This window comes from Paraburkholderia unamae (genome assembly GCF_003096875.1).
GTDB lineage: Bacteria > Pseudomonadota > Gammaproteobacteria > Burkholderiales > Burkholderiaceae > Paraburkholderia > Paraburkholderia unamae.
Genome location: NZ_QEOB01000002.1, coordinates 458,060 through 573,402, shown reverse-complemented (window position 1 = coordinate 573,402; position 115,343 = coordinate 458,060). Strand labels below are relative to the sequence as shown.

96 protein-coding genes, 1 pseudogene and 1 riboswitch (2 of these 98 running past the window's edge) are annotated in these 115,343 nt (G+C 65.5%); of the genes and pseudogenes, 40 read left to right on the top strand and 57 right to left on the bottom strand.

What is annotated here, in order from left to right:
- The 3 genes from hpnR to C7402_RS06490 all read right to left on the bottom strand — a co-directional run.
- Positions 1 to 1,246: the 5' portion of a hopanoid C-3 methylase HpnR gene (gene hpnR / locus C7402_RS06500; protein WP_112169132.1), read on the bottom strand. Its footprint begins 299 nt before the window's first position; the window shows 1,246 of its 1,545 coding nt (coding positions 1-1,246); its start codon is at positions 1,244 to 1,246; the stop codon falls past the left edge of the window.
- 351 nt (positions 1,247 to 1,597) lie between these two features.
- On the bottom strand, positions 1,598 to 3,088 hold the full coding sequence (locus C7402_RS06495) for a GntP family permease (protein WP_116610018.1): 1,491 nt from the start codon (positions 3,086 to 3,088) through the stop codon (positions 1,598 to 1,600).
- A complete protein-coding gene (locus C7402_RS06490; RefSeq protein WP_112169761.1) occupies positions 3,085 to 4,143 on the bottom strand; it encodes a patatin-like phospholipase family protein in 1,059 nt (352 codons plus the stop codon). The genes C7402_RS06495 and C7402_RS06490 overlap by 4 nt, the downstream gene beginning before the upstream one ends.
- 136 nt (positions 4,144 to 4,279) lie before the next feature.
- Here C7402_RS06490 and C7402_RS47600 point away from each other — a divergent pair.
- Positions 4,280 to 4,975 (top strand): annotated as a pseudogene (locus tag C7402_RS47600) (uracil-DNA glycosylase family protein); the annotation flags it as partial.
- Positions 4,976 to 5,005: 30 nt separating this feature from the next.
- Positions 5,006 to 5,374, top strand: a complete 369-nt coding sequence (locus tag C7402_RS47595; RefSeq protein WP_165841806.1) for a DUF488 domain-containing protein — start codon at positions 5,006 to 5,008, stop codon at positions 5,372 to 5,374.
- A gap of 73 nt (positions 5,375 to 5,447) precedes the next feature.
- Here C7402_RS47595 and C7402_RS06480 read toward each other — a convergent pair whose 3' ends face one another.
- Complete coding sequence (locus C7402_RS06480; protein WP_112169139.1) at positions 5,448 to 6,770, bottom strand: TIGR00366 family protein; 1,323 nt, start codon at positions 6,768 to 6,770, stop codon at positions 5,448 to 5,450.
- A 263-nt stretch (positions 6,771 to 7,033) separates the two neighbouring features.
- Here C7402_RS06480 and C7402_RS06475 point away from each other — a divergent pair, with 263 nt between their 5' ends.
- Complete coding sequence (locus tag C7402_RS06475; protein ID WP_165841800.1) at positions 7,034 to 7,858, top strand: SH3 domain-containing protein; 825 nt, start codon at positions 7,034 to 7,036, stop codon at positions 7,856 to 7,858.
- 25 nt (positions 7,859 to 7,883) lie between these two features.
- Here the strand turns inward: C7402_RS06475 and C7402_RS06465 are convergent, their stop codons facing one another.
- The 8 genes from C7402_RS06465 to C7402_RS06435 all read right to left on the bottom strand — a co-directional run bounded on the left by C7402_RS06465 (position 7,884) and on the right by C7402_RS06435 (position 13,949).
- Entirely contained in the window at positions 7,884 to 8,873 is a 990-nt protein-coding gene (locus C7402_RS06465) for a hypothetical protein (RefSeq protein WP_116610093.1), read from the bottom strand.
- A gap of 192 nt (positions 8,874 to 9,065) precedes the next feature.
- Positions 9,066 to 9,227: a hypothetical protein gene (locus tag C7402_RS46805; protein WP_165841799.1), complete on the bottom strand. Its 162-nt coding sequence runs from the start codon at positions 9,225 to 9,227 to the stop codon at positions 9,066 to 9,068.
- Positions 9,228 to 9,396: 169 nt separating this feature from the next.
- The gene (locus C7402_RS06460) at positions 9,397 to 9,609 is read right to left on the bottom strand and encodes a hypothetical protein (RefSeq protein ID WP_112169141.1); all 213 of its coding nucleotides are present in this window, start codon (positions 9,607 to 9,609) and stop codon (positions 9,397 to 9,399) included.
- A 151-nt stretch (positions 9,610 to 9,760) separates the two neighbouring features.
- Positions 9,761 to 10,192, bottom strand: a complete 432-nt coding sequence (locus tag C7402_RS06455) for an Hsp20/alpha crystallin family protein (protein ID WP_112169143.1) — start codon at positions 10,190 to 10,192, stop codon at positions 9,761 to 9,763.
- Positions 10,193 to 10,452: 260 nt separating this feature from the next.
- Positions 10,453 to 11,199 carry an acetoacetyl-CoA reductase gene (gene phbB, locus C7402_RS06450; RefSeq protein WP_116610016.1) on the bottom strand — a complete coding sequence of 249 codons (747 nt, stop codon included), beginning with the start codon at positions 11,197 to 11,199 and terminating at the stop codon, positions 10,453 to 10,455.
- Positions 11,189 to 11,725 (bottom strand): hypothetical protein, encoded by a 537-nt coding sequence (locus C7402_RS06445; protein ID WP_116610015.1) that lies wholly within the window; start codon positions 11,723 to 11,725, stop codon positions 11,189 to 11,191. Before C7402_RS06445 ends, phbB begins: the two co-directional genes overlap by 11 nt.
- 523 nt (positions 11,726 to 12,248) lie before the next feature.
- A complete protein-coding gene (locus tag C7402_RS06440; protein WP_116610014.1) occupies positions 12,249 to 12,710 on the bottom strand; it encodes a universal stress protein in 462 nt (153 codons plus the stop codon).
- Between the two features lie 243 nt (positions 12,711 to 12,953).
- On the bottom strand, positions 12,954 to 13,949 hold the full coding sequence (locus tag C7402_RS06435) for a zinc-dependent alcohol dehydrogenase family protein (RefSeq protein ID WP_116610013.1): 996 nt from the start codon (positions 13,947 to 13,949) through the stop codon (positions 12,954 to 12,956).
- A 324-nt stretch (positions 13,950 to 14,273) separates the two neighbouring features.
- Between C7402_RS06435 and C7402_RS06430 the strand changes: the two genes are divergently transcribed.
- On the top strand, positions 14,274 to 16,709 hold the full coding sequence (locus tag C7402_RS06430; protein WP_116610012.1) for a phosphoketolase family protein: 2,436 nt from the start codon (positions 14,274 to 14,276) through the stop codon (positions 16,707 to 16,709).
- 89 nt (positions 16,710 to 16,798) lie between these two features.
- Here C7402_RS06430 and C7402_RS06425 read toward each other — a convergent pair whose 3' ends face one another.
- Positions 16,799 to 17,770 carry an acetyltransferase gene (locus C7402_RS06425; RefSeq protein ID WP_116610011.1) on the bottom strand — a complete coding sequence of 324 codons (972 nt, stop codon included), beginning with the start codon at positions 17,768 to 17,770 and terminating at the stop codon, positions 16,799 to 16,801.
- 207 nt (positions 17,771 to 17,977) lie between these two features.
- Here C7402_RS06425 and C7402_RS06420 point away from each other — a divergent pair, with 207 nt between their 5' ends.
- Positions 17,978 to 19,636 carry a bifunctional aminoglycoside phosphotransferase/ATP-binding protein gene (locus tag C7402_RS06420; RefSeq protein ID WP_116610010.1) on the top strand — a complete coding sequence of 553 codons (1,659 nt, stop codon included), beginning with the start codon at positions 17,978 to 17,980 and terminating at the stop codon, positions 19,634 to 19,636.
- Between the two features lie 55 nt (positions 19,637 to 19,691).
- Here C7402_RS06420 and C7402_RS06415 read toward each other — a convergent pair whose 3' ends face one another.
- The gene (locus C7402_RS06415; RefSeq protein ID WP_165841798.1) at positions 19,692 to 20,096 is read right to left on the bottom strand and encodes a transposase; all 405 of its coding nucleotides are present in this window, start codon (positions 20,094 to 20,096) and stop codon (positions 19,692 to 19,694) included.
- Between the two features lie 189 nt (positions 20,097 to 20,285).
- Between C7402_RS06415 and C7402_RS06410 the strand changes: the two genes are divergently transcribed.
- On the top strand, positions 20,286 to 21,131 hold the full coding sequence (locus C7402_RS06410) for a DUF72 domain-containing protein (RefSeq protein WP_116610009.1): 846 nt from the start codon (positions 20,286 to 20,288) through the stop codon (positions 21,129 to 21,131).
- A gap of 211 nt (positions 21,132 to 21,342) precedes the next feature.
- Positions 21,343 to 22,650: a cation:proton antiporter gene (locus C7402_RS06405; RefSeq protein WP_116610008.1), complete on the top strand. Its 1,308-nt coding sequence runs from the start codon at positions 21,343 to 21,345 to the stop codon at positions 22,648 to 22,650.
- 15 nt (positions 22,651 to 22,665) lie between these two features.
- Here the strand turns inward: C7402_RS06405 and C7402_RS06400 are convergent, their stop codons facing one another.
- A complete protein-coding gene (locus C7402_RS06400) occupies positions 22,666 to 23,307 on the bottom strand; it encodes a TetR/AcrR family transcriptional regulator (protein ID WP_116610007.1) in 642 nt (213 codons plus the stop codon).
- Positions 23,308 to 23,464: 157 nt separating this feature from the next.
- Positions 23,465 to 25,000: an RNA polymerase factor sigma-54 gene (locus C7402_RS06395; RefSeq protein WP_116610092.1), complete on the bottom strand. Its 1,536-nt coding sequence runs from the start codon at positions 24,998 to 25,000 to the stop codon at positions 23,465 to 23,467.
- Positions 25,001 to 25,361: 361 nt separating this feature from the next.
- Between C7402_RS06395 and C7402_RS06390 the strand changes: the two genes are divergently transcribed.
- Positions 25,362 to 25,721 (top strand): BON domain-containing protein, encoded by a 360-nt coding sequence (locus tag C7402_RS06390; protein WP_116610006.1) that lies wholly within the window; start codon positions 25,362 to 25,364, stop codon positions 25,719 to 25,721.
- Positions 25,722 to 25,738: 17 nt separating this feature from the next.
- On the opposite strand, the gene C7402_RS06385 is transcribed toward C7402_RS06390, so the two are convergent.
- The gene (locus C7402_RS06385; RefSeq protein WP_112169168.1) at positions 25,739 to 26,791 is read right to left on the bottom strand and encodes an aldo/keto reductase; all 1,053 of its coding nucleotides are present in this window, start codon (positions 26,789 to 26,791) and stop codon (positions 25,739 to 25,741) included.
- A 260-nt stretch (positions 26,792 to 27,051) separates the two neighbouring features.
- Here C7402_RS06385 and C7402_RS06380 point away from each other — a divergent pair, with 260 nt between their 5' ends.
- Positions 27,052 to 31,581 (top strand): DEAD/DEAH box helicase, encoded by a 4,530-nt coding sequence (locus C7402_RS06380; RefSeq protein ID WP_116610005.1) that lies wholly within the window; start codon positions 27,052 to 27,054, stop codon positions 31,579 to 31,581.
- Between the two features lie 61 nt (positions 31,582 to 31,642).
- Here the strand turns inward: C7402_RS06380 and C7402_RS06375 are convergent, their stop codons facing one another.
- Complete coding sequence (locus C7402_RS06375) at positions 31,643 to 34,231, bottom strand: heavy metal translocating P-type ATPase (RefSeq protein ID WP_116610004.1); 2,589 nt, start codon at positions 34,229 to 34,231, stop codon at positions 31,643 to 31,645.
- An 82-nt stretch (positions 34,232 to 34,313) separates the two neighbouring features.
- Here C7402_RS06375 and C7402_RS06370 point away from each other — a divergent pair, with 82 nt between their 5' ends.
- Entirely contained in the window at positions 34,314 to 34,799 is a 486-nt protein-coding gene (locus C7402_RS06370) for a Cd(II)/Pb(II)-responsive transcriptional regulator (protein ID WP_112169174.1), read from the top strand.
- A gap of 68 nt (positions 34,800 to 34,867) precedes the next feature.
- On the opposite strand, the gene C7402_RS06365 is transcribed toward C7402_RS06370, so the two are convergent.
- Positions 34,868 to 36,328: a M20 family metallopeptidase gene (locus C7402_RS06365; RefSeq protein WP_116610003.1), complete on the bottom strand. Its 1,461-nt coding sequence runs from the start codon at positions 36,326 to 36,328 to the stop codon at positions 34,868 to 34,870.
- A 167-nt stretch (positions 36,329 to 36,495) separates the two neighbouring features.
- Between C7402_RS06365 and C7402_RS06360 the strand changes: the two genes are divergently transcribed.
- On the top strand, positions 36,496 to 36,807 hold the full coding sequence (locus tag C7402_RS06360; RefSeq protein WP_112169178.1) for a superinfection immunity protein: 312 nt from the start codon (positions 36,496 to 36,498) through the stop codon (positions 36,805 to 36,807).
- 181 nt (positions 36,808 to 36,988) lie between these two features.
- The gene (locus tag C7402_RS06355; protein WP_116610002.1) at positions 36,989 to 37,621 is read left to right on the top strand and encodes a LysE family translocator; all 633 of its coding nucleotides are present in this window, start codon (positions 36,989 to 36,991) and stop codon (positions 37,619 to 37,621) included.
- A 57-nt stretch (positions 37,622 to 37,678) separates the two neighbouring features.
- Here C7402_RS06355 and C7402_RS06350 read toward each other — a convergent pair whose 3' ends face one another.
- The 6 genes from C7402_RS06350 to C7402_RS06325 form a co-directional block, all read right to left on the bottom strand.
- The gene (locus tag C7402_RS06350) at positions 37,679 to 37,966 is read right to left on the bottom strand and encodes a YodC family protein (RefSeq protein WP_112169764.1); all 288 of its coding nucleotides are present in this window, start codon (positions 37,964 to 37,966) and stop codon (positions 37,679 to 37,681) included.
- Positions 37,967 to 38,578: 612 nt separating this feature from the next.
- The gene (locus tag C7402_RS06345; protein ID WP_112169182.1) at positions 38,579 to 39,145 is read right to left on the bottom strand and encodes a carboxymuconolactone decarboxylase family protein; all 567 of its coding nucleotides are present in this window, start codon (positions 39,143 to 39,145) and stop codon (positions 38,579 to 38,581) included.
- A gap of 100 nt (positions 39,146 to 39,245) precedes the next feature.
- The gene (locus C7402_RS06340) at positions 39,246 to 40,622 is read right to left on the bottom strand and encodes an aspartate aminotransferase family protein (protein ID WP_116610001.1); all 1,377 of its coding nucleotides are present in this window, start codon (positions 40,620 to 40,622) and stop codon (positions 39,246 to 39,248) included.
- Between the two features lie 28 nt (positions 40,623 to 40,650).
- A complete protein-coding gene (locus C7402_RS06335; RefSeq protein WP_116610000.1) occupies positions 40,651 to 41,715 on the bottom strand; it encodes a C45 family autoproteolytic acyltransferase/hydrolase in 1,065 nt (354 codons plus the stop codon).
- Between the two features lie 209 nt (positions 41,716 to 41,924).
- Positions 41,925 to 42,785, bottom strand: a complete 861-nt coding sequence (locus C7402_RS06330; RefSeq protein ID WP_112169188.1) for a MurR/RpiR family transcriptional regulator — start codon at positions 42,783 to 42,785, stop codon at positions 41,925 to 41,927.
- Positions 42,786 to 42,973: 188 nt separating this feature from the next.
- Positions 42,974 to 43,426, bottom strand: a complete 453-nt coding sequence (locus C7402_RS06325; RefSeq protein WP_112169198.1) for an Lrp/AsnC family transcriptional regulator — start codon at positions 43,424 to 43,426, stop codon at positions 42,974 to 42,976.
- Positions 43,427 to 43,545: 119 nt separating this feature from the next.
- On the opposite strand from C7402_RS06325, the gene C7402_RS06320 reads away from it, so the two are divergent.
- A complete protein-coding gene (locus tag C7402_RS06320; RefSeq protein ID WP_244314753.1) occupies positions 43,546 to 44,172 on the top strand; it encodes a LysE family translocator in 627 nt (208 codons plus the stop codon).
- A gap of 56 nt (positions 44,173 to 44,228) precedes the next feature.
- On the opposite strand, the gene C7402_RS06315 is transcribed toward C7402_RS06320, so the two are convergent.
- The 6 genes from C7402_RS06315 to C7402_RS06295 all read right to left on the bottom strand — a co-directional run bounded on the left by C7402_RS06315 (position 44,229) and on the right by C7402_RS06295 (position 54,288).
- The gene (locus C7402_RS06315; protein WP_112169202.1) at positions 44,229 to 44,408 is read right to left on the bottom strand and encodes a hypothetical protein; all 180 of its coding nucleotides are present in this window, start codon (positions 44,406 to 44,408) and stop codon (positions 44,229 to 44,231) included.
- A gap of 10 nt (positions 44,409 to 44,418) precedes the next feature.
- Positions 44,419 to 44,586 carry a hypothetical protein gene (locus tag C7402_RS46800; protein ID WP_208948902.1) on the bottom strand — a complete coding sequence of 56 codons (168 nt, stop codon included), beginning with the start codon at positions 44,584 to 44,586 and terminating at the stop codon, positions 44,419 to 44,421.
- A gap of 146 nt (positions 44,587 to 44,732) precedes the next feature.
- Positions 44,733 to 45,908, bottom strand: a complete 1,176-nt coding sequence (locus C7402_RS06310; protein WP_116609999.1) for a hybrid sensor histidine kinase/response regulator — start codon at positions 45,906 to 45,908, stop codon at positions 44,733 to 44,735.
- A gap of 5 nt (positions 45,909 to 45,913) precedes the next feature.
- Positions 45,914 to 48,571 carry a hybrid sensor histidine kinase/response regulator gene (locus C7402_RS06305; protein WP_116609998.1) on the bottom strand — a complete coding sequence of 886 codons (2,658 nt, stop codon included), beginning with the start codon at positions 48,569 to 48,571 and terminating at the stop codon, positions 45,914 to 45,916.
- 1 nt (position 48,572) lies between these two features.
- Complete coding sequence (locus C7402_RS06300) at positions 48,573 to 53,567, bottom strand: AAA family ATPase (RefSeq protein WP_116609997.1); 4,995 nt, start codon at positions 53,565 to 53,567, stop codon at positions 48,573 to 48,575.
- 37 nt (positions 53,568 to 53,604) lie between these two features.
- Complete coding sequence (locus tag C7402_RS06295) at positions 53,605 to 54,288, bottom strand: response regulator transcription factor (RefSeq protein WP_112169211.1); 684 nt, start codon at positions 54,286 to 54,288, stop codon at positions 53,605 to 53,607.
- Between the two features lie 344 nt (positions 54,289 to 54,632).
- On the opposite strand from C7402_RS06295, the gene C7402_RS06290 reads away from it, so the two are divergent.
- Entirely contained in the window at positions 54,633 to 56,165 is a 1,533-nt protein-coding gene (locus C7402_RS06290) for an ATP-binding protein (protein WP_116609996.1), read from the top strand.
- On the opposite strand, the gene C7402_RS06285 is transcribed toward C7402_RS06290, so the two are convergent.
- From C7402_RS06285 to C7402_RS06245, 9 genes are all read right to left on the bottom strand, one after another.
- Entirely contained in the window at positions 56,138 to 56,968 is an 831-nt protein-coding gene (locus C7402_RS06285) for an MBL fold metallo-hydrolase (RefSeq protein ID WP_244314752.1), read from the bottom strand. The two genes, C7402_RS06290 and C7402_RS06285, sit on opposite strands and share 28 nt — an antisense overlap.
- Before the next feature lie 93 nt (positions 56,969 to 57,061).
- Complete coding sequence (locus C7402_RS06280) at positions 57,062 to 58,051, bottom strand: zinc-dependent alcohol dehydrogenase family protein (RefSeq protein ID WP_116609994.1); 990 nt, start codon at positions 58,049 to 58,051, stop codon at positions 57,062 to 57,064.
- A 176-nt stretch (positions 58,052 to 58,227) separates the two neighbouring features.
- Positions 58,228 to 59,169 carry a LysR family transcriptional regulator gene (locus tag C7402_RS06275; RefSeq protein ID WP_116609993.1) on the bottom strand — a complete coding sequence of 314 codons (942 nt, stop codon included), beginning with the start codon at positions 59,167 to 59,169 and terminating at the stop codon, positions 58,228 to 58,230.
- 71 nt (positions 59,170 to 59,240) lie between these two features.
- On the bottom strand, positions 59,241 to 59,576 hold the full coding sequence (locus C7402_RS46795; protein ID WP_165841796.1) for a hypothetical protein: 336 nt from the start codon (positions 59,574 to 59,576) through the stop codon (positions 59,241 to 59,243).
- Between the two features lie 42 nt (positions 59,577 to 59,618).
- Positions 59,619 to 59,722: riboswitch (SAM-I-IV-variant riboswitch) on the bottom strand.
- A gap of 179 nt (positions 59,723 to 59,901) precedes the next feature.
- On the bottom strand, positions 59,902 to 60,231 hold the full coding sequence (locus C7402_RS06265; RefSeq protein ID WP_112169221.1) for a hypothetical protein: 330 nt from the start codon (positions 60,229 to 60,231) through the stop codon (positions 59,902 to 59,904).
- 133 nt (positions 60,232 to 60,364) lie between these two features.
- Entirely contained in the window at positions 60,365 to 61,594 is a 1,230-nt protein-coding gene (locus C7402_RS06260; protein ID WP_116609992.1) for an aminotransferase-like domain-containing protein, read from the bottom strand.
- A 128-nt stretch (positions 61,595 to 61,722) separates the two neighbouring features.
- Entirely contained in the window at positions 61,723 to 62,895 is a 1,173-nt protein-coding gene (locus C7402_RS06255; RefSeq protein ID WP_116609991.1) for an NAD(P)/FAD-dependent oxidoreductase, read from the bottom strand.
- A 126-nt stretch (positions 62,896 to 63,021) separates the two neighbouring features.
- Positions 63,022 to 64,521: an L-piperidine-6-carboxylate dehydrogenase gene (amaB, locus tag C7402_RS06250; protein ID WP_116609990.1), complete on the bottom strand. Its 1,500-nt coding sequence runs from the start codon at positions 64,519 to 64,521 to the stop codon at positions 63,022 to 63,024.
- Between the two features lie 275 nt (positions 64,522 to 64,796).
- On the bottom strand, positions 64,797 to 65,894 hold the full coding sequence (locus C7402_RS06245; RefSeq protein ID WP_224045105.1) for a branched-chain amino acid ABC transporter substrate-binding protein: 1,098 nt from the start codon (positions 65,892 to 65,894) through the stop codon (positions 64,797 to 64,799).
- Between the two features lie 535 nt (positions 65,895 to 66,429).
- Between C7402_RS06245 and C7402_RS06240 the strand changes: the two genes are divergently transcribed.
- Entirely contained in the window at positions 66,430 to 67,071 is a 642-nt protein-coding gene (locus C7402_RS06240; protein WP_116609988.1) for a helix-turn-helix domain-containing protein, read from the top strand.
- Between the two features lie 10 nt (positions 67,072 to 67,081).
- Here C7402_RS06240 and C7402_RS06235 read toward each other — a convergent pair whose 3' ends face one another.
- Positions 67,082 to 68,107 (bottom strand): DUF1338 domain-containing protein, encoded by a 1,026-nt coding sequence (locus tag C7402_RS06235; RefSeq protein WP_116609987.1) that lies wholly within the window; start codon positions 68,105 to 68,107, stop codon positions 67,082 to 67,084.
- Positions 68,108 to 68,283: 176 nt separating this feature from the next.
- Between C7402_RS06235 and C7402_RS06230 the strand changes: the two genes are divergently transcribed.
- The 3 genes from C7402_RS06230 (at position 68,284) to C7402_RS06220 (ending at position 71,780) form a co-directional block, all read left to right on the top strand.
- Positions 68,284 to 69,228, top strand: coding sequence for a LysR substrate-binding domain-containing protein (locus C7402_RS06230; protein WP_116610090.1), 945 nt, complete (start codon positions 68,284 to 68,286; stop codon positions 69,226 to 69,228).
- Between the two features lie 71 nt (positions 69,229 to 69,299).
- The gene (locus tag C7402_RS06225) at positions 69,300 to 70,541 is read left to right on the top strand and encodes an NAD(P)/FAD-dependent oxidoreductase (protein ID WP_116609986.1); all 1,242 of its coding nucleotides are present in this window, start codon (positions 69,300 to 69,302) and stop codon (positions 70,539 to 70,541) included.
- 159 nt (positions 70,542 to 70,700) lie between these two features.
- Complete coding sequence (locus C7402_RS06220; protein WP_116609985.1) at positions 70,701 to 71,780, top strand: asparaginase; 1,080 nt, start codon at positions 70,701 to 70,703, stop codon at positions 71,778 to 71,780.
- A 48-nt stretch (positions 71,781 to 71,828) separates the two neighbouring features.
- Here C7402_RS06220 and C7402_RS06215 read toward each other — a convergent pair whose 3' ends face one another.
- Positions 71,829 to 74,108: an amylo-alpha-1,6-glucosidase gene (locus tag C7402_RS06215; RefSeq protein WP_112169239.1), complete on the bottom strand. Its 2,280-nt coding sequence runs from the start codon at positions 74,106 to 74,108 to the stop codon at positions 71,829 to 71,831.
- 228 nt (positions 74,109 to 74,336) lie between these two features.
- A complete protein-coding gene (gene gltA / locus C7402_RS06210; protein WP_112169241.1) occupies positions 74,337 to 75,638 on the bottom strand; it encodes a citrate synthase in 1,302 nt (433 codons plus the stop codon).
- Positions 75,639 to 76,006: 368 nt separating this feature from the next.
- Here gltA and C7402_RS06205 point away from each other — a divergent pair, with 368 nt between their 5' ends.
- Positions 76,007 to 76,408 (top strand): hypothetical protein, encoded by a 402-nt coding sequence (locus tag C7402_RS06205; RefSeq protein WP_112169243.1) that lies wholly within the window; start codon positions 76,007 to 76,009, stop codon positions 76,406 to 76,408.
- A gap of 132 nt (positions 76,409 to 76,540) precedes the next feature.
- Here C7402_RS06205 and C7402_RS06200 read toward each other — a convergent pair whose 3' ends face one another.
- From C7402_RS06200 to C7402_RS06190, 3 genes are all read right to left on the bottom strand, one after another.
- On the bottom strand, positions 76,541 to 77,326 hold the full coding sequence (locus tag C7402_RS06200; protein WP_116609984.1) for an alpha/beta fold hydrolase: 786 nt from the start codon (positions 77,324 to 77,326) through the stop codon (positions 76,541 to 76,543).
- 234 nt (positions 77,327 to 77,560) lie between these two features.
- On the bottom strand, positions 77,561 to 78,616 hold the full coding sequence (gene mreB / locus C7402_RS06195) for a rod shape-determining protein (RefSeq protein ID WP_112169766.1): 1,056 nt from the start codon (positions 78,614 to 78,616) through the stop codon (positions 77,561 to 77,563).
- Between the two features lie 366 nt (positions 78,617 to 78,982).
- Positions 78,983 to 79,642 (bottom strand): alpha/beta hydrolase, encoded by a 660-nt coding sequence (locus C7402_RS06190; protein WP_116609983.1) that lies wholly within the window; start codon positions 79,640 to 79,642, stop codon positions 78,983 to 78,985.
- A 288-nt stretch (positions 79,643 to 79,930) separates the two neighbouring features.
- Between C7402_RS06190 and C7402_RS06185 the strand changes: the two genes are divergently transcribed.
- Positions 79,931 to 81,499 (top strand): DHA2 family efflux MFS transporter permease subunit, encoded by a 1,569-nt coding sequence (locus tag C7402_RS06185; RefSeq protein ID WP_112169250.1) that lies wholly within the window; start codon positions 79,931 to 79,933, stop codon positions 81,497 to 81,499.
- Positions 81,500 to 81,511: 12 nt separating this feature from the next.
- Here C7402_RS06185 and C7402_RS06180 read toward each other — a convergent pair whose 3' ends face one another.
- Together C7402_RS06180 and C7402_RS06175 are read right to left on the bottom strand one after the other, a co-directional pair.
- Positions 81,512 to 82,756, bottom strand: a complete 1,245-nt coding sequence (locus C7402_RS06180; protein WP_112169252.1) for an NAD(P)/FAD-dependent oxidoreductase — start codon at positions 82,754 to 82,756, stop codon at positions 81,512 to 81,514.
- A 31-nt stretch (positions 82,757 to 82,787) separates the two neighbouring features.
- Complete coding sequence (locus tag C7402_RS06175; protein ID WP_112169254.1) at positions 82,788 to 83,585, bottom strand: ABC transporter substrate-binding protein; 798 nt, start codon at positions 83,583 to 83,585, stop codon at positions 82,788 to 82,790.
- A 159-nt stretch (positions 83,586 to 83,744) separates the two neighbouring features.
- On the opposite strand from C7402_RS06175, the gene C7402_RS06170 reads away from it, so the two are divergent.
- From C7402_RS06170 to C7402_RS06155, 4 genes are all read left to right on the top strand, one after another.
- A complete protein-coding gene (locus C7402_RS06170) occupies positions 83,745 to 84,716 on the top strand; it encodes an ornithine cyclodeaminase family protein (protein ID WP_116609982.1) in 972 nt (323 codons plus the stop codon).
- Positions 84,717 to 84,822: 106 nt separating this feature from the next.
- Positions 84,823 to 85,434, top strand: a complete 612-nt coding sequence (locus tag C7402_RS06165) for a helix-turn-helix transcriptional regulator (RefSeq protein ID WP_224045106.1) — start codon at positions 84,823 to 84,825, stop codon at positions 85,432 to 85,434.
- 117 nt (positions 85,435 to 85,551) lie between these two features.
- A complete protein-coding gene (locus C7402_RS06160) occupies positions 85,552 to 86,466 on the top strand; it encodes a glutaminase (protein ID WP_116609980.1) in 915 nt (304 codons plus the stop codon).
- 16 nt (positions 86,467 to 86,482) lie between these two features.
- Positions 86,483 to 86,986: a GNAT family N-acetyltransferase gene (locus C7402_RS06155; RefSeq protein ID WP_116609979.1), complete on the top strand. Its 504-nt coding sequence runs from the start codon at positions 86,483 to 86,485 to the stop codon at positions 86,984 to 86,986.
- A 45-nt stretch (positions 86,987 to 87,031) separates the two neighbouring features.
- Here the strand turns inward: C7402_RS06155 and C7402_RS06150 are convergent, their stop codons facing one another.
- From C7402_RS06150 to C7402_RS06135, 4 genes are all read right to left on the bottom strand, one after another.
- Complete coding sequence (locus tag C7402_RS06150) at positions 87,032 to 87,451, bottom strand: type II toxin-antitoxin system HicB family antitoxin (protein ID WP_112169264.1); 420 nt, start codon at positions 87,449 to 87,451, stop codon at positions 87,032 to 87,034.
- 58 nt (positions 87,452 to 87,509) lie between these two features.
- Positions 87,510 to 87,689 carry a type II toxin-antitoxin system HicA family toxin gene (locus tag C7402_RS06145; RefSeq protein WP_116609978.1) on the bottom strand — a complete coding sequence of 60 codons (180 nt, stop codon included), beginning with the start codon at positions 87,687 to 87,689 and terminating at the stop codon, positions 87,510 to 87,512.
- Positions 87,690 to 87,805: 116 nt separating this feature from the next.
- Positions 87,806 to 88,450 carry a glutathione transferase gene (yfcF, locus tag C7402_RS06140; RefSeq protein WP_116609977.1) on the bottom strand — a complete coding sequence of 215 codons (645 nt, stop codon included), beginning with the start codon at positions 88,448 to 88,450 and terminating at the stop codon, positions 87,806 to 87,808.
- Between the two features lie 115 nt (positions 88,451 to 88,565).
- Complete coding sequence (locus tag C7402_RS06135) at positions 88,566 to 90,107, bottom strand: amidase (protein ID WP_116609976.1); 1,542 nt, start codon at positions 90,105 to 90,107, stop codon at positions 88,566 to 88,568.
- Positions 90,108 to 90,572: 465 nt separating this feature from the next.
- Between C7402_RS06135 and C7402_RS06130 the strand changes: the two genes are divergently transcribed.
- A complete protein-coding gene (locus C7402_RS06130) occupies positions 90,573 to 91,709 on the top strand; it encodes an esterase/lipase family protein (protein WP_425273765.1) in 1,137 nt (378 codons plus the stop codon).
- 8 nt (positions 91,710 to 91,717) lie between these two features.
- Positions 91,718 to 92,707, top strand: coding sequence for a lipase secretion chaperone (locus C7402_RS06125; protein ID WP_116609975.1), 990 nt, complete (start codon positions 91,718 to 91,720; stop codon positions 92,705 to 92,707).
- 9 nt (positions 92,708 to 92,716) lie between these two features.
- Here C7402_RS06125 and C7402_RS06120 read toward each other — a convergent pair whose 3' ends face one another.
- Positions 92,717 to 94,816 (bottom strand): esterase/lipase family protein, encoded by a 2,100-nt coding sequence (locus C7402_RS06120; protein ID WP_208948895.1) that lies wholly within the window; start codon positions 94,814 to 94,816, stop codon positions 92,717 to 92,719.
- Positions 94,817 to 95,612: 796 nt separating this feature from the next.
- On the opposite strand from C7402_RS06120, the gene C7402_RS06110 reads away from it, so the two are divergent.
- The 5 genes from C7402_RS06110 (at position 95,613) to C7402_RS06095 (ending at position 100,820) form a co-directional block, all read left to right on the top strand.
- Positions 95,613 to 96,908, top strand: coding sequence for an NAD(P)-binding domain-containing protein (locus tag C7402_RS06110; protein WP_116609973.1), 1,296 nt, complete (start codon positions 95,613 to 95,615; stop codon positions 96,906 to 96,908).
- Positions 96,909 to 97,010: 102 nt separating this feature from the next.
- Entirely contained in the window at positions 97,011 to 97,397 is a 387-nt protein-coding gene (locus tag C7402_RS46180) for a hypothetical protein (protein WP_133254418.1), read from the top strand.
- 471 nt (positions 97,398 to 97,868) lie between these two features.
- Entirely contained in the window at positions 97,869 to 98,603 is a 735-nt protein-coding gene (locus C7402_RS06105; protein ID WP_208948894.1) for a PadR family transcriptional regulator, read from the top strand.
- Positions 98,604 to 98,670: 67 nt separating this feature from the next.
- Entirely contained in the window at positions 98,671 to 99,480 is an 810-nt protein-coding gene (locus C7402_RS06100; protein WP_112169312.1) for a siderophore-interacting protein, read from the top strand.
- Between the two features lie 74 nt (positions 99,481 to 99,554).
- Complete coding sequence (locus C7402_RS06095; RefSeq protein WP_116610086.1) at positions 99,555 to 100,820, top strand: MFS transporter; 1,266 nt, start codon at positions 99,555 to 99,557, stop codon at positions 100,818 to 100,820.
- A 223-nt stretch (positions 100,821 to 101,043) separates the two neighbouring features.
- On the opposite strand, the gene C7402_RS06090 is transcribed toward C7402_RS06095, so the two are convergent.
- Positions 101,044 to 102,198: a porin gene (locus C7402_RS06090; protein ID WP_112169314.1), complete on the bottom strand. Its 1,155-nt coding sequence runs from the start codon at positions 102,196 to 102,198 to the stop codon at positions 101,044 to 101,046.
- A 649-nt stretch (positions 102,199 to 102,847) separates the two neighbouring features.
- Here C7402_RS06090 and dbpA point away from each other — a divergent pair.
- From dbpA to C7402_RS06050, 8 genes are all read left to right on the top strand, one after another.
- Positions 102,848 to 104,254, top strand: a complete 1,407-nt coding sequence (gene dbpA / locus C7402_RS06085; RefSeq protein WP_112169316.1) for an ATP-dependent RNA helicase DbpA — start codon at positions 102,848 to 102,850, stop codon at positions 104,252 to 104,254.
- 92 nt (positions 104,255 to 104,346) lie between these two features.
- On the top strand, positions 104,347 to 104,988 hold the full coding sequence (locus tag C7402_RS06080; protein ID WP_116609972.1) for a DsbA family oxidoreductase: 642 nt from the start codon (positions 104,347 to 104,349) through the stop codon (positions 104,986 to 104,988).
- Between the two features lie 180 nt (positions 104,989 to 105,168).
- Positions 105,169 to 105,951 (top strand): DUF3348 domain-containing protein, encoded by a 783-nt coding sequence (locus C7402_RS06075; RefSeq protein WP_116609971.1) that lies wholly within the window; start codon positions 105,169 to 105,171, stop codon positions 105,949 to 105,951.
- Positions 105,952 to 105,973: 22 nt separating this feature from the next.
- Positions 105,974 to 108,853 (top strand): DUF802 domain-containing protein, encoded by a 2,880-nt coding sequence (locus C7402_RS06070; protein WP_116609970.1) that lies wholly within the window; start codon positions 105,974 to 105,976, stop codon positions 108,851 to 108,853.
- On the top strand, positions 108,850 to 109,497 hold the full coding sequence (locus C7402_RS06065) for an OmpA family protein (protein WP_112169324.1): 648 nt from the start codon (positions 108,850 to 108,852) through the stop codon (positions 109,495 to 109,497). The genes C7402_RS06070 and C7402_RS06065 overlap by 4 nt, the downstream gene beginning before the upstream one ends.
- A complete protein-coding gene (locus tag C7402_RS06060; protein ID WP_116609969.1) occupies positions 109,487 to 110,143 on the top strand; it encodes a DUF2894 domain-containing protein in 657 nt (218 codons plus the stop codon). Before C7402_RS06065 ends, C7402_RS06060 begins: the two co-directional genes overlap by 11 nt.
- Before the next feature lie 113 nt (positions 110,144 to 110,256).
- Positions 110,257 to 110,463 (top strand): type II toxin-antitoxin system VapB family antitoxin, encoded by a 207-nt coding sequence (locus tag C7402_RS06055; RefSeq protein ID WP_116609968.1) that lies wholly within the window; start codon positions 110,257 to 110,259, stop codon positions 110,461 to 110,463.
- On the top strand, positions 110,460 to 110,840 hold the full coding sequence (locus C7402_RS06050; protein WP_116609967.1) for a type II toxin-antitoxin system VapC family toxin: 381 nt from the start codon (positions 110,460 to 110,462) through the stop codon (positions 110,838 to 110,840). The genes C7402_RS06055 and C7402_RS06050 overlap by 4 nt, the downstream gene beginning before the upstream one ends.
- A 35-nt stretch (positions 110,841 to 110,875) precedes the next feature.
- Here C7402_RS06050 and C7402_RS06045 read toward each other — a convergent pair whose 3' ends face one another.
- The 3 genes from C7402_RS06045 to C7402_RS06035 all read right to left on the bottom strand — a co-directional run bounded on the left by C7402_RS06045 (position 110,876) and on the right by C7402_RS06035 (position 114,168).
- Positions 110,876 to 111,997: a 3-deoxy-7-phosphoheptulonate synthase gene (locus C7402_RS06045; RefSeq protein WP_116610085.1), complete on the bottom strand. Its 1,122-nt coding sequence runs from the start codon at positions 111,995 to 111,997 to the stop codon at positions 110,876 to 110,878.
- A gap of 163 nt (positions 111,998 to 112,160) precedes the next feature.
- The gene (locus C7402_RS06040; protein ID WP_116609966.1) at positions 112,161 to 113,168 is read right to left on the bottom strand and encodes a sterol desaturase family protein; all 1,008 of its coding nucleotides are present in this window, start codon (positions 113,166 to 113,168) and stop codon (positions 112,161 to 112,163) included.
- Positions 113,169 to 113,181: 13 nt separating this feature from the next.
- Positions 113,182 to 114,168 (bottom strand): YVTN family beta-propeller repeat protein, encoded by a 987-nt coding sequence (locus C7402_RS06035; protein ID WP_116609965.1) that lies wholly within the window; start codon positions 114,166 to 114,168, stop codon positions 113,182 to 113,184.
- 237 nt (positions 114,169 to 114,405) lie between these two features.
- On the opposite strand from C7402_RS06035, the gene C7402_RS06030 reads away from it, so the two are divergent.
- Positions 114,406 to 115,343, top strand: the 5' portion of a protein-coding gene (locus C7402_RS06030; RefSeq protein WP_116609964.1) for an Nramp family divalent metal transporter. Its footprint extends 388 nt past the window's final position; only the first 938 of its 1,326 coding nucleotides appear in the window; its start codon is at positions 114,406 to 114,408; its stop codon lies off the right edge, out of view.

Here is a 115,343-nt window from a genome sequence, read left to right as displayed (position 1 = left end):
GCTTGCGGTTGAGCACCTGCTGCGTGCGCACGAGCTCCGCATAGAACTCGGGCAGCGGCAGCTTCGTCGGCACCACGGCGTGCTGGATGTCGTAGAGACGGTAATCGAGGCTCGTGAGACGACGCCCCTCGCGTTGCCAGTTTTCCGTGCCTGGATACGGCGTATTCACACTGATGTTGACGATCTCGGGAATGTCCAGGCACCACTGGCGAATCGTCTCGAAGCGCTCACGGTCCCAGTCCGGGTCCGCGATCAGGTTGATGGCGACCGTGATGCCGAGCGAGCGGGCGAATTCCAGCGCCTCGAAATTGCGGTCGAGGCTGATGCGCTTGCGAAACGCCTTGAGGCCCTCCTCGTCGATCGCCTCCAGCCCGAGGAACATGTACTTGAGCCCGATGGTCTGCCACAGGCGGAACACTTCCTTGTTGCGCAGGAGCACGTCGCCGCGCGTTTCCAGGTAGTAACGCTTGTCGATGCCGCGCCGCTTGATCGCCTCGCCAATCGCCATGCCGTGCTCGGCGTGCACGAACGCCACGTCGTCGACGATGAAGATGCCCGGCTCGCGCAGCGCGGCCAGTTCCTCCACCACGACCTCGGGACTGCGCGTGCGATAGCTGCGGCCGTAGAAAGTCCAGGCGCTGCAAAACGTGCAGTCCCACGGGCAGCCGCGCGCGAATTCGATGGAAGCGCACGGATCGAGCGTGCCGATGAAATACTTGCGCCGGTGGCGCAGCAGGTCGCGCGCGGGACGCACGGGATCGAGGTTCTCGACGAAACGTGGCGGCGGCCCCGAGCCCTGAGTCGTCACGACGCCGGGCACGTCGAGCAGGTTGCCGCCGTTTGCCGCCGCTTCGAGCAGCGTGTTGATCGAGGCCTCGCCCTCGCCGCGCAGCACGCAGTCGATCGCGCCTTCGGCATGACGCAGCAGATCCTGCGCCGTGAACGACACGCTATGGCCGCCCACGAACACGAAGCATGACGGCAGCGCCGCCTTCACGGCCTTCGAAAGGTCGATGATCTCGGGAATATTCGCCAGATAATTGCCCGAAAAACAGAGCGCTTCGGGCTGCCAGTCGCGCACCATGCGCATGAGGTCGCGGTGCGTTTCGACCTGCAAATCGAGGAGCCGTACGTCGTGGCCCGCATCGCGCGCCGTGCCGGCGACCGATTCGAGACCCAGTGGCTCGAGCCGCAGGAACACGCGCGTGTACATCAATCCGCTCGGGTGCACAGCAAGCAATCTCATGAAGCCTCCTTGCGAGACGCCAGCCCGACGCGCTGCAAGCCCTGGCCGTCCGCACACGCAAGAGCACGGCGCATGCCGCTGTCTCCTCGCCGGCCGGCCGGCGCGGTAGGCCGGACGTTCACGGTCATTCACGGTTGTTGCCGCGTGTGCGCGTGCCGGCAAAGGCGCTTCGAACCTGATGACGCCATTGCCGCGGCGCGCCGCACGCGCCAAACTGCCGGGCGCCATTAGCGCCCACCGGGGCGGCGCAAGCGTCAAGCGTTGCGCCTCGACGCTGTTGCTTCGTGCGAGTCTACGCGCGTTCGCGCATTGGTGCTGTGCCATCTGCGCGGCAGAAGCGCGCCACGCGCGTCAGAAACTGCCGAACAGCGTGCCGAGCCCAATCACCACGGCCAATGCGATGAGCGCGCCGACGATGCTAACCACCACGAGGTCGCGATAGCTTTCGCGGTGCGTCGAGCCGCACACGGCCAGCAGCGTGACGACCGCGCCGTTGTGCGGCAGGCTGTCGAGCGTGCCCGACGACATCACGGCGACGCGGTGCAGCAACGCGGGATCGATGCCGTGCTGGGCCGCGAGTTGCATGTAGGTGCCGCCCAGCGCGTCGAGGGCGATGGTCAGGCCGCCCGAAGCCGAGCCGGTGAGCCCGGCGAGCAGGTTCGTGGCCACCGCGAGCGAAACGAGCGGGCCGCCGCCGATGCCGAGCACCCAGTCCCGCACGGCCTCGAACGCGGGCAGCGCCGCAATCACGGCGCCATAGCCCACGAGGCTGCCCACGCTCAGCACCGGCAAAACCGACGCGTTCGCGCCCGCATCCACGCTCTCGCGCAGCGCGCCGAGCCGCCCGCGGTTCAGCGCCACGAGCACGATAATGCCGAGCGCGAGCGCGACCGAAACGCCCCACACGCCCGCCACCGCCGAGAGCGTGGTCGCGCCCCAGCGCGGCTCGGCCAGATACGAGGCGTCGATGCGCGGAAACACGACGACATTCATCACGAAGTTCATCGCCACCACGACCACGAGCGGCGCGAGCGCGACAAACGGCGTTGGCGGCCCGGCGTAGTCCGAAGCCGGCGCGCCGTTGCCGATCTCGGCGGGGTCGAACGCTTGCGCGAGGCTAGCGCGCTCGCGCACGAGCGGGGACTGGCCGCGCGCGTCGTCGTCGGCGCCGCCGTCGTCCGGTTCGACGAAGCCTTCGCCATTGCGCCGCGCCGCCGCCGCCGCGCGCCCGAGCCACCAGAGGCCGAAGCCCGCCATCACGAGGCTCGCGACCACGCCGAGGCCGGGCGCCGCGAACGGCGTCGTGCCGAAGAACGGCATCGGAATCGCGTTTTGCAGCGCGGGGGTGCCCGGCAGCGCCGACATCGTGAAGGTCGCCGTGCCGAGCATGATCGCGGCGGGCATCAGGCGGCGCGGAATGTCAGCGGAACGAAAGAGCGCCTGCGCCATCGGCGCGAGCACGAAGAACGCCACGAAAAGGCTCACGCCCCCGTAAGTGACGAGCGCGCCGCCCAGCACGACGGCCACGAGCGCGTGGCGCGTGCCGAGCTTGTCGATCATGAGGCGCGCGACGGCGTCCACCGAGCCGCTGTCCTCCATCAGCTTGCCGAACAGCGAGCCGAGCAGGAACAGCGGGAAGAACTGCGCGAGAAAGCGGCCCGTGCTCGACATGAACGTTTGCGTCCAATGCGCGAGCACCGGCTCGCCGGAGACGAGCGCGGCCAGCATCGCGCATAGCGGCGCGAGCAGCAGCACGCTCCAGCCGCGATACGCAAGCCAGATCAGCAAGGCGAGACTCGCGAGCATGCCCCCCAGTCCGACGATCAGCGTGCCCGCGCTCATTTCAGCACACCTTCGAGCAGCGCTTCGAAATCGAACGACGAGGACACGCCGAGCTGCGCGCCGTGCTGCGCGAGAAACGCATCGGCATTGCTGCGGCCTTCGTCGCGCAGCATCGTGAGGAAGGGCCACTCGGCGTTGAGTTTCGACGACGAACCGAGCGTGACGAGCTTCCCGCTATGCACGCGATGCAGACGCATATGCGCCCAGCGGCGGCCCTCCTCGCTGCCCCCGTTGGCCACCTTGTGCAGCAACGCCATCATGCGAAGCTCCTTGATGAGCGGCGAATTGAACGCGATCTCGTTCACGCGGTTGATGATCTCGCGCGCCGAACGCGGCGTGCCCGGCCGCTCGACAGGGTTGACCTGCACGAGGATCGTGTCGATCGAATCGGTTTCGCGCACGAGCGGCGAAATCGTCGGGTTGCCCGCGTAGCCGCCGTCCCAATAGGCCTCGCCGTCGATCTCGACGGCCTGGAACAAGGTGGGCAGACAGGCCGAGGCGAGCAGCGCGTCGGGTGTCAGGTCGGCGTTGCGGAACACGCGCGCCTGGCCGTTGGTCACGCGCGTGGCCGTGACGAAGAGCTTGATGCGCGAGTTGCGCAGCGCGTCGAAGTCGATGGTGTCGGCGAGGATCGTGCGCAACGGGTTCACGCTCGCCGGGTTCAGATCGTAGGGCGAGACCACGCGCGCCATCATGTCGAGCGCGACGAAGATCGGCGAATGATCGAGCGTCCAACGGCCGAGCAGCATGTCGACGGGACCGCGCCGGAACGGGCTGAAGCGCGCGGCGTCGGCCACGCGGCGCCAGAAGCGTTCGAGCGCCTCGCGCGCGCCGGCCGCACCGTTTTGCGCGTGGCCGCTCGCGAGCACGGCCGCGTTCATCGCGCCCGCCGAGGTCCCGGAAATACCTTCGATCTGGAGCCACGGCTCTTCGAGCAGGCGGTCCAGCACGCCCCACGTGTAGGCGCCATGCGAGCCGCCGCCTTGCAGTGCAAGATCGATGAGCAGGGGCTCGGTGCGGACCGTGCGGGTTGACGTCTCGGATTCGGCGGGCATTGCGGCTCCGTTCCAGATCGACCAGTGGCGAGGGTACAGGAAAAGCGCAAACGGGCGCTCGAGAATGACGCAGCGCGCCATTTCCGTTTCGGGCCTGAGCCTGAGCGCGCCGATACCGGCAGGGGTACCGGCTGGGATGCCTGCTGGAATACCGTTTGATAGACTGGTTCTCCCGCCCGCTTTCCTTCGTCGTACCGTGCCGAACGCTCGACCGCTTCGCCAGATTCGTCCGCTCCAGCCGCTCCCCGCGCTGCTCGAAGAAATTCGCGCTTGCCACGCCTGCGCCGAAGTTCTGCCGCTCGGGCCGCGCCCGGTGCTACAGGCAAGCGCCACGTCGCGCCTGCTCATCGTCGGTCAGGCGCCGGGCGCGAAGGTGCATGCATCGGGCATTCCGTGGGACGACGCGAGCGGCGAGCGCCTGCGCGCATGGCTCGGCATCGACAGCGCAACGTTCTACGACGCCTCGCGCGTGGCGCTCGTGCCGATGGGGTTCTGCTACCCTGGCCGTGGCGGCGGCGGCGATAACCCGCCGCGCCCCGAATGCGCGCCGCTGTGGCACGAAAAGCTCATCGGGCAGCTCACAAATGTGCGTCTCACGCTGCTGGTCGGCCAGTACGCGCAGCGCTACTTTCTTGGCAACCGGCGCAAGGCGTCGCTCACCGAAACCGTCGCGGCCTGGCGCGAGTACGCGCCCGACTTTGTGCCGCTGCCGCACCCCTCGCCGCGCAACCAGCCCTGGCTCAAACGCCATCCGTGGTTCGGGCACGACGTGCTGCCGGCTTTGCAGGAACGCGTGGGCGCGCTCCTTGCGTCCACGAAGCCCAGGGCGCGAGACGCGCAATCCGCAAGAAAGGACTCGACAATGACGAAACCGGCAATCGATATCCAGCGTGTCTACGAGCCGCTGCCCGAAGGCGGGCATCACTGCTTTCTCGTCGACCGGCTGTGGCCGCGCGGGCTAAGCAAGGAAAAACTCGCGAATGTGGAATGGCTGAAGGAGGTGGCGCCGAGCACGGCGCTGCGCCAGTGGTTCCACAAGGACCCGGAGCAATGGACCGAATTCAGGAAGCGCTATCTGGACGAGTTGAACGCCAATCCAGATGGCTGGCAGCCGCTCGCCGAAGCGGCCGCCGCAGGGCACGTCACCCTGCTCTACGGCTCGCACGACACGCAGCGCAATCACGCGATCGTGCTGCGCGAGTATCTGGAGAAGAAGTTGCAGCACAAATAAGCATCAGGCGGGCGACGCGCGGCCGGCGGGTCGGCCAGGCGCGTCGTCCTGCTTTTATCGCCTGGTGCGCCGCTTAGAACAGATACATCCCCGCGACGAACACCACGCCCGAGAACAGCAGCGTCGTCACGCAATAGCCCATGATGTCGCGCACGCCGAGGCCCGCGATGGCGAGCGCGGGCAGCGCCCAGAACGGCTGCGCCATGTTGGTCCAGGCTTCGCCGTAAGCGATCGCCATGGCCGACTTGCCGAGATCCGCACCCAGCGCCTGCGCCGCCGGCATCACGAACGGCCCCTGCACCACCCAGTGGCCGCCGCCCGAAGGCACCGCGAAGTTGATCACCGCCGAGCTCAGGAACACGAGCAGCGGGAACGTGTGCACGTTCGCAATATCGACGAACCACTTGGTGATGACGCCCGCAAGCCCCGAGTGGTCCATCAGCGCCTGGATGCCTGCATAGAACGGGAACTGGATCATGATGCCCGAGGCGCCCTTCGCGGCGCCGGCCACGGCGCGCGCGTAGGCCATCGGCGTCTTGTGCAGCACGAGACCCGCCGCGAGGAACACCAGGTTCACGGTGTCGATGTCGAGCGCAAAGCCCTTCGCGTGGAAGCGAAAACCGAGGAACACGAAGCACAGCGCCGCCACCAGCAGCGAGAGAGCGCGGCTTTCCTCGATGCGCTCGGCGAAGGTCGCGTCGGGGCCGAGCTTGCGCTCGACGCTGGGCGGATCTTCGAGCAGCGCGGGATCGACCGAGACGACGTCTTCGGGCTTGGGCATCATGAGGCGCACGAGAATCGGCAGCAGCACGATCAGGCCGATCGTGATGAACGCGTTATAGCCCGTGAAAATGGTCTGCGAAACCGGGATCAGGCCGACGGCTTTTTCCATCGGGTTGCCCTTCGTGGCCGCCACGAGCGGCACCGAGCCGGAGAGCCCGCCGTGCCACGTGAGAAAGCCCATATACGCGGCCGCGACCAGCAGCCGGTAGTCCGTGCCGCGCACGCGGCGCGCCACTTCGCGCGAGAACATCGCGCCGAGCACGAGGCCGAAGCCCCAGTTGATCGCGCAGGCGATCGCCCCCACGAACGCCACGAGCATCACGCCCTGGCCCGGCGTGCGCGCGCAGCTTGCGAGCGCGACCAGCATGCGCTTGACCGGCGCGGAACTGGCGAGCGCGTGGCCCGTCACGAGAATCAGGACCATCTGCATCGCGAAGGCGAGCAGATTCCAGAAGCCCGAGCCCCACATCAGGACGAGCGCTTCGGGTGACTGCGGCGTGAGCGCGAACGCCAGCACGAAGGTCACGACGGTCAGGAGAATGGCGAAGATGAGCGGATCGGGCAAGATCCGATGCACTACGCCGGTGAAGAAATGGGAAATACGCTGAATCACGGTGGTCTGCTCCTCGTCTGCTGATACGGATTCGGCCGCTTGTTTTCATCGTTGCGAACCGAGGCCGCGATTCTTGCACAAGGCTGCACAATGCGTGCGTAACACGGGCAGGCTCGCAACGATTACATCTTGCTTTCGCCACTTTCGCCTGGCTGCGAAATAAGCCGTTACATGCACAGACGCGCCCAAAAAGGCTTATCTGCTACCGTTAGGGTTGCTATCTCAATAAATGTCCGGGTGATTGCACCCAGCGGGAGGCGGCAATGCGCAAGCAGTTTCTCGGTGTCGTGTTCGCCGGCCTGGCCGGCCTGTTCGCGGCTTCGCCGCCGGCACACGCCCAGTCTCAGGGCTTCACCAATCAAACCGTGAATCTCTACGCCGGCCCCGCCGCCGATTTTCCGATCGTCGCCCAGGTGCCGGGCGGCGTGGGGATCACGGTGTGGGGCTGCGTCGCCGGCTTCAGCTGGTGCGACGTGGGGATGCCCGGCCTGCGCGGCTGGGTCTATGGCAGTTTCATCAGCTACCCGTGGCAAGGACAGCGCGTACCGGTGATGGCCTACGGCCCGCGCATCGGCCTGCCTGTCGTCACGTTCTCGCTCGGCGCGTATTGGGGACTCCATTATCGCGACCGGCCGTGGTTCTCCAATCAGTCTCGCTGGGCACGCCATCCCGGCCCGCGGCCCGTGCCGCCGCCGCCCATCCGGCCGCGCCCGCCTTCACACGGCGCGGGGCGCCCGCCCGGCGGCGCACGGCCACCCTCGCAAGGCGGCGGCAATCGTCCGCCCAACAACGCCGGGCCGGGTAACCGGCCACCCGGCGCGGGCTCCGGCAATAACAACGCGCGGCCGCCGGGTCAAGGTAATGCGCGTCCGCCGAACCAGGGCAGCGGCAGGCCGAGCGGACAAGGCGGCGGGCGGCCGCAGGGTGGCGGCAACAGTCGTCCGCAGGGTGGTGGTGGCGGAGGCGGAGGCGCCGGTGGTGGTGGCGGTGGCGGCGGTGGTGGCGGTGGTGGCGGTGGTGGCGGTGGTGGCGGCGGTGGCGGCGGTGGCGGTGGCGGCGGTGGCGGTCGTCCGCCGCCTGGCAACTGACCTGCCGGTCAGGCTGCGCCGCAGTCTAGAAACGGTAGCCAATCCCGCCCAGTATCACGTCCGTATCGCGGCTATAGCGCGTGACCACGCGATTCCACGTCACGCGCGCGGCCCAGTGCGGCGTGAAGCGGTACGAAGCCGAGACGGAGACGAGCCCCGAGAGAATGCCGTCGCCGGTATCGCGCTGATCGGGGTGCTCACCGTGATGGATCGCCGCATAAAGCCCCGCGCCGAAACCCAGCGTGAGATGGTCGTCAAGGAACGCGCGCGTGAGCCAGAGTTGCGCCGTCGCGCCATCGCGCCGCGCCGAGATGCCGTTGCCTTCGTGCAGATAGCCTACGGTCGCGTCGATAAAGGAACTAAGGCCGCGGCGGTATTCGATCGCCTCGGCCGCCGATGTCTGTGACTGGAGGCTGTTGAGGATCGTCTCGCCCGCCATCAGCGTAATTTCGTTGTTCGTCACCTTCTGCGTGCGCGGCAGCGCGAAATCGCGCGGGCCTGGCGTGTCCGGCGCGTCGAGCTGGTAGCCGACGCCGAGCATGAGCGCCGTAGTGGAAGGCCCATGCGCGATCTGCACGCGATTGAGTTGCAGGTTCGCCGTCCAGCGCTGCGTGGCATACCACGTGGCACGCGCGCTGTAGAGCATGCCCCAGCCGTGCGTATCGGAATAGCCTGCGCCCTGCGAGGCGGCCTCCGTGTCGAAGTAGCGATACGGCCCGACGCCCAGCGCGAACACGAAACGCCGTTGCGCGAGCGGCAGCCGCGCCCACGCCTGAATAGCCTGACCGTCGCGGTGATGGTCGGGAATATGCCCTTCGTTGAGCCACGAAATGCTGCCGGCGAAATACTCGCCGAAGCCTTCCGTGTAATCCATTTGCCAGGAATAGGAATGGTCGGCGCCGCTTTTGAGCGGCCCGGTGTAAAGCGTGAACTCCTGCGCGCACACCGACCCCGAAGCCAGGGCGAGTGCCGTGGCGCTCACGCTGAACGCAGCTAGCGACGTGGTTGACTTCATGATGAGCGTTGTTGCGTAGAAGTCGCCGAGCTTAGTGCATGGCAATATGACTTGTGTAATGCGCTTCTTTCAGTCCATTACAAGGGCGGGATGCGGAAGATATTGCCCACTTCATTCGCATTCCTCATTAATATCCAAAAATAAAACGCCGCATCGAAGTGCGGCGTCATTCATTCAACACAATGTCGCGCGTCAGCGCACGTGGTGGCACACGCGCTGCTCGTGATGATGAACGTGCTCGACGTGGCACACCTCGTGATGATACGGCGCGGCAACGGCGGCGAGCGGTGCGAACATCGCGGCGCAGGAAATGAGGGCCAACAGGCGGGCAGCAGGCTTGATAACGGCGTTCATAGGTCGACTCTTGCGTAAAACAGCGTGGGATGAAACGAAAAGCCAGCACTGTACCGCAGAGTGCAACGTGCCGTATTACACGGATGTAACGGGCGTAGCGCGCGATGAAACGCTCTTGACATCGTTGGAGGCGCAACAGTCTGGCCTCTTTCCCGTTGAGCTTGCGCGCTCATTCGCTCCGGTCGTCGCCTTCGTCGTTCGTGAGACGGCGCAACAACTCACGGCCGCGCATGGTCAGCCGCAAGGTGGGGTCGCCTCCTCCTTCGTCCATCTCTACCAGGCGATAGCGCTTTAGTGCCAGAAAGTCGGAATCGAACGACTGTATGGGCGCGTTCGCGTCACGGATCAGTAGCAAGGTCGCCAGTTCGTGGTGGCTGAGCATCGGGTCTCTCCAGTCCTGAACTCACATTGCTCCACAGCATAGCGATCCAATCGTACAGTTTCGCTACAGTCTTGTTTCCCCGTGTTACGAGCCCGCCGACGACGGCGCGAGGAGCCACCCGCGCGCCGTCGCCCGATCCCTCAATCGATACTTAGTTGATTTCGAGTCGCTTACGGGCGCTCGCGATCTTTCTCGGCAGCACGAGCGTCAGCACGCCGTCCTTGTACTGCGCGCCCGCCTTTTCATCGTCGATTTCCGCGCCTAGCGTGAACGCGCGGCTCACGCTGCCCGTATAGCGCTCGCGACGCACCACGCGCTCGCCTTCCTTCAGTTCGGCGCCGCGCTCGACCTTCGCCGCGATCGACACGAGATTGCCGTCGATCTTCACGTCGATCGCGTCTTTCTCGACGCCGGGCATTTCGGCCTTCACCGTGTAACCCGCCTCGTCTTCGGTCACGTCGATGCGAATGCCGGCCGCCTGACCTTCCACGCCGCCCGTCGTGCGCAACGGCCGAAACAGCCCTTGAAACAGATCGGGCACACCTTCCAGCGAAAACGGATCGTGACGCGAGATATTGCTCATTGATGCCTCCATGGACTGAACGATTGCCGTGTCCGCGCATTGAACAAATGCAACGGACTCCTGAATAAACCATCAGCTATTCCCAGCTATTGCCGCGCATACTTACGCGGCCGGGTCAGCCGATAGCGAATCGTCGGCAACGAAGCGCACCGCTCGCGCGGCGCGGCCGATGCCGCTCACCGTTCCAACATGTAGGCGTCCGGCACGTTTGCAAGGCCCTTTTTCGCCATGTGTGAAAAAATTCGCGTGCGGGCGTTGCGTCACTGCATATGCATCCCGCCGTTGATCGCGATGTCGGCGCCGGTGATGAACGCCGCCTCATCCGAGCAGAGGAACGCCACGAGCGCCGCCACCTCGTCGGGCTGCCCGAGGCGGCCCATGGGAATCTGCGGCAGGATGCGCGTTTCCAGCACGTCCTTCGGCACGGCCTCCACCATCTGCGTAGCGAGATAGCCGGGCGACACCGTGTTCACCGTCACGCCCTTCTTCGCCACTTCCAGTGCGAGCGCCTTCGTGAAACCATGCATGCCGGCTTTTGCCGCCGCATAGTTGGTTTGTCCATACGCGCCGCGCGAGCCGTTCACCGAGCCGATATTGATGACGCGCCCGAAGCCGCGCTCGAGCATGCCGGGCAGAAACGGTTTCGTGACGTTGAAAAGCGCGTCGAGGTCGGTGCGCATCACGGTGTCCCAGTCGGCCTTCGCCATCTTCACGAAGCTGCGGTCGCAGGTGATGCCCGCGTTGTTGATGAGCACGTCCACCTGGCCCAATTCATGAAGCGCTTGCTGCGCCGCGCGCGTGCATGCCTCGAAATCGGCGACGTTCATCTCATGGCATTCGAAGTGGCGGCCTGCCGCGCGCTCACCGGCAAGCCAGGCGTCGGCGCGTGCGCTCGCCGACGAGCACGAAACCGCGACGGTCATGCCCGCGTCATGCAACCGCCGGCTGATCGCCTCGCCCAGCCCGCCCATGCCGCCCGTCACGAAGGCAACCCGTTTAGTGGCCATGCGGGCCTCCGCTTTCGCTCGCGCCCTGGGCACGGCTCGTGCGTGCGCCCGGCGCGTTGGCAGAAGCGGCAGCCGGACCGGCCGCGCCGTTCGTGGCGCCGGTCATCGCGCGCTCGAAGGCGTTCATCCACTCGCGCATCGGCAGCGCGCCGGCCGCGCTCGACGCCCCCGCCTGCGCGCCCGTGCAGGCGTCCTGCCACTGCTGCGCGAAACCGCGCGCCGTTTCGGACCACGTGCCCGCGTCCTGCAACGCGCCTGCGACACTCTCCTGCCAGAGCGCCGTGCTCGCGGCGAAATAGTCGCGCCAGACCGATTGCGTGGCGAGCGCGAAATCGCTCCAGTCGTGCGCGGTGCGCAGCGATTCGAGCACGCCCTCCAGCGCCTCGCGGTCGCGTTCGAGGCGGCGCTGCTCCAGCTTCAACAGGCGTTCGCGCCATTGCTGTTGCCCGGCAACCAGGCGCAGCGAGGCCGACGTGTTGGCGCGCCAGGCATCGAACGGCGCTTTGGGTTGGGATGCGGTAACCATGGTCAATCTCCTCCATGTGATGGCGGGAGCCCGGCGCGCAGCCGGGTGCGCTTTGCAAGCAGTGCAGCGAGTGCGGCAATCGTGGCGGTTGCGGCAGCCGGGGGCCGCGACGGACGCAGGCAGCGGCGCGCGAAAGAAACGAACGCTGCGCTTCAGGCGCGACGATGGTGGATGGATTGCTTCGGAGTGCGGCGCGTCCGCAAGACAGTCGGCTCAAGCCAACATCATAGGCAGGAAGAAGGACTCTCGCGTGACGAATCGCGAGGCCACCGCTCGATCAACGTCACAAATCAAGATAGTTGATGCGCGGTGGCTCACTATTGGCGGGAATTTTGCGAGTATTTCGCGACGGAACGCCGCGCAGGCAGGGACCGGCGGAAAAAGCGCAGGGAAATGTGACGGCGCAGCGCGGCGCGCAGGCTGGCGCACCCGCGCACTGCCCACGATGCGAACCACCACGCTGCGCGCACTGCGGCCGAGCGCGAGCTCAAGGCCGCCCGGCCGGTGAAACCGGCGGCCCGGATCAGGCGGCCGGCACCTCTTCTTCGCGCACCAGCATGACCGGACGGTCCGCCATGCGCAGGAACGACTCCGCCACGCTGCCGAGCAGCAGCCGCTTCATGCCCGAGTGGCCGCGCGTGCCCATCACAACGAGATCCGCACCTTCCTCGGCGGCGATGCGCGAAATGACGGAGGCAATTTCCTCTCCGTTCGCGTCGGCGGCGCGCGTGGAGCCCGTCACCTGAGCCTGCGCGAACACCGTTCTGGCTTCTTCCAGCGCCGCGGTCGCGGCGTCGTTTTCCGCCGAGTGGCGCGCCTGTTCCTCGGCGAAACCCGTGCTCACGTCCACGAGCCGCGCCGGATGCCGCACGACGCACAGCGCCTCGACCGCGGCCCCGGTCGCCTTCGCAATCTTCACGGCCTCGTCCAGCGCGCGGCGGCCGCTGCGGCTGCCATCCACCGCTACCAGAATCTGCTTGTACATCGTGGACCTCCCGGGCGTCGCCCATGGTGCGCGGCACGGCCTGCGCGCACCGGGCCTTGTGAGCGTGGCGCGCGTCGGCCTGCCGGCCGTTGCGTGTCGTGCACCGCGTTTCCGGCGGCGCACGTAGTGTCAAAATCCTTGTATCGCATTTGGGTACCGATGCGCACCTTCGCGAGTGCGACCCGTTGTCACCGCCGCGCCATCATCAACGCCATCGACGTCATCGTCGGAACACGGGCGCGCTCAACGCATCGTCAACACCGCCGCGCCCGTGAGCCGCCCTTCGCGCAGATCGGCGAGCGCCTCGTTCGCGCGCGCAAGCGGATACGGCGTGGTCTCGATTTCCAGCTTGTGGCGCGCGGCGATCGCCATGAACGTCGCACCGTCCTCGCGCGTGAGGTTTGCCACGGAAACAATGCGCCGCTCCTCCCACAGCCAGGCATACGGAAACGACGGAATATCGCTCATGTGGATGCCGCCGCACACGACGATGCCGCCCTTGGTCAGCGCACGCAGCGCCGCGGGCACGAGCGCGCCGACCGGCGCGAACAGGAGTGCGGCGTCGAGTTCCTCGGGTGCGCGCTCGTCGCTGCCACCGGCCCATTCCGCGCCCAGGCGCCGCGCAAATTGCTGCGCCGCCGTATCGCCGGGTCGCGTGAACGCGTAGACCGTGCGCCCTTCGTGCCGCGCGACCTGCGCGACCTGCGCGACGATATGCGCGGCCGCGCCGAAGCCGTAAATACCGATGCGCTTCGCATCGCCTGCCATCGCAAGCGACCGATAGCCGATGAGCCCCGCGCAGAGCAGCGGCGCGGCCTCGACATCGCTGTACTGGCGCGGCAGATGAAAGCAATAGTGCGCGTCGGCGACGGTGCGCGTGGCGTAGCCGCCGTCGATCGTATAGCCGGTGAAGCCGGGCGTGTCGCAGAGATTCTCGCGCCCGTTCGCGCAGAAGCGGCAGTGGCCGCATGTGTGACCGAGCCAGGGCACGCCCACGCGGTCGCCCGGTGCGAAACCAGTCACGCCCGCGCCGAGCGCCGCAACCGTGCCGACGATCTCGTGCCCTGGAATCACGGGCTTCTTCGGGTGCGTGAGATCGCCATCGACTACGTGGAGGTCGGTTCGGCAGACGCCGCAGGCATGGACGTCGATCAGCAACTCGCCCGCGCCCGGCTGCGGATCGGGCAACTCGACTTCACGCAGCCGTGGATTTTCGCCGTCGAACACCATCGCCCGCATCGCTTCGCTCCTCGCATGAATGCAGCCCACACGCCGCGTCGGCTGTCATTAATCATGTTACGCGGTCGGCCGCTGCGTCGCCCGCTGAATTGCCGGCGCGCACCCTGCGACGCGCCGCCGCGGGACATCCTCGCGTGGCGCGCCGCGCGATCGTGGCAACATAAGACGATTCCCTCTGGACCACGAGGCCCCGCCGCGAGGCGCTTCGCGCGCTTGTCCGCGCCACGCTCGCCTCGTTCGGCGCGCACGCCAGGTGCGCCCTGCCGCACCCCGCGCATCTGCGCCTCGGTCCGCCTTCCGCCGCCGCGCAACCGGAGCCCCTGCATGAATGCAACCGACACCCCCGCCCACCCGCCGCTCTCCGACGACCTGCTGCGCCGCATGGACGCCTGGTGGCGCGCGGCGAACTACGTCTCGGTGGGCCAGATCTACCTGCTCGCCAATCCGCTGCTGCGCGAACCGCTCCAGCTCACGCACGTCAAGCCGCGCCTGCTCGGCCATTGGGGCACCACGCCGGGCCTCAATTTCCTCTACACGCACCTGAACCGCATCATCAACGAGCGCGATCTCGACGTGCTGTTTCTCGCCGGGCCAGGTCACGGCGGGCCGGCCGTGGTCGCGAACACCTGGCTCGAAGGCACCTACAGCGAGACCTGGCCCAACGTGCCGCAAGACGAAGAAGGCATGGCCGCGCTCTTCAAGCAGTTCAGCTTTCCGGGCGGGATTCCAAGCCACGTCGCGCCGCAAACGCCGGGCTCGATTCACGAAGGCGGCGAGCTTGGGTACTCGCTCTCGCACTCCTATGGCGCGGTGTTCGACAACCCGGACCTGATCGTCGCCTGCGTGGTCGGCGACGGCGAGGCCGAAACCGGCCCGCTCGCCACGGCCTGGCACTCCAACAAATTTCTCAATCCGGCCACCGACGGCGCCGTGCTGCCCATCCTCCATCTGAACGGCTTCAAGATCGCGGGGCCGACGGTGCTCGCGCGCATCGGCGACGACGAGCTCGCCTCGCTCATGAAGGGTTACGGCCACGAGCCCATCTTCGTGGAAGCGGAAGCACCCGAAGTGGCCCATCGGCTAATGGCCGCCGCATTCGACACGGCGTTCGACCAAATCGCGCGCATCCAGAAGGCCGCGCGCGAACTCGCCGACGAGCAGGGCAACCTGCCGCCCGGTTACCCGCGCCCGCGCTGGCCAATGATCGTGATGCGCACGCCGAAGGGCTGGACCGGCCCGAAGACGGTCGATGGCCAGAAGACCGAAGGTTCGTGGCGCTCGCACCAGGTGCCGCTCGCCAATATCGCCAAACCGGGCCATCTGGCGCAGCTCGAAAGCTGGATGCGCAGCTACAAGCCCGAGGAGCTATTCGACGCGCAGGGCCGCCTCCTTCCCGACATCGCCGCGCTCGCGCCGCAAGGCGAAAAGCGCATGAGCGCCAACCCTCGCTCGAACGGCGGCGGGCGCGTGCGCGAGCTGCGCGTGCCCGCGTTCGAGCGCCACGCCGTGGACGTGCCCGCACCGGGCCAGGTGGACGCCGAAGCCACGCGCGTGATGGGCGCGTTTCTGCGTGAGGTGATGCGCGTGAACGAGCCCACGCGCAACTTCCGCATCTTCGGACCGGACGAAACGGCCTCGAACCGCTGGAGCGACGTGTTCGACGTGACGTCGCGCACCTGGCTCGCGGAGGTGACGCCCGACGACATCCAGCTCGCCACCAACGGCCGTGTGATGGAAATCCTGTCCGAGCACACCTGCCAGGGCTGGCTGGAAGGCTATCTGCTCACGGGCCGGCACGGCTTCATGTCGTGCTACGAAGCGTTCATCCATATCATCGACTCGATGTTCAACCAGCACGCGAAGTGGCTGAAGGTGATTCGCGAGATTCCGTGGCGGCGCCCGCTCCCCTCGCTCAACTACCTGCTCACCTCGCACGTGTGGCGTCAGGACCATAACGGCTTCAGCCACCAGGACCCGGGCTTCATCGACTATGCGGTGAACAAGAAGTCGGACACCGTGCGCGTGTACCTGCCGCCCGACGCCAACACGCTGCTGGCCGTCACCGACCACGTGATGCGCACATGGAACCGCATCAACATCATCGTGGCGGGCAAGCAGCCGCAGGCGCAATGGCTCGACATGGACGCGGCTATCCGCCATTGCGCGGACGGCATCGGCATCTGGCAATGGGCGAGCAACGACGACGGCGGCGAGCCCGACGTGGTGATGGCCTGCGCCGGCGACGTGCCGACGCTGGAAACGCTCGCGGCCGTGGACCTGCTGCGCACCTGCCTGCCCGACCTGAAGGTGCGCGTGGTGAACGTGGTGGACCTGATGACGCTGGAGCCTGCCGACCGCCATCCGCACGGCCTGCCGGACGCCGACTTCAACGCACTCTTCACGACCGACAAGCCGGTGATCTTCGCGCACCACAGCTACCCGTCGCTGATCCACCGGCTCACCTACCGGCGCGCGAACCACGCGAACATCCATGTGCACGGCTTCATCGAGGAAGGCACGACGACCACGCCGTTCGACATGACGGTGGTGAACCGGCTCGATCGCTTTCACCTGTGCGAGGCCGTGATCGACCGCGTGGAAGGGCTCGCGCAACGGGCGGCGCACCTGCGCCAGACGCTGCACGACAAGCTGGCCGCGCACCGCCGCTACGTGGACGAGCACGGCGACGACATGCCGGAGATCCGCAACTGGCGCTGGCCCGGCGCGCACAGCGCGCAAGGCGGCAGCGGGGTCGCTTGACCTAGCCTCACTTGACCTGGCTTAACGGGCTTAACTCGCTTGACCGGCTTGACGCGACTTTGGGCCGCCCGGCGACCGCGTGCCGCGGGTCAGGCCGGCTTGGAGCGTCCGAACACGCGCGCGAACGCCGTAACGAACGCGTCGAGCCGCTTCGAGTCGAGGCAGTCGATGCCCGCCGCGCCCACGCGGCCGTTACCGCCGGGAAAAGCGCGGCAGACTTCGTCGGCGCCGCGCGGCTGCGCGAGCGGCGCGCGCACGCTCACGGCATAGTTGCCGTCGGCGTTCACGCTCAGCACGGCGTGCGCGCGCGAAGGCTCCTCGTTGGCAAGCACGTTGGCGAACACGCCGCGCACGCGGCGCGCCCACGGCTCGTCGGGCAGCACGCACACACTGCCGTACTGCAAGGCGATGAGCGGCGCGATGGCCTGGGCCAGTTCGAGGTCTTCGTGACGGCAGCGGGCAAGCTGCGCGACGATGGGCTCCGAGGCGATAAAGTCGAACGGGCTCTCATAGGGTTTCATCGTCGCGTACAGGTCGAGCGGCGCGATCACGAGGTCTTCGACGCAGTCGCCATAAGCGTTGTAGTTGATCGACTCGCCCAGCTCGCGAAGCGGGTCGGCCTGCGCCGCGTCGAGCCCGGCCTGCTGCGCGAGCGCGCGCGCCGTATCGGGCAGGTTGTCGCCCCAGGCGGCGGCGATCGCCCAAGGCCGGTAGCGGCCGGCCAGGTGCCGGTCGACGAGCACGCTCGTGCAGACCTGCGCCGTGGTGTCGATATGCGCAATGAGATTCGTGCACACAGGCAGGTCGCCCGCGTGATGATGGTCGAAATATTCGACCGCGACGCCCTTGGCGAGCAGCGCGGCGAGCGCCGTGCGATTCACCTCGAACGAGATGTCGAGCACCGTGAGGGAGTCGCCGGGTTCGGCCGGCACGCGCGCGACCAGCGCGATATCGCGCTTGGCCCCGGTGATGAGCGTCGCTTCGCGCGGCCTTGCGAGCCGCAGTTGGTGGAGCGCGCAGATGCCGTCCGCGTCGCCATTGAATACGTCGAAATGCGCCATGTCTCCGAATTTCCATTGGGTTGAGCTTGACAGTATCGCGCAGCCTCGCCGGATTGCACAAAAGGTGCAATATGCCGATGGAGGCGCAGGCCGTTTCGATCAACCCGGCCCCATGCCGCACAACCGCTCGTGTGCGCCCACCCGCGCGTGGGTTCGCACACGACGCCGCTGCCCCACCGTCCCAGGACTCCCACGCCTTCGACACCGATGTCCGATACCCCACTCTCCCGTCATGTTCTCAACCGTCGGCGCGCCGCGCGCCGCCATGTCCGCCTCGTGGACGCCGCCCTCACGCGCGCCTCGACCTACGCTCATCCGGCCGGGCATGTCGTGCGCATCGAGACGCACATTTCCGTGGTGTATCTCGCCGGGAGGTACGCCTACAAGATCATGAAGCCCGTGGATTTCGGCTTCGTCGATTTCGTGCGGCTCGACGCGCGACGTCGTTGCTGCGAAGCTGAGATTCGTCTGAATGCGCCGTTCGCGGGTGCGATTTATCGCAACGTGTGCGCACTGTTTATAGACGGGAGGCGGTGCCGGCTCGGGCGCGGCAACGCAAAGGCGATTGACTACGCGGTGCGCATGCGGCGCTTCGACCAGCGCATGTTGTTCTCCAACTTGCTCGCGCAAGGTGAATTGAGCGCGGGCGATATCGATGCGGCCGCATCGAAGCTTGCCGAAAGCCATCGGCATGCTCGCCGCGCCGGGCGCGGAGCGCGGGCGGCCGCCGCACGCCTCGGTTCGGCGGCGCTGCTGCGCGAACAGGTGCTCGCGGCCCTCGCGCCGCTCGAAACAGACCCACGCACGGCACGCGTCGTGCGCGACGCCGGGTTGCGCGCCACCTGCGAAAGCGAACTCGCAAGACTTGCGGCGCACCTCGACGCGCGCCGTGCGAACGGCTTCGTGCGCGCCTGCCACGGCGACCTGCATCTCGACAACATCGTCCGCCACGGGCGGCATGCGCTGATGTTCGACTGCATCGAGTTCAGCGACGAACTGCGATGGATCGACGTGACCTGCGATCTCGCCTTCCTGCTGATGGACCTGCGCGCGCACGATCACACGGCGCACGCGCACCGGCTGCTCAACCGCTACCTCGAATCGACAGGCGATTTTGCGGGGCTCGCGGCGCTGCGGATCGATATCGTTTATCGCGCACTGGTGAGGGCCCTGGTGGCACTGCTCAAGGCGGGCCGGCCAGAACGCGAGGAAGAGAACAGGCGCGAAGGCAAATACTCGCGCTACCTGGCGCTGGCGGCCAACGAGGCGCGCGCGATACGCGAACACACGCCGTGGCTGCTGCTGTGTCACGGGTTTTCAGGTTCGGGAAAGTCCGTCGCGAGCCGCTCGTTAGCCGAGCGATGCGAAGTCGTGCGCGTTTCGAGCGATCTCGAACGCAAGCGCCCGGGACCGTTCGCCGCGCCCATGCTCGACGCCCTGCCTGCAAGCGCCTACACGAAGGCCTCGGTCGATGCCCACTACGACCGCCTGGTCGCGCATGTGCGAGACGTATTGAATGCGGGCTATACCACGCTGGTCGATGCGACGTTTTTGAAGGCCGCGCATCGTGCGCGCTTCGCGGCGCTTGCGCGCGAGTTGAACCGGCCCATGCTGATCCTGAATTTCCACGCGCCGCAGGCACGCCTGGCCGAACGAGTGGATGCCCGCGCGCGCGGACCGCGCGACGCCTCCGACGCGGGCGCCGACGTGCTGGCCGCACAAGTCTCCCAGGCCGACGCGCTCGATGCGCAAGAGCGCCTGCATACCGTCGACCTCGACACCGATGTTCCGATCGAGGCCTTCTCGCACGCGCAGTGGTGGGCGCCGCTATTCGAGCGAATGCGCGCCGAGAATGGCGAGATTTGACGCGGCAGCGGACTCATGATCCGCCGCCCGCGCCGAGTTCGCACACCCGGCGGGCTCACCGCTCCGCGAACGGCCGCACGAGCGGCCAGCGCAGCGTGGACGCCACCGGAAAGCGCGGCTTGCGGCCGGCCGGCGCGCGCCAGGGCTGCATGCGCGAGGCCATTGCCGTGCACAGCGCGATCCCGTCCTCGCCATACAGGCGCTCCATGGCGTGATGGACGAGACCGGCGTCGAACCACAGCTTGAAGCGGCGGTGACACGTCCGGAAATCGGGATAGGACTCGGGCAACTTCGACCAGACCGAGCCGGTCGCCAGCACCCAAAGAATGCCGGCGAAAACGAGGCGGGGATTATGCGCGGGGCGCCCGCGGCGGCGACCATCGACGCGGACTTCGTGAAACATTGGCTCGATGCTGCGCCACTGCGCATCGGTCAGCTCCGGAGATATACGGGAAGACATCTGATGATCCATGTGAGGTTATCTGACACAACATGACTAAATTAGCCTCACAACCCGCAAGAAAATATCGGACTATGCCTAAAATGGCCCGGCGGTCGCGACACGCGCGCGCCGGCCGGGTGAGCCGTACGCGTGCACGCGGAACGTTGCGCTACACTGCGCCATCCCGGCAACGATGACGGATTCCCGATGACGGCCACTCCCAGATCGAAAGCCCGGCGCGGGCGAATTCGCGTCGGCGTAGGCGGCTGGATCTATGCGCCCTGGCGCGGCGGCGCGTTCTACCCCGAAGGGCTCGCGCAACGCCGCGAACTGGAATACGCGAGCCGCCATCTCTCCACACTCGAAATCAACAGTACGTACTACGGCGCGCAGCGCCCCGAGAGCTTCACGCGCTGGCACGACGAAACCCCCGACGATTTCGTGTTCTCGCTGAAGGCTCCGCGCTTTGCGATGAACCGGCGCGTGCTGGCCGAAGCCGGTGCGACAATCGAGCGCTTTCTGGGCGGCGGCGTGCTGAACCTGCGCGACAAGCTCGGCCCCATCAACTGGCAACTCACGCCGGGCAAGCGCTTCGATCCCGAGGACTACGCACGATTCCTCGACCTGCTCCCCGATCAAGCCGAAGGCCGCCCGCTGCGCCACGCGCTCGAAGTGCGCGACGAGAGCTTCTGTACGCCGGATTTCGTGGCGCTCGCGCGCGAGCGAAAAGCCGCCATCGTCGTCTCCGGCGATTCCGCCTACCCGCAGATCGCCGATGCGAGCGCGCCGTTCGTCTACGCGCGCATCATGGGGACGGAGCAGGATCACCCGCAGGGCTACACTTCCGCCGAGCTGGAGCGATGGGTCACCCGGGCACTCGCCTGGGCACACGGCGACACGCCCGACGACCTCAACACCTACGCAAAACCGCTCGCCACGAAAACGGGACGCGACGTTTTTCTCTACGTCATCAGCGGCTTCAAGGAGCGCAATCCCGCCGCGGCGATGGCGCTGATCGAACGCCTCGACGCGGCTTCGCAAGCGAACCGCTAGCCGCCGCGCGCATTCAATCTTCGCGCCCCGAAAAAACGCGCTCGCGCCCCGCGCGAATGCCGTTTCGGGGTCGGTTCCGCCGCTCATCCGGTACGTAAAAGGCGGTAATGACGTGGTCTTTGCACCATCAGCCAAACCTTGATGTACATCAATTGGGAATGGTGCAACGCAGCGAGATACTCACAGCGCCGCACCACGGAGTTTCCAGTCTTTGCAAACCGCAATCGAGTTCACCATCCGAGCCGGCGTCTTGCTGCTCGTCATTTCGCTCTGCCACGCGCTCACACAGCGATTCCGCCTCTCCGATTCGTTCGGCCTGACCGGCGCGGGCGTGTTATGCGGCTTCGGCTATCTCGCTTTACAGCACTTCGCGCCGGGCTTCACCACCACGACCGTCGTGCCGTTTCTGACGCCCTCGCTGCCGCCGGAGGCCTATCTCTGGATCTTCCTGCCGCCCATTCTTTTCGACGCGGCCTTGCAGGTCGACACGCGCGGCTTTCTCGCCGATCTCGCGCCCATCCTCGTGCTCGCGATCGGCGCGGTCGTGGCCGCCGCGGCGGGCGTCGGGTTCGCCACGTGGGTGAGCAGCGGCGAGAGCCTGATCGTCTGCCTGCTGCTCGGCGCCATCGTCAGTACGACGGATCCTTCCACCGTCATTGCGCTCTTTCGCAGCAGCGGCGCGCCCGAGCGGCTGATCCGCCTGATCGAAGGCGAAAGCCTTCTGAACGACGCCGCCGCCATCGCCATCTCCACGCTGCTCACCGGCGCGCTCGTGCTCGCGCCGTCCAGCGCGCCCGCGCACGGTCATCCGCTTGCGGCCTTCCTCGTTTCGCTCGTCGGCGGCTGCGCGTTCGGCGCGCTCGCGGGTGCGTTGTTCGTCGGCGTGTCCAGCGCGCTGCGCAGCCTGCCGTTTTCCGAGTACGCGCTCTCGCTCGCGCTGCCTACCCTGCTCTATCCCTGCGCGGAACAGGCCTTGCATGTTTCCGGCGTCGCCGCCGTGGTGTGCGCGGGCCTCGCCGCCAACCGGCTGATGCGAACGCGGCGTGCCGCCGCGAGCCTCGACCTGTTTCGCCAGCTATGGTCCTACCAGGCCGGCATTGCCTCAGCCGCCGTTTTCCTGCTGGCCTCCGCCCGCGTACCCAGCCTGCTCGACAACCTCCACGCGCGCGAAATCCTTCCGCTCGCCCTGGCGCTAGTGGCCGCGATATTGAGCCGATTCGGCATCCTTACTATCTGCCTGCCGCTTCTGAGCCGCTTCAGGATATGCGAGCCGCTGCCACGCGCGCATCAGTGGTTGATTGCGTGGGGCGGCGTGCGCGGCCCCGTCACCCTCACGCTCGCGATCTGCGTTGCGCGCAACGAAGCGCTTTCCGCCGATACGCGCGCATTCGCCGCCACCATGGCCGCCGCTTTCGTGCTGCTGAACCTGCTCTGCAACGGCCTCACGCTGGGACGCGTCTCGCGGTGGCTCGGCATCGCGCGCCAGCCCGAGAAAGAGGCGCTGCACCCCGAACGGTGAAGCCAGGCCCGGGCGCTACCCGGTGTGCTCGGTCCACAATAGATAACCGATCACCGCACGCGTGACGCGCGCCTCCAGCGCGTCGGCATCGGTCTCACCGCGCTCGCCGGCCGCGTCGACCGTGCCGCGCACGATGGCGATCACGTCATAGGCCGCGGTCGGCCGGTCGCTCAGTCGCGGCGCGTCCGCAAGGCCGAACACCTGAACGAGCGTGGCATGAATCCGCTCACTCACGCGTGCGTCGCGCTCGCCCAGCGGCAGGCGGCGTTCCTCGAAATCGAGCAGGCGCGCCAGTTCCGGGCGCTGCATCTGATGCGCCACCGCCGCGCGAATCAGCATGCGCAGCCCCGCCTCGCAACTCGAAGCGGCGGCGGCCGCCTCGACCTCGGCGAGCAGCGGTGCGCTTTCGCGCTCGATCAGCGCGGCGGTGAGCGCGTCGCGGTTCGGGAAGTATTGATAGAGGGAGCCGACGCTCACGCCCGCGCGAGCCGCGATGGCGTTCGTGGTGTAACCGCCAAGGCCCGCGCTTTCGAGAATGCGGGCGGCGGCTTCGAGGATCGCCTCGACGGTGGCGGCGGAGCGGCGCTGCACGGGCTGCTTGCGCGCATCGAGCGCGGCCGGGCGGCGGGCTGCGCGTGTCGTTCGGGTTGAAGGCATGGCGGGCAATCGGGCAAGCGGGCGTCGAATATGAGCAATGGCTCGTATTCTAGCGGCGCCAGGGCGGCGCGCGTTACGTGACGCGCTGCCCGCACGTCACGTAACGCCGGTCAACGCACCGCACACCTCCCCCCGCCTTTCGGCACGCAGCCGCACTTCAAATCTGGCGGCGCATCTCAGCCGCTGGCAGCTTCATCATCTGCCGATACTTCGTGACCGTGCGGCGCGCCACCTGCACACCCTGCTTTTCGAGTTCCTGCGTGAGGATGACGTCCGAAAGCGGGTCGCGCGGATCTTCGGCGTCGATCATCTCCTTGATGAGCGCGCGCACCGCCGCCGCCGAGCAGGTGCCGCCCGTGCGCGTTTCCAGCTCGCGCGGGAAGAAACGCTTGAACTCGAAAATGCCGCGCGGCGTGGCCATGTACTTGTTGCCGGTCGCGCGCGAAACGGTGGATTCGTGCAGGCCCAGTTCGTCGGCCACGTCGCGCAGCAACATGGGCCGTAACGCGATTTCGCCGTACTGGAAGAACGCCTTCTGGCGCGCGACGATGCACTCGCCCACGCGCAGGATGGTTTCGCAGCGCTTGTGAGCGTTGCGGATCAGCCAGCGCGCTTCCTGGAGTTGCTGCGCGAGCGGCGAGCGGCTCGTCTGGTCCGAGCGCGCGAACATCTCGGCATAGAGCTTGTGGATGCGCGCGCGCGGCTCGATCGCCGGATTCACGCTCACGACCCACTTGCCGCGCACCTGGCGCACGATCACGTCCGGGACAACGTAACCGCCGTCCGCGCGGCCGTAGTGGTTGCCAGGCTTCGGATCGAGGCGGCGCACGAGGGCAATGGCGGCCTGTAGCGAGGCCGCGTCGCAGCCGAGCTGGCGCTGAAGCTCGCCGTGCTCGCGGCGCGCGAGGCGTTCGAGATGCTGCGAAACGATCTGCATGGCCAGTTCGCGATGCGGCGTGCCCGAAGGCATCGCGTCCAGTTGCAGCGAGAGACATTCTGCGAGCGAACGCGCGCCGATGCCCGGGCGATCGAGCGTCTGCACCACGCGCAAGGCCACGCGCAGACGGTCTTCGTCGAGCCCTTCGCCCGCGCCATCGACTTCGGCAAGATCGGCAAAGTCCTGACGCAGATAGCCGTCGTCGTCGAGCGCCTCGATCACCACCTGCGTCGCGATCCGGTCCAGGTCGTCGAGCGGCGAGAGGCGCAGCGTCTCGTGCAACTGCTCGCGCAGCGTGAGCGGTACGCGCACCCAGTCGGAGGCGTCGGAGTCGCCGTCCTCGCCACGATAGCTCGTCGAGCGCAGCGCGGCCGGTGACGGCAGTTCGGCCGTATAGCCGGCGCCTTCGTCGCTATAGGGCGCATCGCTGTAGTTCGCATCGCTTTCGGCGTAGGGGCCGGCGTCCTGCGGCATGCCGCTTTCCAGGCCGCCATCGACCGCGCCCTCCGTCGCCATGGCGGGCACTTCGGGCGTGCCCGCAGCCGCGGCGCCAATGCCGGCCGCGCCTTCCGCGGCTTCGGCCGCCTCGCCGGTTTCCGAGGCGGGCGGAACGTACTCAAGGAACGGATTCGTATCGAGCGCCTCGCGCAACTCCTGCTGGAATTCCAGCGACGACAGTTGCAGCAGCCGCACGGCCTGCTGAAGGCGTGGCGTGAGCGCCAGATGCTGGCGCGCGTGTAACGCGATGGAAGGCATGGCGATCCCGTTTGTGTTGATTGAAGTGATGGGCCCCTTCATGCAACACCCATGCCAGTTTTTCCAACACCCTGTTTTGAAACGGGATCGGCATTTGCAACGCATGCCAGGCGGGTGTCTTTTCCGACCCCGAACGGGCGCTTTTTACAAACGTGCGGAAAAATTGTGTCACGTCCCGGCGTGGCGAACGGCGGCCCCGCACCCTGCCTGCGATCCCGCATTGTGGGCAGCGTCCGCGCCTGCCGGCCGGCTTTCAGCGGGCCGCGCGGGAAGCCGCAACGCTAGCGAAGGCCGCCGCGGGCATGCCGCGGCACGCACCTTGCGGAAGAAGGGGCCGACCACAACCAGAAAGGGAGTCGCCATGAAGCGCATCCACATCCTCAAGACCGCGGCGGGCGCCGCCTGCATGACCTTCGCACTCGTCGCCGGTGCGCAGACCACGACGAACGGCGCGACGAACAGCGCGGCGCCTTCGGGCAGCTCGGAATCCGTGGGCCAGCACGTTGACGACGCAACCATCACCACCAAGGTCAAGGCCGAGTTGCTCGGCGCGAAGAACGTCAAGTCCGAGCACATCCACGTGAAGACCCGCAAGGGCGTGGTCTCCCTCACGGGCACGGTGCCGAGCGCCGAGGACCGCGACAACGCCAAACAGGTCGTGGAGGGCGTCTCGGGCGTGTCCTCGGTGAAGAACCACCTGAAGGTCTCGGCGGCGAGCTGATGCGCGCCCCGCCCGCCTCAATCCTCGTCGCGCTGTGATTGCCTGAGCTGCGCGCGCCGGGCTTCGCCCTGGCGCGCCAGCATCCAGCCCGGATACTCCGCGGGCAAGCCGCTCACGTCGTCGAGCACGCCGAGTTCCTCGACGCTGAGCTTTACCTTCGTCGCGGCGATGTTGTCGTCGAGCTGGTCGGTGCGCTTCGCGCCGACGATCACCGAGGTGACCACGCGCTGATGCAGCAACCAGGACAGCGCGATCTGCGCGACGGACACGCCCTTGTTCTGCGCGATCTGCCGCATGGCGTCCACGCAATCCCACGCGCGCTCGCGATTCACGGGCGGGAAATCGAAAGTCGTGCGGCGGCTGCCCGCCTCGCCTTGCTGCTCGCGTCCGTATTTGCCGCTCAACAAGCCGCCCGCAAGCGGACTCCAGACCATCAGCCCGAGCCCTTCGCTCTCCAGCATGGGCGCGAGTTCGCGCTCCAGATCGCGCCCGGCGATCGTGTAATAAGCCTGGAGCGACTCGAAGCGCGCAAGCCCTTCGCGCTGCGCAATGCCGAGCGCCTTGACGATCTGCCACGCGGCCCAGTTCGAGACACCCGCATAGCGCACGTGCCCCTGGCGCACGAGCGTATCGAGCGCGCGTACGGTTTCCTCGATCGGCGTGGCGGGATCGAACGCATGAATCTGGTACAGGTCGATGTGATCGAGTTGCAGACGCTTCAGGCTCGCTTTCACGCCGTCCATGATGTGATAGCGCGTGGCGCCGCGCTCGTTGGGTGAGGTGCCCATTTCGCCGAACACCTTGGTCGCGATCACCACCTGCTCGCGCGGGACCTTGAGATTCTTGAGCGCCTGGCCGGTGATCTGCTCGGAAACGCCTTGCGAGTAGACATCGGCCGTGTCGATGAAATTGATGCCCGCGTCGAGCGCGCGGCCGACCAGGCGCTCGGCGTCGGCCTGCTGGAGGTCGCCGATCTGGCTCCAGATGCCGGCGCCGCCGCCGAACGTCATCGTGCCGAGGCAAAGTTCCGAAACGAACAGGCCGGTGCGGCCCAGTGGGTTGTAACGCATGGTGTGACTCCGTCGTGGGTCGAGGGAAAGTCCAACGCGGCGAGGATACTGCGTTCGCGCGGCGCCTGCCGGACAGCCGCCGCGCCTTGAAAACCGCGCCGGGCGACCGGACATCGTAGCCATGCACGTTGCAACGCCCACGCCTGGCACGCGCGCACGAAAGCTGCCAGACTGGCAGGCGTACATGCCCCCCGCGCCGCACGGCCCGCGCCGGGTGTGCGAGCGTCTCGCAACGCCCCGGCTTGCCGCCTTCCACCCGGATGACCATGTCCACGCCCGTTACCGATCCGCAAGCGCCAGCGCCCGCTGCCCATGACGACGGCGACGTGCTCGCGCGCTTTCACCGGGCCGTCGCGGGCTGGTTTCGCCGCACCTTCGACGCGCCCACGGCCGCGCAGCGCGCCGCATGGCCGCTCATCGCCAGCCGGCGCGCGACGCTCGTGGCCGCGCCCACGGGCTCGGGCAAGACGCTCACGGCCTTTCTCGCCGCGCTCGACGAGCTGGTGCGCGATGGCCTCGCAAACGGCGGCGCGCTGCCCGACGCGACGCTCGTCGTCTACGTCTCGCCGCTCAAGGCCCTTTCCAACGACATCCGGCTGAATCTCGAACGGCCGCTCGAAGGAATCGGCGCGGAACTCGCGCGGCTCGGGTTGCCGCCCGTTGAAATCCGCACGGCGGTGCGCACCGGCGACACGCCGCAACCCGAGCGCGCCGCGCTCAGAAAACGCGCGCCGCACATTCTCGTGACGACGCCCGAATCGCTCTATGTGCTGCTCGGCTCCGAATCGGGCCGCCGCATGCTGGCGAGCACGCGCAGCGTGATCGTCGACGAGATTCACGCGCTCGCGGGCAACAAGCGCGGCTGCCATCTCGCGCTGAGCCTGGAGCGGCTCGACGCGCTGTGCGGCGCCCGCCTCCTGCGCATCGGTCTTTCGGCCACGCAAAAGCCGATCGAGACCGTCGCGCGCTTTCTGGTGGGCATGGGTGACGCGGCGCTAACGCCGACCGCGAAGGCGCCCGCCTGCGAGATCGTCGACGTGGGCCACACGCGCACGCGCGACCTCGCCATCGACATGCCGCCCGTGCCGCTCGAAGCCGTGATGGCCAACGATGTGTGGGAGCGCGTGTACGACCGCATGGCCGAACTCGTCGCCCTGCATCGCACGACGCTCGTGTTCGTCAACACGCGCCGCATGGCCGAGCGCGTGGCGCGCCATCTCACCGACCGGCTCGGCGCCGAAGCCGTGGCCGCGCACCACGGCAGCCTCGCGCGCGAGCATCGCTTTCTCGCCGAGCAGCGCCTGAAGCGCGGCGAACTGCGCGTGCTGGTGGCGACGGCGTCGCTCGAACTGGGCATCGACATCGGCGACGTCGATCTCGTATGCCAGATCGGCTCGCCGCGCTCGATCGCCGCCTTCCTGCAACGCGTGGGGCGTTCGGGGCACCAGGTGGGCGGCGTGCCCAAGGGCCGGCTTTTTCCCACTTCGCGCGACGACCTGATCGAATGCGCGGCGCTGCTCGACAGCGTGCGGCGCGGCGAACTGGATCGCCTCGCGCCGCCGCATGCGCCGCTCGACGTGCTCGCGCAGCAGATCGTCGCCGAGGTGGCCTGCGAAGCGTGGGAAGAAGACGCGCTCTATGCGCTCGCGCGGCGCGCCATGCCGTGGGCGACGCTCGAACGTGCGCAATTCGACGCCGTGCTGCGCATGCTCGCCGAAGGCTACACGAGCCGTCACGGGCCGCGCGCGGCCTATCTGCATCGCGATGTGGTGAGCCACACGTTGCGCGCGCGGCGCGGTGCGCGGCTCGTCGCCCTCACCTCGGGCGGCACGATTCCCGACAATGCCGACTACTCGGTGCTGCTGGAGCCGCAAGGCGTGCAGATCGGCACCGTGAACGAGGACTTCGCCGTCGAAAGCCTGGCCGGCGACGTGTTCCAGCTCGGCAACGCTTCGTACCGGATCCTGCGCATCGAAGCGGGCCGCGTGCGCGTGGAGGACGCGCAGGGTCAGCCGCCCAATATCCCGTTCTGGCTCGGCGAAGCGCCGGGGCGCAGCGATGAGCTTTCGTTCGCGATTTCGCGGCTGCGCAAGCAGGTGGAGGGCGCGCTGATCGAGGCGAGCGCGAGCCCCGTGGAAGACGCCCCGTCGCCCGCACTCGTCGATGGCGCCACGCACTCGCTTGCCGCCTCGCTCGACATCGACGATGCGGCCGCGCGCCAGATCGTCGAATATCTCGCCCGAGCGCGCGCCGCGCTCACCGTGCTGCCGACGCAGGACACGCTCGTGATGGAGCGCTTCTTCGACGAAGCGGGCGGCACGCAACTGGTGATCCACGCGCCGTTCGGCAGCCGCGTGAACCGCGCGTGGGGGCTCGCGCTGCGCAAACGGTTTTGCCGCCAGTTCAACTTCGAGTTGCAGGCGGCCGCGACCGAGGACGCCATCATCCTTTCGCTGACGGGCGCGCATAGCTTCGCGCTGGACGAAGTGTGGCGCTATCTGCATTCGAACAGCGCCGAACATCTGCTGGTGCAGGCCTTGCTCGACGCCCCGCTTTTCGGCGTGCGCTGGCGCTGGAACGCCACCACGGCGCTCGCGCTGCCGCGCCACACCGGCGGACGCAAGACGCCGCCGCAAATCCAGCGCATGCGCAGCGAGGACCTGCTCGCGGCCGTGTTCCCCGACCAGGTGGCGTGCGTCGAGAACATTGCGGGCGAGCGCGAAGTGCCGCGCCATCCACTCGTCGACCAGACGCTCGACGACTGTCTGCACGACGCTATGGATACCGAAGCATGGATCGCGCTCCTGCGCCGTATCGAGGCGCGCGAGGTGCGGCTCGTGGTGCGCGAGTTGCCCACGGCCTCGCCGCTCGCGGCCGAGATCCTCACGGCGCGGCCCTACGCGTTTCTCGACGACGCCCCGATCGAGGAGCGCCGCACCCAAGCCGTGCTGTCGCGCCGCTGGAGCGACCCCGAATCCACCGACGATCTCGGCGCGCTGGACCCCGAAGCGATTGCGAGCGTGCGCGAGGAAGCCTGGCCGCAGGCGCGCGACGCCGACGAAATGCACGACGCCCTCACGAGCCTCGGCGCGATCGCCGAAAGCGAGGCCGGGCGCGAGCCGCAATGGCCGGCGTGGCTCGCCGGACTGGCGGCGGCGGGCCGCGCGGCGCGGCTGCCGATCGCGGAACACGACGCCCTGTGGGTGAGCATCGAGCGGCTCGCGTGCGTGCGGGCCATTTATCCGCAGGCGCGGTGCGAGCCGCCGCTCACGCCGCCGCCCGACTATGCGGACGCCTGGACCGAAGACGCGGCGCTCGTCGAGATCGTGCGTGCGCGCCTTTCGGGCTTCGGGCCGCTCACGCTCGCCCAGGTGGCGCGGCCGCTTGCGCTGGAGGCGAGCGTGGCGGCGCTCGCGCTCACGCGCCTCGAAGCCGAAGGCACCGTCATGCGCGGGCGCTTCACGCCGCAAGCGCCAGGCGGCGGTGACGAGGAGTGGTGCGAACGCCATCTGCTCGCGCGCATTCACCGCTACACGGTGCGCAAGCTACGGCGCGAGATCGAGCCCGTGGAGCGCCACGACTTCATGCGCTTCCTCTTCGAGTGGCAACGCGTAGCGCCCGGCACGCGTGGCTCGGGCCGCGACGCCCTTGCCGCCGTGCTCGATCAGCTCGAAGGCTGGGAAGCCTCGGCGCTGGCCTGGGAGGACGAGATCCTGCCCGCGCGCATCGACGACTACACGCCGATGCTGCTCGACGAGCTATGCCGCTCGGGGCGTCTCGCGTGGGCGCGGCTGCCCGCGCGCGCGGCGGCCGCCTCGACGGTGCGCAGCACGCCGGTCGTGCTGCTCTCGCGGCGCGAACTCCCGCGCTGGATGGCGCTGGTCGACGCGCCCGACACCTCCGGGCTTTCGGCGCGCGCACGGCGCGTGTACGACGCGCTGCTGCGGCATGGCGCGATGTTCTTCGACGAACTGGCCGCCGACGCGCATCTGCTCGGCGTCGAACTCGAAAACGCCCTCGGCGAACTGGTGGCGGCTGGACTCGTAAATGCGGACAGCTTCGCCGGGCTGCGGGCGCTCGTGAAACCGGCGGCGCAGCGCAGCGCGCACCACGGCCGGCGCAGACCGCGCGGCTTCGCACCGCTCGCGGGCGGCATGGCCGACGCGGGACGGTGGGCGACGCTGCGGCGCGTCGAGCTGGCCGATCCGCCAGCCGTTGCCGACGATACGGCGCTCGCCGAAACACCACCACGCCCGCCAGCGCTCGCTCAAGCGCAGGCGCGCACGAAACAAACCGCCATCACGCGCCGCCCGCCCGCCGATCCTGACCTGCTGGAGCACGTGGCCAATGTCATGCTGCGCCGCTATGGCGTGATCGGTTGGCATCTGCTCGCGCGCGAAGCGCCGTGGTTGCCTCCCTGGCGCGACCTGCTGCGCGTGCTGCATCGCATGGAGGCGCGTGGCGAAGTACGCGGAGGCCGCTTCGTGACGGGGATTTCGGGCGAGCAGTTCGCGCTGCCGGAGGCCGTGGCGCTGCTGCGCGAAGTGCGGCGTCGTGGGCCGACGGAAGGCGAAGGCGGCGCGCTCGTTTGCGTGCCGGCCGCCGATCCCCTCAATCTCGTCGGCACGCTGCTGCCCGGCGACAAGGTGCCGGCGCTCGCCGGCAACCGCATCGTATTTCGCGACGGCGTCCCTGTCGCGACGCTGATTGCCGGCCGCTTTGCGTTTCTCAGCGAGTTCGACGAAAGCACGCGCGCCGAACTGCGCACGCGCCTCGCCAAGCCTTGGTGAGGCGCGCTCGTCTTGCGTTGGCGGGCCTGGCTGTTAGTTGCGATACTGTGACGCGCAGCCGTCAGCCCTGTTTGAACGTGTTGCGCGCGGCGCCGAAGTGCCGGCGCACGCGCAGGCCGTTCGCCACGACGAGCAAGCTCGCGCCCACGTCCGCGAACACGGCCATCCAGAGCGTCGCCTCGCCCGCCATCGCGAGCACGAGGAACACGGCCTTGATGCCGAGCGCGAGCGTGATGTTCTGCTTGAGCACGGCCGCCGTCTTGCGCGAGAGCCCGATGAACGCGGCGATCTTGCGCGGATCGTCGTCCATGATCGCGACGTCGGCGGTTTCGAGCGCGGTGGCCGTGCCCGCCGCCCCCATCGCGAAGCCGATGTCGGCGCGCGCGAGCGCGGGCGCGTCGTTCACCCCGTCGCCGACCATCGCGGCCATGCCGTACTGCTGCGAGAGCGCGGCGATCGCGTCCTGCTTGTCCTGCGGCAGCAGATTGCCGCGCGCGTCGTCGATGCCGAGTTGATCCGCAATCGCGCGCGCCGTCGATGCGTTGTCGCCGGTCAGCATGACGGGCGTGACGCCGAGCGAGCGCAGCGCGCGCACCGCAGGCGCACTTTCGGTGCGCAACGCGTCGGCCACGGCGAACACGGCCACCGCCGCTTGCGGCGAGCACAGCACGATCGCCGTCTTGCCGACACCCTCCAGACTCGCCAGTTGCGCTTCCAGCTCCGGCGAGCACAGGCCGAGTTCCTCCACCAGCCGATGGTTGCCGAGGCTCCAGAGCGTGCCGTCGATGCGTCCCTGCACGCCGCGCCCGTTGAGCACCGCGAACGCCTCGACGCCGAGCAGTCGCGCCTCGGGTTGACGCGCCCGCCAGCCCGCGACGATGGCGCGCGCAACCGGGTGCGTGCTTGCATCGTCGAGACTCGCGGCGATGCGCAACGCGTCGTCGGGTGATAGTGCGGGGACGTCTTCGGACGCGAAGCCTGCTGCCTGTGCCGAGGCGCGTGCGAGCACCGGCGCCGCGAGCGCGTCGGTCAGCACCGGTTCGCCACGCGTGAGCGTGCCGGTCTTGTCCAGCGCGACGACCTTGAGCAGGCGGCCGCGTTCGAGCCACACACCGCCCTTTACGAGCATGCCGTGGCGCGCGGCGGCGGCGAGACCGCTCACGACCGTCACCGGTGTGGAGACAACGAGCGCGCACGGGCAGGCAATCACGAGCAGCACGAGCGCCTTGTAGAGCCAGGCGCTCCATGCGCCGCCGAGCGCAAGCGGCCCGATCAGCGCGACGCCCAGGGCGAGTGCGACCACAGCGGGCGTGTAGTAGCGCGCGAACTGGTCGACGAAGCGCTGCGTGGGCGCGCGTTGCGCCTGCGCCTCCTGCACCGCCGCGGCGATACGCGCGAGCGTGCTGTCCTGCGCCGCTGCGGTGACGACCGCCTCGACCACGCCATCGACGACGATACTGCCCGCGTAAAGCGCGGCGCCTGCTTCCTTGTCGACTGGCAGGCTTTCGCCCGTGATCGGCGCCTGGTCGAGCGCAGCGCGCCCCACAATCACGTTCGCGTCGAGCGGCACGCGCTGGCCGGTACGCACGCGGATGCGGCTGCCGATGGCCACCGCGTCCACCGCGCATTCACGCCACTGGCCCTGCGCCGATTCGCCCTCGCCGCCCTCCCAGACCTCGGCGGTCTCGGGCGCGAGCGCGGTAAGCGAGCAAATGGCCTGACGCGCGCGTTCGAGCGAGAGCGCCTCGATTTCCTCCGCGAGCGCGAACAGGAAGACCACCATCGCGGCTTCGGGCCATTTGCCGATGACCACCGCGCCCACCAACGCGAGCGACATCAGGAAATAGATATTGATCGTGAAATTGCTGAGCGCGATCCAACCCTTGCGCAGCGTGGGCAAGCCCGCGCACAGCAGCGAGACGACCGCGCAGATCAGCACCGGCAGGCCGGTTTCGTGGCCCGTGGTCCACGCGAGGATTTCGGCGCCCGCGGCCGCGAAGCCGCTCACGGCGAGCAAGAGCTTCTGGCGCACCGCGAGTCCCGGTGTGGCGGGCGGCGTGGCCTGCGCGGAGGCTGCGTCGTCCAGCGCGCGCGGCGCCATGTTCAGCGCCCGCAGCGCCTTGACGACGGGCTGCGTGTCATCCAGCCGGTGATGTACGGTCAGCTCGCGCGCGAGCAGGTCGAAGTCGAGTCGCACCACACCTGCCATCGGTTCGAGCCGGTTGCGGATCAGGCGCTCCTCGGTCGGGCAATCCATGTTGTCGATGCGCCAGCGCGCGCGGCGCGTGCCTTCGGGCGCACTCGCCGCGCGGCGCGGGCTTTGCACCGGCGCGCCGGCGTGGGCCTCGCCGTGACAGCAGGCCCCGCCATGGTCGTGGTGCTCGTGGTCCTCGTGATGCTTCTTGCCCTCGTGGCCGGTGATTGCCGTTTCGGGCCGCGCTTGCGTGGCGTGCGCGTGCCCGCTGGCGCCGCAGGCGGCGTGATCGTGCTGCCCGTGGTCGTGCGTCTGGTCGTGCCCGTGATCGTGCGCCTGGTCGTGGTCGTGGTCGTGGCTGCACGTGCCAGAGCAGGCGCCGCCCGCCGCCGATTCCTGCTCACGCGCTCGCAAACGCTGCGCACCGTCCAGCCGCGACAAGAAGCCCTGGTTCATCGCCGATCTCTCCCAAAAGTGACACAATCATTGAACAGCCTGTAGCCACTACAGGGTCAAGTCATTTGGGAGGGCCGTGACTATGCGTATCGGCGAACTGGCGCGTCTTGCACACTGCGATGTCGAAACCGTGCGTTTTTACGAGCGCGAAGGGCTGCTGGACGAGCCCGCGCGAGAGACCAACGGATACCGCAGCTATACGGCCGTGCACGCCACGCAGCTCAACTTCATCCGCCATTGCCGCTCGCTAGGCATCGGGCTCGCGGATATCCGCATGCTGCGTCGCTTCCAGGCCGACCCCAGCCAGCCCTGCGACGAAGTCAACGAATTGATCGACGATCAGATCGCACGCATTCATCAGCAGATCGAATCGATGCGCGTGCTCGAACAACAGTTGCGCACGCTGCGCGAGAGCTGCCACGCCCATCAAAGCAGCAGCGCCGAATGCGGGATCATGAAGAGCCTGGAACAGCCCATCGACGACGAGCGCTGTTCATGCCACGGCGAGGGAAATGCCGCCGGGGAATTGCCGGAGCCGGAAGCGGCGCCCTCGGCACACCACCACTAGACGCCGCCAGAGGCGGCACATTTCACGCGGACGAGCGCACTCGCCCGCGTGAACGCCTGCGCCACGCATCAAGGCGCGGCGGCAATCACCTCGGCCACCGTGGCCGTGAGCTTCTTCGCGTAGGGCACGTGCAGGAACTCGTTTGGGCCGTGCGCGTTCGACTTCGGCCCAAGCACGCCGCACACCATGAACTGCGACTTGGGAAAGCCCGCTTGCAGCACGTTCATGAGCGGAATCGTGCCGCCGTGCCCGAGATAGGCGCAGTCCGCGCCGAAATGCGTGCGCGAGGCCGCGTTGAGCGCGTCGGTAAGCCATGGGGCCAGTTCGGGCGCGTTCCAGCCATTGGCCGCGCCCGCGTCGGGCTTGAACGTGACCTTTGCGTTGTAGGGCGGATCGAGTTCGAGCAACGCCTTCAGATCCGCCACGGCCTTCGACGCCTCGACGAGCGGCGGCAGACGCAGTGACAGCTTGAACGCGGTGCGCGGGCGCAGCACGTTGCCCGCGTCGGCAAGCGCGGGAAGGCCCGCCGCGCCGGTGACCGAAAGCGAGGGCCGCCACGTCGAATCGAGCAGCGCCTGTTGCGGATCGGTCGTGGTGGGCAGCACGCGCCGACCGTCCTGGCCGCACGCCCAAGGCATGGTCTTCCAGACGCTCTCGCCAAGAATTTTCGCCGTGGCCTCCACTTCGCTCAGGCGCTGCGACGGGACCGCACAATGAAAGCCCTTGGGCAGCAGCGTGCCGCTCGCAGCGTCTTCCAGCCGCTCGAAAAGCTGGCGCATCACGCGGAAGCTCGATGGCGCGATGCCGCCGTACGAGCCCGAGTGAATGCCCTCCTCCAGCACCTCGACTTCGAGATCGCCCGCCACGAGCCCGCGCAGCGAGGTGGTGAGCCAAAGCTGGTCGTAATTGCCCGCGCCCGAATCGAGACAAACAACGAGACCCACGTTGCCAAGACGCTCGCGCAGCGCATCGACATAGGGCAGCAGGTCGTAGCTGCCCGATTCCTCGCAGGTTTCGATGAGTCCCACGCAGCGCGGCCGCTCGACGCCTTGTGCATCGAGCGCGGCCAATGCGGTGATGCTCGCGTAGATCGCATAGCCGTCGTCGGCGCCGCCTCGGCCGTACAGGCGGCCGTCTTCGAGCTTGGGGGTCCAGGGGCCGAGATCGTTGCGCCAGCCCGCGAACTCCGGCTGCTTGTCGAGGTGACCGTAGAGCACGACCGTTTCGGTGCTGCCCGAGCGCGTGGCGGGCACCTCGAAGAAAATCACCGGCGTGCGGTTGGGCAGACGCACGATCTCCAGCTTCAGGCCGCGCACCGGCTGCTGCTCGGCCCATTTCGCCGCCTCCTGGACGACGCGCTCCAGATAGCCATGCTGCGCCCACTGCGGATCGAACGCCGGACTCTTGGCCGGCACGGCGATGTAGTCGGTCAACGCGGGCACGATCTCGTCATGCCATTTACGTTCGACGAAGGCGCGCAGTTCGTCGTGATCGAGTTGGCGGGTGGCCTCGGACGGGTCGGAGATCATGGTGTCGGTTCCATGCGATGAAAACCCTGATGATAGACCCGAACCCCTGCGCGCCGACACCCCTCGCGCCCCGCGTTGGCCGTCCGGACAAGGCGCGGCGTGCGCGCTGCGCCGATCCGCGCGACAATTGGACATCTGGCATATTTCATTTTTCTGGAGATTCGATCATGGTGAGCCGTTCCGTCTTCGAGATGCTGGTTCTCGCAGCGGTGGTCGCGCTCTATTTTCTCCCCGCGTTGATCGCCGACCGGCGCGGCCGTCACGACCTGCTGATCCTCGCGCTCTTCAACGCCGTGCTCGGCTGGACCGTGCTGGGCTGGCTGCTGGCGCTCGTCTGGTCGCTTCAGCCGAATCCGCCGAAGGATCTAGGGGGCCAGACCAGGGACCGTAGCCGCAGGCTCGGCATGCTGCTGTTTTCGCGTCGTCTGGATGATCGCGTCCAGGCACGCGCAACGCGCACTGCGGAGCGCGAGCGCTAGCCGCATCCAGGCCGTAGCGCCTTATCCTTGTGGCCAACGCCGCAAGCGGGAGTGCGCACGCACTGCCCGCGCATGAAATAATCAGCAGGAATTCAGCCGCTCTGGCCACGCGCCGCGATGCTCACGGCCGCGCGCCCAGCACTCACGCAAGCACCACGCTTTTCCTGAACGGAGCCTCGTCATGCCGCACGCCGCCCCGCTGCTCGCCTTTGCCGCCGTCGCACTCGGCATGGCGCTCACGCCCGGACCCAACATGGTCTACCTGATCTCGCGCTCGATTTGCCAGGGTCGCAAAGCGGGACTGATCTCGCTTGGCGGAGTCGCGCTCGGATTCGTGTTCTATATGCTGAGCGCGGCATTCGGCATTACCGCCTTGCTCATGGCCGTGCCGTTCGCCTATGACGCGCTGCGCCTGGGCGGCGCACTCTATTTGTTCTGGCTCGCCTGGCAGGCGCTCAAGCCCGGCGGCCGCTCGCCCTTTCAGGTTCGCGAACTGCCGGTCGACCGGCCGCGCAAGCTTTTTCTGATGGGTTTCGTCACGAACCTGCTGAACCCGAAAATCGCCATTCTGTATTTGTCGCTGCTGCCGCAGTTCATCGATCCGCATCAGGGCAGCGTGCTGACGCAATCGATGGTGCTGGGCAGCATCCAGATCGCGCTTTCGATTACCGTGAACGCCGCCGTGGCGATGACCGCTGGCACGATCGCGGGTTTTCTCGCCGGGCGCCCCGCGTGGCTCACGCTTCAGCGCTGGCTGATGGGTACGGTGCTGGCAGGCCTCGCCGTGCGCATCGCGGCCGAGGGGCAGCGCTAACGAGCAGCGTGCCGGGTCGTTACAGTCAATGGCCCGGCCGCCAATCTGGCTGAGAACTCAAAAGCCGCTGGCTGCACGCTCGGCGGCAACACTGCGCATCTTGACGGACGCTGCCGAAATCGAGCGGGGCTCGAGTTTCACCATGTCCTGCGCGAACATGTCCTGACGCAGTTCGCCTTGCTCGTCGAACCACTGGCAAATGAGCCAGTGGCCGCTCGCGAAACCTACCGGACCGGCGTACATGACGGTCATGCGCGGGCCGCCGGACTTCAGGGTGACGACGTCGCCAATTCCGGCCATGATGGCGCGCTGCGTTTCGGCAACGTCGATGGTCGTATCAAGCATGAGGTTCCCCGGATAAAAAGACACACAGAGAAAAACCTGAGCGGGCATTGCGCCCCGCTTCCAGGCCGCCCTTTCGATAATGGGAATGCGGCGGTGATTAATAAGTTTCGCAAGATTAACAACCCGATTTAAAGCACGCAAGCAATTTCCATAAACCATGTGGAAAACCCTGTTATTGAATCGCGCTCGCAGCCATTGCGGAATGCCCTCACGCATAAATTGCGGTCGGCGCCGTGCATGCGCAGCAAAAGCTACCGGACGGGCTTCCAGCCAAACAGTCTTATTATTTGAACCATCCTGACAAAATGCCACACCGCTTTTTTCGCTAAATCCATCGGTGCGCTGGCACATTAACCGCATGGTTCAAAAATCCGAAGCCGATGCAGTCTGGGTGAAAACGTTTCCCGCTGCGATAAACCGCCCGTTCGTTTTATTTTTTTGACTAATGGGGAGTCAGGGCGCGAGCGTTCGACATCAGCCGATTAACCGAACGATTTCAAAAGCAGCTCGCATGAAATATGGTTGTCACGTTAATGATATTTGCAGCGCAAAAAAAAGCCCCACCCGGCAAAACCAGGTGGGGCGTCGCGAGCGAGGCGCGCCGTGCAGCGCTTATTCGGCGAACGGCAGCGTCGTCTGGCCCTGCGCGCGCATGCCGAAGACGTTCAGCGTCATCGCGACGAGCGCGTAATAACCCAGCAGCCCGACCAGGTTGATCGTGGTTTCGTGACCGAAACGTTCGATGGCGCGCGCGTAGGTGGCGTCGGACACGCGCTTCGCGTCGTATAGCTCGGTCGTGAACGCGTAGATCAGCGCGTCGTCAGGTTCGTCGAAATGCGGGGTCGCACCGGTGCGGATCTGCTCCGCCAGCGCCTCGGGCACGCCCGCCTTCAGCGCGATGGGATAGTGGATGTACCACTCGGCCTGGGCCTGCCAGCGCGCGGCCGTGACAAGAATCGCGAGTTCGGAGAGACGCAGCGACAGGCCGGTCTGATAGCGGCAGAACGCGCCGAGGCGCTGCGCGTGTTGCGCCAGCTCCGGGCTGTGGATCCAGCCCAGGAACGGCCCGTTGAGGTTGCCGCGCGGACCGGAAAGGATTTCGTCCAGCACGGCCTTCTGCTCGGGCGACGCCTCTGCTGCGTCGAAGGCGGGAAGCCGCGAGGTCGCGTTTTGTGTCATCGATGGACTCCGTTGGTGATCATGGCCGGTCGCCCGCGACCGGTTGCGGTCGGCGAGCGCGGCGGACAGTTAGTTGCACATCAATCTCACGCGCCAAAGCTCATGCCGGGCGCGCCACACCCGTCGCGTCGAGCGCACCGTCGATCGCTGCGGCAAGCCGCTCGACGATGGTCTCGATGTTCTGCGCCGTGCAGATGAACGGCGGCGCGAGCAGCACATGATCGCCGTTTTTGCCGTCCACGGTGCCGCCCATCGGGTAGACCATCAGGCCGCGCGCGAACGCCTCGCGCTTGATCGCCGCGTGGAGCTTGAGCACCGGGTCGAAACTCGCTTTCGTGGCGCGGTCCTTCACGAGCTCGACACCCACGAAAAGGCCTCGGCCGCGCACGTCGCCCACGTAGGGATGCGCCGCATAGCGCTCGCGCAGGCTCGCGCGCAGTTGCTCGCCACGCGCGAGCACGTTGTCGAGCAGTTTCTCTTCGGCAATCACGCGCTGCACTTCGAGCGCCGCCGCGCACGCCGTGGCGTGCCCGATATAGGTGTGGCCGTGCTGGAAGTAGCCGCTGCCGCCCACGATCGTCTCGTAGATGCGCTGGCTCACGAGCGTCGCGCCGATCGGCTGGTAGCCCGCGCCCAGACCCTTCGCGATCGTGAGCAGATCGGGCGATACCCCGTCCTCCTCGCAGGCGAAGAGATAGCCGGTGCGCCCCATGCCCGACATGATCTCGTCGAGGATCAGCAACACGCCGTAGCGGTCGCACACCGCGCGGATCTTGCGGAAGTATTCGCGCACGGGCGGCACCGCGCCGGCCGTTGCGCCCACCACGGTTTCCGCGACGAAGGCCGCAACCGTGTCGGGGCCGAGTTCGAGGATCTTCTGTTCGAGTTCGTCGGCGAGACGCTGTGCGTAGGCCTCGTCGGTTTCGCCCTCGTGACGCTCGCGGTACGCGTAGCACGCGCTCACGTGATGCGACTCGATCAGGATGGGCAGGAACGGCTCGCGGCGCCAGGCGTTGCCGCCAATCGCGAGCGCGCCGAGCGTGTTGCCGTGGTAGCTCTGGCGGCGCGCGATGAAGTGGCGGCGCGCCAGTTCCCCCTTCTCCACGAAATACTGGCGCGCGAGCTTGAGCGCCGCCTCGATCGCCTCCGAGCCGCCCGACACGAAGTACACGTGGTCGAGCCCCTTGGGCGCGGCGGCGATCAGATGATCGGCCAGTTGCTCCGACGCCTCGGTCGTGAAGAACGAGCTGTGCGCGTACGGGAGTTGCTGCGCCTGGCGCTTGATTGCGTCGATCACACGCTGGTTGCTGTGGCCGAGGCACGACACGGCAGCGCCGCCGCTGGCGTCGAGGTAGCGCTTGCCGGTGGAGTCGATGATCTCGATGCCTTCACCCGCCACCGCGACAGGCAAGGTTTGCTTCGGCATCCGATGGAACACTTTGGTTGGGGACGCCGGAGTCTGGGACGCGTTGCTCATGAGTTTCCTCGCTGAAATCGGTGAATGTTTAGCGGGCCGCGCCATCCGCGCGCCGCGTGTTCGAGTCGACAAGCAGGCCGAGCACCCGCGCGCCGCCCTGCCAGACGTCGAATGCGACGCTGCCTGGCGCGAGGCGCATGCAGGCCGTGGCGAGCGTGTTCTCGTCGTCAGGGTCGTGTGGGTCGTCGCGGAAGATCGGCAGGCCGCGGCCCGCACGGTCCTGAAGCGTCCGCACGAAAGCCGCGCCGTCGGGTTGCGCGCCGAGCGCGGGCAGCAGTTCGGCGAGCCGCGCCTGGCGGTCGCGCGACGAATCGGTGACGATTTGCGCCTCATCCTCCGAGCCCGCGTGAATCAGGTGATTCGCGTGGCCCGAGGGCGCTGTGACCTCGATCGCCGAGCAGCGCTGCGCGGTCGCCTCGACGCTGAAGATGCGCACCTCGTCAGCCGCGTCCGTGCCCCCGATCGTGTGATGAAAGCCGCTCGCGCGCGGCGTGTCGCGCAGCACGGCGAGCGCCTCGTCGAGCGACGCGCAATCGAGCACGGCGCGCGACAGGATCATGCGGGGCACGCCCGCGCGGGGCTCGCGAATGCGCACGTTGTTGATCGCCTGCGCGAGCCCGGCGCGATTGGCCGCGAAGGTATGCCCCGGCAGCGAGCCCGGATAGTAGAAGCTCACGAAACCGGGCTTTCCCTCCGGTTCGACCTCCACCACGCAGCATCGGCCGAGCAGCCAGGGGTCGCCGTCCTCGTTGTGTGCGATCAGGCCGCCTTGCGGCGTACGCGCCGCGAGCGTCGTACAACCGTCCGGCGCGTTGTGAATCAGCTCGCCGCGACAGTTCCAGAGGAACAGGTCGTCGGCGGGCCAGTCGAGCGCCTGCGCCATGGCGTCGATTTCGGCGACGTGGGCGGGGAAGTATTGCTCCGCGGCGGCGCGCAACTGCCTGGCGAACGCGCTGCCGCGCCAGCGGCTCACCGCCTGCCAGGCGCCGCTTTGCGCCATGTAGTCAGCGAAAACCGGCTTCACGAGCGCGCCGAGCTGCACCCCGATCGACTCGGGCGAACCGGCCACGCGAAATGTCTTGAGTTCCTGCATCGATTTTCTCGCTTCGTTCGAGCTATTCGTGTTCCTATGCTCGGCTTTATACGCCTCAACAACATATGTTGTCAATTTAATCGATATCAGCAACAAATATGATCGAAACGGCCGACGCGAAGCCGGGTGCCGTCTTGCAACGGCGCCCGGCAGCGTAGAAACGTGGAAGCACCGGAAGGGGAAACGGCGCGCCCCGCCCTCAGGGAACCTCAGGGAACATAAGCGCCGCGCGCGTTGAGCGAGCGCTCGGCCTGTTCGAGCTGAGCGATCGCGCCCGACCCTTCGAGCGCGAGCAGATGCGCGACGAGCGATTCCGCCAGCGCCGTTGCGGCCACGAGCGAGGGGAAAAACGAGGGGCTTTCGTGCGTGAAGATCAGCGCCTTGTCGGCGTTCAGCGCGATCGGGGCGACGGCGCTGTCGGTGATCGCGATCAAGCGGCTGCCTCTCGCCAGCGCGGCCTCGGCCACACGCACTGCCTCGACCGAGTACGGCGCGAAGCTGACAACAATCGTTGCGCTGTCGCGCTCGATGCCGAGCAACTGCATTTCGAGCGTCCCCGCCTCCCCGCCCAGCAAGGACACCGAAGGCCGGAACAGGCGATAGCCATACACGAGACCGAACGCCACCGCGTAACACGAACGGAAACCGGCCACGTGCACGTGCTTCGCGCGGCGCAACACGCGCGCCGCCTCGACCATCGAGCGCGTATTGTGGGCGGCGCTCGCCTCCAGGTTGTGCTGCTGCGCGGCGAGCAGATCGCGCGCGAGGCCGTCTTTCGCGCTACCCGCCACGAGCGAGCGGGCGCGGCTGGAGAGCGGCTCCGGCCGGGTGCGCACGCGCGCGACAAACAGGTCGCGCAACTCGTTCCAGCCGGGAAAGCCGAGTTGCTGCGAGAGCCTCACGAGCGAGGCGGGCTGCACGCGGGCGCGCTCGGCCACCTTGCGCATGGACGAAACGGCGACTTCGTCGGGATGATCGAGCAGGAAGGCAGCGCCCGTCTGGAACTGCGGGCTCAAATCGGAAAAACGCGCGCGGATCAGCGCGGCGAGCTGGTCGAAACTGTCTGGCATGCTTCGCTCGGGCAGTGGGTGACAACAAATGTTATCACTCGTGTTGCCGGATGTTGCAAGTCGGGACAGATGCGGGTGGGTGGAGGCGCAGACAGGCCTGTCTCAAGGACGGCGGCTTCGCTCTGTGTGGATGTCAGGTTCGACATTCGTCGCACGAGCACGCGCCGCTTCCGCGCGGCCTCCCGCTTTCACAACGGAAGCGGCCGGTCCTGAAAAATGCTCTTCATCACGAGCGTCGACGTCAGCTTCAACACAGAAGGCAACGCCGTCAAGCGGCGGTCGTAAAGCGCCTGAAACGCCTTCAGGTCGCGCGTGACTACATGCAGCATGTAGTCCGGCTCGCCGAAGAGGCGCTCGGCCCGTGTGATCTCCGGAATGCCGACGAGCGCGTCCTCAAACGACCGGATGCCTTCGCTACTGCTTTCACTCAAGGTCACGAAGACGATTGCGGAAAAATTCAGACCGACGGTCGCGGGGTCGATGGTGGCACGGTAGCCGTTGATGACCTGGGCACTCTCGAGCGCCCGCAGCCGTCGCTGGCACGGAGACAGGCTCAAACCCACGCGCTCGCTGAGCTCCGTGATTGAAAGTCGTCCATCTTGCTGAATCTCAGCAAGAATCTTGCGATCAAATGCGTCCATACACGAAATATTAGCGCTAACCCGCCCCTACAGGCAAGAAATAGGGAGCACCTTCCGGGACCAAAACCGTAACATCTCTCGCCTTGGGCGTGGACGCCCGCATAACCGGAAGTGGCGCAGTGGAAGCTAGTTTGTTGACGGCGTTTTGGGTCGTCTCGTTCTCGTTGGTCATGGTCCCAGGCGCGGACTGGGCTTACGCCATCTCGGCAGGTCTGCGCGGTCGCATGGTCGCGCCCGCAGTCGGCGGCATGTTGCTCGGCTACCTTGCGATCACGATAGTCGTAGCGGCAGGCATTGGAAAACTCGTCACGCGGGTTCCGTCCGTGCTGACGATTTTGACGGTCGTCGGTGGCGCCTATCTGCTCTGGCTGGGCATCAGGACGCTCATGCGCCCGCCCGAACTCTCCGCCGGTCAGGATGAAGCGCAGAAAAGCCCGTGGGGCTGGTCGATGCGCGGCTTTGCAATCAGCGGGCTGAACCCCAAGGCGCTCCTGCTGTTCGTCGCCCTCTTGCCACAGTTCGTGAGATCTCAAGCCGGATGGTCAGCCGCCGGTCAGATCGTGGCGCTGGGCTGTGTGCACATGGTCAACGTCGGCTCGGTCTATTCGGTCGTCGGCCTGGGCTCGAAGATTGTCCTGAGCACCCGCCCCAAAGCGGCGCGCAGGGTGAGTCAGCTCTCGGGGGTTGCCATGATTCTGGTTGCCATCCTCCTGTTTGCCGAACAGGTTTACGCCTTCGCACGATAGCCCACTCGCGGACGCTGATTCATTGCATTTCCCGGCGGCAAGACAAGTGAACCGGGTCACTGCGGGTCGGGATGCACCAGACCCGCCTCCGCGAAAATCAATTCGTACTGCTCAACACCGACGACGTTGCGATACTCGCGCCTCATCAAGATGAGCGCCTGCGCCGTCCGGGAAATGACGCCGTAGGCTTCCAGCAGCTCTGCATGTTCCAGAGCTTCTCCCAAAGTCATGGCCACGTCCGTCTCCTTACTGCATTTGTACCGCGATCAAGTCATTGGCGAACGTGGGCCGCGCGCAGGCAAACTCCATCAGGTCGAGGAAGCCGTTGCTTACCGCAAACGCTTCCAGCGCATCCTTGCCGCTATCAGCCTTGATGCGGCCGTAGCTTTCAACCATTTTCAGGTCGGTAATCAAGTACACCATCTCAACCTCTTTCCGTCTGGGAATGCCTGCCGTGTTTGTCCTCTGAAGGATTGATTCGAAGCGTACGTAGCGTCGCTTAAATCCAGCTTAAGCAGCGCAACCAGAACGAAAGCTTTGTTGCGGACCGCGGGAGTGCCTCAATGAGCGCCACGCAGGCGGCCATCGAATCGACGAGAGACCGTCAATTTCACCGAGAGCCCCGGATTGTTGTCCGCCAGGGTGAGCGTGCCCCGATGCAAGGTGGCTACACCCTTTACGAGCGAGAGCCCCAGGCCTACACCAGGCGTCCCCCTGCTCGCATCGCCGCGATAGAAGCGCTCGGTGACTTTCGCCTTTTCGGCCACGGGCACGCCCGGCCCGTCGTCAGCGACCTCGATTTCGATCAGTCCCTCGCGCTCGTTCACCGACACATGCACACGCGAATTTGCGTACTTCAGCCCGTTATCGATCAAGTTTCCGATGGCTTGCGCAATCAGAAGCGGGTCCACAACGGCTTCGAGTTCGAGCGGACAAGTTTGCGAGAGAACGATCGATCTAAGGTCTGCCAGCGGTTGATAGAACTCCACGGCCTCCGCCGCGATTTCCGCCACATTGCTGGCGACAAAGCCTGACCTTCGCACCCCTGCATCGATTTCAGCGAGCCTCAGCAGCGCATTGAAGATGCCGATCACCCGGTCGATATCGGAAAGCGAGCTTTCCAGTCGTTCGAGGTTATCCGGATCGAGCTTGTTCTTCAGGTCGAAAACCATCACCTCCATCCGTGTGCGGAGTTCGGTGAGGGGCGTACGCAGATCATGAGCAATGGCGTTCGATGTGTTGCGAACGCTGTTTATCATTTCGACCAGCGCCTCCTGGGCTTCCTGCCGCCGCTCCACTTCCTCGTGCAAACGCGCATTGCGTTCCTGGAGCGCTTTTTGTAGTCGTCGCAATTTAACGTGCGTTCGCACGCGGGCGACGAGTTCCTCCATCTGCAACGGCTTGGTGACATAGTCGACCGCGCCGACCTGGAAGCCCACGGTCTTGTCCTCGGTACGCGACAGCGAGGTCATGAAAATCACCGGAATGTCCGACGTTTCGGGCCGCGCCTTCAAACGGCGGCAAACCTCGAACCCGTCCATGCCCGGCATCATCACGTCGAGCAGTATCAGGTCCGGACGGACGAGCGCCGCACGGTTCAAGGCTTCTTCGCCATCCCGGGCAATCGAAACTTGCAGGCCACTGCCCTCAAGGAAGTCGACTACGAGGCCCAGGTTGGGCGCCGTATCGTCGACCACCAGAACGACGGGCGGATTGCGTTCAAACTCATCCGACATATGCACTAACATCCGTTCAAATGTTTCTCGATGAGCGACAGCAGTTCTCGAGACTCAAAGTTTTCCGCCAGGCGGCATACCGTGTCCGCCAGATCCTCATAGCGGGCGTCGCTTGCGCGCAGGGATTCCGTATGCCGGATGACCTCCCGCATCGACCCTCTCAGCGCGAGGTTGTGCAGCACCTCCATGCTCGCCCGTGGCGGCAGGACGAACGGCACTAACGCTTCCGCATGGGAAGGGCTTGAGCCGACCCGGAGCGGGCAAGCGGAATCATGTGCCCCAACGGCATACACGCCGTCACAACGGACAAGGGCGAGACCCTCTTCGCGCGAAACTCGCCAATGACCGGCGTCATCCCTGGCTGACGGCTCCCGGAGCGGCTGCTCAACCAGCAAATCAAACCAGAACCGGCTTCCTCGCGCATATTCGCTTTCGGCACGAATCGCGCTACCCATGAGGCAAGCCAGGTGCTGGCTGATCGAGAGCCCCAGGCCTATACCCGCGCTTCGCCGCTCGCTGTCGCCCGCCTGTTCAAATGGCTGGAAGATGCGCTCAAGATGGTCAGGCTTGATGCCAAGCCCAGTATCGGCGACTTCAAATCTCAACACATTGCCTTCACGCATCTCGACCGAGAATTTCACTTCTCCGGCGTCGGTAAACTTCACGGCATTGGACAGCAGATTGAGCAGCACCTGTCGCAATCGCTTCTCGTCAATGCGAACGACCGCCGGAAGATCCGACGCAACGGCACAATGCAGCGCGAGTCCTTTTTCGCGGGCCCGCACGCTCACCATGTCCGTCAGCATTTCGAGGAAGGGGGCAAGCAATACGTCGTTGGGTTCGAGGTCAAATCGACCGGCGCCGATGCGCGCGAAATCCAGCAAATCGTTAATCAAGGTAAGCAGATGCGAACCGCTTTGCTCAATCAGCGAGACTTGCGACTTCTGACGAATGGTCAGGTCGTCGTCACGCCGAAGAAGTTGGGCATAACCGAGAATGCAATTCAGCGGCGTGCGGAGTTCGTGGCTGATATTGGCCAAAAACTGGTCCTTCGCCCTGTTCGCGGATTCCGCCTCGTCGCGCGCGATGAGCACCGTTTCCTCTAGCGCCTTGCGCTCGGAAATATCCTGGAGAATGGCGATTGAGTGCTGCACCTGCTGGTTCGCGTCACGCTGCATGGAGACGCAAACATTGACCCACACGCGCGACCCATCCTTGCGTACGAGGATTTTCTCCTCCGTGTAGTGGGAAAACGCGTTATCGAGCAATTTCTTGAACTGCGCAACGCTCCCCGAAACACTGCTTTTCTCCGTGACATCCATGAATGTCATCGAGAGCAGTTCATCACGACTGTAGCCAACGATGTCGCAATAGCGCTGGTTGACGATGAGAAACCGGCCATGTCTGTCGCAGTGGGTAATGCCGACCGCCGCGTTTTCAAAGGTGCCCCGGAAACGCTCCTCGCTGGCCCGCAGTGCAACTTCCGCGAACTTCAGGTCAGTAATGTCGACCATGGTGCCGCAGACGCGCGCCAACCGCCCATTGGCAATCTGCTTCGACGCGCCACGGGTCAAGACCCATCGATAGGTTCCGTCGCGGTGCCGCACGCGGTGTTCAATGCCAAAGGGCGCGCAAACGGCCGGTTCGCTCGTACACTGCCAAAGCGCAGCGCGAAGTCGCTCTCTGTCTTCCGGATGCACGCCCTCCATGGCGCGATCCAGACCAGGCGCAACCGGCCCTTCGGTGTATCCCAGCCACGCCAGGATGTTCCAGCACTTCAGCGACAGTTCGCGCCCGTCGTCGCCCGAAAGATCAATCGCCCACACGCCGACGTTCGAGCCGCGCATCGCGCCACCCAGCCGCTCATTTGTCTCTCGCAGGATTTCGGCTTGTGCCGCGCGCCGCGACTCGGTAGCGTCGCGAATCACGAATACCATGCCGATGACCTCGCCAGCGTCGTTGACGATCGGCGTTCCGCGATTCTCAACCGGCACCATACGCCCGGCTCGGCCTACGAGTGCCGTGCGCGGAGGAAACTTGATGACACCGCCTTCACGCAAGACGGCGGCAACGTCAAAGCCCAGTGGCGCGGCCGCATCCTCGTCGAATAGCCTGAGAACCGCTTCGAGCGGCTTGCCTGCCGCGTCGCTGCGCGACCATTCTGTCAACGATTCGGCAACGGGGTTCATCAGCGTGATTTCGCCCTTGAAGTCCGTCGCGATGACACCGTCACCGATGCTATCCAGCGTCACCGCGTAACGCTGTTCGCTTTCGCGCAAGCGGCGTTCTGCGTCGTGCTTGTATAGCGCCATCTCGACGACGGTTCGCAATTGCAGGTCGTCGAAGGGCTTCAATACGTAGCCGAACGGTTCCGTCACCGTGGCTCGCTGTACCGTTTCCTCGTCCGCATAGGCCGTTAGAAACACGACGGGCAAATTCAGCGATTCGTGCAAATGCCGCGCCGTGTCAATACCGTCGAGTTCGCCCTCCAGGCGCACATCCATCAAGACGAGATCAGGCCTTTCCCTGGCCGCGAGGGTGATCGCTTCCTCGCCGGTCGTAACACTGCCTATGACAACGTGCCCACATCGACTCATTTGCTGGGCAATGTCACGAGCGACGACCCGGTCGTCTTCAACAATCAGTATGCGCGCTGATGACATGTTACTGGCCTTCCGCTTGTTGAAGTCCGAAGTGAATATCGAATGTCGTGCCGCCCCCGCGGCTCACCTCCACCGAGCCGTGCAGTTGCCTGGAGAGGTCAAACACAAGTTGCAGTCCGAGCGTTTCCGCACGTTCGAGCGAGAACGCCGGCGACAAACCCACACCGTCATCGGCGACACCAAGCCGGCACCGATTCTCTCCGACGGCGATCAGTTCGACACGCAGCCGCCCGTTTCGACCGCTCGGGAAAGCATGCTTGAGCGCATTCGAAACCAGTTCGTTGACGATCATCCCGCATGCGATCGCGCGATTCATGTCGAGCTGGACGTCGTCGACGGCAACATCCAAACTGACGTTCGATTGACTCAGCTTGTAAATACGCGAGAGGTGGGCGCAAAGATTCCTGATGTGAGGCGCCATGTCGATTCTCGCGAAGTTGCCTGCGCGATACAGATTCTCATGAACCATCGCCATCGAACGAACACGGTTTCGGCTCTCCTGAAACAGCTCGGCAACGACCTTGTCCTCGACGCGCGATGCCTGGAGGCTCAAGAGACTGCTAATCAGTTGCAGATTGTTCTTCACTCGATGGTGCACCTCGTGCAGCAGCGCGTCTTTCTCTTCGAGAAGCGCTTCGACCTGCTCCAGACTCGCATTCTCAATCGAAATCGCGGCCTGCGATGCCAGCAACTTCAGCACGGCCATTCGCGAAGGCGTGAACGCTCCGGGTGCGAGCTCGTTCTCCAGATACAGCGCCCCCACCAGCCTCGTTTGCTTGACGAGTGGCAGGCAGAGCACCGAACGCGATTCCTTTGCGCTGAAATACTCGTCGGGCGCAAATGCATTTTCCGCAGCCGCATCGTCGACAAGCAACGTCTCGTGGGTGCGAAGGCAGTAGTGGAGCATCGATAGCGGCACGGTTCGCGGCGAGGCGGCGCGCCGCTCCACGCGAACGTCACTTCCCTCAGTGGCCTCGGCTTCGATGTTGAGCTTCTCTTCATGCGGGAGGATGAGCAACGCGCGCCTCGCGCCCGTATGCTCGAGAACGATGGTCATGAGCGTGTTCATCAGGCGCTCGAGCACTCGCTCGCTCGATATTGCCTGCGAGGCTTTGACGACAGTTTCCATCTCCAGCTGATTTTCCAACGCCCCCACCACCGGAGTTCCTGGCTCCGTGACTCTGAGGTCAGGAAACTCTGCGTCCAGCATTTCGACCTTGCCAAGCGCGCCCCAGTTGAGATAGGCAGACCGTGCACTGCGCAGGTAGACCGTTGCGATCGTCGCAAAGCCACGCTTCGCGTAGAACCGGCCGGCCATGTCGTTGGCGAGTCCTTCGAGATGGAGCAATCGGCTGTTTCGCGCACATTCGATCGCTCGCTCGTATTGCCGCATCGCTTCGAATGCATTGCCGCTTACGCGCGCAATTTCCGCGTCGACCAGCGCTTCGCGCGCGCCGAAGCTGGCCGGATTGGACTGTGCCCATCCGCGGACCTTGCTCACGTGCCCGGCCAGTTCCGCGTCCATCAGGACGTCAGATTGTGAGGAGACCGCATCTTTTTCGCGGAGGCAGGTTAGCGCCGAAAAGAAGTGGTACACGGCGATTTCCTGATGCCCCCATGTGGTCCACAACAGCGGAGCAGCCTTCCTGCCAGCCTCCAATGCGCCCGCTGTGTCGCCCGCAAGATATCGCGCTTCCTGCTTGCGAATCCAGTGCCAGCATGCGGCAATATCAAGCGAACGATTGCCCTCGAAATGCTGCTCCAAAGCCTGCGCACTCGGATAGTCCGCGTCGGGCGAGCCAAACCAGGGCGCGCCGCCCCGCGCTTCGCGAATCAGTGCGAGCTGCGAATTGATGATGTCGACAATGAGCCCGAACCCTGCGGCTCGCACGATGCGCAAACGCTCGACAGCCTGCGCTTCGATTTCGGCCAGCGGCGCGGACGCAGCAAGAAGCGCCGTGACCAGGCAGCAACTGGAGAATCCGATATAGGTGATGTCGCCGCATTGCGTTGCCACCTCGAATGCGCGGCGTAGCAGCGGTATGCCGGCCTGAATCGGCTGCGTCCATGGCATGACGTGATACGCGAAACACATGTAGACGCGTGCGCGGAATCGATCAAGCCCCCTTTCGTCGACGAGCGCCATCCCGAGTTTGCCGAACTCGTAGGCGGCCACGTAGTCGCCGAAGAATGGGCCGACCGCCATGCCGAGATACGCAAACCCCAATGAAGAGGCGTCGGCATTGCCGTGCGCGATGCTCAGGTTGCCCATGCGCGTCAATATCAGGCACACCAGATTCTCGTCGGTGAAAAACGCGGGGGGCAAGGTCGCTGTGAATACGTTCAGCGTGGCTTCCACGGTTTCGTCATCGAGCAACCGGTTATCGCGCAAAGCGGCAATCGAGCCGCCTTTCACCTTGTCAGCCAGATTCTGGTACTCCCTGTCGACCGCTTCGCGGTCCGGGTGAGCCACCCAATCAATGTCGACTTCGCGAAGATAGCGCAGGCAAATATCCACCGCCGCAGCCATCTGGTCCAAAGCGGTGTGCAACGTTATCCGGAGAAAGGCCACTGCGGCCTTGTCCGGTACGCTGCCGGCGAAGCTTTCGAGCCTGCGCAGGCGCTCGTCGGCGAGCAATGGATTGCCGGAAAGAAACGTGCACTCGGCAAGCAGAAGTTCGAGGTCGAACTTCTCGGCGTAATGGGTCGTCCACGCCTCATCGCCAAGAATCCCGCTTCCCACGTGGAGATAATTCAGCGCCGTGCCGTACGCCGCGGCGGCTCTCGCGCGACGGCCCGCGCGCAGGTTCAGCAGCGCGACGCGCGTCCTCATCTGCGCATCGCCGATGGCGTGGAGCGCCCGGTTGTACTGGCTAACGACCTCGAAAATGTTGCGTTCGAGATTCGGGTCGCCATCTCCGGTATCGAGGCGTTCACCGATGCGCAGATGGGATGGCGCGCGCTCTGCGTCGGTCAGCAACGCGTACGCGGCCTCCTGGATCCGGTCGTGGACGAAGGCATACCCATCCGAATGACGGTAAACGAGACCTTGGGCAATGGCTTCGGCCAGTGCGGAGTCAACTTCGTCGTTTGAGAGGCCGCCCACTTGCGCCAATACCGACGTCGCCACGGTCGCCCCCAGGCAAGCAAAATCGACGAGCTGCCGTCGCGCGCGCTCCGGCAACCGCCCAATCCGGCTCACCATCAAGTCGACGACGCTAACGGGGAAAGCGCCCTGCGCAATCTGGTCGACATTCCACACCCATTGACGCGAGGCGCGGTCAAACGTCAGGTGGCCTTCGTCTGCAAGGACGCGCAGAAACTGGACTGCAAAGAAAGGGTTCCCCCCGGTCTTCTCGAACATCAATTGCGCGAGTCGTCCGGTCTCGGGCGTATCGCTGCGGGTCGCGTCACGAACGAGTCGCTCCACGTCGTCAACCACCAGCGGGGCCAACAGCAGGTCACGCACTTGCACCGCACCGGTTCGAACGTCACCCACTACGCGCGCCAAAGGATGGCTGGGACCCACCTCGTTGTCGCGGAACGCCCCAATGAGCAGGAAGTGGGCAATCCCGGGGCCCCGCCCTAGCGCCTCCAGGATCGAAATGGTTCCAGCGTCCAGCCATTGCAGGTCGTCAAGAAACAGCACCAGCGGCTGTTCGGGCGTCGCAAACGCCTCGATGAGCCGGGTCAACGCCGCGACGAAGCGCTTGTGCGCGTCTTCAGGGGGCATCTCCGCAATCTCCGATTGCGGACCAACGACTTGCTCGAGCGCGGGAATGAGGTCGGTCAACAAGCGGCCATGCGGCCCAAGTGCATGCTCGATGCGCTTTCGCCACTTTGCCAGCTCCCGCTTGTCTTCCTTGAGAATCTGTCTGGCGACCGACTCCAGGCACTGCGCAATCGTCGCGTACGGGATATCTCGCTTGAACTGGTCGAACTTGCCCGAGGCAAATCGCCCACGCCCCATCGAATGCTGGAATTCCTCGACGAGCGCCGACTTCCCGATTCCTGAGTAACCGGACACCAGCACGAACTCGGCCGTGCCGTCATGCGCGACCCGGTTGAACGCATCGGTCAGCGCACCCAGCTCGGCTTCCCGACCGTAAAGCCGCTCAGGTATCAACAGGCGGTCGTCCGAGTCCGCGGCTCCGGGCACAAATGGCGAGAAGCGTTCGCCGGTGCGCCATTGCTCTTCGCACAAGCGCAGGTCGTGTTCGACGCCACGCGCCGTCTGGTAACGGTCTTCGGCAGCCTTGGCGAGCAACTTGTCGACAATGGCCGCCAGCGATTCAGGGACATGTGGAACATACTCGCGCAGCGGCACAGGCTTGCGCGCCGTATGGCAATAAAGCCATTCGCCCGGGGAATTCGCGGTGTACGGATATTTCCCCGTGAGCGTCCAGTAAATAAGGATACCTAGCGAATACAAATCGGAACGTGTGTCGACCGGGCGATTGACAAGCCCGGTACGCTCAGGCGCGAGATACGGGTACGCAGGCGCGGCCGTAAGCGACAGGACCGATTCGTCGCCAGCGGCGCCAACCCGCTTCGCCACGCCAAAACCCGTCAGCGCTACCGCCCAGGTGGCCGGATTTACTAGCAGATGCGCCGGCCGGACGCCTTTGTGTATGACGTCCCGACGATGGAGGGTATCGAGGGCGGACGCCGCATTGGCTGCGATCGACAAGATCTGACCGAGCGAAAGCCGCGACGTGTCCATGATGGACAAGGGAATGCCGCCCGGGTCTTCGAGCAGCAGGGAGACGGAGGAACTGTCCTGGACGAGTTCGACGGGCCGCGCGAAGCGAGGACCATCCAGATGCGCACGCAACGAATAGGCGTTTTCGAGCAACGCCAGCGTTTGAGCAGAAGGCTGATGGGTCGTTGCCCGCACAACCAGTCGCGTCGCCCCGCCGTCGCCGGCCTCGACGCGCGACAGCGCGAGGACGCCGTCGTCCCATAGCAATTCGGTCGTCGATTCTTCAATATCCATGACTCTCCGTCGCTGCTATCCGCTCCGACGCCAGCTTTTATCCGTTCGCCGAGAGCATGTACCCGGCGTTGCGGACGGTTCTTAAGAGTGATACGTCAAACCCGGCGTCAATCTTCTGCCGAAGCTTGCTCACGTGCACGTCGACTACGTTCGTTTGCGGATCGAAGTGATAGTCCCAGATGTTCTCAAGGAGCATGGTCCGCGTGACGACCTGCTCGGCGTGCCGCATCAAATACTCGAGCAGCTTGAATTCGCGCGGCTTGAGCGCAATGACCTTTCCGGCACGCGAAACCTTCCGGGAAAACAGGTCGATGCACAGGTCGCCACACTTGAGCGTCGATTCGACCGCATCATTCTGTGACCGACGCAGGAGCACCTCCAGACGCGCCAGCACCTCCCCAAAGGCGAAAGGCTTGACGACGTAGTCGTCACCGCCCGCCTTGAGGCCCCGAATTCGCTCATCGACCGCATCCATGGCGCTCAAGATGAGCACCGGGACCTTGTTCCCGGTTGCCCGCATTGCCGCGACAATGCTGAGCCCGTCAACCCCTCCCGGCAGCATGCGGTCGAGGATGACGGCATCGTAAGCCCCCCCGCCCATGGCCAGGAACATGCCATCGCGCCCGTTATCGGCGGAATCGACGACATGGCCGGCTTCCGTCAAGCCCTTTACCAGGAAGCCGGCTACCTGCATGTTGTCTTCCACTAACAAGATTTTCATCCGCGTCACTCGTAATTGCCAGGATGCCTCGCTTTTCAGCACGACAACCGATCCAGGATTATCCGCTCTGCCTGAAAACTAAGCCTTTCGCCGACTCATTAAATTTAGTTAATGTTTTGTCCATGTTCCGATCATGTCGGCGTCGTACGCTTGCCGGCCGGCACGTCAGAAAATGAACTTGATGAACCTGATAGAAAGCGTTAACGAAATTTAATGCATCGGTAATGAGGAGGAAAAATCGCCTCGGTTAATATCCATTCGACACCGACCGTGCGTGTCACGACAACTCATCAATCAATCACCTGCCCGCCGGGACTTCCCGATTACCATCGGATGCAACCGCCATGACCCAAGCGATACCTCATCTCCCAATGCTCGCTTCCGGCTGCCAGATCATCCGGATTGGCGAATGCGAGGTCGACCTCGGAATACGGATATTGCGCCGTCGCGGTGACGTACAGGAACTCGGGGCTCGCGCGTTCGACATTCTCGCGGTACTCGCCCGGGCAGCGGGCCGCGTGGTGACGAAAACCGAACTGATGGACGCAGTCTGGCCAGACACGATTGTCGAGGAAAACAACCTGCATGTGCACCTCTGCTCCATCCGCAAGGCACTCGGGGCGGACGGCAAACTCATTGTAACGGTGCCGCGGCGCGGCTACCACCTGATCCCTCCCCGAACCGAGCCCGCCACGCTCGCCCCTCTCACTCGCGGCAACGCAGATGCCATAACCGGAAAAGAGGGGCTGCTCGGCCGGGAGCGCACGATCGCCGAGATACGGTCAAAACTGTCGTCTACGCACGTCCTGACGCTGGTGGGTGCCGGGGGAATCGGCAAGACATCGATTGTCCGCGAGATTGCGCACCGGCTTGCGCAAGAGCGGGTTTCAGACGTGCACTTCGTGGAACTGGCTGCCCACAGCACCGGTCGAGATGTGATCGACGCCGTTGCGACCCAGTGTGGCTTCAGCTTCGAAGGGCGGGACCCCGACCTTCAGTTCGCGGCGCACATGCTCGCGAAAATGAAGGGCGTGCTCATCATCGACAACGCGGAACACGTTGTGGAGCACGTCGCACCACTCATCGAGTTTGCTTGCCGTCGCCCGTCCGAACTCCTGGTGCTCGTGACCAGCAGGTTGCCGCTTCGCGTACCTTGCGAAGTTGTCTATCGCGTCGGCCCGCTCGCCCTGCCCAAGGCAAACGAGAATGCCGAGTCCCGACTCGACTGCCCTGCCGTGCGTTTGTTCCTGCGGCGGCTGTCCTCCAATGGACAGAGCATCGACGTGGACCAGAATCGTCTACAGGTGGTCGAGGAGATTTGCCGACGCCTGGACGGCGTACCGCTTGCCATTGAACTGGCGGCCGGACGCGCTGCGGTTCTCGGGCTGGAGCGCATCCGGGATGGACTCGAAGAACCGTTGCTCTACCTTGGCGGGGGATATAGAACGGCGGAGGTCAGGCACAAGAGCCTGCGTGGTTCCCTGGACTGGAGCTTCGAGATGTTGAGTGACAGCGAGCAAACCGTGTTCCGGCGCCTTTGCGTGTTCGACCGCCGCTTCGACTCGGACGCAGCGTGCCAGGTCGCCCACGACGACACGCTTTCGCCGCTGGACGTGATGGACTGCGTTTGCGAGCTGGTCGACAAATCGCTGGTCGAACTGTATATCGACGGCACCGAGCCCACGTATCAAGTGCTGGCCCCCGCGCGTTCCTATGGAAGGGAGAAACTCGCCGAGGCCGGGGAACTGAGCGCGGTTGTGGAAAAACACGCCCTGTACGCAGGCGGTAAAGGCGCCGACGTATCGTTCCCCCGGCTGAAGGTGGCGACTTTTGGCCCGGGAAGACGTGCTCAAATCACCGGCGACCACAGATCGTAGTTGAGCACGTACGCGCCCCCGTCACGCTGAACAGAGCCGGTAGTGGGCGAATTGAAGTGCATGCCGGTAATGGTCAGCTTGTCGGTTGCCATCCGGTCGAGCAGTTGCCCGCGAATGCGCGCAGCCTGCGCCGGGTCGCTATCAAAAGCAATGGTGACCGCCGGTTGCGCCATCTGGATGTGCGGGAAATGAACGATGTCCCCCCAGATCAATAGGGAGTCCGATCCGTTACCACTCCCGTTACCCAGCAGGTAGCCGGTATGTCCCGGCGTATGGCCAAACAACGGGACCGTCTGAATGCCCGGCAAAATCGACTCCTGCCGGAACGGAACCAGCTTTTCACCGTAGGCGTTGAGCGCATTTCTCGCCACGTCGAAAAACGGGCGGAAGCCGTCGGGCGCATTCGAATAGATTGCGTCGTCGCGCCAGAATGCGAGCTCCTTCTCATGCACGAACAAATGCTGCACGTTCCTGAATATCGGTGTTTGCAGCGGACCGGCGAGCCCGCCAATGTGGTCGGGATGCGCGTGCGTGAGCAGAATCGTATCGATTTCGAGCGGGTCGATGCCCGCAGCGGCCAACGCCACCTGAAGGCGGCCGCCCCAACCATTGATGCCGCCCGCGCCGCTGTCGATCAGGATGGTCCGGTCCGCGGTCTGAACGACGTAGGCATTGATATTCATCCGGGGCAACGGCGGCGCGCCGCGCTGTTCGAGCAGCGCTTCGGCCCGGGCGGCGTCGATGCCGTCGAGCAACTCGAAGGAGACGTCGAGATACCCGTCACTCAGCATGGTGACGGTCATGTCACCCACCTTCCTTCTGTTAACGGCCGGCGCCTGGAACGCAAATCGGGAACCCATGATGACCTCGCATTGACGGTGTGAGCGTGGTGATATTCAAAGCGCGACGACGATCTTGCCGATCTGGTTGCCGGCTTCCATGTAACGATGCGCCTCGGCAATGTCGTCGAATCGAAATACCCGGTCGATAACCGGTCGCAACGCTTTCGAAGCCAGCCCTTCCGAAATGAACGCCTTGGCCTGCTCGAGCTTGTCCGGGTCCGTCGTGATTTCGAATAGTTCGTAGCCTTGAATAACGATGTGCTTCGTCAGGATTTCCATGACGGGCACGGGAATATCCCGCGAATCGAGCGCGCCATATTGGTAGTAGATACCGTCATGGGACATCGCCCGGATGATGTTTCGCGCGTTCGGGCCGCCGACCGGGTCGAACACCACGCGCGCGCCGCTGGAATCCGTCGCTCGCAGGATTGCGTCGGTGAGGTTCGGATCGTCGCCGAGCAACACGTGGTCGGCACCGACTTCTCGCAAGGTGCGCTCCTTCTCCTTGCTTCGTGTGAGGGCGATGGTCCGGGCTCCCACCATGTTCGCGACCTGGATTGCCGCCAGCCCCACACTGCTGGTCGCAGCGCCAATGACCACGGTGTCCCCGCTCTTCAACTTGCCGTAGTTGATCAGCGCGCCGTACGCCGTGACGAACATCATCCAGGTGGCAGCGGCTTCTTCGTGGGTGACGCCGGCCGGATTCCTTGCGACGGCATGAACCGGGGCGTTCACCACTTCGCCGTACATGCCGTACTCGGCGAATGAGAACGCCGGAATGACGCTGACCGCGTCACCGACGGAAAACGCATTGGCGCCCGCGCCGACCGCGATGACTTCGCCGGAAGCCTCATAGCCGAGCTTCGCAGGAAACACGGGGTCGATCACGTATTGGCCCGTGCGGTACATGACCTCGGCGCGGTTGATACCCAAAGCCTTGACCCGGATCTGAACTTCTCCCGCCTGGGGCGCGGCCACTTCGACGTCGTCGAACTGGAGCACCTCGGGGCCGCCGATTTGATGAAAGCGAACTACCTTGGACATGTCTGGACCTCAAGTGCGTCGTGAACTTCGCTGCCGGTGCGTCGGCAACGGGCTGGTGACTGGCACTTTAGGCCTGCGACAGGCGCGGATAAATGAATTCACGAGCAACTGACTGTTTCCTCGCAGGGCAACAATCTCCCTGACGGGCACGCCGCCGCACAATCGTCTCGTCGCGCCTATTCCGGTTTCCCGGCCGCGCGGTGCCAAGGCACGAACCACGTCTCGTCTAGCGAGACGAGTTCATCGATGAGCCACTGGGAGAAAAGCCTCACGCGAGGCGAGACATACTGGCGGCTGGGATACAGCAGCGAAACGGGCCACGGCGTTGGCCGGCAAGGCGCCAGCACCTCCACCAGCGCGCCCTCTGCGAGTTGCCGCTCCACCAGAATTCCCGGCACCTGGATCAGCCCGAATCCGGCGACGCCGCAACGCACGTAGGCGTTCGACTCGTTCACGCTGATGCTCACGCTACAGGCGGCGGTCTGCTCCTGCCCGTCTTCGAGAAAGCGCCAGGCGAGCGGCCGGTTGTCGTGGCCCGAAAGAAAATGGATGCCCTTGTGTGCCGCGAGATCCGACAAGGACGCCGGCGTACCGTATTCGGCCAGATACGACGGGGAAGCGCACATCACCATGACCGCCGCGCCTACCCGCCTGCCGACCAGACTCGAATCCGGCAGGTCGCCGATTCTCAGGACGCAATCGACGCCTTCGGCCACCAGATCGACCGTGCGGTCGGTCACCCCGAGTACGAGATCGAGGCCGGGATATTGATGACTGAACGCGTGCAGGCGGTCGAGGAATTTCTGCTGGGACAGCGCAGCAGGCAGATCGACGCGCAACCGCCCGCGCATTGCCTCGCTCGATTGGCTGAACATCGTGGTTGCATCGTCGATACCGGCGAGAATTTCCTCGGTGCGCGCGTAGAACTGCTCGCCCTCCGCCGTGAGCTTCACGCTGCGAGTCGTCCGCTGAAAGAGCCTCACGCCAAGCGCGGCCTCGAGATCCTGGACGTAACGCGTGACGTGCGGGCGCCCTACCTGAAGCACTTCCGCCGCGTTCGTGAAGCTTCCCAGCTTCGCCACCGCGCTGAAAACCTTCATTGCTTGCAGCAGTTCCATGCGTTCTCCAGGAGCGGAATCAGGTGAACATGATATCGCTCCATTGTTGAACGTCGCTGCAACAATCCCCGTTAAGCCAGGCTTGCCGAACCGGCTCGCACGAAATGATGTTCCATCCTCGTGCGCAACACGCCGTCGAGTGCGGCTAGCTGTTCGCGCAGGCGAACCGCCTGGCCTTCCGTCATGTCGCTGAGCACGATTTTCTGTTCGAGCACGTCGCCGCAGCGGGTGACGGCCCAACGGTCGACGGCGGCGGTTTCGCTTTCGAGTACGGCGGCGGCTGTCGAGACGACACCCAGATTCAATCCCGATACCAGGTGAACCGTATGTGTCAACGTGAAGCCAGGGAGGACGTGCGACCAGTCTTCGCAGACTGCGGGGGAAGTGGCAGAGGTATCTTGGCGCATAGTCGCTCCGGATGAATGTTTTTCGAACCGGTGCCAGCTATGCCGCTCCCGTTTCGTTGCCGTCAATCGGCCGCATCGCCTCAAAGGCGTCCACCTTGCCCGGGCGGGCAGGTTGGCGTCGGACAGTCCGACTCTGGATGCATGACTTCTGATACTTCGTTCGACATCTCGAACTTCGGTCCATTATACCGAAATTTCGCGTTCGAACAAGAAGCCCGGCGAGCCTGGCTTCAACTGGTTTGAACCCAACAACGGAGCCAAAGAACCAGCCGGGCCTCCAAAGGCCGGCGTTACCCGATATGGCCCCTACTCGAACCTCACAGACCTACGAAGCCGAAATGACGACGGCCCCGTGGTTCTCCACCTGTGTGAACGTTCGTACGAAGCGGTAGGTCTGGCCGCCGATATCCAGTTCGTTGTGCCCCGAGCGCGTGGCTTCCAGAATCGCGCTCACCACGGCGTTCCGAACCACGCCGCACCGTTGCCAGTCCGCCTGGGGCTCGCCGGCGTCGCCAAGGTAGACCTCGCTCTTGTCGCTTTGCGAGCGCACGAGGATCAGGCTCTTGCCGCTGTCGAGCGAGCGCTCCAGATATTCGGCCAGCGTCGAGAGCGCCTCGGTGGCGGCATCCAGCGGGTCGTGAGTGGACCAGTTCATGAGTGACCTCGGCGGTCGTGTGCGTGGTGCACTCATCCTACCTGAGTGGACGCATCTTGCGCGCCCATTCTGACCAATTGCGCGCCGGCGGCCACGTGCGGCTCGCGTAGCGGACCGGCCGCGCCCCAACCGTTCAGGCGCTGACCGAGGCGGCGCTCGCCTTGCGCGTCGTACGCGTGGCATGCGTCGCATGCTGCAAGCGCGCGACGCCTTCGCGTATCTCGTCCACGTTCGGCGCGGCAAACGAAAGACGCAGCGACGCGGGGTCCGCATTGTCGGCGAAAAACGCCTTGCCGGGCACGAAGATCACCTTGCTCGCAATCGCGTTCGGCAACAGCGCGTCAATCGCCACACCGGGAATGCGCGCCCACACGAACATGCCGCCTTCGGGCTGATGAAACGCGATAGCGTCGCCGAATTGCGCGCGCAAGCCGTCGCACAGCGCCTCGCACTTGCCGCGATACGCCTGCGCAATGCGCGGAAGATGCCGCTCCAGCGAGCCCGCCGCCAGATAGCGCGCCGCGATGGCCTGCGTCCACGGCGTGCTGCACAAATCGACGGTCTGCTTGGCGATCACGCAACGCCGCGCGATTTCGGGCGGCGCAATCGTCCAGCCCACGCGCAGGCCGGGCGCAACGACCTTCGACAGACTCGAAAAATGCACGACCCAGTCGCGCGCCCCTTCCACTTCGCTCGCCAGCGCGAGCATGGACGGCACCGCGGCGCCCGCGAAACGCAGGTCGCCGTACGGGTCGTCTTCCACGATCACGAAGCGGTATTGCACGGCGAGGCGCAACAACGCGAGACGCCGCTCGCGCGTGAGCGTGGCGCCGGTGGGATTCGCGAAGGTCGGCACGGTGTAGAGCAGTTTCGGCCGCGCGATGGCGCCCGAGTCGAGACGCGCCGCGAGCACGCCGACGTCGATGCCGTCGCCGTCCACCGGCACCGTGACGATATTCGCCTGCTGGAGCCTGAGCGCTTGCAGCGTAGCCGGATAAGCGGGCTGCTCCGTCACAGCCGTGTCGCCCGGCGCAAGCAGGATGCGCAGCAGCAGATCGAGACCTTGCTGCGACCCGGTCGTGACGAGCATTTCCTCGGCCGTGCAGGTCACGCCACGGCGCGCCATCAGCGCGAGCAACTGCGTCTTGAGTTCGGGCAAGCCGTCGGTCGGGCCGTATTGCAGGCAGCGCGTGGACACCTGCCATGCCTGCGCCGCGGCCGCCTGCAACCCGTCGGTGTCGAACAGGTCGCTGGCCGGATAGCCGCCCGCGAACGAAATCATGCCTGGTTCTCCCAGGTACTTGAAAAGCTCGCGAATCGGAGAACCGGCAGGATGCCGAAAGGGTTCGGTGAAATCGTACATGTCGTGAATGGCCCGTAGCGGATCAGCAGTCAAGCCTCGATTGTGGTCAGCCCTCGCGCGCGCATCAAACGAAATCTAATCACGACATGATGCGGATTGCTCATCAAGCTCCGCGCGCGCGGGCGGCTTCACACCACGTTCTTCTCGACGATAGGACGATTTTCGAGCACGCGCGACCAGTCGAGCGAGGAAAGGTCGAGCGTGGTGTAACGACCATGCAGGATCAACTCGCTCACGCCCCGCCCCGTCGCCGGTCCCTGCTGCAAACCGTGGCCGCTGAAGCCATTGGCGAACACGCAATTGTCGATGGAGGGGTGATAACCGATGATGGCGTTCTGGTCCAGCACGTTGTACTCGTAATAACCGGACCAGCAGTTCTCCACGCGCAACGCCTCGAAACCCGGCACGCGGTTTGCCAGCGTGGGCCAGATCACCTCGTCGAAAATGGCGTGATCCACTTCGTCGAGCGGCAGATCGTCGGGATCGTTCTCGGGGCCCGGCGACGTTCCGGTGATATAGGTATTGCCCTCCGGGCGAAAGTACACGCCCGAGGGATCGATCAATAGCGGACAGTGGCTCAGCCGCGCGGGCGAAGACACATTGAAGATGCTGCGGCGGCGCGCACGGACGGGTATGTCGATGTCCATCATTTCTGCAAGCTTGCGCGCCCACGCGCCGGCGGCATTCACGAGCGTGTCGCATGCATGGCGTTCGCCGTCGCTCGCGATCACGTGCGTGACCTTGCGGCCGTTGCGCACCACGCCCGTGACGTCGGCGGCGACATAGCGCACGCCGAGCGACTGGGCCTTCTTGCGCAACGCCTGCACGAGGCCATAGCCGTCGAACCAGCCTTCGCCGCTGCGTCCGTAGGCGCCGCTCGCGAGGTCGTCGACGTTGAGCCAGGGAAACTTCGCGCGCAGCGCGTCGCTCGACATCAGTTCGATGTCCGCGCCAAGGCGCGTCTGCAACGCGTGGTTCTCGCGCAGCGTCGCCTCACCCGCTGCCGTGGCGAGAAACAGATAGCCGCCTTCATGCAGATCGATCGACGGCCGGTTGCCGTCCACCTGAAGCCGCTCGCCGATCGAGCGCAGAAACTCGATGCCGAAGAGCGACATCTGGATCGAGAGCGGCGTGGAAAATTGCTGCCGGATCGACGCCGCGGAGAGCGCCGACGATGAGCGCGCGTAGCTCGGATCACGCTCGAAAACGGTGACGGCAACGGTTGGATCCGCGGCGCGCAGAAAGTAGGCGATAGAACTCCCGATTGCCCCGCCGCCAACGATAACGACTTGAGAACTCACGACTGGCTCCAGATTGCAGATCACTGCGACGCGCTTTCATAGCGCGAATCGATCCACGACCGGGCGCGCAGTGCGCCCGGCCGCCCCGCCTTCACAGGCGTTCCTTCGCGTGCTGTTCGAGCGCGCTTACTCGACGTTGAAGTCGATGCCCTGCGCGAGCGGCAGCGCCGACGAGTAGTTGACCGTGTTGGTCGCGCGGCGCATATAAGCCTTCCATGCGTCGGAGCCCGATTCGCGCCCGCCGCCGGTCTCCTTCTCGCCGCCGAACGCACCGCCGATCTCCGCGCCGCTCGGCCCGATGTTCACGTTGGCAATGCCGCAGTCGCTGCCCGAGGCCGAAAGGAAACGCTCGCTCTCGCGCAGGTCGGTCGTGAACACGCACGAGGAAAGACCGTGATGCGCGGCGTTGTTCGCCTCGATGGCGTCGTTGAAGTCGCTGTACTTGAGCACGTAGAGAATCGGCGCGAACGTTTCCTTCAGGACAACTTCGGTTTGCGACGGCATCTCGACGATTGCCGGGCGCACGTAAAAGCCCTTTTCGTTGCCGGCCACCGCGTGGCGCTCGCCGCCGAACACCTTGCCGCCTTCGCGCTTCGCCTGCTCAAGCGCCGATTGCATGCGCGCGAACGACTGCTCGTCGATGAGCGGCCCCATCAGCGTGCCCTGTTCGAGCGGGTTGCCGATCGCCACCTTGCCGTAGAGCGTCTTGAGGCGTTCGACGGCCTTGTCGTAGACGCTTTCGTGCACGAACAGGCGGCGCAGCGACGTGCAGCGCTGCCCCGCCGTGCCCACGGCCGAGAACAGAATGCCGCGCAGCGCGAGTTCAAGATCGGCAGTCGCCGAAACAATGCCCGCATTGTTGCCGCCCAGTTCGAGGAGCGAGCGGCCAAAGCGGCGCGCGACTTCCACGCCCACCGTGCGGCCCATTTCCGTGCTGCCCGTTGCGCTGACGATGCTCGAGCGCGGATCCGCCACCAGCTTCGCCCCCACTTCGCGGCCGCCGATCACGAGACTCGTGAGACCTTCCGGTGCATCGCCGAACTCCTTCAGCACATCTTGCAGGAGCTTGTTGACGGCGAGTGCGGTGAGCGGCGTCTTTTCCGAGGGCTTCCAGACGACTGCGTTGCCGCACACAAGCGCGAGCGCCGCGTTCCACGACCACACGGCCACCGGAAAATTGAAGGCGGAAATCACGGTGCACACGCCCATCGGATGCCACGTTTCGGCCATGCGGTGGCCGGGGCGCTCCGAAGCGATCGTGAGACCGTAGAGCTGACGCGAAAGACCCACGGCAAAGTCACAGATGTCGATCATTTCCTGCACTTCGCCCAGGCCTTCCTGGAAAATCTTGCCGGTTTCCAGCGTGACGAGACTGCCGAGCGCGCGCTTCTGTTCGCGCAGCTTGTTGCCGAGCAGACGCACGAGTTCGCCGCGGCGCGGCGCAGGCACGTTGCGCCACGTCTTGAACGCCTCCTGGGCCTTCGCGAGCGCGGCGTCGACGTCGGCCGCCGACTGGCTCGCGACGCGGCCGATCAGTTCGCCGTTGATCGGCGAATGCACGGCGATGTCGCCCGCTTCCGCGAGCTGGGAGATACCGAGATCCGAGAGGATGGTGGAGGCTTTCATAGGTACAATCCCTTAAAAATTTCCGATACGAAACATTGCTACTTTAGGAAACTATACACGCGCAAATTTGTGGCGACAACACGAAAATCCACGGGAATTTCGACATGCCGCATGGATCGTTCCACGGCCGCTTTCCGCTACGGCGCAGGCACGAATCCGCCTCATCCGGCGGCCGTTCATTTCCTATTGGAAACAAAGCATCGGGCGCCGCAAGATGCGGCGCCCTCGAAGGTCACTGCGGCGTGACTGCGCGATGGCGGCAGATCAGGCTGCCCTCAATCGGCGGTACGCGTGGTCACGGGCACCCATGCCACCTTCTTGACCTGGTACAGCGTTGAACTGGGGCTCTTGAGGTCGCCCGCCGCGTTGAACGCAATCTTGCCCGTGATGCCGTCGTAGTCCGTGCCCTTGAGCGCGGCGTTGAACTGGGCCGGATTGGCCGAGCCGGCCTTTTGCATCGCCGTGATGGCGACCCAGGTGGCGTCATAAGCGAACGGCGCGTAGGCGAGCATGTCGATGCCGTACTTCTGCTTGAACTTCGCCTCGAAATCGCGGCCCTTGGGGAGCGTGGCGAGCGGCTGGCCGTACTCCCACACCGAGGCGCCATCGGCCGAGTCGCCGGCGAGCTTGATGAAGTTCGCGTCCATCACGCCGCCGCCCGCGAGAAATTGCGCCTTCAGGCCGAGCTGGCGCATGCGTTTGACGAGCATGGCCGCCTGCGCGTCGAGGCCGCCGAAGAACACGAGGTCGGGACTCGTGCGCTTGATGCTCGTAAGCTGCGCGCTGAAATCCACCGCCTTGTCATTCGTGAACTCGCGCGCGACGATCGTGCCGCCCGCCGCCTTCACCGCCTTTTCGAACTCGTCGGCCTCACCCTGCCCGAAGGCCGTGCGGTCGTCGATGATCGCGATGCGCTTCGCCTTCGTCACCGTCGCCGCATAGTGGCCCGCGTTGCCGGCGTTTTGCGAGTCGGTTGCAATCACGCGATAGATCGTCGGGAAGCCGCCCTGCGTGATGGCCGGATTGGTCGCGGCCGGCGTGATCATCGGAATGCCCGCCTTCGCGTAGATCTTCGAGGCCGGCAGCGTGGTGCCCGAATTGAAGTGGCCGATCACAACCGCCACATGGTCGTCCGCGAGTTGCTGCGCGACCTGCACGCCGATGCGCGGGTCGCTCTGGTCGTCCTGCGAGTCGATCACGAACTTGACCGGCTTGCCGCCAATGACCGGATGCGTGGCGTTGGCCTCGTCGACGGCCAGGCGCACGCCGTTCTCGATGTCCTTGCCATAGGCCGCGCCGCCGCCCGTGAGCGGACTGGCCACGCCGATCTTCACGACCACTTCCTGCGCGCTCGCGGCGCCGGCAACCAACATCAACGACGCTGCGATGGCGCAGCCATGACGAGAAGCGAGGAAACGGGGACGCATGCGATATTCCTTCGGTAACTGAAGTCGGCACGTGATGCGCGCGAACGGTCGCGCGGACCTTCGGCACACAGGACTCGTCTCGCGCCACGCCCTGCAAGGCAGCGCAAGGGCAAAACGTGAGCCGATTGTCAGCAGCCGATTGCCTCGCATCAAACGAAATCTAATCACCACGTGATGCGCTTTTCTCATCAAGCCCGCCTGCGTGGGGGATCCACACGGAGGATCGCGCCGCCCCGCAGGCATTGGGGGATACCCGATTGCGCCGGAATATGCGCTATGCCTCGACCTGATGAGTGTCCCGGTACGCGCGTGGTGAGCGCCTTGTTCCGCCTGGATTCGCGAAAGAAATCATCAACTTCCCGGCTGGAGATTTATTTAGTCATGCTATGCAAATTCAACGAAAAAACCAGGCGCGCCGCTCGACACTGAAATGTTATGATCGGAAACACAGAGTACGATACGAACATTCCCGAGTCCCCGAATGGAAACCCCATCCCTGAAGCCTGCGGAGAACGCCTCGGCGGAGCTGGGCAAGCGCATGAAGGCGGCCCGGCTGAAGCTCGACTACACGCTGGAGGCCGCCAGCCGCGTGTGCGGCGTGTCGCGCTCCACGCTCTCGAAGGTGGAAAACGGCGTCATGTCGCCCACGTTCGACGTGCTGCAAAAAATCGTCCACGGTCTGAAGATCGACCTTGGCGAACTGTTCGGCTCGGCGCCCCGGCCGCGCGCGAGCGGACGCCGCGCGCTCACCCGCAAGGGCGGCGGACAGCGGCATTCGGCAGGCTGCTATCAGATGGAGCTGCTGGCAACGGAGCTCGCGCACAAGTCGATGTACCCGTTTCGCATTCGCGTCACGGCGCACTCGCTGGACGAGTTCACCGAATGGGGCCGGCATGAAGGCGAAGAATTTCTCTTCGTGCTGAGCGGCTCGGTCTGCCTCTACTCCGAGCTTTACGCGCCCACCCAGCTCGAAGCGGGCGACAGCCTCTATTTCGACAGCCGCACCGGTCACGCAGCCGTGTCGACGAGCGAAGAGGACGCGGAAGTCCTCTGGCTCATCAACGAACCCCACCCGGCCGCGCACGACAGCGACGCCGGCGCGCCTGGCGCACCCGGCATCTGATCGTGCGCGATCAGGCGGCGTTGGCCGTCATTTTGAAAATGCCCGTGGCATTGCCCGCGTCGAAGCGCAGATCGGTCTGCCAGCGGCGCGAAGCCTGATCGAACTCGCGCTTGCGCGTAATGAACTCGTAGAACGATCCCGGCACCTGGCGCGTCACGCGCTCGCCGTCGGCCGCGCGGAACTCGCGCTCCACGGTGTCCGCGCGGTAGGCGGTCTGAAACACGCGGCCCGAGCGCGAGCGTTCGACCTCGGGCTTCATCGGGCGGCCCTTTTCCTTCTCCTCGTCGGAAAGCTTGAACACGTCGTCCACGCGGTCGGTCGCGTGATTGAACGCGTTGCCTTCCGTCGAGATCCATGCCATCTCCGCCGACTCACGCAACAACGTCTCGTAGTCCGAAACAGAGGGCGCGTCGTGCTGGCGTGCGAACGCACCAACGATCACCGGCAGCAGCGCAAGCGCCGCGTCGAGAGGCAGCGAACCGTCGCGTTCGAGTTCGGAGAGTTGGGCCATCGCGAGCGGCGTGAGCGGATCTTTCGAAGCGCCCACCACGTTGGTCACCGCCTGCTGGAACGCGGCCGAGAACCGCTCCGGGTGTAGCTCGCTCACGAAGAACTGTGCGATCTCGTCGGGTGCGTCTTCGTGGGCGTAGGCGCGGCCCGTCATGCCCAGCTTGTCCAGCGGATAGCGGCCGTTCAGGCGAAAGCCGAGCGGACGCAGGATGCGCGTGAACGCCGCCTCGCCGGGCGGCAGCGCGCCGTTATGCGGCCATCGCACCGTGCGCAGCGCGCCGTGATCGAAGTAGACCGCGCCGCCGCGCGCGAGCGCATCGTTCGTGTAGATGCGCCCGTTGGGCGAACGCTCCAGCAGGTCTTCGAACAACGCCATGTTCATCGCCTGCGCGAGTTCGGCGCGCGTGACCGTGCCGTCCTCCCAGTCTTCAAGAATCGACGGGGAGTTGAGCGTCGAAAAAAGGGCTTCGGTTTTCTCAGGGCCGAGCAGCGCCGACAACAGGCGTTCTACGTTCGAATTGCGCATCACCAGATCTCATGGGCACAGCCGCCACCAGGCGGCCAACAGTGGGGACGCCGACCTTCCGGTTCGGGCCGGCCATACGTGAACGTACGTAAACATACGTGAAACGCATTATTCGGACGGTTGCGTGCCGCGTAAAGCGAGATTAAATTGTTACTTGATGAGTTTACGGAATGATCATGCGAAAATTCAAGATCCCGAACATCGGTGCGCTTACCGCCTTCGAAGCCGCCGCGCGCCACGAGAGCTTCACGCACGCTGCGAAAGAACTGTTCCTCACCGAAAGCGCGGTGTCGCGCCAGATCGCCACGCTCGAATCGAATCTCGGCGTGCGCCTGTTCGTGCGCGCCAAGCAACGGGTCGTGCTCACGCGCGCGGGGCGGCTGTACAGCACGCAGGTCCGGCGCGCGCTGGAAAATCTCGATCGCGACACGCTCTCCATCATTGCGCACGGCAGCGGCGGCGGGTATCTCGAACTCGCCGTGCTCCCGACCTTCGCCTCCGAGTGGCTGATCCCGCGCCTCAAGGACTTCTACGACCGCACGCCCGACGTGCGCGTGAACATGGGCGTGCGCACCGACACCTTCTCGTTCGAGGAATCGCACTTCGAAGCCGCGATCCACTACGGCAAGCCCACCTGGCCCGGCACCTCGGCCGACTACCTGTTCGGCGAGGAAGTCGTGCCAGTCTGCGCGCCTTCGCTGCTCACGCGCCCCATCAAGAAGGCGCATGAACTGCTCGCCTACCCGCTCCTGCACTCCACCACGCGCCCGGACGCCTGGACACGCTGGTTCGACGATCTCGGCGTGGCGGACAACGCCACCATGCACGGCGTGCGCTACGAACTTCACACCATGCTGATCGCGGCGGCGGCAGCGGGCCTCGGCGTGGCGCTCGTGCCGAAATTCTTTGTCGAAGGCCAGCTCGAACGGCTCGGCATCGTCATCGCGTTCGATACCGCGTCGGTTGCGGACGGCGGCTACTACTTCGTCTACCCCACGGAACTCAGTCACGGCAAACCGCTAGAGCAGTTCCGCGCGTGGCTGCTCGACCAGGCCAGCGCCTACAGTACCCAGCGCACCCAGCACGACGCGCACGGCTCACATCGCGAGAATGCACGATAAGAAAAAAGTTTCTTATAGGAAATATTTCGGTTAGCATCGGACGAAACAACCCCTTTCGTCGCGAGACTGACATGGAAGACGTGGTCGTCATAGGCGCGGGCATCATCGGCACTGCGGCCGCGCTTGAACTCACGCAACGCGGCATGCGCGTGCGTATCGTCGACAGCGCGCCGCCCGGCACAGGATGTTCGTTCGGCAACGCGGGACTGATCGCCGTCGACCATGTCGCGCCCCTCGCGAGCCCGGAAACGCTCGCCGGCCTGCCCCGCATGCTGCTGCGCGCGGACAGCCCGCTGCGCCTGCACAAGCGCAGCCTGCCGCGCATGGCGCCGTGGCTGCTGGAGTTCGTCGCGCAAGCACAAGAGCCGCGCTTTCGGCGTAACACGCGCGCACTCGCGAGCCTCGTCACCGTCGCGGCGCAAGCCTGGCGGCGTCTGCTGGACGGCCATATCGGCGACGGGCTCTTTCGCGACATCGGTTCGCTCTATGTGTTCGAGCAACCCGTTGCGCCCGCAACGGAGCGTGCGCAGCTCGAACTGCTCGACCGGCACGGCGTGCGCTATGAGACGCTCACGGCCGCTCAGGTGCGCCGCGACTATCTGCCGGCGCTCACACCGCATATGAGCCACGCACGCTATTTTCCGGGCATGGCGTCCGTCACGAATCCGCAACGGGTGGTCGAGCGCATTTTCGACGCCGCGCTTGCGGCGGGTGCGAGCTTCACGAGCGGCGCGGTGCAGGCGCTGCGCCCCCTGCCCGACGGCCGGATTACCGTGACGCTCGACGGGCAAACCCACATCGCGGACAAGGTGCTGATCGCAGCGGGCTCACGCAGCGCCGAACTGGCGCAGCAACTCGGCGCCAGCATTCCGCTCACGAACGAGCGTGGCTACCACGTGCAGCTAGCCGCGCCGTCACGCGATCACTTGCGCGTGCCCGTGAGCTTCGTCGAGCGCGGCTTCACCTGCAACCCGATGGAGCAAGGCATTCGTCTTGCGGGGACCGTCGAACTCGGCGCGCGCGGCGCGCCGGACTGGCGTCGCGCCGACCTGCTCGCCACGCAATTCCAGACGCTCTTTCCTGGCGAGCCCGCCCCGCGCGTCGCGAAGCGCTGGTACGGCGAGCGCCCGACGCTGCCCGACTACCTGCCGATGATCGGCGAGATGCGTGGCGCGCGTAACGTTTTCGTGGCCACGGGCCATCAGCACCTGGGACTCACGCTCGGCCCGCTCACCGGCGAACTCGTCGCGCAATTGATCGCTCGCCAGCAGCCCGCCGTCGATCTCACGCCGTTTCGCATCGACCGGTTTTGAGGCGCAGGCCAACGTCCGGTCAAAACCGCACCCGCCACGGCGCGCTTGACATCCCGCATTGACAGCCCGCCGCGCGGATTAGAATCGCTCATCGGCCGTGCAACGCACACATAGCGGCGAGGCGATGCGGCCCAACCAACGCGAAGAGGCACACCCACGATGACGACGAACGCCACCCAACCCGCCGTAAACGTGCTGCGCGGCGGCGCGATCGAAACCACACATGCCGCCCATATCGCCGTGGTCGACGCTCAGGGCCGACTGCTCTACGCGCTCGGCAACCCGCAGCGCATGACGCTCGTGCGCTCGGCCGCCAAGCCCGCGCAGGCGCTCGCCGTGGTCGAGACGGGCGCGCTCGAACGCTTCGGCTTCGACGAGGCCGATCTCGCGCTCATGTGCGCCTCGCACAGCAGCGAGGATCGCCATATCGAGCGCACGCGCGCGATGCTCGCCAAGGTATCCGCAACCGAAGCGGACCTGCGCTGCGGTGGACACGCGCCACTCTCCGACGCCGTGTACAAGGCGTGGATCAAACGCGACTTCACGCCGGGCGCGGTGTGCAGCAACTGCTCGGGCAAGCACGCGGGCATGCTGGCCGGCGCGCGCTCCATCGGCGCGGCGCTGGCCGATTACCATCTGCCGTCGCATCCCTTGCAGCAGCATGTGAAGCGCATCGTGGCGCAAGCCTGCGACCTCGCCGAAACGGATGTCGAATGGGCCATCGACGGTTGCAATCTGCCCACGCCCGCCTTCGCGCTCGAACGGCTTGCGCGACTCTTCGTCAAGCTCGCCGCCGCGCAGGATCACGCAGGCACTTCCGCCGACGCCCGCACGCAGGCACTCGCCCGCATCTATCGCGCGATGACGTCGTATCCGGAACTGGTGGCGGGAGAAGGCCGTTTTTGCACGATGCTCATGCGCGCGTTCGAAGGTGCGCTCGTCGGCAAGGTGGGCGCGGCGGGCAGCTATGCGATCGGCGTCCGCGCGAGCAGCGCGACTGCCGCGCATACGGGCGGGCCCGCGCTAGGTATCGCGGTGAAAGTCGAGGACGGCGATCAGACCGTGCTCTACGCGATCGTCGTGGAAGTGCTCAGGCAACTGGGCATCGGCACGGCGCAACAGCTTGCACAACTAAGCAAATTCGACGCCCCGCGCATCGTCAATACGATGGGTGTCGAAACGGGCTTTGTCTCGCCGCAGTTTGCACTCAAACGCGTCGATCACCCGACGCACCAATGAGCATGGCGGTGGCGGCGCGGGCCGCGAAAGCCCGCGCCAACACAACGCTCACAGCAACGCCACCACCTTCACGTCGCTGCGATCGGCTGATGCCACGACCTTGCCGTCCACGCGGCGGAACATGAGCGTCACCGTATTCTTGCCCACGCGCAGATCGCCCACCTCCAGCCAGTCGATGCCTTCGGGCAACATGGGCTGCTCGACACGCACCTCGTTGCGCGCCGCGTCGATCGTCACGCCAAGACACGCTTCGAGCATCATGAACGGCGAGCCCGCGGCCCAGGCTTGCGGCAGACAGGCCACCGGGTACGCGGTCGGCGGCTCGCCGCGCCGGCGCGGAAAGCCGCAGAAGAGTTCGGGCAGACGCATGTCGAACGTCACGGCGGCCTCGAACAGCGCCTGCAAGAGCCGCACCGCCGCCGCCTTGCGGCCATAGCGTGCAAGACCGCGCGCGCACAGCGCGTTGTCGTGCGGCCAGACCGAGCCGTTGTGGTACGCCATGGGGTTGAAACGCGCCTGACCCGCCGCGAGCGTGCGCACGCCCCAGCCCGTGTGGAAGAGCGCCGATTCGAGCACTTCCGCCACGGCGCGGCCGCGTTCCTCCTGAGGCAGCCCGAACGCGAGCAGATGCCCCGCATTCGACGCCAGCACGCGGCACAACTCGCCGTGGCCGTCGAGCGCAATGCCGTAGAACTCCGACTCCGGCATCCAGAACTTTTCCTCCACGCAACGGCGGATCTTCGAGGCGCGCGCGGCATAGCGCGCCGCGTCTTCGACGAGACCGCGATGCGTGGCGAAGCGCGACATCGTCTCGAACGCGGCGCTCGCATACGCCTGCACTTCGACAAGCGCGATCGGGCCGTCGGGGAAGCGGCCGTCCGCATGGAACACCGAGTCGTGGCTGTCTTTCCAGCCCTGGTTCGCGAGGCCGCCTTCCGATTCGCGCCGGTAGTCGAGCAAACCGAGTTGGTTGCGGTCGCACACACCCGCAACCCAGGCCGCCGCGCGCTCGAGCGCCGGCCACAACTCGTCGATCAGCGAAACATCGCCCGTGCGTTCCACATAGGCGCCCGCCAGCACGACGAAGAGCGGCGTGGTGTCCACCCCGCCGTAGTAGAGCGCGAACGGTACCTCGCCCGTGGCCGCCATTTCGCTCTTGCGCATTTCGTGCATGATCTTGCCGACCGCCGCGTCGCGAAACGCCGAGTCCTCGCGCGCCTGATGCTCGGCGAGAAAACGCAGCACGCCGCGCGCGAGCGCGGGCGTGAGCCACAGCGTTTGCAGCGAGGTAATCACCGCGTCGCGGCCAAACGGCGTGGAGAACCACGGAATGCCCGCGTACGGGTACGGGCCGGTCGGCAAGTCAGTGGTGAGCAGGCCCAGGTCGGCGATCGAGCGGTTGATCCACGCGTTGAAGAGCGGATTGCTCGAACGCAGGCGCGCGGCCGCACGGCGGCGTTCGCGCATCACGATGTGCGAGTCGACCAGCGCGGCGCGCACGGCCGCGCGGCCCACGCGCTGTTCCGCCGAGTTCGCGAGGCAATGAGGCGGCTGGAAGATGCCCGCGCTTTGCGTGCCGGGCGCGGCGCCGGGCAGCGCCTCGACTTCGATCGCCACCGTGAGGTAGATCGAGACGCAGGCCTGCGCGGGCAGGTCCACGGTGAAGTCGGCGCGATCGGCGAGCAGCTTGCTCGGCGTGGGCGAGAATTCGATCCGCACGCGCCGCGCGACCTTGTCGAGGCCGATGTATTCGAGCCGCACCTCGCCGTCTTCCACGCGCGGCGGCATGAGCGTGCCGCGCTTTTCGCGCTTCAGGCCGCGCACTTCGAACATGTCGCGGAAGTCGCTCGCGAACGAAATGGAAAGCGGCACCACGGCGTCTTCGGTGCCATAGTTCGTGAGTTCGATGGCCTCGGTCATCATCGTGCCCGAGAGCACGCGCTCGCGCTGCACGTGAATCACGCCTTCGGGCGTGGTGGTGCCGCCGAGCGGCGGCAGCGGACGATTGGTGAGGTGGGCCGTGAACACGGCGTTGTCGCTGCTCACGCTGCCCGAGAGCAGCGAGGGCACGCGCCCGCCGAAGGTCAAACGCAGCGACGAGAGCACGCGCGTGTCGTTGACGAAGAGACCGTCGTCGACGCCGGTGATGTCGCCGAGCGGATCGTTGACGATAAAGGTGCCGCCCGACTTCAGCACATGCTGGTCGGCGCTTGCGACTTCGGGGGTTTCGGGCGCGATGAACGCACCGTCGGTTTCTCGTGCGTCTTGAACAGGATGATCCACGCCGCTTGAGCGCGTGACGCCACCGAGTGTTTCAGGATCCTGCATTGCGTGCCTCCAATGCCGTGCAACGGGTTACGGTACGGTTCGCTTCCGCTTGATTGTAGTGGCTTCGGCGCGCATGGAGGGAATCAATGCGCGGCTTTCTGCGGCCGCATGCAAGGAACGTGCGCGGAAAAAATTGCGGGCGCCGGCACGGTAAAACGTGCGGGCGCCCGTGAAGGCAAGGCATGCGATGCGCTTACGGCGCGCGCCTGACGGCGCGCCGCGAGAGCATTAGCGCTGCGCGATCGGCTTGGCCACGCGCGGCGCTTCGCCGATGAAGAGCTGGCGCGGACGGCCGATCTTCTGCTCGGGGTCGGCGATCATCTCGTTCCACTGCGCGATCCAGCCCACCGTACGCGCCATCGCGAAGATACAGGTGAACATCGCGGTCGGGATGCCCAGCGCGCGCTGCACGATGCCCGAGTAGAAGTCGACGTTCGGGTAGAGCTTGCGCGACACGAAGTATTCGTCTTCCAGCGCGATCTTTTCGAGCTGCATGGCGAGCTTGAAGAGCGGATCGTCGTGCAGGCCGAGTTCGTTGAGCACTTCGTAACACGTCTCGCGCATGAGCTTCGCGCGCGGATCGTAGTTCTTGTACACGCGGTGGCCGAAGCCCATCAGCTTCACACCCGAGTTCTTGTCCTTCACCTGCTTGATGAACTCGGGAATGTTATCCACCGAGCCGATTTCTTCGAGCATGTTCAGCGCGGCTTCGTTCGCGCCGCCGTGCGCCGGACCCCACAGACAAGCAATACCCGCCGCGATACACGCGAACGGGTTCGCACCCGAGGAACCCGCCAGACGAACCGTCGAGGTCGAAGCGTTCTGCTCGTGGTCGGCGTGCAGGATGAGGATGCGGTCGAGCGCGCGCACGAGCACGTCGTTGACCTTGTACTCTTCGCTGGGCGTCGAGAACATCATGCGCATGAAGTTCGCGCTGTACGAGAGGTCGTTTTGCGGATACACGAACGGCTGGCCGACCGTGTATTTGTACGCCATGGCGACGAGCGTCGGCAGCTTCGCGATCATGCGGATCGCCGACACCTCACGATGCTTCGGATCGTTGATGTCGAGCGAGTCGTGGTAGAACGCGGACAGCGCGCCGACCGCCGCCACCAGAATCGCCATCGGATGCGCGTCACGGCGGAACCCCCGGAAAAAGAAGTGCATCTGCTCGTGAACCATCGTGTGGTTCTTCACCGAGGCCACGAATTCGTCCTTCTGCTGCTGCGTGGGCAGTTCGCCCTTGAGCAGCAGGTAGCAGCTTTCGAGGAAGTCGGCGTTTTGCGCGAGGTTGTCGATCGGGTAGCCGCGGTACAGCAGTTCGCCCTTGTCGCCGTCGATATAGGTGATCGCCGAGTTGCACGCCGCCGTGGACATGAAGCCCGGGTCGTACGTGAACATGCCGGTCTGGCCGTACAGCTTGCGGATATCGATCACGTCCGGGCCCGTGGTGCCCTGGTAGACCGGCAGTTCAACGCCTTCAGCGTGGCCGGGGATCGTGAGCGTGGCGTGTGTCTTCGAATCGATCATTCTGTGTCCTTGGATTGCTGTCACTTCGCGACAGGAGGCAGCCACGCCGGGGGCCCATTCGTCCGGGCAGGCATTGCTGCGACCGCTCGTCGCATTCTACGTCGCAGCGCAGCATCGATTGATAGCGCAGGCAGCAACAATCCCTCTTCGTGCCAGCAACATTCAAAGCTTGCGGCTTCCTTAACATCGATTCCTGCAACAATATTTTGCTCTTGCGGTGCAACATGACGCACCCCGGCTCTGCGATACTGCTTGACATGCGATGACTTCCCCTAATTGTCCTTGCATGCTGTAGTTCGACCCGCCCTCACCGGCGGGTCTTTTTTCTTGGCCACACGCGCTTAAAGCAAAACGTAAGGAAGCAACGGATGAACATCTCGATTGACACCCTGTTCGCAGAAGACGAGCTCGCAGAGGGCGCCGTCGTCACGGCACTCAATCATCAGGACATCGTGGTCGCACTCTCGGCGGCGCTCGCGAGCGAACGCGTCGCCGTGCTGCACATGCTGTATCCGCGCACCGACGCGCGCACGCACCGCAGCCTCGACGCCCTCGTGGACGCACTGCACGGTCATGGTCTGCATCAGGTAGCGCGGCTCGTTTCGCAGGAAGCGCACTACCTCGTGTTCAAGGACCCCGTGAAGGCGTGGAAGGCTTTCCACGAAATCCGCAACGATTCGCTCGCGATCGGCGTGCATCTCTACTATGCGGGCCTCGTGGGCGAAGCCGCGGAGCACAAGCTCGACGCGCACGCGCACGGCCGCGAATAAGCGCCAATCGTTCGGGATACGAAACATCCCGCAGCCAAAGCAACGGCGGCCGCGTGACTCGATGCACGCGGCCGCCGTTGGCGTTTCTGCAACTTTTTTGCGCCCTTTTTCAGCGCCCTTTTCAGCGCTTTCCTAGCGTCCGTGCCAGCTCACGAACCGGTCGATCAACTCGTTGAACGCCGCGGGCCGCGCGAGATTCATGCCGTGCGACGCGCCCTCCACGCTCGCGCGCCGTGCGTCGGGCAGCCACGCTTCGAGCGCCGCCACCGCACGGTGGAACATCTCCGGGCTCAACGCCCCGTCGATCAGCAGCACGGGGCAAGTCACTTCGGCCGCGTCCCCACGCGTGTACGCGGGCAACGTGTCGTGAAACTGCGGGCCGAGGGTGTGCGCGTTGTCGGTCGCCATGCGGCGGAACGCGTGCGTGCTCTTCGCCCAGAAGCCGGGTCGGCTCACCGAATCGACGAATAATTCCAGCCCCGCATCCACCTCGCCGGATTCGATCAGCGCCACGGCGCGGGCGCGCAGTGCGTTGACGGTCTCCGGCAGTGTGGCGAGCGTTTGACCGGGCTGCTGCACGGGCCCGCCGGGATCGGCGAGCGTGAGCGTGCGCACGTGCCCCGGATGCCGCCGCGCGAACTGGAACGAGACAAGGCCGCCGCGCGAATGGCCGATCACGTGCGCCGGACCCGCGCCGAAGCCGTCGATGAACGCGGCCAGTTCGTCGGCGTGACGCCGCCAGCTGAAGGGCTGGCCGCGCGCGGCGTCGCCGGCGGGCCAGTAGTGCGTGAGGCTCACGGAAACGCAGCGGTAGTGCTGCGCGAGACCCGCGAGTTGTGGCTGCCAGTAACGGTAGTCGCACAGCGACCCGTGCACGAAGAGAAGGAGTTCGCCCTCGCCCCGTTCGACATAGGGCATGGGCAGGCCGCCGGGCAGTTCGACGAACGTTCCGGGGGCGGGAAATGCGGCTGGATTCACGGCTGGATGATGTGGAGGCAACGAACGGGCGGCGCGCTGCGGCGGCGGGAAGCCCCTGCCACGGCGGCGCACGCCGGCAAAGTGGCGTATTGTCCCACGGCGGCGCGCAAGGCACAGGGCGAACAAGCGGGGAACCAAGCGGGCGAACCCGCGCCGTCACCGCCCGCCAGCGCCTTATTCGACCGTTTCGAACGCGTGCTCGCTAATGAGCGAAGACGCCGCGCCCGCGCCGCGCACCGCGCAGGTGAGCGGCTCGTCGGCCACGCGCACGTTCACGCCCAGTTCGGCCGCGAGGCATTGGTCAAGGCGGCTGAGCAGCGAACCGCCGCCCGTCAGCACGATGCCGGTATCGGCGATATCGGTGACGAGTTCGGGCGGCGCCGTTTCGAGCACGTGGCGCACCACGCCGATCACCTCGCGCAACGGCGCGGCCAGCGCGTCGGCCACGTCGTGGCTCGTGATCTCGATGGTGCGCGGCAGGCCGTCCTCCATGCTGCGCCCGGTGGCGCGCATGCGTTCGACAGGCTCGCCGTACAGCGCGCAACCTATCGTCTTCTTCACGTGCTCGGCGGTCTGCTCGCCGAGCACGACGCCGTAGAGCGCACGCACGTGATCGACGATGGCGCGGTCGAACTGCTCACCGCCCACGCGCACCGAGCCGCTGCACGCCACGCCGCCCAGGGCGACGATGCCCACTTCCGTCGTGCCGCCGCCAATGTCCACGACCATCGAGCCCGTTGCCGAATTCACGGCCAGGCCCGCGCCGAGCGCCGAGGCGAGCGACTCGCCGATCAGGTTCACGCTTGCCGCCCCGGCCGCGAAGGCCGCCTCGCGAATCGCCCGGCGTTCGACCCGGGTCGCGGCCGCCGGCACGCACACCGTGAACGCCGCGCGCCGCCCGAGCAAACGGCGCGGCTGCGCCATCGCCACGAAGCGGCGCATCATGTGCTCGGCGGCGGAGAAGTTGGCGATCACGCCGTGCGAAAGCGGACGCACGGTTTCCAGATTGACGGGCGTGCGGCCGAGCAGATCCTTCGCCTCGCGGCCCACGGCGGCCACCGTCGTCTCACCCGCGCCGGCGCGGCGCTCGAAACAGACCACGGAGGGCTGATTGAGCACGATGCCTTCGTCGGCGGTATAGATCAGCGTGTTGGCCGTGCCAAGATCGAGCGCCATGTCCTGGCGGAACAGCCTTTTGGAAAAAATGGAATGCGGCTTGGCTCGGGCCATATTGGTCTGATGTGCGGTTTTGAGCTGCCCGGCTGGCAAAGCGCCGCCGGAGGGCATTCCCGATGGCGGCCTCGTCCAGGCTGCGCGAACTGACCGCGCGCCGGGCGGAACGGGCCAACGCGGCCCGCAAAGCAAAGGGTCGCGACGACTCCCCGTGTTAACGGCCGCGACCGGCGCGAACTTTAGCCGCGCCAAAAATAACTGCATAGGATAATCGGCAAAAATGGCCGAAATAAGACAGTTTCGAATCCGGCGATGTGTCGCTTATACCGATTTATATGAATTTGAATGGGCGCACATAACGGGGTCGGAAACTTGTATTGAATCGCCGGGCCAGTGGCGGCCCGGCGTTCGCACCAGCGTGCGTTAGCCGTTGGATTCGCGCGCGAGCGCGCGCACCAGGGCGTCGCGCCCGAGCATGACGCCCTGCGGCGTGATCGTGTGACCCACGCCCGGCAACGCGAAGGCGGTGACGGCAAAGCCGGCGTCGCTGAACGCGGCGGCGGCGCGCTCGAGTTCGCTCGCCGCAATCACCTCGTCGTCCTCGCCGTGCACGAGCGTAAGCGCCGTGTGGCTCCTCGCGACCACGGGCGTCACGAGACGGCCCGCGTACGCCACCACGGCCGCCGCGCCCGAAGCCTGTGTCGCCGCGTGGTAAAGCGACATGATGGAGCCCTGCGAAAAACCGACGAGCGCGAGCGCTTCGTGGCCGAGTCCCCAGTGCGCAAGTTCGGCTTCGAGCCGTCGCTCGAAAACCTGCGAGGCCGCCACCACGCGCGCCTCGCGGTTCGTCTCGCTGATATCGCGCAGACTGAACCATTGGCGGCCGCCAAAGCCGCCATCGAACGGCTCGCTGCCGTCGAGCGACGCGAACGCGACGCCCGGCAGCGCATCGCGCCACACGTCGGCGAGCGGCGTCAGGTCCTGGGCGTTGCTGCCCACGCCGTGCAGCAGCACGACCAGCGCGCGCGCCGCGCCATCTGCGGGCGCCAGGCGCCAGCCTCCATCAAATGCTTCCCAGCTCATGGTCAGGCCTCCCCTGTGGGTGTAACCGTATTGTGTGTTGAGCGCGCGCATTTTGCGCGGCGCGAGACAGGCGCAAGGATACGCTCGCCGTGCGCGATGTGAATGAAAGACTCAATTTCCCGCTGTTAGGTAAAGCGTCAAAGTGACAAACCAGGCGGCGAACCGGGCGGCGAAAGCCGATCGCAAGCCCCGATGACCCTGTGCCGCATGGGGCTGCTTCGCGGATGGCGATGACCTGCGGCGATTGCGGGTATCCTGTGCCGCAAACCGAATCAGCGGAGAAGACGCTTGAATCAACCCGCCGCATCAGCCGCGCCGCCCGCGCCACCGCCGCCGCTCCAGGGAGGCAGTCTGCTCCTCGGGACCATCGCGGTCTCGCTCGCGACTTTCATGAACGTGCTCGACACGTCGATCGCCAACGTCGCCATTCCGACCATCTCCGGCGACCTCGGCGTTTCCGTGGACGAAGGCACGTGGGTCATCACCGTGTTCGCGGCGGCCAACGCCGTTTCCATTCCGCTCACCGGCTGGCTCACGCAGCGCTTCGGGCAGGTGCGCCTGTTCATCACCTCGATCCTCTCGTTCGTGCTGGCCTCCTGGCTGTGCGGCATCGCACCCAGCCTGCCCTTCCTGCTGATCGCGCGGGTGCTCCAGGGCGCCGTGGCCGGCCCGCTGATCCCGCTCTCGCAGGCCATCCTGCTCGGCTCCTGGCCCAAGGACAAATCGGCCAGCGCGCTCGCCTTCTGGGCAATGACCACGACCGTCGGGCCGATTGCGGGACCGGCGCTCGGCGGCTGGATCACCGACAGCTACAACTGGGCGTGGATCTTCTACATCAACATACCGGTGGGTTTCTTCGCCGCGTTCGTGACGTGGTCGATCTATCGCAAACGCGAATCGGCCACGCGCAAACCGCCCATCGACGTGGTGGGCCTCGCTCTGCTGATCACCTGGGTCGCCTCGCTCCAGATCCTGCTCGACAAGGGCAAGGACCTCGACTGGTTCAACTCGCCCGTGATCGTCACGCTTGGCATCGTCGCGCTCATCAGCTTTGCGTTTTTCCTCGTGTGGGAGTTGACCGAGGCGCATCCGATCGTCGATTTACGCTTGTTCGGACAACGTAACTTTCTCGGCGGTACGATCGCGATTTCCGTGGCGTATGCGGTGTTCTTCGGCAATCTCGTGCTGCTGCCGCAATGGATGCAGGAGTATCTGAACTACCGCTCGGTGGATGCGGGCTTCGTGACCGCGCCGCTCGGCATTTTCGCGCTGCTGCTCTCGCCCGTGGTGGGGAAGCTGCTGCCCCGCTCGGACGCGCGCATCATCGCGACGATCGCCTTCGTGCTGTTCGCGGGGGTGTTCTACATGCGCTCGATGTATGTGGTCGAAATCGACACCTTCCATCTCGTGCTGCCCACGCTGCTGCAAGGCATCCCGATGGCGCTTTTCTTCGTGCCGCTCACGGCCATCATTCTTGCGGGGCAGCCGCCGAGCCGCGTGCCGGCGGCGGCGGGCCTCTCCAACTTCGTGCGCGTGTTCTGCGGCGCGGTGGGCACCTCGATCGCCACGAACGCCTGGAACAACCGTACGATCCTGCATCACGCGCGGCTCACCGAGCAGGCCTCGATCAACAACCCGACTTTCGTCCAGGCCATCGACCAGACGCAGAAAACGCTGCATTTGAGCGAACCGTCCGCGCGCGCGCTGTTCGACTTTCAGCTCACGACGCAGGCCGCCATGATGGGGCTGAACGACATTTTCTATATCTCGGCCATCATCTTTCTCGTGATCATTCCGCTTATCTGGATCACGAAGTCGACACGGGGCGGCGGAGGCGGCGCGGCCGGCGCGCATTAGCCCGACCGCGCATTAACCGAAGCGCGCGGGCAAATACGGTGTGGGATCGATAAACGGCGTTTCGCCGACGATCTGCTCGGCGACGAGACGCGCCGTGACCGGCCCGAGCGTGAGCCCATGATGGTTGTGGCCGAACGCGAACCATAGCCCCGCGTGGCGCGGCGCGGGGCCGAGCAGCGGGCGCATGTCGGGCGTGCAGGGGCGCAGGCCCATCCACGGCGTTGCATCGAGTCGCGCGCCAAGGCCGAACACGGGCCGCGCCTCGCGCTCCGCCGCGTCGAGTTGCGCGTAATTGGGCGGACGCTCGCGCGTGGCAAGCTCCACGCCCGTGGTGAGCCGCAGGCCGCGCCGCATCGGCGCGATCACGTAACCGCCCTCGATATCCACCACCGGCCGTTCGAGCGGCGCGCGCGCCTCGCTCGCGTAGTGCATGTGATAGCCGCGTTTGACCATGAGCGGCACGCGGTAGCCAAGCGGGCGCGTGACCAGATCCGACCACGGGCCGAGCGCCACGACCGCAAGCTCGGCGCTCACCGGGCCATCGTCGGTCTGCACGCGCCAGCCCTTGCCTTGTGGTGCGATCGTGCACGCGTCGCCGCGCACGATCACGCCGCCTTCGCGCACGAACAGTTGCGCATAGCCTTTTGTGAGTCCGCCAGGGTCCGCCACGCTCGCGGGGTCGATCCAGTGAATCGCGCCCGCGTAGCCTTCGCCAAGCGAAGGTTCGAGCGCACGCAAGCCTGGCGCGTCGAACATCCGCACATGCAGACCATGCGCATCGGCCACGCCTTGCGCCGTGCGCATTTCCCGCTCGAACGGCCCGGGCGCACGCCACGCTTCGAGCCAGCCCGAGGGCCGCACCAGTTCGCGCAAACCCGCGCGTGCGATCAGCGCGTCGTGCTCGGCCACGCTGCGCTCGATGAGCGGCAGCATGTCGCGCGCGGCGAGCGCGAGCCGCGCCGGCGACGACTCGCGCCAGAACGACGCGAGCCAGCGCGCGTAGGCGGGCAACGAGCGCACGTCGTAGCGCAGCACGGTCGAGTCGTTGCGCACGAGGCGCAGCAGCGTGCGCCAGTCACGCGGAAAGCCATACGGCACCACCGACGACGACTCGATCAACCCGGCGTTGCCGTGGCTCGTTTCCTCGCCTGGCCCGCGCCGGTCGACGAGCGTGACCTGCACGCCGCGCGCCTGCAAATGCAGCGCGACGCTCACGCCCACGATGCCCGCGCCGAGAACGATCGCGCTCTTGCTCATGAATTGACTCTGCCGTCCGAAATTACCGCAATCACTTCGCGACGATATCGCGCCCGAAATACTTCATCGAGAGCTTCGTGAGCGTACCGTCCTGGCGCAGCGAATCGATCGCCGCGACGACCTTGGCCTTGAGCGCCGCGTCGTCCTTGCGCATACCGAAGCCGGTGCCTTCGCCGAGCGTGGCGGGGTCCTTGAGCGGCGCGCCGGCGAATTCGAAGCCCTTGCCCTGCGGCTTCGAGAGGAAGCCGTCGGTGGCGGTCTGCACTTCCTGCACCGCGCCGTCCAGACGACCGGCCGCGAGGTCCGCGAAAATCTGGTCCTGGTTTTCATAGGTGACGACGTTCACGCCCTGCGTGCCCCAGTGCTTGCGCACGTAGTCCTCCTGGGTCGAGCCTTGCAGCACGCCAACCGACTTGCCCTTCAGGCTCTCGGGCGTGGGCTGGAGACCCGAGCCGCGCTTCGCGACCATCTGGATCGGCATCACGTAGATGGCGGGCGTGAAGGCGATCTGCTGACGCCGCTTCTCGGTGATGTTCATCGCCGAATTGATGACGTCGAACTTGCGCGCCTCGAGCGCGGCAATCAGCCCGTCGAAGCTGTTCTCGACCCACACGCACTTCATCTGCAACTTCTGGCACACGGCATTGCCGATGTCGATATCGAAGCCCTGCAATGCCCCCGAAGGCGTCTTGCTCTCGAACGGAGGATAGGACGCCTCCACGCCAAAGCGCAGCGTTTTCGGATCCTGCGCGTGCGCCGCGCCCGCCGTCATACCCGCGAAGCCAGCAAGGCTGGCCGCTGCCGCGAAGCGAATCATCTTCCTGTTCATCGTCGTCACCCAATTCGTAATCAGTGTCAGTTCAAGCGCGATGCGCCCCGTGCAACGCCCTTTCCCGAGCGCCGCGGCCGCAGGAGGAATATAGACGAAAAATAAAAAGAAAGTCTAGAATGGACAAAAATGTCTACATCGCCACTCTGGAGTCCCCGCATGAACGAGACGTCCCAATCCACCGCCGCGCCGCTCGTCGTCGACGCCGCTCAGGTGCGCGCCGCCCTGCCCGGCCTCGACGTGCGCGGCGAACTCGCACGCCTGTTCGCCTCGCTCGGCCGCGGCGAAGCCGTGCAGCCGCCGCAAACGCTCACGCTGTTTCCCGGCCAGGCCGGCGACTTCATCACCTATCTCGGCGTGCTCGGCGAAGCGGGCGTGTTCGGCGCGAAGCTCTCGCCGTACATCGTGGGCGCCGAAGGCCGGCCGCCCGTCATCACCGCCTGGACCGCGCTGATGTCGATGAAAACGGGCCAGCCGCTCATGTGGTGCGACTCGGCGCTGCTCACCACCGAGCGCACGGCGGGCACGACGGCGCTCGCCGTCGACCAGCTCGCGCCGCGCGAGGCAAAACGCCTGGCCGTAATCGGCTCGGGCGCGGTCGCCCTCACGCACATTCGCCATGTTGCGCCGCTGCGCGCGTGGGAGAGCATTCAGGTGTATTCACCGAAACTCGCGGACGACGCCAGTCGCCAGGCCGAGCTGCGCGCGCTCGACGCACGCGCCAGCGTGGCGGCGACGACCGAAGCATGCGTGTGCGACGCCGACGTGGTGATGCTCTGCACCTCCTCCGGCAAGCCCGTGCTCGCGCTCGACGCCCTCACGAAGCCCGCGCTCATCACGTCGATCAGCACGAATGTCGCGCAGGCGCACGAGATCGACCCCGCCGCGCTGCCCTCGCTCGACGTGTACTGCGACTATCGCCACACCACGCCGCAAAGTGCGGGCGAAATGGTGCTGGCCGCGCGCGAGCATGGCTGGTCGCCGGAATCGATCGCGGGCGACCTCGCGGAACTCGCGAACGACGCCTGCCCGCGGCCGTCTTACGCGCGCCATGCGTTCTTCCGCTCGATCGGCCTCGGCCTCGAAGATATGGCCATCGCCCACGCGCTCTATACGCATCTGCGCGCGTGATCGCAGTATCATCGACGTCCTTCGCGCCGCCCAGCCAACGCGCGCGCCACGTCAACCTGAGATCGAAACCGTGAAAAAGCCCGCCAGCCCGAAAACGTCACGCGACATGCTGCTCGCGCGCTACGCACACGTGGCCGACAGCATCACGACGCTGTTCTTCCCGTTCGCGGAAGTCGTGATTCACGATCTCGCCGACCAGACCGTGGCGTATCTCTCGAACAATCTCTCGAAGCGCGAGATCGGCGACGACTCGGCGCTCGAAGACGTCGAGGAAACCACGCGCGAGAAGCTGCTCGGCCCCTACGAGAAGGTGAACTGGGACGGGCGGCGCATGCGCTGCGTGAGCACGGCGCTGTTCGATGACGAGGGGCGCGCGGCGGGCGTCATGTGCATCAACTTCAACATCGCCGCGTTCGACGACATGCAGGCCACGCTCAACCTGTTCCTGCGCGGCGCGGGCGTGATCGCGCAGCCCGAGGAGCTGTTCAAGGACGACTGGCAGGAGCGCATCAACACCTTCCTGCACGGCTGGCTGCGCGAACGGCAGATCGCGCTCAACTCGCTCACGCGCGAGCACCGGCGCGAACTGGTCGAGGCGCTCCATGCCGAAGGCGCGTTCAAGGGCAAAAGCTCGGCGAACTACGTTGCGAAAGTGCTGGGGATGGGGCGCGCGACCGTGTACAAGCATCTGCGCGAGATGAAGGCGGACGCGCAATAACGCGCAATATCACGCGCCAACGCACAATCGCGCACGGCTGCGCCGCGTCGAGGGGCGCAGCCGCTACAATCGCGGGGACCGCGGCGGGCGCCCCGCCGCGGCTTCCCTGCGCCGCCCATGAACTATTCGCCCATTCTCGAAACCATCCATCGCGACTTGCAGCCGTACATCGGGCAAGGCCGCGTCGCTGACTACATTCCCGAGCTTGCGAAGGTGCGCGCCGATCATTTCGGCATGGCCATCGTGACGGTGGACGGCCAGGTGCACCGCACCGGCGACGCCGACGTGCGCTTCTCGATTCAGAGCATTTCGAAGCTGTTCGCCTGCACGCTCGCGTTCCAGTTGCTCGGCGACGCGCTCTGGCAACGCGTGGGCCGCGAGCCGTCCGGCACGGCGTTCAACTCGCTCGTGCAACTCGAATTCGAAGCGGGCAAGCCGCGCAACCCGTTCATCAACGCGGGGGCGCTCGTCGTCACCGACGTGCTGTGCCGCCGCTTCGTGCAGGCGGAAACCGCGCTCGTCGATTTCGTGCGGCGGCTCTCGGGCGAGCCCGGCATCGGCTACGACCTGCGCGTCGCGCAGTCGGAGATCGCGCACGCCGAGCGCAACCGCGCGATGGCGCATTTCATTGCGAGCTTCGGCAATCTGGAAATGCCCGCCAATACGGTGATCGACGCCTATTGCCGCCAGTGCGCCATCTCCATGAGCTGTGTGGAACTGGCGCGTGCGGCGCTCTTTCTGGCAAATGGCGGTGTGTCGCCCGCGAACGGCGAGCACGTGCTCGACGCGAGTTCGGCAAAGCGGCTTTCGGCGCTCATGCTGACCTGCGGCACGTATGACGCGGCGGGCGACTTTGTCTACCGCGTCGGCTTGCCGGCCAAGAGCGGCGTGGGCGGCGGCATCGTCGCGGTGCTGCCGGGCGAGTTCGCGGTGTGCGTGTGGTCGCCGGGGCTCGACGCGACGGGCAATTCGCAAGTGGGCTCGCTGGCACTGGAGTGGCTGACCACGCGCACCGGCCGCTCGATTTTCTGAGGCCGCGACGCACGCCATGACTTTACACATCCGTAGCGAAACCCCGGCCGATCACGCGGCGATCCACGCCCTGACCGAGGCTGCGTTTTTGCACGCCCCGCATACGAGCCACACGGAGCAGTCAATCGTCGACGCGCTACGCGCTGCCGGTGCATTGACGATATCGCTCGTTGCCGAGGATAAAGGCGAGATCGTGGGGCACGTGGCGGTTTCGCCGGTCGCGCTTTCCGATGGCTCGAAGGACTGGTTCGGGCTCGGGCCGATTTCGGTGGCGCCCGCGCGGCAAATGCAGGGCATTGGCGCCATGCTGATGCAACACGCGCTGGATGCGCTGCGCGCGCGAGACGCGGCGGGCTGCGTGCTGCTCGGCGATCCGGCGTTCTACGCGCGCTTCGGGTTTGCCGCACAACCCGCGCTCGTGCTGCTGGGCGTGCCGCCCGAATACTTCCAGGCAATTGCGTTGCGCGGCAGCGTGCCCGCCGCGACGGTGCAATACCACGCCGCCTTCGAGGCGAATTGAACGCGCTTCACGCATGACGAATGCGCGGCAAGTCAGACAGCACAATCAGACGATCGATATTTCGAGGCGCCTGCCCAGCTTGTTGAACGCCGCCTCCATGGCATCGATCCGGGAAGCATGGCGTGGATCGAGCAGCCGGTCGATTTGCGGCATATGCACATCGAGCCGCCGCGCCAGTTCGGCCTTGCGCACGCCCTGGTGAATCATTTCATTGGCGAGCAACACTTTCGCCACGACGAGCGTTGGCAACACGACACACGGCTGCCCCTTGCGCGGCTTCGAGGGAAAGGGCACCTTGCGCTTTTCGTCGAAGTAGATCTCGATGGCACTCTCCAGTGCGTCGAGCCCGTTGAGCAGCGCTTCATCAGCGTCGTCGCCCACGGATGCCGCTTCGGGAATGTCCGGAAACGTCACCAGATAGGTGCCGTTGGTGTCCAGTTCGAGATTGGCGGGATAGGACCACATGGCGGCCAGTTTCTCCTTGCTATGACTTGGCAGTGAGGTCTACGCGCGCGCTCACCGCTCACTTGAGGCCGAGATCGCGCTTGATCTTCTCGACCAGACCCTTGCCGATTTCCTTCTTGCCGTGATCGGGAAAGATAGTCGATCGACCGTTCAGCGTCACACGGAAATGGCTGCCTTTGGCGGCCAGGAACTCGGCGCCCAGATGCCTCAGCCATCGTCTGAATTCGCTGTAACTCATTGGCTTCGCGCGGAAAGTCGTCTGAGCCACGAGTACAACATATATGTTGTATTAAAAAACGTAGAGATGCAACATATTTGTTGCATCTCAATGCCGACCTCGCCGCCTTCCAGGGATCAGAGCGGCGGCCGCTCCAGCCCCACCCAACGTTGAACGGACGGCCGCCGCCACTGACGCCGCGCATACCCGGCCAACCGCCCGGGCACCGCATCGCCGTTCAGGACGAGGCGATTCAGCATCAGCGCAAGATCCACGTCGGCGATGCACCATTCGCCGAAGAGATGTTCTGCATCTGGCGCGAGCAGCGCTTCGGCCATCGAAAAGAGCTTTAGCGCAGCGGAGCGCGCCGCATCGGAAAGCGGTGCAGTCGTCGGGCCGTAGAACACGACTTCGGTCGATCGCTCCTGCCGGAGCGCCATGAGGTCGCTGCGCAGCCACGCCTGAACCTGGCGCGCCCGGGCGCGCATCTGACGATCCGCCGGATACAGCGGCGCGCCCGGGAACGCTTCGTCCAGATACTCCGTGATCGCTGAAGATTCCGAGAGGGCGAAACCGTCGTGGATCAGGGTCGGCACGCGCTGCGTCAGCGACTTCGCCGCGAAGTCCGCGCTGTGGTTTTCGTTTTTACCGAGATTGACGGTCGAAAGCTCGAACGCCAGGGACTTCTCGTGCAATGCCACGAAGACCGACATTGCGTAAGGGCTGGCGTATTGGGCGTCGCAGTAGAGATGCAGGGCTGGATTGGGCAAGGAAGGCTCCATTAGTTCGCCGTTCGTTCATCAGGTAAGCGCAGAGATGGTAACGAACCGGGTCGCCGCGCCCCTTGTTCGCCGACAAACCAATCGGCGCAAGCAGGCCCCTGCGCGCCCTGACCGGCTACGCCTTCTGATTGCGGAAGTCGGGAAACTGGTTGCCGGTGTAAAGCGGCGGCGCCACCCTGGAATATGCCGATGCCAGTTGAAACGCATCCAGATCGTCGTAGGTATTGCCGACAATCTGCATGCCCATTGGCATGCCTTCGGCGTCGATCCCGATGGGGGCTGCGACTACGGGATACGCGCCGAGTAGATTCCAGACCCAGGTAAAGACGAACTTTAAGCCGGTGACCCGCCTGCCCTGAATCATGACGCTATCAGTTTCAGGATTCAGACCATGCTCCGCCGGAATAAGCGGTGTGGCGACCGTTGGCGTCAGGAGCGCGCGATATCCGCGGGTAAAGACGGTTTCCTGCACCTGGCGCTGATATTGGTTCAGTAATTCTTCCGTGGCGACGAGGGCGTCTGGACCGATCTGCCCGTGCAGGCGCGTAAACGACGCGCGCGTATAGGGCATCAACTGGTCCAGATGTTTGAGCCCTTCCGTTCGCATGCCTCCCATGCTGGTAGAAAAGAGCCCCGCCCAGAACGTATCGAGATCATCCGCCTTGAAGCCGAGATCCACGGTTTCCACCGTGGCACCGAGACCCTTCACGCGTTCGATCGCGCGATTCATCGCTTCGCGCACCGGCGGGTCAAGCGGCGAAATCCCCGGCATAGGATCGTAGGCGATTTTCCAGCCCTTAACGGAATCGTAGTGTTCCGGGTAAATCAACCTGGGACGCAACGACGAAAGAACGAGCGGATGCGGGCCCACCATGGCGTTGGTGAAGAGATTCAGGTCGTCGAACGTACGCGCGAGCGGTCCCTCGGTCTCGTAGGGAACTTCGCTGGTAGGCACCCGTCCGAAGGGGGGCTTGAAGCCGTACAGCCCGCATTGCGACGCTGGAACCCGGATCGAGCCGCCCATGTCGGAGCCGAGTGCGAGTGTCGTGAAGCCCGCAGCGAGTGCCGCACCGGCACCACCCGACGATCCGCCAGGCGTGTATGCCAGGTTCCACGGGTTACGCGTCACCCCCCACAATTTCGTCGCCGTGGTGAGCCACGTGTAAAACTCCGGCACTGTCGTCTGGACATGGAACACAGCACCGGCCGCGCGCAGACGTTCGATTACGGGGTTGTCCGCCTTCTCGGGCGGTGCGTCTTTCAGCAGCATCGACCCCATGGTCGTCGTCCACCCCTTGACCGCAAACTCGTCTTTTACCGCCACGGTAATGCCTTCCAGCGGCCGTGGATTGCCTGCCTTGTAGCGTGCTGCCGATTCGTTCGCCGCCGCGCGCGCCTCGTCGAAGTGTTTGACGGTGATGCAGCCAACCCGCCCCTCATCAATGCCAATGCGCTTGATCTGGGCCTCGAGCACATCCACGGGCGACAACTGGTGAGTCCGGAAACGGGCTAGCAGTTCTGTGGCAGACAACCAGGCCGGATCATCGGGCGATGGGACGGAAGCACTGGCCGCGTGCGTGCGCGTCGCCGTTGCGGCAAGCAATGCGGCGCTGGCAGCCTTGCCAGAAAGCTTCAGAAAGTGGCGTCTGTCGATCATCCGGCATTCTCCCGCTTCGCATCGGCTCCGCTCCACATCTTTCGACGCTCGGAGAGGAATCCTCATTGAATGAACCGCAACCCGAATCGTGGCCGGAATAATCAGCCAGCATCAGTGCGCATGCAGTAAGCATTACCGCGATCGTCGATATGGCGATATGCCGTGGCCCGCGTTACGCGTTTTCCGCGTCACATGGCCTTCGGTCGACGAATCGATGCGTGAACGCTCTATGGGTGTAGCAACGGATATTGCTTAACGTCCCACGTTTCCTGCCATTTTCGTCGGGACACCATAATGGGTCTGCACCCGCGAAAGTCTATACTGACGCAACGCTTGACGTCGTCTATATGGCCAGATGCGCATCGATTTCGCCTCGGCCCAATGCCACTGCACTGCCTGATTTTTTCAGCCTCCATGCAGTTCACCGAGGCTGTGGGTAACGCGTCATGACATGGAGGACCCATCGTGGCTGAATCGCTGGCATTGAAGTCGCCGCGGTCGCGGTGCCGTACGTTCGAGCGGCTCTCAATCATTGCCGCGCTTGTTGCGGGCGCAATCGCCCCGGTGCTCGCGCATGCACAACAAACCGCGGCGCTCTCCGCGAACGTGGACCCCATGACGATAGCGTCTGCGGTCCACGTCGACGACTACGCCGCGACACGCTACCCGATCATCCTCGTTCACGGATTGTCCGGCTCGGACAAGCTGCTGGGCGTACTCGACTACTGGTATGGCATCCGGTCCGACCTCGAGCGCCACGGCGCGACGGTTTTTGTCGCCGACGTCACAGCGTTTCAGGCCGACGACGGACCGCTTGGACGAGGCGAACAACTCGTTGCCTATATCAAGCGCGTGCTCGCTGTCACAGGCGCTGCCAAAGTCAACCTGATCGGTCATAGCCAGGGCGGCTTGACCGTCCGTTACGCGGCTGCGGTCGTGCCACAGTACGTCGCTTCCGTGACGACCGTCGGCACCCCGCATCGCGGCTCCGAGTTCGCCGATCTGGTGCAGGGCATGCTCACGCTCGACCCGAGCGGCTTTTCGCTGGCACTGGCGGCGCAGTTTGCCAACATCATGGGTTATGCCATGGGAAGCGGGCGTCATCCGAACCAGGACGCGGTCATCGCACTGAGGGAACTCACGACGGACGACGCGAGCCGCTTCAACCTCAAGTACCCGAGCGCGGGCCTGGGCGCACCCGGCACCTGCACGTCCGGCGCGGCCGAGGAGACAGTGGGCGGCTACCGGCATCTTCTCTATTCGTGGAGCGGCTCCGCCATCCAGCCTTACACGAAAATCGCGGGTGTTGTCGTTGGCCGCGACATGAGCATCGTCCCGGTCGTCGATCCCGCGATCTACGTCGATCCCTCCACGCTCGACATGCTTGAAATCGGCACGGTGATGCTGAACCTGAACTCCGGCGTCAACGATGGCCTCGTTTCCGTGTGCAGCTCGCTCTTCGGCGACGTCATCAGCACACGCTACCGCTGGAATCATCTCGACGAGGTCAATCAGTTCATGGGCATTCTGGGCGCCTATGCCGAAGATCCGGTAGCCGTTTTCCGCGCCCACGCCAACCGCCTCAAGCTCAACGGCGTTTGAGACAGACGATGCGCACGCCCACTCCCCTCGTTCTCCGGTGCATGCGTCCCGCCTCGCGTGCGCTCCGCCAGGCATTCGCCGCATTCGGCGTTGCGTTGCTGGTGGCGGCTTGCGGCGCGCCGACACCGCGTAACGAAGCCCCATCGTCATTGCCGGCCGGCGCGATTGCATTACCCGCATCGCTCGCGGGCACCGACGTGCCGTCCTTGCCCGTCGACGCCAGCGGCAATCTGATGCCTGTGCGCGCCGTGCGCGATTTTTTCGACTATTGCCTGATCGCCGAGGTGGACCTCGGGCCCGATGGCGTCGACGCGTTCGTCACGCGCCAGATCGCCGCGCAGGTGAACGGGTTGCCGGCGCAAGCCCAGGCGCTCGACGTGTGGACGCGTTATCGCGCCTGGTTCGCCGCTGTCCGGCAGCTAAAGGAAAGCGGTGCTCCAGCGCAGACGATGGAGCCAGCGCGTCTCGCCGATGCATTGGGGCAACGCGAGGCCGTCGCGACGCAAACACTCGGCGAATGGCGGGACGTATTTTTTGCCGACGAATTCGCGCGCGAGCGAAACGATATCGACCGGCTCAAGCTCAGCGTGAATCCGCGATTGAGCGACGCGCAGAGGCAGGCACGCCTCACGGCGCTCGAGCGCGATCTGCCTGCCGACGACCGGGCGCAGCAGCAAGCGCGTCAGCGGGAAACCGTTGTGCTTGCCCACATCGAACGCCTCCAGAAAACGAATGCCTCGCCCGAACAGATGCGCCGTGAGTTGACGCCCGTGATCGGCCCGGCCGCGACCGATCGCCTGATCGCGATGAAGCGCGACGACGACGCGTGGCGCGCGCGTTATGCAGCCTATGTCGTGCAGCGCAAGCAGATCGAAGCATCCGGGCAGTCCGGCAGCGATATCGCGGATCAGGTGCGCCGCCTGCGCGAGCAGACGTTCACCGCACCGGGCGAGACATTGCGCGCGCTGTCGTTCGATGAAGGCGAGGCGCGTCAGTAGCGCTCGCGCCTAGTTGCGCTCGCCCGTTTCATTGAGGTCTTGATGCAGGATCCGCCGCAGTTCGAGTATCGCCTGCGGCGAGTCGGTAATCGAATGCCAGCCCCGGATGACGAATTCGGAATCCGCGCCTTCGAGGTGCGCGCTGCGATAAGGCACGACGCCGTCGTCGGTGTTTTCCAGAGGGCCGCCTGCCTGTCTGCGCGCGATGATCGAGTTGTAGCGCACGTTCGGCGCAATCGGCAGTGTGGCAAGTGCACGGATCATCGGGTCGTCGTCGCTGAGCTGGTCGACGCTGTTCGGAACGCGCCGGGAGTGATTCGCCGACTGCGCGCCGTAAGTGCCCATCATCGCGTCCGTGGCGTCCTCCACGTCGTCGAGCAGCGTGAGCGGCAGTTCGATGAGATTCGCCGCCCAGCGTCCGAGAGGATTGCGCGCAAACGAGGTGCCGCGATGCGGCGCCGCGATGAAGACCACACGTTCGACGCCAGGCAGCGGCGTGAAGCGCAGATACGGATCGAGCTGCGCGTGCGCGCGCTCCACCTGCGCGCCTTCCGGTGTGTATTGGTCCGCGAAGACATGCCAGAGCGCGTCTCCCGATGACGACACAAGGGCCTTGCTCAGCACGCCGCCCATGCTGTGGCCGATCAGCACGATGTCACGTGAAGCGCTCGTCTGTCCGTTGGGATCGAAATGGCGCAAGGTGCTCAGCAACACCTGGCGGATATCGGCGAGGTTCACAATAATTGGCACATTGGTCGGGTAATAGACCTGCCAAAGCTGAAATTTCCTGCGCAGGGTCGGGTCGCCCTGAATCTCGTTGGCGACGTTGACCCACGCTTCAGGACTCGACGCGAGGCCATGCAGGGTAACGATGATGCGGCGGTTCGGATCGAACGGCTGCATGAGAAAGATATGCGGCTCGCTGATGCCGTACTTCGGCAGGAGCAGCGAGGCCATCGACTCCGCGCCGAAATCAGAGCGCGCGAGCCACATGCCGTAACCCGCCGAGAAGTTAGCGCCAAGAGGCACGACCTGGGCGTTGACGTCGACCGAATCCGTCCGGTACGGGTCGTACACGACCAGGGTCGCGTCGCGCCGCGCAAAGACCTCATCCAACGTAGCACCGGGGAACTTGAGCAGGACGGTCAGGACGGGATAAGGCATCTCGCTGAACCATGAGCCGCCCGCAAGGCGCTCCTGGCGCGAACGGCGGTGCGGCGTGGCGCTCGATCCGGGCGCGTCGGCCAGAGACGCGACGGCATCGGAAGCAGGGAGCGGCGTGTAGACGGGCGTGGAAAGCGCCGATGCATTCGCGGGGCGCGGCGCCTTCGGCGGGGTGGGTCTGATGTCCGCGTCCGCGACGAACTGCGCGCCAAGGCCGTCGCGGCGGTAGATGCTGCGCAGTCCAGAGAATCTGAGCGATGTCGCCGGGATTAGCGCGCGCGGCGTTTCCACGCCCGCTGGCAGATGCAATCCGTCCAGATCGAACTGCAACTGCCAGTCGGCGATGTGTTTAATCAGCTCCGGCTCGCTGTCGCTGGCCGTCGCATTGATGAGCATGCGCTGGAAAAGTGCCGACGCGGTGCGCTGAACCGCGTAGTTGTAGAAGTCGCGCACCTGGGTCTGCCGGTCTTCGAAGGCGCGCTCGGCCGCCGGCCGCGTGCTGAAGAATAGCCAGACATAGGCGAAACGGGCCGCACGCAGCCATAGGTCAAACTGCGCGTCGCTCCAGGGCAGGTCGCGCGCGGCCGTGGCCGCAAGCGCCTCCTTGAGCGACAACTCCGCCAGCGCGGAAAGGCGCTGGTCGTTATCGATCATTGATGCGTTCATGAGCCCGGTGGCGCAGGGTTGCGTCGGGCTGCGGCAAATATCTTCGAGGCCGCTCACCGCGAGGGTTTGCTGTGTGGCTTCGCTCAGTGCTCCGGTCGTCAGGATGTCGCCTCGGCTATGCGCGATGTATTGCTCAGGGCTCGTGGAACGCACGTGCACGGCTGCGCAGCCGGTGCATAGCAGGCACACGAGCGCCACGACGAGCCATGCCGTTCGCCGCAGCGCGCGATCGGCGACGATGCGCGGGTGCGGCGCTCGCTGGACGGTCCGGCGCGGCATCGGATCTTGCCACCACGGCACAGAGGGTGCGTTGCTCACATGCCGTTACCGGGCGGCGTCGCGGCAGCCTGACCAAGGGCATAACGGCGCGTTGGCCGGTGTGATTGACGGGGCGTGAGGCGAGCCATGAACGCTCCTGGCGGCGACGAATCGTGGGATCGGCAAGAAGGTCTTGCGACGCTTGCAAACGCAACACGGTTGGCCGGGAGTCCGCTCCTGACCTACGCGCGCGAAGCCTGCAAGCGCCCCGAGCTCGCGATCTGCGCTCGGCGGGCTACAACGGAATGTATCTCGTTGGTAAGACACCTGCTCTGTGAGCGCGCGCCGTGTTCATTGAACATTTCCAGCAGTCCGTAGCGGCGAATTTTTATTCATCATCCGATTCGGCTGGTCCGATGCCAGGATACGCGATGGTGGACTCCGGATTACTCCAGCCGAGCAACCGTTGAACGGCGCTGACGTTCCTTGTGCGTTTGTCCATGAACGTTGCTCTGGTGCGGCGCAACGGATGGATGCCGTCGACGGTTGGGTCAAGTCAACGGTCCCCGGCGCGCGGCTTACGGCGCTCACGACGTCGCCCCGTGATCCCTTTGCTTGACGTCGGGCAGTCGATTCGCCAGGAACGTCGTGAATATCGCCGCAGTACCTCAAATCCAGCATTCGCGACCTATACTTTTCAGGACGATTCCGTTTGCGTCCCTCTTGGGCCCCATGACGTTCCGGTATGAGAAACACATTGTGATCTAGGAGTCGTACCGGGATCCAGCGTGAGGGACATTCTGCACATTCCACATCCATGTCCACAGGTTCGGATCTCGATCTGGTTATCGTCGGCGGTGGCATCGGCGGTGTCATCTGCCTGAAGTACGCCAAAGACGCCGGGCTCAAGACTCTGGTCCTGGAGCGCCGGGAACGTGTCGGCGGGCTGTGGCGTGATCTTCCCTCGTGGCAGGACATCCAGTTTCGCAAGGAAGACTGGACGCTCGGCGACGTCCCGCTGTCCGAAGAAAGGCAGCCGGGTATATTGCGCAATATCGAAGCATGGGTCGAGCGGTTCGATCTCGCGCCTCAAATCGTCCTCAATGCACCGGTCACGAGCGCACAGTTCAGCGCAGTCCGCTGGCAAGTGACGACAGAGGGAGCCCGCTATCAATCAAGGTGGCTTATCGCTGCCACAGGCGGACACAATCGCCCCGTCGTACCGCAGGTCAAGCACGATGATTCGTCGATTGCCGAGTACCACTCGTTCGAACTGCGCAATCCGCAAGCGTTGAGAGGCAAACGCGTCACTGTCGTGGGTGGCGGCGCATCGGCGTACGACCTGCTCGACTTATGCTTCACATACGAGGCGAGCAGCATTGCGTGGATCTATCGTTCTACGAAATGGATGCGCCCGACGCGACAGGTCAAATATCTCGGGATCGACGTACGCCTGTTAGCGAAATACCAGATGCTTGGTCTTTCCACGCACGCGATGAACCGCCGCATCAATGAAGACTTGCGGGCAAGGTACAAGAAGGCCGGAATCACGGAGATCATGCCGGAGAGCGACTTCGACATCCGTCGCGATCAACTCATTCCGGGCCGGCCGCGCATGATCCAGGGTTTCCGCAGCATCGAGCGCCATCGCGGTGAAGTCCAGTCCGTCCACGGCAAGACGATTCGCCTCTCGAACGGTGAAGAGATCGGGACGGACCTGTTGCTGTGGGGCACCGGCTACGCCATGGACCTTGGCTATCTGGGGCTGGATTCGCTTACCCAGGCAAGCGGGATGAATAAACTCTCCGCGCGGTGCTACTCCGTCTTTCGCTCGATCGACGCCCCCAACCTCTTTCTTTTGGCACCCGGCGTGCTGGAGACAAATACCTCGACGCCTTGGGCCTACGCCCATGTGGCAAGGTCGATCATGTCCCACATCACAGGCGGTGCCGTCTTCGTGGACCCGCCGGTTCAGGCTCTCACGAATCACTATGACCTTCTCAAGATGCTGGCACCACACGACCGGCGGAACTACCCGTTCGGGCTTTGGTACCTCAAGTATCTCCGGCTTGCCATGTTCCATCCAAAGGCACGGCCGATGCCCATCCCTTGAACGACACCGCTGAATTGCTGAATGCGACGCGCCCTATCGTCAACAACGCTCCCGCCTCGATCCGTACTCCGAAGGACAAACTGAAGCGTTCGAGCGACAACGATGCAAGGTCTCAGCACCGCTTCCGTTTCACGCGATATCGAACGGGCAACCTCCGCCAAAGCAGGTTGGGCAACACCCGAGATATGGCGCGCACTAGGTGAACAACACCTTCAGGACGGGAGCCGGCCCTTGGAAGATGTCGAGTCATTGTTTCGGGCTGCTATTTCGCTTTCGAAGCAACAAGGCACGCTTTCGTGGGAGTTGCGTGCGGCTACCAGCCTGGCAAGACTTATTTCGCACAGAGGCGACCGCCACGAAGCTGAGGATGTTCTCGCGGCGACACTCTCCCGAATCACACAAGGTGCGTCAACAAAGGACGTGCTCGCCGCTCACGCTGTTCTTGGCGAAGTCACGGCCGACCGGGAAGACGGTCAGTGCCAGGATTAGCCGTATCTGAGCCCACCCACCGGCCAACTATGGCGTCGCGAGCGCCGGGTGCGCTGGCTTGCCGCCGTTCGTCACTCCGCTGCGGGTGAGTCGGCGACGCCTTGGGTGCTCTGGCACTTAATGAGCGCCTTGTTCACGTAGACGGTGCCAATGCCGTCACACGCCTAGCCGCCAGCGAACCCAAACGCCGCAAGCCAGCGCGTCGGTCTTCCGCAATGCGCTCAATCTACGTGTCATTGCAGCGCACGTCAGCGCCATCAAAATTACCGCTCAATAGAAAAACTAACTAAAAATTGTTCACGAAACACAAAATTTCGCGTTTATCACACAATTTTCCGTTCCCGAAACACAATTTTTGCGTTCCCGCACCCTCCGTTGTGCATCCATCCCTCCAAAAATCTCTTTGACAAACACTCTTAAGATATATATCTTAAGACATATTTTAAGACACTCACGTGATAAGGAGGCCCCATGCGCCACCATCCCCATTTTTGTCATACCGGCCGTCAAGGCCATGCACCGCGCGACGCGCGCGCCTTCTTCAACGGCCCGCACGCCGCCATGCACGCCTGGCGCGCCATGCGTCACGCCATGGGCCGCCATCGCGGCGGCGAAGGCCCCGGCGACTTCGGCGATCGCTTCGGCGAAGGTTTTGGCCGCGGCTTCGGCGGTTTCGGCGACGGCGACGGTTTCGGCCGTGGCCGCAAGTTCACGTCCGAAGACCTGCAACTCATGCTGCTCGTGCTGCTCGCCGAGCGCCCGAGCCACGGCTACGAACTCATCAAGGCGCTCGACGCGCGCTCGAACGGTTTCTACAGCCCGAGCCCCGGCATGGTCTATCCGGCCCTCACGTACCTGGAAGAGCTCGGCTATGTGAGCGTGGCGCTGGAAGGCAACCGCAAGCGCTACGAACTGTCGTCCGAAGGCCGCGCGCACCTCGAAGCCAATCGCGAACGCGCCGACCTGATCCTCGCCAAGCTCACGCACTTCGGCCGCAAGATGGAAGTCATGCGCCGCGCGATGGCCGGCGAAGACCCCGCCGAAGGCACAGGCTGGGTGCGCGAGCTGATCGAGGCGCGCCGCGCACTCAAGCGCGCGCTCCTGCGCCGCACCGACGTTGCGCCCGAGGAGCAGCGCCGCATCGCCGCGATCCTCGCGCGCGCCACCCAGGAAATCGAAAACGGCAGCGAGAACGGCGACGCGTAAATCCGCCTCTCTTCCTCGCGAGCCTCGCGGCGGCCCACGCCGCGCCACCCCAACACCGGAGCCATCCATGCAGAATCCGTCCCAACTCGAAGTTGTCCGTGTCCGTCACCCGTTGAAGTTCCGGCTGTTGCGCGTGGCGCGCGTCGAGGCGCTCTCGCCCGCGCTCGTGCGCGTGACGCTCACGGGCGATCTCGGCGATTTCGTCTCGGGGTCGTTCGACGATCACGTCAAGGTGTTCTTCCCGGCCGCCGGCGAAGAAAAGCCAGTACTGCCAAGCTTTGGGCCCGACGGCATCGTGTTCCCGGAAGGCGTGGAGCGCCCCGCGGCACGCGACTACACGCCGCGCCGCTTCGACACGCAGGCCAACGAACTCGACATCGAATTCGCGCTGCACGAAGCCGGCCCGGCCACCGCGTGGGCGGCGCAGGCGCAGCCCGGCCAGTATCTCGGCGTGGGCGGCCCGCGCGGCTCGATGGTGATTCCCACGGGCTACGACTGGCATTTGCTGATCGGCGACGAAACGGCGCTGCCGGCCATCCAGCGGCGCCTCGGCGAACTGCCGGCCGGTGCGCGCGTGGCCGTGGTCGTCGAAGTGGCGAACCGCGACGCACGCATCGAATTGCCGACCGAAGCCGATCTGTACGCCACCTGGTGCTATCGCGAGGAAAGCGAATCGGCGCAGCCGCTCGTGGACGCCGTGTCCGAAGTCTGGCTGCCGCCCGGCGACGGCTACGTCTGGGCCGCGGGCGAAGCCTCGGCGATACGCGCGGTGCGCGCGCACCTGTGCAATGAGCGCGGCGTGGACAAGAAGCGCATTCGCGCCTCCGCTTACTGGCGGCGCGGAACCCAGGCGGCCCACGAAACGATTGACGACTGATCGAACACGAATCGCCCCTTCCTGGGCGCGGCATGACTGCCGCGCCCTTTAACGTTTGGCACTACGCCTTTTACATGACCACGACTCTCACACCGCTGCGCGAACGCACCCTGCTCTGGCTGCTCGCGCTCACACAGTTCACCGTCATCATGGACTTCATGGTGATGATGCCGCTCGGCCCGCAGATCATGCGCGCGTTTGCGATCACGCCCGCGGCATTCGCCACGGCCGTCTCGGCATATTCGCTCTGCTCGGGTTTATCAGGACTCCTTGCGGCGACGTATATCGACCGCTTCGACCGCCGCCGCCTGCTACAGGTCGCCTATGCGCTCTTCGCGCTGTCGAATCTCGCCTGCGCGCTCGCCACGAACTTTCATCTGCTGCTCGCCGCGCGCGCGTTCGCGGGTCTCACCGGCGGCGTGCTCGGCTCGATCGTGATGGCCATCGTGAGCGACGTGATTCCCGCCGCACGGCGCGGTGCGGCCACGGGCATCATCATGACCGCGTTCTCGATCGCGGCCATCGCGGGCGTGCCGGCCGGCGTGCTGCTCGGCGCGCATTTCAGCTGGAGCGCGCCGTTCCTGCTCCTCGTCGTGCTCTCCGTGGCGATCTGGCTCGCAGGCTCGCGCGTCGTGCCGTCGCTCACGGAGCATCTCGGCCAGCGCACGCCGCTCGGCGAAGTGCTGCCGAGCCTCTGGCGGCTGCTCACGCTGCCGCGCCATCTGAAGGCCTTCGCACTGACCTTTACGATGATGGCCGGGCACATGCTCGTGATTCCGTTTATCGCGCCGATGCTGGTCGGCAATCACGGCATCGCGCCGCAACAGCTTTCGTGGCTCTACATGGCCGGGGGCGCGGCGACGTTCATGACCTCGCGCGCGGTGGGCCGCCTCGCGGACCGCTACGGCAAGCGCCGCGTGTTCCGCGTGATGGCGCTCGTCTCGCTCGCGCCGGTGCTGTTCGTCACGCATCTGCCCGCGCTGCCGTTCGTCGCGCTCGTGGCGTTCTTCGCCGTATTCATGATCGCGATGTCGGGCCGCATGGTGCCGATGCAGGCGCTGCTCACCACGATTCCCGAGCCTGCGCGGCGCGGCGCGTTTCTGAGCGCCAACAGCGCGGTGCAGGCGCTCGGCACGGGCATTGGCGCGTGGCTGGGCGGCCAGTGGCTCACGAATGGGCCGAATGGCGCGATCCTGGGCTTTGGGCACAATGGCTGGATTGCCGCGGCGCTCACGTGCGCGGCGGTGCTGTGGGTCTCGCGAGTGCGAGGCGCTTCGGAAGAGGCGTCGATTGACGCTGCCACACCTGCGGGCACGGCGCCGGTGGCCGTGAAACCCTGAGCGGCGTGTTGAGGGTCGCGCATTGGCGCGCCACAAAAGAAAACCGGTTCGCAGGCGCCGCGCGCCTCATGAGCGCGCCACGCACCGCGAACCGGTCGTGCTTCAGGTAGAAAGCGGATGAAACCGCGGGGCTCGCCCCGCGTGAAGCGCGGGACCCGACCGGCCGATCGGGTCTTCGCGCTTCGTCGCTCGATCGCTCCGCGAGGGAGCGACCAGGCAATGCTTAGAAGCGGTGACGCAGGCCCACCGTAGCGGCGACCTGGTTCTGCGAGGTCGACGGCGACAGCGTGTTGATCATGGCAACGTTCGCGCCGGCATCGCCGAGCTCGCCCGAAGCGTGCTGGTACACAGCGCCAGCGTAGACGTCGGTGCGCTTCGACAGCGAGTAGTCAGCCGTCAGCGAAACCGTGTGCCACTTCGGATCACCCGAACCGTTCGAACCCGTGACCTTGCCGTCCGTGAACGTGTACGACGCGTTCAGGGCGAGAGCCGGGGTCAGTGCGTATGCGCCGTTCAGCTCGAAGTTGTCCAGGTGCAGGTTCGTGCCCGACGGGATCGAGAACGTCGTGCCGCCCTGGCCGCCAGCGATCAGGTTTTCGTACTGCGTGTGCGTCCACACGAAGCCGACCGTTGCCGGGCCGTAGTTGTAGTTCACGCCTGCGCCGAACGTGCGTTGCGTTTCAGCCGACAGGTTGAAGTTGTTGCCGTTCGATGCCGAGTTCGCGCCGTTGCTGTTGCCGCTGCGCGTGTTGTTCATTTGCAGGTAGGCAGCCGCGAAGTTCAGCGGGCCGTTGCCGTACGAAGCGCCTGCGCTCCATGCACGGTTGTTGGCGAACTGGCCAGCGTCGTTGCTGAAGCCGTACATGCCGCCGAACTTGAAGCCCTGATAGTTGACGCTCTGGTACTTCACCGCGTTCTTGATCGAGAACGAGTGGTCGAGGTTGTCGTTGTCGAACGGGTGAGCGGCGAGGTTGTTGCCGTAGCCCGAGCCGGCTTCCGAGATCGGGCCGAGGTAGTCGACCATCGAGTCATACTGGCGGCCGAGCGTCAGCGTACCGAAGCGGTCGCTTTGCAGACCGACGAACGCTTGACGGTTGAACATCGTGCCGCTTTCGGTGTCCTTGCCGTTGTTCAGGTTGAAGCCGTTTTCCAACGTGAAGATCGCGTGCAGACCGCCGCCCAGGTCTTCGCTGCCCTTCAGGCCGAAGTACGTGTCGCCGACAGCGCCGCTACCCTGGTTCCATGCGGCGTGACCGCCTGCATTGTTCGCGTAGACGATACCCGCATCCAGCGCGCCGTAGAGAGTAACGCTGCTTTGTGCGTGAGCCGAGGCTGCGAATGCGCCGAGGACGCCCGCGATAATCAAAGTATTCTTCATGACTTTCCTTAATGACATTCAGACCGCGCAGAAGCGGCGCCGGGTATTGGCACCACCCCGCAATCTCGGCCGAAGTCTACGTGGCAAAGGCATTAAAGCGCCGTGCCAGCGGCTGTAACAGATATTTGCGAAATCTGGAAATATCGGGATTAAATCTCGTAAGTGGTTGTCGCGTAGGGGAAATACGGGGTAACACGCCGTTCCTTCCGAATACGACGTGTGGCAATCATGCGACGCCCGGATAGCGCATCGAATCGATTATTGTGAAAAGTGGGATTAATTGCGGGAGATTTCCCGCATTAAGTCGCTGCAAATCGATGAAACTTTTCTGCAACTACCCCGGTCGAAACGCGGCCTGCCGCGAAAATCGCCTGTAAATCGGGCAATCGCCGGTGGACGCATTATTGATTTACCCTGCGATTATGCTCGTATCGCAGCCAGTTTCTTATTGCGGTTACTACCAGCAAAGCGGTTACGCCCGAACCGCCAGCGCCTGGCGGCGACCTCGCCCGGCGCGCCTGAGGGGCCTGGCGCGCGCATCCGTTAAAATCACGGAACGCGCGCTTTCGCAGCGCCAGAAATACCCGCATCGACGCCACTTCTACCGAACGGCCGCGTCGCCCTCACCCGTCCGGCGCGAGACCCCGTCATGACAAACAAAGCCACTCCTACGCAAGCCCAGCCCTTCAGCGCACTGCCGCTCGCGCCCGCCATGCTCGAGAACCTCACGCGCCTCGGCTACGTCGAGATGACGCCGATCCAGGCGGCGAGCCTGCCCATCGCTTTCGCGGGGCACGACCTGATCGCCCAGGCCAAGACCGGCAGCGGCAAGACCGCCGCGTTCTCGCTCGCGCTGCTCTCGCGCCTCGACGCGCGCCGCCAGGACGTGCAGGCCATGATCCTCTGCCCCACGCGCGAACTGGCCGACCAGGTCACGCAGGAAATCCGCCGCCTCGCGCGCGCCGAAGAAAACATCAAGGTGCTCACGCTGTGCGGCGGCACGCCCATGCGTCCGCAGGCCGCGAGCCTCGAACACGGCGCGCACATCGTGGTGGGCACGCCGGGCCGCATCATGGATCACCTGGAGCGCGGCAATCTCGCGCTCGGCGCGCTCAACACGCTCGTGCTCGACGAAGCCGACCGCATGCTCGACATGGGCTTCTTCGACGACATCGCAACCGTGGTGCGCCAGTGCCCCAAGGAACGCCAGACGCTGCTCTTTTCGGCGACCTACCCGGAAGGCATTACGAAGCTGAGCCAGCAGTTCCTTCGCAATCCGAAGGAAGTCAAGCTCGAAGAGCATCACGACGACAGCAAGATCCGCCAGCGCTTCTATGAAGTGACGGAAGACGAGCGCCTGCACGCCGTGGGCATGCTGCTCAACCACTACCGCCCCGTGAGCACGCTTGCGTTCTGCAACACCAAGCAGCAATGCCGCGACCTGCTCGACGTGCTGCGCGCGCAAGGCTTTCATGCGCTCGCGCTGCATGGCGAGCTCGACCAGCGCGAGCGCGACCAGGTGCTGATCCAGTTCGCCAACCGCAGTTGCTCGGTGCTCGTGGCGACCGACGTGGCCGCGCGCGGCCTCGACATCGCGCAGCTCGAAGCCGTGATCAACGTGGACGTCACGCCCGACCCCGAGGTGTACGTGCACCGCATCGGCCGCACGGGCCGCGCCGACCAGGACGGCTGGGCGCTCAGCCTCGCGAGCATGGACGAAATGGGGCGCGTGGGCGGCATCGAGCAGGCGCTCAAGCGCGAAGTCGAATGGAGCCCGCTCGCCGGGCTCAAGCCCGCCAGCAACGAACCGCTGCTGCCGCCCATGGAAACCGTGCAGATCCTGGGCGGGCGCAAGGAAAAGATCCGTCCCGGCGACGTGCTGGGCGCGCTCACCGGCGAAGCGGGCTTCAGCGGCTCACAGATCGGCAAGATCAACGTGACCGACTTCTCGACCTATGTGGCCGTGGAGCGCAGCGTCGCGCGCGACGCGCTGCGCAAGCTCAACGCGGGCAAGGTCAAGGGCAAGAAGGTCAAGGCCCGCTTGATGGACGAATGACGGACGAATGATGGACGAATAAGCCGTCCGGCGCGCACGCCGCTTGCGCATCATGCCGTGCCGCGCCGCCGCTCAACCGAATCAGGAAAGCCATGAAACAACCGCTCAGAATCGATTTCGTCTCCGATATTGCGTGCCCGTGGTGCGCAATCGGCCTCTCGTCGCTCAATCTCGCGCTCGAACGACTGCGCGACGAGGTCGACGTGCAGCTCGTCGTGCATCCCTTCGAACTCAATCCGCAAATGGGTCCGGGCGGCGAGTCGGTGGTCGACTATCTCGGCAAGAAATACGGCCGCACGCCCGAGCAGATCGCCGAGACGCAGGCGATGATCCGCGAGCGCGGCGCGAGCGTCGGCTTCACGTTCGGCGCGCGCGAGCGTGTCTACAACACCTTCGACGCCCATCGCCTGCTGCACTGGGCCGGCATCGAGGGCAAGCAGGTGCCGCTCAAGCTCGCGTTGCTGCGCGCCTATCACGGCGAGGGCAAGGACACGAGCGACCACGCCGTGCTCGTGGCGGCGGCGCAGTCCGTGGGGCTCGACGCGACGCAGGCGCGCGAGGTGCTGGAAAGCGGCCGCTACGCCGACGAGGTGCGCGCCGAGGAGCAGCAATACCAGGCGGCCGGCATCCAGTCGGTCCCGGCGATCATCTTCAAAGAGCAGTATCTGGTGAGCGGCGGCCAGCCCGTCGAAACCTTCGAAAACGCCATCCGCCAGATCCTGGCCGAAGCCTGAGCGCTGCGGGCAGGATCGCGCTGTGGCCCGCTTCATTCACGGCTTCAGAGGCGACTTCCGAGGCGGCTTCATGGCCGCATTCACAACCTGACATGCGCCCCGATCGGGCGCCCGGCGCATCAAGTATGCCGGGCGCCCCCTCGCGGGCGTGTAAACTAGCGGGTTTTTTCAGGTGAAAAAGTGCTAGCCCCGCAACGCCTGGCGTTGAGCGGCCCGACGCTCGTTCGCTTACTCGCCGGCCTTGGCGGCGCCGAGGTGCCCGAATCCCGGCTGTCGATCGCGGACCAGTTGAGCCAGTGGCTCGGCTGGACGGACGCGATCGCGCTTTCGACTGCGCTCAGCGCGCAGCCGCCGGCCGCGCGCGCCGCTGCCGCGCCGCCAGGCGCGAGCGCCGAGCAAAGCCAGAGCGAGCGCGTGCGCGCGGCGCTGACGAAGGCCATCACCGGCGACGGCGCGTCCGCCCGGCGCGATGGACGGCGCGCGCCGATCGCGCACGCCGCCGCCGCGCAGGCGCCTGCTGATGTGGAACCCGATTTCGCGGATTTCCGCCAGCGCTACCTCGCGCTACAGCAGGCGATGGAGACGGATATCGGCGCGCTGCGCATACGCTTGCGCGCGGCGCTGGCCGCCCGCACGCCCGCGCTCGCGCGCCTCGCGACGGTGGACGCCGTCATGGAGCAGGCGCTGGGCGCGCGCGAGCGCAGCCTGCTCGCAGGCGTGCCCGCGCTGCTCGGCGCGCACTTCGCGCGACTGCGCGCAGCGGCCACGGCCCAGGCCGCGCAAGCCGCCGGAGCAGCCGAAGGCGCAGAACGAGCCGAGGCGACCGCCGAAAACGCCGCGCCTTCCGCGCCGCACACGTGGCTTCCGAGCTTTCGCAAGGATATGCAGAGCGTGTTGCTCGCCGAACTTGAGATCCGGTTTCAACCGGTGGAGGGGTTGCTTGCCGCCCTTCGCACCCGCTAACCCCAATGCTATGTCCCGCGCTATGTCCCGTTTTCGCATTGAACCTGTAATTTTCGTCGTGGGTCTCGCGGCCGTGTGCTGGATCGGCGCCGGTTATCTGGGCTCGAATCTGCTTGCGCTCGCCGTCACGCTGCTGATCGGCGCGTGTTATGTGACGGGCGTGTGGGAGCTCTATCGCTTCCGGCAGGCCACCAGCACGCTCGCCCAGGCCGTCGCGAAACTCGACTCGCCGCCGGGGCGCCTCGGCGTCTGGCTCGACACGCTGCATCCCGGCCTGCGCAACCCCGTGCGTGCGCGCGTGGAAGGCGAGCGCGTCGGCCTGCCCGGCCCGGCGCTCGCGCCCTACCTCACCGGCCTGCTCGTGCTGCTCGGCATGCTCGGCACGCTGCTCGGCATGGTCGTCACGCTCAAGGGCACGGGTGCGGCACTGGAAAGCGCCACCGACCTCGACGCGATCCGCGCCTCGCTCGCCGCGCCGGTGAACGGCCTGGGCTTCGCGTTCGGCACCTCGATCGCGGGCGTGGCCACGTCCGCGATGCTCGGCCTGCTCTCCGCGCTGTGCCGCCGCGAGCGCATCGAAGCGGCGCAGCAACTCGACGTGAAGATCGCTACGACGCTGCGCGGCTTCTCGCTGGCCCATCAGCGCGACGAATCGTTCAAGCTGCTGCAACGCCAGGCCGAGGCCATGCCCGCGCTGGTGGACAAACTCGGCGCGCTGATGACGCTGATCGAGCGCCAGGGCCTCGCGCAGCACGAGCAGCAGCTCGCGAGCCAGCAGGCGTTCGCTGCCAACGCCGAAGCCGCGTGGAGCCGCCTCGCGGCTTCCGTCGGCCAGTCGCTCAGGGAAAGCGCCGCCGAAAGCGCGCGCGCCGCGGGCGCGGCGTTGCAGCCGGTCGTCGAAACGACGATGGCGGGACTCGCGCGCGAATCGGCGTCGATGCAAGACACGCTCACGCAGGCGGTGCAGCGTCAGCTCGACGGGCTCACGAGCGGGTTCGAGGCCTCGACCGCCAGCGTGGCCGAGATCTGGGGCCGCGCGCTCGCACAGCACAAGCAGACCAACGAAGCGCTCGCGGCCGACCTGGGCGGCGCACTGGAGCGCTTCAACGCAAGTTTCGAGCAACGATCGTCGGGGCTGCTGGATGGCGTGTCGGTGCGCTTCGAGGCGGCTTCGGGCGCGATGTCGCAAGCATGGCAAGCGGCGCTCACGCAACAGGAACACACAGGCGAAAAGCTCGCGACCGACAACCGGCAGGCGCTCGCCGCGGCGGCCGCTACGTTCGAGCAGCATTCGGCTTCGCTGCTGCGCGCCGTGGATGCGTCGCATACGGACTTGCAGAAGGAACTGGGCGCGCGGGACGAAGCGCGGCTCGCGAACTGGGCCGAGGCGCTCGCCGCGATGGCGGCCGGGTTGCGCACCGAGTGGGAAGCAAGCAGCGCGAATACGGCGCGACGACAGCAGGAAATCTGCGCGACGCTCGCACAAACCGCGAACGATATCGCTGCGCAATCGCAGCAACACTCGAGCAAGACGATTGCCGAAATCGATCGTCTGGTCGAAGCCGCCTCGGAAGCCCCGAAGGCCGCCGCCAACCTGCATTCGGAAATCGCCGCGCGCGACGAGCAACGCCTCGAAACGTGGACCGCATCGCTTGCGACTCTGGCGACCGGGCTGCGTAAAGAATGGGAAGAAACGAGCGCAGCCACGGCGCAACGTCAGCAGGAAATCTGCGCGACGCTCGCACAAACCGCGAGCCATATCGCCGCTCAGTCGCAGCAACACTCGAGCAAGACGATTGCCGAAATCGATCGCCTGGTCGAAGCCGCCTCGGAAGCCCCGAAGGCCGCCGCGAACCTGCATTCGGAAATCGCCGCGCGCGACGAGCAACGCCTCGAAACGTGGACCGCATCGCTTGCCACCCTGGCCTCCGGGCTGCGTAAAGAGTGGGAAGAAACGAGCGCAGCCACGGCGCAACGTCAGCAGGAAATCTGCGCGACGCTCGCACAAACCGCGAACGAAATCGCCGCTCAGTCGCAGCAGCACTCGAGCAAGACGATTGCCGAAATCGATCGCCTGGTCGAAGCCGCTTCGGAAGCGCCGAAAGCCGCCGCCAATCTGCACTCGGAAATCGCCGCACGCGACGAACAGCGCCTCGAAACGTGGACCGCATCGCTTGCCGCGATGTCCGCCGCGCTGCGCAAAGAATGGGAAGAGACGAGCGCCGCCGCCGCGCAACGCCAGCGGGAAATCTGCGAAACCCTCTCGCAGACGGCCAGCGACATCACCACGCAATCGCAGGCCCACAACGCCAGCACCATCGCCGAAATCGCCCGCCTCGTGCAGGCCGCGTCGGTGGCGCCGCAAGCCGCGGCCGAAGTCATCGCCGAGTTGCGCCAGAAGCTCTCGGACAGCATGGTCCGCGACACCGCGATGCTCGACGAGCGCAACCGCCTGCTCGGCACGCTCGAAACCCTGCTCGACGCCGTGAACCGCGCCTCCACCGAGCAGCGCTCGGCAATCGACGCGCTCGTTTCCACGTCGTCGGATCTGCTTGTGCGCGTGGGCGGCCAGTTCAGCGCGAACGTCGAAGCCGAAACGGGCAAGCTCGGCGCGCTCGCCGCGCAGGTGAGCAGCAGCGCCGTGGAAGTGGCGAGCCTTGGCGACGCGTTCGGCGCGGCCGTCACCGTGTTCGGCGAATCGAACGACAAGCTCGTGGCGCATCTGGAGCGTATCGAGAGCGCGCTCGACAAGTCGCTCGCGCGTAGCGACGACCAGCTCGCCTACTACGTGGCGCAGGCGCGTGAGGTCATCGACCTGAGCATGCTGTCGCAGAAGCAGATCGTCGAGAACCTGCAACAGCTCGCCGGCCAGCGCGCCGCCGCCGGAGTCGACGCGGCATGAACGACGAAATCGACGGCGGCGCGGCCCCCGCCGCGCCCGTGTGGCCCGCGTTCGCCGACCTGATGTCGGTGCTGCTGGGCGCGTTCCTGCTGATTCTCGTCGGCGTGGTCGGCATGCAGCTCGAACTGTCGAGCCGGCTCGCGAACGAGGTCAAGCAGCGCAAGGCCGAAACGGAACGCCGCAAGACGCTTGAAGAAGCGCTCGCAGGCCCGCTCGCGGCGGGGCGCGTGACGCTCGTGAACGGGCGCATCGGCATTAGCGGCAGCGTGCTGTTCGCGCTGAATTCGGACCAGTTGACGCCGCAGGGCCGCGAACTGCTCAAGAGCCTGGCCGGACCGCTCACGGCGTACCTGAAAAGCCGCGACGAAATCCTCATGGTGAGCGGATTCGCCGACGATCAGCAGGTGCATGCGGGCAACCGCCGCTTCGCGGACAACTGGGAGTTGTCGGCCGAGCGCGCGCTCACGGTCACGCGCTCGTTCATCGACGCGGGCGTTCCGGCGAAGTCGGTATTCGCGGCCGCGTTCGGCTCCGAGCAGCCGGTGAGCGCGAACAGCGACGAAGCGGGCCGCGCGAAGAACCGCCGCGTGGAGATCGCGCCGGTGCCGCGCCCGACCGTTGGCGAGAGCAAGCATGGCGAATGACGCCGGCCCGCGTCTCGCGCCGGCCGAGCGCGAGGCACCCGACGCTGCGGACGTGAGCGCCCTGCTCGACGCCTGGCGCGCACGCGGCGCCGACCGGCTCGATCCGGTGCGCTTCCACTTGATCGAGGCGCTGGAGCGCCGCCGTGCCGCGCATGCGGGCGAAGCGCGGCGCCTCATCGATGCGCGTCTCGCGCAACGGCTCGACGCGTTTGCCCGCGACCTTGAGCGCGATGTGACGCCGGTATTCGGCAACGAAGCGCGTCGCAGCGCGCTCGGCAGCCTTGTCGATTCGATCCCGCGCGCGGAGCCTGTGCACACCCCGTCACGCGTGAGGCATGAACCGGACCCGGAGCTGGTCGACTATTTCCGGAAAACCTGGTCGCGCGTGCGCACCGAAAAGCAATTGAGGCAGTCGCTGGACCAGGTGCCCAGAAACGCCGGGCCGCTCAATTCGAACAGCCTCGTGCATCGCGCGCTTTCGCTCATGCGCGAGGTGTCGCCGGGGTATCTCCAGCACTTCCTCGCGTATGCCGATGCGCTTTCGTGGGTCGAGCAGTTGAATGCGAGCGTTGGAGCGGCGGCGCCGGTGAAGGAAGCGCCAAGAGCGGCGGGCGGGAAGAAAGGAACGCGCGGAAAGGGGCGATAGGCGCTGCGGGGCCTTGATCGATTCCACCTCGATCTTCCGGCGTTGGCAAAATAACGATGGCAGTGAGGTGCTACCATTGATGCACATACGCATCAGTTTTTGAGGCAACGCCCATGCGAACCACTGTCACGATCGACGACGCCCTGTACCAGCAAGCGCTCGAACTGGCCGAGCCAGGTATCGACAAGGCGGAGCTCATCCGGGCCGCAATCCAGACCTTTGTGCGCGTTCAGGCCGCAAAGCGGCTCGCCGCACTCGGCGGTTCCGCACCCGACATGGCTGATATCGAGCGGCGCCGCCCCGAGTCCGCAGCGCAATGAGCGTCCTGATCGACACATCGGTCTGGATCGACCACTTCCGTCACGGCAACCAGCAACTCATAAACTTGATCACGAGCGATCAGGCGCTCACCCATCCCTTTGTGCTCGTCGAGCTAGCTTGCGGTACACCGCCCGAGCCACGCGCACGCACGCTTCACGACATCGGCTTGTTGCAGCACGCACAACAGGCGACGCCTGCCGAGGTGATGCAGTTTATCGAGGCCGAGCGCCTCTACGGTCATGGCTGCGGCGCCATCGACCTCACGTTGCTCGCATCGACGTTGATGACACCCGGCGCGAGCCTGTGGACGCTCGATCGGCGTTTGGCAGCACTCGCCACACAGCTTGCCGTGGCATGGCCGCCAAACGCGCACTGAGCTGAGCGCTGGCGAACCGCAGCGCCCCCGCCCCCTCACCCCGCCTGACGCCTTTCCCGCACCGCCTGCGCCAGCCCGTCGAGCACCGGCTCCGTCTGCGCCCAGCTAATGCACGCGTCGGTAATCGACACGCCGCGCTTGAGCGGCACGCCGGGCTTCAGGTCCTGGCGGCCTTCTTCGAGATGGCTCTCGATCATCACGCCCACAATGCGCTTGTCGCCGCCCGCCAGTTGCTCGCCGATATCGCGCGCCACGTCGATCTGGCGCTGATGCGCCTTGTTCGAGTTCGCATGCGAGCAGTCGATCATGACCTGCTCGCGCAGGCCCGCCTTCGCCAGCGAAGCGCAGCACGCCGCCACGGAAGCCGCGTCGTAGTTCGGCCCGCTCTTGCCGCCGCGCAGGATCACGTGGCAGTCGTCGTTGCCGCGCGTTTCGAAAATCGCGGCCATGCCCATCTTCGTCATGCCCATGAACGCGTGGCTCGCGCGCGCCGCGACGATGGCGTCGGCGGCCACCTGCACGCCGCCGTCGGTGCCGTTCTTGAAGCCGATCGGGCACGACAGGCCCGAAGCGAGTTGCCGATGGCTCTGGCTTTCGGTCGTGCGCGCGCCGATCGCGCCCCACGCCACGAGGTCGGCGATGTATTGCGGGCTCAGCAAGTCGAGGAATTCGGTGCCCGTGGGCAGGCCGAGCGCGTTGATGTCGAGCAGCAACTGACGCGCCGCGCGCAAGCCTTCGTTGATACGGAAGCTGCCATCCAGGCGCGGATCGTTGATATAGCCCTTCCAGCCCACCGTCGTGCGCGGCTTCTCGAAGTACACGCGCATGACGATCAGCAGATCGTCCTTGATTGTGTCGGCCTTCGCCTTGAGGAGCTTCGCGTATTCGATCGCCTGATCGTGGTCGTGAATCGAGCACGGGCCCACCACCACCACCAGCCGGTCGTCGCGCTGTGCGAGCACCTCGGCAATCTCGCCGCGGCTCGCTTCGACGAGCGATTGTGTTGCCTGCGGCGTCGGCAGTTCGTCGAGCAGCAGCGCGGGCGAGATGAGCGGTCGCACGGCGCCGATGCGCACGTCGTCGATACGGGTCGTGTCCTGGGTGGCGTCGGCCACGCCGACTTCCTGGTCGTGCTGCGGATTGTCGATACGGCTCAAGATGTTCTCCGTCTGCGCATTTGACACGCGCACCATGCATGTGTGGGGGATGAATGCGCGATTATCGCATCCGGCGGCGGCGCGCCAAACAAAACGAGGCGGCCCGAAGACCGCCTCGCTCAAGGGCCTGCCACGTGCGCCGTGAAGATCGGCGCCGTGAAGATCAGCGCGCAGCGCCCCCCATCGGATAGCCCTTGCCCGCCAGCCGTCGCGCAATGCGCACGAGCGCGAGCCACTGTTGCGCGAGCAGGCCTTCGCCGTAGTTCACGCCCCGGCCGTGCGGCGCGGGCAACTGGTCGCGAATGCCGGTGGGCTCGTGTTCCTTGTTCCACGAAGCCGTGCGGAACATCATGTCCCACCACGGGAACAGCACGCCGAAGTTGCAGCCGTAGCGCGTGCCTTCGTGGCCATAACCGATCGCATGATGGCGGCGATGAAACGCCGGGCTCACCGCAATGCGTTCGAGCAGCCAGCCGAACTCCAGCCGCGCGTTCACGTGCTGCACGCTCTGCATGAAGTTGCTCACGGCCACGAGCACGACGAACTGCGCGGGCTGCACGCCGATGAAAAGCGAAATGGCGGCGAAAAACGCGGCCTGCAAGATGTCGTCGAGAAAATGATTGCGATCGTCGCACCACAGCGACATCTGCTGCTGGCTGTGATGCACGGCGTGCAATTCCCACCACACGCCGAAGCGATGCTGCCAGCGGTGATACCAGTAGCCCGCGAAGTCGAGCGCGATCAGATAGATCAGGAACGACACGAGCGGCCTGTCGGTCACGCCGGGCCAGAGGCTGTCGACCTCGAGGTTCGGGATGTTGTGGATCGCCATCAGGCTCTGCCAGTGATTGAACAATGGCGTGAGCAGGAAGAAGAACGCGATGTTGATGATGCCGAGCTTCGCGATCCACGTGTACCAGATGTCGGCGCGCAGCGCCTTGCGATCGCCCCATTGCTCAGCGGGGCGCAGCGCTTCGAGCGGACGCAGGATCACATACATCGCGACGATCTCCAGCACGCCCACGATCACCCAGTAGAGCGCGTCGTAGGTGTCTTCGTCGTAGCCCATCAGGCCGACCTTGTAGAAGATCGGCTGCACCACGTCCACGTAGACCAGTGTCTGGAGCCACGAAACGAGGTTGTCGGCCTGCGAAATCAACGTATCGATCATCGGGACTCCTGGATCAATCCGGGTTCGGCGCGTACACGGGCGCGCGATTCGCGAAGTAGATGCCGTGCGGCGAGCGGCCCACCGCGATGGTGTCGATCAACTGACGCGTGTTCAGGTCGATGATGCCCACGTGCTTCGCGAAGCGGAACGTGACCCACAGGTAGCGCTTGTCGGCGGAAAGCTCCATGTCGTCGGGGCCCGGACGCAGGCCCGTGATGTCGCCGACCTTGGTAAGCGTCGTGTAATCGATGATGCTGATCGTGCTCTCCACGCGGTTCGAGACGACCACATGTTTGCCATCGTCCAGATTGCGGAAGTTATGCGCGCCGCGGCCGGTCTGGATCTTTTTCACGAGCGTGCGGTTGTGCCAGTCCACCACAGCCACATTGTCCTCGCCCGTCATGCCGATCAGCAGGTATTTGTCGCCGGGCGTCATCCACAGGCCCGCGGGCGTGCTGCCCACGTGGAGCTTCCAGAGCACTGTTTGCGTGGGTAGATCGATCGCGGCCACTTCGCCCGTGTCCTGGAGTGTCACGAACGCGGTCTTGTTGTCCGAGGCGAACGTGATGTGGCTCGGCGTTTTTGCCAGCGGAATACGCTTGGCGATCGTGAGGTTCTGGCCGTCGTAGCGATAGATGTCCACGCGGTCGAGCCGCAGGCCCGCCGTCACGAACCATTTATGGTCGGGCGAGAAGCCGAGCTGATACGGGTCTTCGATGCCTTCCAGGCGGCGCTGGATCTGTCCCGTATGCGGATCGAGGAACAGCAGGTCGTTCGACACCGAATCGGCGACGATGAGCGACTTGCCGTCGGGCGTGATCATCAGATGGTGCGGTTCCTTGCCGGTGGGCTCGGTGCCGACCACGGTGCGGCTCGCTTCGTCGATGAGCGAGAGCTTCGCCTCGCCCGAGTCGAGCACGATGACCTTGTCGTCGGCGTGGGCGAGCGCGCCCCATGCGAGGCCGCCCATCAGCAGCGCGGCTGCGAGCGGTTTTTTCATGTGAACCGGTGTAAACGAAAAGATCGGAAATTCAGGCATTTCGTAAGGGAATGAGAGCAGCGAAGGCGCGCCGCGCCGGTTTGTGCTGAGATAGCGCCAAGGCAGGCGCGCGGATTGCCTGCTTAACGCATGAGGGCCCGATTTCGATGACGCCTATCCACCGTATTTGCGAAGGCTCGATGCGCGCATCATCGCTGCGGGCTGCGCGTACAGACCCTGAGTCGCGAGAGAAGTTGCATGGATCGTCGCGCCCGCGATGACCGCGCCGATCGCGCGCACGACGGCCTCACGCGCAGTACGGCCGCCGCAGTGCGCGAAGCGCTCGAAGGACGCCGCCGCGGCATCGCCCTTCTGCTGCCGCTCGCCGGTCCGGCGGTGGTCGTCTCCGTCGCCTATATCGATCCCGGCAACTTCGCGACCAACATTCAGGCCGGCGCGCGTTACGGCTATGCGCTCCTGTGGGTCGTGCTGCTCGCCAACGTGATCGCCATGCTGTTTCAGGGGCTTTCCGCGAAGCTCGGCATCGCCACGGGCCGCAATCTCGCGGAGCTGTGCCGCGACAACCTGCCCGCGCCGCTCGTGTGGCTCATGTGGATCGTAAGCGAGATCGCGGCGATGGCCACCGATCTCGCCGAGTTCCTCGGCGGCGCCATCGGCCTCGCGCTGCTCTTTCATTTGCCGCTGCTCGCGGGCATGGCCGTCACGGCCGTCGTGACGTATGCGCTGCTATTTCTGGAGCGCGCGGGCTTTCGTCCGCTCGAACTCGTGATCGGCGCGCTCGTGGGCGTGATCGGCATCTGCTACGTGCTGGAGCTTTTCATCGCGCCCGTCGAGTGGCCGAACCTCTTGCGCCATCTCGCCACGCCGCGCCTGCCCGATGCGCAGGCCGTGACGATCGCGGTGGGCATCATCGGCGCAACCGTCATGCCGCATGCGCTCTTCCTGCACTCGGGGCTCACCCAGGCGCGCGTGCTCGCGCGCAACGCCACCGAACGCGCGCGTCTCGTCAGGTTTTCAAACATCGAAGTCGTGGTTGCGCTCTCCCTTGCCGGGCTCATCAACATGGCGATGGTGATCACGGCCTCGGGCGCGTTCCACCAGGGCTATGCCGACGTGGCCGAGATCGAGACCGCCTATCGCACGCTCGCGCCGCTGCTGGGCGCGGCGGCGGCCAG

Excerpts from the sequence above, each read along its gene's own strand:
- C7402_RS06495 (WP_116610018.1), bottom strand. The coding sequence starts at position 3,088 with ATGAGCGCGGGCACGCTGATCGTCGGACTGGGGGGCATGCTCGCGAGT.
- C7402_RS06490 (WP_112169761.1), bottom strand. The coding sequence starts at position 4,143 with ATGCCCGCCGAATCCGAGACGTCAACCCGCACGGTCCGCACCGAGCCC.
- C7402_RS47595 (WP_165841806.1), top strand. The coding sequence starts at position 5,006 with ATGACGAAACCGGCAATCGATATCCAGCGTGTCTACGAGCCGCTGCCC.
- C7402_RS06475 (WP_165841800.1), top strand. The coding sequence starts at position 7,034 with ATGCGCAAGCAGTTTCTCGGTGTCGTGTTCGCCGGCCTGGCCGGCCTG.
- C7402_RS06465 (WP_116610093.1), bottom strand. The coding sequence starts at position 8,873 with ATGAAGTCAACCACGTCGCTAGCTGCGTTCAGCGTGAGCGCCACGGCA.
- C7402_RS46805 (WP_165841799.1), bottom strand. The coding sequence starts at position 9,227 with ATGAACGCCGTTATCAAGCCTGCTGCCCGCCTGTTGGCCCTCATTTCC.
- C7402_RS06460 (WP_112169141.1), bottom strand. The coding sequence starts at position 9,609 with ATGCTCAGCCACCACGAACTGGCGACCTTGCTACTGATCCGTGACGCG.
- C7402_RS06455 (WP_112169143.1), bottom strand. The coding sequence starts at position 10,192 with ATGAGCAATATCTCGCGTCACGATCCGTTTTCGCTGGAAGGTGTGCCC.
- phbB (WP_116610016.1), bottom strand. The coding sequence starts at position 11,199 with ATGGCCACTAAACGGGTTGCCTTCGTGACGGGCGGCATGGGCGGGCTG.
- C7402_RS06445 (WP_116610015.1), bottom strand. The coding sequence starts at position 11,725 with ATGGTTACCGCATCCCAACCCAAAGCGCCGTTCGATGCCTGGCGCGCC.
- C7402_RS06440 (WP_116610014.1), bottom strand. The coding sequence starts at position 12,710 with ATGTACAAGCAGATTCTGGTAGCGGTGGATGGCAGCCGCAGCGGCCGC.
- C7402_RS06435 (WP_116610013.1), bottom strand. The coding sequence starts at position 13,949 with ATGCGGGCGATGGTGTTCGACGGCGAAAATCCACGGCTGCGTGAAGTC.
- C7402_RS06430 (WP_116610012.1), top strand. The coding sequence starts at position 14,274 with ATGAATGCAACCGACACCCCCGCCCACCCGCCGCTCTCCGACGACCTG.
- C7402_RS06425 (WP_116610011.1), bottom strand. The coding sequence starts at position 17,770 with ATGGCGCATTTCGACGTATTCAATGGCGACGCGGACGGCATCTGCGCG.
- C7402_RS06420 (WP_116610010.1), top strand. The coding sequence starts at position 17,978 with ATGTCCGATACCCCACTCTCCCGTCATGTTCTCAACCGTCGGCGCGCC.
- C7402_RS06415 (WP_165841798.1), bottom strand. The coding sequence starts at position 20,096 with ATGTCTTCCCGTATATCTCCGGAGCTGACCGATGCGCAGTGGCGCAGC.
- C7402_RS06410 (WP_116610009.1), top strand. The coding sequence starts at position 20,286 with ATGACGGCCACTCCCAGATCGAAAGCCCGGCGCGGGCGAATTCGCGTC.
- C7402_RS06400 (WP_116610007.1), bottom strand. The coding sequence starts at position 23,307 with ATGCCTTCAACCCGAACGACACGCGCAGCCCGCCGCCCGGCCGCGCTC.
- C7402_RS06395 (WP_116610092.1), bottom strand. The coding sequence starts at position 25,000 with ATGCCTTCCATCGCGTTACACGCGCGCCAGCATCTGGCGCTCACGCCA.
- C7402_RS06390 (WP_116610006.1), top strand. The coding sequence starts at position 25,362 with ATGAAGCGCATCCACATCCTCAAGACCGCGGCGGGCGCCGCCTGCATG.
- C7402_RS06385 (WP_112169168.1), bottom strand. The coding sequence starts at position 26,791 with ATGCGTTACAACCCACTGGGCCGCACCGGCCTGTTCGTTTCGGAACTT.
- C7402_RS06380 (WP_116610005.1), top strand. The coding sequence starts at position 27,052 with ATGACCATGTCCACGCCCGTTACCGATCCGCAAGCGCCAGCGCCCGCT.
- C7402_RS06375 (WP_116610004.1), bottom strand. The coding sequence starts at position 34,231 with ATGAACCAGGGCTTCTTGTCGCGGCTGGACGGTGCGCAGCGTTTGCGA.
- C7402_RS06370 (WP_112169174.1), top strand. The coding sequence starts at position 34,314 with ATGCGTATCGGCGAACTGGCGCGTCTTGCACACTGCGATGTCGAAACC.
- C7402_RS06365 (WP_116610003.1), bottom strand. The coding sequence starts at position 36,328 with ATGATCTCCGACCCGTCCGAGGCCACCCGCCAACTCGATCACGACGAA.
- C7402_RS06360 (WP_112169178.1), top strand. The coding sequence starts at position 36,496 with ATGGTGAGCCGTTCCGTCTTCGAGATGCTGGTTCTCGCAGCGGTGGTC.
- C7402_RS06355 (WP_116610002.1), top strand. The coding sequence starts at position 36,989 with ATGCCGCACGCCGCCCCGCTGCTCGCCTTTGCCGCCGTCGCACTCGGC.
- C7402_RS06350 (WP_112169764.1), bottom strand. The coding sequence starts at position 37,966 with ATGCTTGATACGACCATCGACGTTGCCGAAACGCAGCGCGCCATCATG.
- C7402_RS06345 (WP_112169182.1), bottom strand. The coding sequence starts at position 39,145 with ATGACACAAAACGCGACCTCGCGGCTTCCCGCCTTCGACGCAGCAGAG.
- C7402_RS06340 (WP_116610001.1), bottom strand. The coding sequence starts at position 40,622 with ATGAGCAACGCGTCCCAGACTCCGGCGTCCCCAACCAAAGTGTTCCAT.
- C7402_RS06335 (WP_116610000.1), bottom strand. The coding sequence starts at position 41,715 with ATGCAGGAACTCAAGACATTTCGCGTGGCCGGTTCGCCCGAGTCGATC.
- C7402_RS06330 (WP_112169188.1), bottom strand. The coding sequence starts at position 42,785 with ATGCCAGACAGTTTCGACCAGCTCGCCGCGCTGATCCGCGCGCGTTTT.
- C7402_RS06325 (WP_112169198.1), bottom strand. The coding sequence starts at position 43,426 with ATGGACGCATTTGATCGCAAGATTCTTGCTGAGATTCAGCAAGATGGA.
- C7402_RS06310 (WP_116609999.1), bottom strand. The coding sequence starts at position 45,908 with ATGTCGGATGAGTTTGAACGCAATCCGCCCGTCGTTCTGGTGGTCGAC.
- C7402_RS06305 (WP_116609998.1), bottom strand. The coding sequence starts at position 48,571 with ATGTCATCAGCGCGCATACTGATTGTTGAAGACGACCGGGTCGTCGCT.
- C7402_RS06300 (WP_116609997.1), bottom strand. The coding sequence starts at position 53,567 with ATGGATATTGAAGAATCGACGACCGAATTGCTATGGGACGACGGCGTC.
- C7402_RS06295 (WP_112169211.1), bottom strand. The coding sequence starts at position 54,288 with ATGAAAATCTTGTTAGTGGAAGACAACATGCAGGTAGCCGGCTTCCTG.
- C7402_RS06290 (WP_116609996.1), top strand. The coding sequence starts at position 54,633 with ATGACCCAAGCGATACCTCATCTCCCAATGCTCGCTTCCGGCTGCCAG.
- C7402_RS06285 (WP_244314752.1), bottom strand. The coding sequence starts at position 56,968 with ATGACCGTCACCATGCTGAGTGACGGGTATCTCGACGTCTCCTTCGAG.
- C7402_RS06280 (WP_116609994.1), bottom strand. The coding sequence starts at position 58,051 with ATGTCCAAGGTAGTTCGCTTTCATCAAATCGGCGGCCCCGAGGTGCTC.
- C7402_RS06275 (WP_116609993.1), bottom strand. The coding sequence starts at position 59,169 with ATGGAACTGCTGCAAGCAATGAAGGTTTTCAGCGCGGTGGCGAAGCTG.
- C7402_RS46795 (WP_165841796.1), bottom strand. The coding sequence starts at position 59,576 with ATGCGCCAAGATACCTCTGCCACTTCCCCCGCAGTCTGCGAAGACTGG.
- C7402_RS06265 (WP_112169221.1), bottom strand. The coding sequence starts at position 60,231 with ATGAACTGGTCCACTCACGACCCGCTGGATGCCGCCACCGAGGCGCTC.
- C7402_RS06260 (WP_116609992.1), bottom strand. The coding sequence starts at position 61,594 with ATGTACGATTTCACCGAACCCTTTCGGCATCCTGCCGGTTCTCCGATT.
- amaB (WP_116609990.1), bottom strand. The coding sequence starts at position 64,521 with ATGAAAGCCTCCACCATCCTCTCGGATCTCGGTATCTCCCAGCTCGCG.
- C7402_RS06245 (WP_224045105.1), bottom strand. The coding sequence starts at position 65,894 with ATGTTGGTTGCCGGCGCCGCGAGCGCGCAGGAAGTGGTCGTGAAGATC.
- C7402_RS06240 (WP_116609988.1), top strand. The coding sequence starts at position 66,430 with ATGGAAACCCCATCCCTGAAGCCTGCGGAGAACGCCTCGGCGGAGCTG.
- C7402_RS06235 (WP_116609987.1), bottom strand. The coding sequence starts at position 68,107 with ATGCGCAATTCGAACGTAGAACGCCTGTTGTCGGCGCTGCTCGGCCCT.
- C7402_RS06230 (WP_116610090.1), top strand. The coding sequence starts at position 68,284 with ATGCGAAAATTCAAGATCCCGAACATCGGTGCGCTTACCGCCTTCGAA.
- C7402_RS06225 (WP_116609986.1), top strand. The coding sequence starts at position 69,300 with ATGGAAGACGTGGTCGTCATAGGCGCGGGCATCATCGGCACTGCGGCC.
- C7402_RS06220 (WP_116609985.1), top strand. The coding sequence starts at position 70,701 with ATGACGACGAACGCCACCCAACCCGCCGTAAACGTGCTGCGCGGCGGC.
- C7402_RS06215 (WP_112169239.1), bottom strand. The coding sequence starts at position 74,108 with ATGCAGGATCCTGAAACACTCGGTGGCGTCACGCGCTCAAGCGGCGTG.
- gltA (WP_112169241.1), bottom strand. The coding sequence starts at position 75,638 with ATGATCGATTCGAAGACACACGCCACGCTCACGATCCCCGGCCACGCT.
- C7402_RS06205 (WP_112169243.1), top strand. The coding sequence starts at position 76,007 with ATGAACATCTCGATTGACACCCTGTTCGCAGAAGACGAGCTCGCAGAG.
- C7402_RS06200 (WP_116609984.1), bottom strand. The coding sequence starts at position 77,326 with ATGCCCTATGTCGAACGGGGCGAGGGCGAACTCCTTCTCTTCGTGCAC.
- mreB (WP_112169766.1), bottom strand. The coding sequence starts at position 78,616 with ATGGCCCGAGCCAAGCCGCATTCCATTTTTTCCAAAAGGCTGTTCCGC.
- C7402_RS06190 (WP_116609983.1), bottom strand. The coding sequence starts at position 79,642 with ATGAGCTGGGAAGCATTTGATGGAGGCTGGCGCCTGGCGCCCGCAGAT.
- C7402_RS06180 (WP_112169252.1), bottom strand. The coding sequence starts at position 82,756 with ATGAGCAAGAGCGCGATCGTTCTCGGCGCGGGCATCGTGGGCGTGAGC.
- C7402_RS06175 (WP_112169254.1), bottom strand. The coding sequence starts at position 83,585 with ATGAACAGGAAGATGATTCGCTTCGCGGCAGCGGCCAGCCTTGCTGGC.
- C7402_RS06170 (WP_116609982.1), top strand. The coding sequence starts at position 83,745 with ATGAACGAGACGTCCCAATCCACCGCCGCGCCGCTCGTCGTCGACGCC.
- C7402_RS06165 (WP_224045106.1), top strand. The coding sequence starts at position 84,823 with ATGCTGCTCGCGCGCTACGCACACGTGGCCGACAGCATCACGACGCTG.
- C7402_RS06160 (WP_116609980.1), top strand. The coding sequence starts at position 85,552 with ATGAACTATTCGCCCATTCTCGAAACCATCCATCGCGACTTGCAGCCG.
- C7402_RS06155 (WP_116609979.1), top strand. The coding sequence starts at position 86,483 with ATGACTTTACACATCCGTAGCGAAACCCCGGCCGATCACGCGGCGATC.
- C7402_RS06150 (WP_112169264.1), bottom strand. The coding sequence starts at position 87,451 with ATGTGGTCCTATCCCGCCAATCTCGAACTGGACACCAACGGCACCTAT.
- C7402_RS06145 (WP_116609978.1), bottom strand. The coding sequence starts at position 87,689 with ATGAGTTACAGCGAATTCAGACGATGGCTGAGGCATCTGGGCGCCGAG.
- yfcF (WP_116609977.1), bottom strand. The coding sequence starts at position 88,450 with ATGGAGCCTTCCTTGCCCAATCCAGCCCTGCATCTCTACTGCGACGCC.
- C7402_RS06135 (WP_116609976.1), bottom strand. The coding sequence starts at position 90,107 with ATGATCGACAGACGCCACTTTCTGAAGCTTTCTGGCAAGGCTGCCAGC.
- C7402_RS06125 (WP_116609975.1), top strand. The coding sequence starts at position 91,718 with ATGCGCACGCCCACTCCCCTCGTTCTCCGGTGCATGCGTCCCGCCTCG.
- C7402_RS06120 (WP_208948895.1), bottom strand. The coding sequence starts at position 94,816 with ATGCCGCGCCGGACCGTCCAGCGAGCGCCGCACCCGCGCATCGTCGCC.
- C7402_RS06110 (WP_116609973.1), top strand. The coding sequence starts at position 95,613 with ATGTCCACAGGTTCGGATCTCGATCTGGTTATCGTCGGCGGTGGCATC.
- C7402_RS46180 (WP_133254418.1), top strand. The coding sequence starts at position 97,011 with ATGCAAGGTCTCAGCACCGCTTCCGTTTCACGCGATATCGAACGGGCA.
- C7402_RS06105 (WP_208948894.1), top strand. The coding sequence starts at position 97,869 with ATGCGCCACCATCCCCATTTTTGTCATACCGGCCGTCAAGGCCATGCA.
- C7402_RS06100 (WP_112169312.1), top strand. The coding sequence starts at position 98,671 with ATGCAGAATCCGTCCCAACTCGAAGTTGTCCGTGTCCGTCACCCGTTG.
- C7402_RS06095 (WP_116610086.1), top strand. The coding sequence starts at position 99,555 with ATGACCACGACTCTCACACCGCTGCGCGAACGCACCCTGCTCTGGCTG.
- C7402_RS06090 (WP_112169314.1), bottom strand. The coding sequence starts at position 102,198 with ATGAAGAATACTTTGATTATCGCGGGCGTCCTCGGCGCATTCGCAGCC.
- dbpA (WP_112169316.1), top strand. The coding sequence starts at position 102,848 with ATGACAAACAAAGCCACTCCTACGCAAGCCCAGCCCTTCAGCGCACTG.
- C7402_RS06080 (WP_116609972.1), top strand. The coding sequence starts at position 104,347 with ATGAAACAACCGCTCAGAATCGATTTCGTCTCCGATATTGCGTGCCCG.
- C7402_RS06070 (WP_116609970.1), top strand. The coding sequence starts at position 105,974 with ATGTCCCGTTTTCGCATTGAACCTGTAATTTTCGTCGTGGGTCTCGCG.
- C7402_RS06065 (WP_112169324.1), top strand. The coding sequence starts at position 108,850 with ATGAACGACGAAATCGACGGCGGCGCGGCCCCCGCCGCGCCCGTGTGG.
- C7402_RS06060 (WP_116609969.1), top strand. The coding sequence starts at position 109,487 with ATGGCGAATGACGCCGGCCCGCGTCTCGCGCCGGCCGAGCGCGAGGCA.
- C7402_RS06055 (WP_116609968.1), top strand. The coding sequence starts at position 110,257 with ATGCGAACCACTGTCACGATCGACGACGCCCTGTACCAGCAAGCGCTC.
- C7402_RS06050 (WP_116609967.1), top strand. The coding sequence starts at position 110,460 with ATGAGCGTCCTGATCGACACATCGGTCTGGATCGACCACTTCCGTCAC.
- C7402_RS06040 (WP_116609966.1), bottom strand. The coding sequence starts at position 113,168 with ATGATCGATACGTTGATTTCGCAGGCCGACAACCTCGTTTCGTGGCTC.
- C7402_RS06035 (WP_116609965.1), bottom strand. The coding sequence starts at position 114,168 with ATGAAAAAACCGCTCGCAGCCGCGCTGCTGATGGGCGGCCTCGCATGG.